Genomic DNA, 111,111 nt, shown 5'->3' on the forward strand with positions numbered 1-111,111 from the left:
AGGCTCTGTGCCTCTTTTGCGGCATGATATTCGGCATTTTCGGACAGGTCGCCATGCGAGCGCGCTTCGGAGATCGCATCGATGATGCGCGCCCGCTTCGAGGATTGGCTGGAGCGTGGTCAGCTCCGCATGAAATGGTCGATCTGCTCGGCCAGCATGCCGTATTCGCGCGAGCCCTTGCCGGTGCGTTTCTCGATCTCCGCCAGCTGCTGCTGAGCGCCGGCCAGGTCGCCAATCTGCAGATGTGCCTCGCCGAGATATTCGCGCACCAGCGTGTAGTTCGGGTCGATGCGCAGCGCTTCCTCGTAATAGCCGAGGCCGACGGTGACGCGTCCGGAATGGCGGTGCGAATAGCCGAGATAGTTGAGGATGCGCGGATCCTGCTTGTTGGCGGCGAGGCTGAGCACGGCGATCGCCTCGTCATAGCGCCCGGCCATAGCCAGCGCATGGCCCGCATCATAGATGCTGTCGTCGTCCAGCATGCCTTCCTGGGGGGCGACACACTTTTTCTTTTTCTTGTCCCAGACTTCGCCCTTCTTGCACTTGGTAACTGTCTGGTCGGTATTCGTGGTGTCGCTGCCGGCGGCGACCACCGGAACAGCCATGAACTGCAGGGCGAGAAGCGCGCCCGCCGCCTGGATCAGCACTCTTCTATGCATCGAAGCCTCCTGGAGGGGTGAGAATACAACACTAACGCCAAGCGCTCCGCGTTTCATCCCGGAAAAGCATGCGTGGAGAACATGAGGTGACGGATGCCGCAAATCCGCTATCATCCGGGCAAACGACTGACGGAGACGGCCCGTGCAGCGGCGGCTTGAAAAGGACTGGGACCTTACGATCGGCCCCGACACCGTGCGCCTGTTCATCCTCAAGGCCAAGGCGCTGAGCGCGGCCGTCAACGAGGATTATGCCGACGGCGCCGAGCACGAGATCGAGTTCGACGGCGGCACCCACGACAATCATCATCATGATGGCCTTGCCGAGGAAAGTTCGGAAAACCTGACCGAAGAGGAATTTCGCGAGCTGATCAACGACCTCAATGTCGACGAGGCGGCCGAACTGATCGCGCTGGCCTGGGTCGGCCGCGGCGACTATGACGCGGCGGAATGGTCCGATGCCGTGACGGCGGCGCGCGAACGCGCCAACAAGCGCACGGCGAAATACCTGCTCGGCATGCCGCTGCTCGCCGATTGGCTGGAGGAAGGCCTCGAAGCAATTGGCGCGTAACGGCGCGGTTACCGATTGTGATCGGGGGAAAGCGCCTTCCAGGCAACTTCGGCATGCCGGCGCCGTTTCGAAGCGATGGCAACGCTGAGCTTTTCCCTGTTTCGCAGACTGGCGTTGCCGTTAATGGCCGCCGCCTTGCTGGTGACCCCGGCCGACGCCAAGCATCGTCACAGGCATCACGGACGACCGGCACCACGGGTGGAACAGCCGCTGACACCGCGTGCCGACCAGCCGCTGGCACCCCGGGCAAGGCAGCGCCTGAAATCACGGGGCAAGCGGCACATCACCCTGGACCACATCACCCCGGACCATATCACTCCGGACAAGGCACAACAGAAGGCGCAGGACCGGGAGACCTCGCCTGCCGATGTTCCGGTGCCTGAACCGCGTCCCGCGGACGCGCCGAAGACCGATGCCGCAACAAGGAAGGAACAAAAGGCGGACGTGCCAAAGGCCTCCGGAGCGGTGGATCGGTTCAATGAAGAAAAATCCCATCAGGAGAAGCAGGCGCGTCCCGGACCGCCAGCCTCAGAGCCATCCGCCGATACGGAAAACGAGCCGGCGCCGCCGGCCGAGGTCCCGGTCCCGACACAAAGGCCCGACACCGCCGAACCAGGGGCTCAGCCGCCTGATGTCGCGCCGAGGCCGCCTGAAAAACCAGCGGATGCCGGCGACGAGAAGATGCTCCCCGACCCGCGCTCTGCCGATCTGCCCGACGCGAAAATGCCGGCGGAGGAAGTCGCTTGCCGCGAGCGGTTGAAGGCGCTCGGCGTCGAATTCGAGGAGCACAAAGCGGAAAGCAATCCCGAAATCGGCTGCTCGATCCCCTATCCCCTGATGCTGAAGAGCCTGGGCAAGTCGATTGCGATTGCCCCCGGCACCGAGCTCAACTGCCCGATGGCCGAGGCGGCCGCCCGGTTTGCCGCGGACGTCGTCCAGCCAGCTGCAAAGGCCGAATTCGGCGCCGACTTGAAATCGATCAGCCAGGCGTCGGCCTTTGTCTGCCGTCCCCGCAACGGCACAAGGAAACTCTCGGAGCACGCTTTCGGCAATGCGATCGACATCGCCAGCTTCACCTTGTCGGACGGCAAGAAGATCGAGGTCGGGCCGGCGCCGCCGGAAAAGGATGCAAAATTCCTCGACACCGTGCGCAAGGCCGCCTGCGGTCCGTTCAAGACCGTGCTCGGACCCGGCGCCGATGCCGACCACGCCTTGCATTTCCATCTCGATCTCGAACCGCGCCGCCATGGCGGCACGTTCTGCCAGTAAACGCGGCTGTTGCAGGATCGCCGCCGCAATTCGGCCGCAGACATGAACGCGGTCGCTGAGTTTTCCTTTACCCTTGATCGTTAAAATGCCGGATATCCAGAAGTGGGATCCTGCAAATGGCCGGCAAATTTCGCGCCGTGTTTTTCGCCACCGCGCGCCGATCGAAACCCGTGATGCTGCTGGCCGCCGGCCTCACCCTCGCGGCCATTTCGGCCTGCAACACCGGCAGTGTGCTGTCGCTGCAGCCGGCCGTCGATGTCGGCTCGCAGACGGCGGCCGTACCGCAATACACAGGCATGCAGACGCTTGTCCCTTCCAATCCCTACATGACGCAGGCCGCCTATCCGCGCATGGACGAGCCGATGTCGCCGGTCGAGCAAGTCCCGGCCAGCGAGATCGACTGCCGCCAGCAGCTGAAGCGCCTCGATGTCGCCTACACCGACCTTGCACCGATCCATGAAGGCCAGTGCGGCATCGATTACCCGGTCAAGGTCACGGCCATCGGCAACATTCAGATGAAACCCGCCGCGACCCTGACCTGCGACATGGCCGCCACCTTTGCCGCCTGGACGAAGAACGAACTCGTTCCTTCCGCGCGCTGGCGCTACTTCTCCGGCGTCAGGACTATCCACCAGGGCTCCAGCTATTCCTGCCGCAACATCGCCGGCGAAGGCGTGCTGTCCGAGCACGGCAAGGGCAACGCGCTCGATGTCATGAGCATCGAGCTCAACAATGGCGACGACATCGACGTGCGAAAGCCCGGCCTGTTCGCCTTCCGCACCCGCGGCTTCCTCAACAATGTGCGCGCCGACGGCTGCCAGTATTTCACCACCGTGCTCGGCCCCGGCTACAATTACGACCACCGCAACCATTTCCATTTCGACATCAAGAACCGCAAGAACGGTTATCGCGCCTGCCGCTAATGCATGTCCTAGAAGTGACCTCGGTTTCGGGGGCGCGACATGCGTAAAAACAAGGACTTAAAGCGCGTCGCATGAATCCGTTTCAGCGGAACGCGCTTTAGGAAAAGGTCAAGCGTCACCGGTGGATGCGATAATTTGCCGTGCCACCAGATCCTGGATGCGCCACAGATTCCTGTCGCGAATACCGCTTTCCTCCAGCTTGCTGACAGTCCGGAACAGATACTGCGCCGACGAGCCCCAGTGTCCGGCGGCTCGCGCCAGCGTGTCCGCGACCTGCTCCAACGGCAACCGTCCGGCATAGGCCTTGCCATCCGGCGCGGCGACGAAAGCCAGAGCGCGCAGCGGACCCTCCTTGGTCTTGACCTTGATCCAGCAAGGCACGTTGGTTGGCGGATTGGCATCGATCTCGCGGCGCATAAGCTGGCCGAGTTGCCCGAAATGATCTTCCGCGGGCAGTCGATAGACAATGCCGTTGCAACTGCCGCCGCGATCGAGCGCCAACATCAGGGCCGGCAATTGGCGCGTTCCGCGCCAGCGGGTTAACTTCAGGCAGAACGAGCGGTGCCATCCAGGCGCTGTCGCCGGGCGCTGCTCGACAGGAACGAATTCGGGATTCCAGATCAACGAACCATAGGCAAAGACCCACAGCGTTTCGGGTCGATATTCGGCAAGCAGTCGCTCGACCAACCCATCGAACTCCGCATCGGTGTGCTCGGTTGTTCCAGACTCAGGGCCGGGATCCGGTTCGATACGCTCGACCCTGACGACAAGATCGGCGGTCAACGCCATCGATCTCCGGCGCGTCGGCTTCCGCTTCATTCCAGCCCCCTGAAAAATGATGGCTGACGATAGACCGGCTGCTCATCTGTGGCCATTGATTTCCAAAAGACCGTCAGGCAACAGATACCCCCACGGATCGAGCCTCCTTCATGAGCCAACGAAGCCTCCAGCGACGCATTGCGATCTGGGTAGCGGCCCTGCTGGCCGCCTGGCTGGCGCTCGCCTATGTCGCCGCACCGGAATTCTGGACATTTCGGGAGCGCGGTTTTCGCAACCAGCGCTTCGAAATGGTGACGCACACGCCGCAAGGCATTCCCGGCGACCCGATCAATAGCGGCCTTGTCGGTACCAAGAAGGAGGTCGTCCACGCCTTCGCCCTCGCCGGCTGGGACACCGCTGATGCGATCACCCTGAGAACCGCCATCGACATCGGCGAAAGTGTCCTGTTTTCCCGCCCTATCCCGATGCGCCGATGAGCCGCCTGCTGTTCGAAGGCCGCGCCCAGGATCTCGCTTTCGAAAAGCCCGTCGGAGACAGCGCCGACCGGCGCCACCATGTCCGCTTCTGGCAGACGGATACGGTCGGCGACGATGGCCGTCCGCTTTGGCTGGGCTCCGCCAGCTTCGATCGCGGCGTGGGGCTCAGCCACGACACCGGCGCCATCACCCACCATATCGGCCCCGACATCGACGCCGAGCGCGATTTTCTCATCGGCGACCTGCGCGCCGCCGGCGAGTTGATCTCGACCAGCGAACTGGCAGGCATCGGCGCCACCAAAACCGGCCGCAATGGCGGCGGCGACCCCTATTTCACCGACGGCAAGGCGATCATCGGCGTGCTGAAGCAACTGCCTTGAAATCATGCATACCTAGACCGGTTGGCCCGGGATCGGACTGAAAATCGCGGCGTGTCTTCGATGTCGCTGCGGGACCGCCGCCCAAGAGCCGTGACCGTCATCTTCCAAAAATCATGAAGGACTATTTTCGAGCGGCCCGCCGCAATGCTATTGAGCCCTCATGCTATACGTTGAAATTGCTATCGTGGTCGTCCTCATCTGCGTGAACGGCCTTTTGTCGATGTCCGAACTCGCCATCGTTTCATCCCGCCCCGCCCGGCTGAAGACGATGATCGACCGTGAGGTCAAAGGCGCCGGCCGCGCCCTGGCGCTCGGCTCCAATCCCGGCAAGTTCCTGTCCTCGGTGCAGATCGGCATCACCTTGGTCGGCGTGCTGTCGGGCGCGTTTTCCGGCGCCACGCTGGGCGAACGGCTGGCGCAGTTCCTGGCCTCGACCGGCATGAGGGAGACCGTCGCTGATCCGCTCGGCGTCGGCATCGTGGTTGCCATCATCACCTATTTCTCGTTGATCGTCGGCGAACTGGTGCCCAAGCAGATCGCGCTGCGCGATCCCGAGCGGGTTGCCGCCAGGGCGGCGCCGGCGATGACCATCCTTGCCACGGTGTCGGCGCCGCTGGTCTTCCTGCTCGACATTTCCGGCCGCGCCATCCTGTGGCTGCTCGGCCAGCGTGGCGAAAGCGAGGAGAAGGTCACCGACGAGGAGATAAAGATGCTGGTCGCCGAGGCCGAGCACCACGGCACCATCGAATCCGACGAGCGGCGCATGATCGCTGGCGTCATGCGGCTTGGCGACCGCGCCGTGCGCGCGGTGATGACGCCGCGCACCGAGGTCGACTGGATCAATCTGCAATCCGATGAGGCAGCCATCCGCAAGCTGCTGGTCGAGACCCAGCATTCGCGCCTGCCGGCGGGCGACGGCGGCGTCGATGTCATGGTCGGCGTCGTCCAGACGCGTGACGTGCTCGCCGCGATCCTGGCCGGCCGCACGCTCGACCCGCGCAAGCACGTGCGCGCCGCGCCCATCGTCTACGATCAGGCCGATGCGCTTGACGTGCTGCAGAAGCTCAAGGAATCCGACGTGCCGATGGCGCTGGTGCATGACGAATACGGCCATTTCGAAGGCATCGTCACCCCTGCCGATATCCTGGAGGCCATCACCGGCGTGTTCCGCGCGGACCTCGACGCCGGTGACGAGGAAAACGCCGTCAAGCGCGAGGACGGCTCATGGCTGCTCGCCGGCTATATGCAGGCCGACGAGATGGCCGAGGTTCTCGGCATCGACCTGCCCGAAAACCGCGACTACGAGACCGTCGCCGGCTATGTCCTGTCGCACATGCACCATTTGCCGGCGACCGGCGAATGCGTCGATGCTCAGGGATGGCGCTTCGAAGTGGTCGACCTCGACGGCCGCCGCATCGACAAGCTGATCGCCACCCGCCTGCCTGGCGGCCACCGCGAAGCGGTGCGCTGACAGTTAGCGCTCCGCGAAGGCGCGAGCAAAGGAATCGAGCATCGGTCGCGCCAGATACTCCAAGAATGTCCGGTCGCCCGTGTTGATGAACGCCTCGACCGGCGTCCCTGGATAAAGCTGCTCGGGCTTGACGCCGGACGGCAGCTCGGCGGCAATCTTCAGCCTGGCGCGGAAATAGGGCTCGTGCGTAGCCTGATCGATGAGCCGGTCCGCGGAAATTTGTGTCACGGTGGCTGAAACCTCCGGGGTAAGCCGCGTGTTCAAGGCGGACAATCGCAGCTTCGCCGGCTGGCCGACACGGACCTGATCGATGTCGTTCGGCCGCAGCCTTGCATCGACGATCAGGCCCGGTGCCGTGGGCAGAATCTCCATGATCTTTTCGCCGGGGCCAATCACGCTGCCCTTTGAATTATAGGTTGACGACACCACGATGCCCGCCGCCGGTGCCTTGATCGTCGTTCGCCGCAGCACCGCCTCGGCCGCCCTGATCTGTTCCTTGATGTCGGCAAGGTTGGAGCGAACGTCGTCCAGCTTCGTCAGCGCCTCCTCGACGCGCTGCGTGGCGAGGTGCTCGGTCTGTTCCTGGGCCTCGACGATCTGGGTGTTGGCCGTCGCAAGATAGGCTTCCAGCGCCCCGGCTTGCCCGACAAGGTCGGCTTCACTGCGCAAAAGCTGGGAGTATTCGCTACGATTGGTGAGGCCTCTGTCCAGCAGGCCGGTCTTGATGCCGAGTTCCTTCTTCACCACGTCCGCCTGTTGCTGAATGGCCTGTTTCTGGGCCTGCAATCCCACGACCGACTGGCGATGCATGGCGACCCGTTGGACAAGGATCGATTGTTCGGATCGAAACCGGGCGAGCCTGGCGTCGAATTCCTTCTGCTGTTCTTCAACCAGCGTCTCGAAATCGTGCTGGAACGGTGCTGGCGCCGTTTCGGTGATTGGCGCCAGCCGGTCCAACCCGTCGCGTTCCGCCTCCAGCCGCGCCGCGCTCGCCCTGAGCGCGATCGACTGTCGCGTCAACCGGTTGAGCTCGGCCCGCGCGGCTGTTGGATCCAGCACGATCAGATCCTGGGCCTGTTGCACGCGATCGCCTTCATGGACCAGCAATTCCTGGATGATGCCGCCCTCGGGATGCTGGATCAGGATGTTTCCGCCCGTCGCCGAGATCGTTCCTCGCGTGATCACCGCCCCCGACAAGGGCGCCGCGACGGCCCAATAGCCGAAGCAACCCACCAACAGCGCTATTGCCGCGTAACCGGCGGATGCCACGCGCCTTATGTCGGTGCGCGGGCTGCCTTCCCGGGCGAGGCTCTGCACCGCCATGGCTATGATCCAAAACGGGTGTTATGCATGCGGATCGTCGTGGCGAACGAGCCCGTCACCACGGGATTCTGCCGGGGAATGCCTTTGCCGGCGCCTGTGCCGGCAACCGGGCTGGCGCCTGGGTTGGCCACAGACTGCCGCAACACCTCGCCACTGGGGCCGAAGGCTTCGATCACGCCGCCGCGCAAAAGCATCACGCGGTCGCAGGACGCGGCGATCGAAGGACGATGCGTGATCACGATAGTCGTGACGCCGGCCGCTTTCGCGGCGGCAAGCACCGCTTCGAGTGCGGCTTCGCCGGCGCCGTCGAGATGAGCGCTGGGCTCGTCCAACACCAGGATCCTGGGCGTGCCGTAAAAGGCGCGCGCGAGCCCGATCCGCTGGCGCTCGCCACCCGACAGCGTTCTGTCCGACGGACCTATCAATGTCTGGTAGCCGTCCCGCTGCGCCAGGATCAGTTCATGCGCCTCGGCCCGCCTTGCTGCCTCGATGATCGCGGCGTCATTTGCATCGGGGTCGAAGCGGGCGACGTTTTGGGCGATCGACCCTGGAAAGAGCTCCACCTCCTGCGCGAGGTAGCCGAGATGTTTTCCGAGCAGGCTCTCGTCCCAGGTCCTGAGTTCGGCGCCATCGATCCTGACCGCGCCGCCGGTCGGCTGGGCAGCGCCCACAAGCAACCGCGCCAGCGTCGATTTGCCGGCACCGCTCGGGCCGACGATGGCCAGCGCTTCGCCGGCGCCGATCTGGAAGTTCAGCCGCTTGAGGATGGGTTCGGTGCCGGGCTGGGCATTCGGCGCCATGAAGAAAACATCCTGCACGGAAATCGCGCCGGTCGGATCGGGCAGGATCAGCTTGCGCGCTTCAGCCGGACGCGCCGCAAGCGCCGTCTCCAGCCGTTTCCACGCTCGCCGGGCATCGGCGATCTGCCGCCAGGCGCCGATCAACTGGTCGAGCGGCTGCAGCGCCCGCGACGACACCAGCGAGGACGCGAAGATCATGCCTGCCGTCATCTGCCCCTTGAGCACAAGCCAGGCGCCGGTGCCGAGGATCGCCAGCTGCAGCATCATGCGCAGCGCCCGCGAGGCGCCGCTGAAGATCGCATTGGCACTCGAGGAACGATCATGGAAGGTGAGTGCAGCCGCGACGTAGCCTCCCCAGACCCGCGCGGCGTTCTCCACCATGCCCATGGCGCGCAGCGTCTCGGCATTGCGGGCAAAAGCCTGTTCCGCCTGGCTGGCCAAAGCCGAACGCTCCGCCGAGAAGGCGTCGTTCCTGCCGATGGCAAGCTGATTGGCCACGACCAGGAAAAGCAGAAGCGCCGCGCCGGCGACGGTCACCCAGAACAGCACCGGATGGATGAGATAGAGCAGTGCGAAGAAGACAGGAGCGAAGGGCAGGTCGAACACCACCGCCACGCCGCGCGACCTGATGAAGGCGCAGACCGAGGCAAGGTCGCGCAGCGGCGACAGGCCGCCGGCATATCTTGCGCCAAGCGAAACCGCGAATGTGCCGGCGCCCAGCTTCCGGTCGACGGTCGCCGCGACACGCTGCGTGTAAACGGCGCGGATCGCATCCAGAAGCCCGAGGAAAGCGAGCGCAAGAACCGCGATGGCCGAAAGATAGACAAGCGTCTCGACGCTCGAGGACGGCAGCACGCGATCATAGACCTGCAGCAGGTAGAGCGGGATCACCAACAGCAGGACGTTGATCAACAAAGAGAAGACGCCGACATCGGCGATGGCGCGCATGAAAACCGGACGCAGGCCGGACGGTCCAGTCATTTCGGCATTCCCCACGGCTGCATGATCCCGAGACCTCAGGCGTGGCCTCCAAAATCGGAACCGCCATGCAGTGTGCTGCTGGCGATGCTGTGCGTGGCGGTGCTGCTGTTCAGGGCGTTCGCCGGCGCATTGTCCAGCGTATAGGCGCGGATGTAGTCGATCTTCATCTCGGCCGGCGTGGCCAGGTGATCCGGAGGGGTGCCGGCAAAGCCGCCGACCGCGAGATCGGCCAGCATATACATTGGCTTGTTCATGTCCGACGGCGTCGCGGCTTCGGCGACCTGCACACCGTCATAGGTCCAGACGAGCTTGTCCGGCGTCCACAGCAGGCCATAGGTGTGGAAGCCGGCGGTATCCGAGACACTCACCGTCGAGGAGACCTTGACGTGCGTACCGGTTTCATTCGTGTGCGCCGTCATGATCAACGAGTTCGGGGCTTGGCCGGCAGTCTCCACGACATCGAGTTCCGGCGGCCACGAACCGTCTTCCGGCAGCAGCCAGAAGGCCGGCCAGGCGCCGGCGTGCTCGGGCAGGTCGGCCCGCATTTCGAAATAGCCATAGGTCTGCGAGAAGGAATCGTGGGTCGTCAGGATGCCGGAGGTGTATTCGTAATTGTTGATCAGCGGCTTGATGTCCGCCGGCGCCTGAGCCGCGGTGATGGTGAGCACGCCGTTGTTCACGCTGAACGGGTGGACGGAACTCGTCGGTGCGTAATTGGCGTCGATGTACCACTGCAGTTCGCCATTGCTGGTCAAGGTGCTGCCGTTGGGTGCCCCCCAGGAGAAGTTGGTGTCCCAGGTGCCGCCCTGGCTATTGTGAAGGTTCAGCGTGTTGAAATCGTCGCTGAAGGACAGGCTCATTCCGGACTTGTCGATCGGCAATTCGAACTGGCTGGGCTGCAGCTTGTCGATGGTCGTGTCCTTGAACTCGAGGATCTCGCCGGATCCGAGGTTCAACAGCACGTTCGATCCCGCCTGGATCATGTTTGAGTGGATGGCGTCGAACGACGTGAAGCCGTAGCCGTTAAGGCGGACAGTGTCCGTGGCGGCGAAATTCGCGATCAGGTCGCTTCCATTGCCTTTGGAGACGATGAAAGTGTCGTAGCCGCCGCCGCCGTCGATCAGCACATCGTTTCCCGCGCCGCCGTCCAGCGTCTGGTGTCCGGCCGTGGCGGTGATGATGTTGTCCAGCCCATTCCCGAAAGCATAGTTATTGGCATGTGTGACGATGAGGTTCTCGACATTGTCGGGGAGCTTGTAGCTCATCCATGTGCTGATCGTGTCGATCCCGGCCCCAACACCCTCGGCCACCTTGTTGCCCGCCGCATAGAGGTAATAGATGTCGTCGCCCGTGCCGCCATGCATGGTGACGTTGACACCGGATGCTCCGTAGATGGAGTCGTTTCCGGAGCTGCCGTACAAGTCCGGTCCGGACCCTGCCGCCGAGAACCAGTGGTTGGAAGCACCGCTGTAGGGAAGAGGAACGCCCAAAGCGTTGACGAAAAAGCTCATCGGACAAATTCTCCTCGTGATGCCAGGCCTGCTTGAACCGCTCGACACGGGTTCGAGGCGGGTGCATCCGGACCAACGTTGCCACGCACGATATCGTTCCGGGAACTTGCCACATAGATCAACATTACATCGACTGTTCAGTGAGATTTTCTGGACTGAAAGCACAACGATCCGGGAAATGGTCTACGGACAGTAATTTGAACGGCGAAATATTTATTAAAAATTTCGCAACACGCGCCGATCTGCCTGCGACCATTCTTGATTGGTCAAACGGAAGCGCCCCTGCGTTCTGATGGGGCGTGGAATCGCCGCTCTGGAAATAATGCGTCAACGCGCCGGGCTGGCGCCGCGGGACAGGCTGATCGGCACCCGACTGCTCGGCGACCACCGCAGCAGCGCCCTAAGCGTGTCGCGGGGACCCTCAAACCGCGGCTTCGATCGGCTCGGCAAGTCTGGGATTGGAGCGTGAGGCGATCAGGCAGCTGGCCACGATAAGGCCGGCTCCCGTCAGCGTGGTCCAGGTCGCCGCCTCGTTGAAGAAGAACCAGCCGATCGCGACCGCCCAGATGAAGGCCGAATATTCCGTCGGGATCAGATATTGCGCTTCGGCGCGCGCGTAGGCCCAGCTCATCAGGAACTGGCCGGCGAGCGACAGCGCCGTCACCCCGGCCAGCGGAAGCCAGAGATTGCCCGGCAGGGCAACGGCGAGCCAGGGCGCGGCAAAGCCAAGCGTGATCGCGACGCAAAGGTTTTGGAACAGCATGATCTCGATCGGCTTGGCCACCTGGGCCTGCCGTCGCGCAAGGATCAGATTGTAGGCGTAGAACACCGTCGATGCGAGCACCGCCGCCGTGCCGAGCAGCGCATCCTTGGGATAGCTCGCCTGCCCGAATTGTCCGGCCATGATGATTATGACGCCGGCGATGCCTGCCAGCGAGGCCCAGATCGCCTGGCGCTGTATGCGTTCGCCCAAAAGCAGCGCCGCCAGCAGGAGTGCAAACAGGGGCGCGACGAAGCTGAGCCCGATCGCCTCGGCGAGCGGCAGCCTGGCAAGCCCCCAGAAGAAGGACAACAAGACGATGCCGACGACCACGGCGCGCAGCGCATGCAGCCTCAGCACGGAAAGCGTGGGCCACGAGCGCGTCCCTGCCGACCAGGCCGCGCCGGCGACCACCGTCGCCAGCATGCTGCGCCACAGCACCGTGTTGTAGACGCCCACGGCGATGACCAGCACCTTCATCGCCGCATCCATTGCCGACAGAAGGAAGATACCGAGCGCGCAGACGAGCACCGGGATCATGGGGGAAACGACGCCTGCCAGGCCGGATGACTTCACTGCGTTGCTCACGTGATGGATCGCAACCTGACATATCAGGGCAAAACGGCGGGGCCAGATGGCAGCCCCGCTCATATGGAGGTCCAACCCTTTCAGGCAGCGTCGAGGCGCGGGCGCCCCAGGCTGCACTGGCATCGGCTGCGGTTTGCCACTATCTGCGGGGCCGCGACTACACACTCTTTTGTCCCCTGCTGACCAGGAGGTGACCATGGCCAGCCCAGCCAGGAAAATGCCAATCAAAAGACTGCCGATGCTGCCGGCTGAACGGGCGCTCAAGGTAATCGCCGGGCGTTGGAAGGCGGTCATCCTCTATCACCTGTTCGATGGGCCACTGCGGCTCACCGCGTTGAAGGCAATGATGCCCGGCATCACTCAGAAAGTGCTGATCAGCAGCTGCGCGAAATGGAGGAACACGGCCTCGTCAGCCGCGAAATCTTCGCCGAAGTGCCCGCGCGCGTCGAATATTCGGCGACCAGCCTCGGCCTCAGCCTCGAGCCGATCCTGCTGGCGCTCTGCCAATGGGGCCAGCATCACGCCGACGAGCTGAACGAAACGCACCGCCTCGCCGACTGCATCATCCGGCCACGGCAGGCGCGGCACGCACACATGGCATGGATCGAATCGACAGGGCGGGTTGCCGACATTGGCTGCCCATAGCAGACTGACTGACATCTTCAGAACGGATCGGCAAAAAAATGCACCGGATAGCTTCGGGCGAACTTGCTTCGACCTACACTCTGGGTGACCTGCGCATCACCGCCCTGCGCGATGGCTATGTCGACATGCCGACCGGACGGCTCCGGCAAAACGGCGACAAGCCATTTGACGACGAATTGCCGGAACAAGTCACGCTGGTTGGTGGTCAACTCAGGCTTTCCGTCAATGCCTTCGCGATCGACGATGGACATGAGATAACTTTGATCGATACCGGCGCCTCGAATGCCTGGCACCCCACCATGGGCCGGCTTCCCCAAGCGCTGGACGAAGCCAGCATCGATGTCGGACGAATCCGCGCCGTCTGCTTCACCCATACGCATCTCGACCACATCCATGGCCTTGTGCTTGCCGACGGCCGGGATGCTTTCCCACACCTGGCGCGCCTGCTCGTTCCCAGGCAGGAACTCGGCCTGTTTCGCGCCGAAGCGCGGCTCGAACGGTTTCATGGCATGGCGCAACCATTCGAAGCCGAAGACCGCCTCGATACCCATGTTGACGTTATCGGCGCGCATGGCCACGAGGTCGGTCACAGCTGCTTTTGCGTTTCGAGCGGCGGCGAGCGCATTTTGATCTGGGGCGATACCGTTCACGTCCCATCGCTTCAGTTCGATCGGCCTGAGGTGACGTGGGAGTTCGACGACGATCAGGACCAGGCGCGCGAGAGCCGGTTGCGGCTGCTGGCGCTTGCGGCGGACAATCATTGTTTCGTTGCGGGCGCGCATCTGGACTCGCCCGGCATCGGTCGTGTCATCCGATCTGGCGGCGGCTTTCGATTTGAGCCGCTATAATTGAAAAGGGCGGCGCAAGCGCCGCCCCGTATCCTTGGGAGGATAATTCGACCGGCGATCAGGCCGCCTTGATTTCCTCGTCGACCACGTCGGCATCGCGAGCCTTCTTCAGCGCCTTGGCCCACCAGGCGACATCATTGACCAGGGCAGTGGCCGCCTGGTTCAGGTGCTCAAGCTCCTCGAGCTTCTTCTCGCCCTGGCGAACGGCGAGGAAATCGGCCCAGACGATGTGGACGGCGGACTTGACCGGCGCCATCTGCAATTCGACGGCATGCATGCGCAGCTGCTCGACAGCGCGGGCGCCGCCGACGCCACCGTAGCCGACGAAGCCGGCCGGCTTCTTGTTCCATTCGTTGGCGGCGTAGTCGATGGCGTTCTTCAGCACGGCCGTAGGGCCGTGATTGTATTCGGCGGCGGTGAAGATGAAGCCGTCATATTCGGCGACCTTCTTCTGCCAGCGCTGCGCCACCTCGTTGGTCGACGGCACCCAGGCGGACGACGCGACCTCGTCGAAGAAGGGCAGCGGGAAGTCACGCAGGTCGACGATTTCGACATCGATGTCGGCATGCGACTTGGCGATCTTGGCGATCCATTGGGTGGGCACATCGGCGAAGCGCGCGGCGCGCGTCGAACCGATGATGATGGCGATTTTCGGCTTTGACATGGGGGCTCTCCATTCCACTAAAAGCTGGTATCGTTTAGATACCGGCGCTATATGAGATACTGACAACTCAGCGCGCAAGGAGGCACCTTTTTGTTACTGAGGAACCCGCTCAACACCGAAGACTGCCGCGCCGTTTCGGAAATCCTGCAGCGCGTCGGCGACAAATGGACCGTGCTCGTGGTCGGCAAGCTTGGCAGCGGACCCTTGCGTTTCAACGAGTTGCGCGCTGCCGTCGGCGGCATTTCGCAGAAGATGCTGACCACCACCTTGCGCGGCCTGGAACGCGACGGCTTCGTCACCCGCACCGTATTCCCGACCATTCCGCCACGCGTCGACTACGAACTGACCGAACTCGGTCACGAACTGTTGATCCCGGTCAGCGCGCTTGGCGAATGGGCACGCAGGAACACGCAGCGCGTCAGGGTCGCGCGCGAAAAGTTCGACGGCGTGCATGGCTGAGACCCTTGCATGGCAAGGAGTGCGGAGTTTCGTCGTAAGCGCCATCACCTGACGACAAGCGGACTGGCGGTTCTTTAAACCAGGTCTCGCGACTTTGGATTTATGGGGCCTAAGACCACCCAAGCTGGCGCCGCTTTGGCGACGACAATCGCAATGGCAAAGTGACCATTCAGGATCTTGGCGCCTTGCCACCGCTATGCGTTGGCCCACAGATCGCGCACGTCGTGGCCGGCCCTCCGCCGCCGATATTGCCATGCAGGCAGGCGATGCGCGGAGGTGCTTGCTTGACTTCGGCATAGGCCGTTGCGCCGAGCAGGCAGGCCAACGCGACAAGAGCTCCCGCGAGCCAGCCGTTCAGCATGTGTTGACGCATTGTCTCTCCTCCAACGCCGGCACAATCGGGCGTGAAGGCAACCATCGGATGTCGCGCGGGGCACCGCCCGCACGAGCGATGTTACAATTGCCCGAGTGGGCAAACAGGCTTTCGTCAGCTCTCGGCAGGAACGGCCTTCGGCTTGCCCTCGCCATCCAGCGCCACCATGACGAAATCGGCGTGCGTCACCTTCTCCATCAGATCGGAGAGATAGCGTTGTGCCCAGGCCTCGACCTTGAGCGTCATCGAGGTGCGGCCGACGCGTTCGACATGGGTGTAGATGCACAGCGTGTCGCCGATCTTCATCGGCTTGGCGAAGGACATCTCCTTGACCGCCGCGGTCACCACGCGGCCCCGGGCGCGCTCGGCGGCGCGGATGCCGCAGGCAAGGTCCATTTGCGCCATCACCCAGCCGCCGAAAATGTCGCCGGCGGCATTGGCGTCCGAGGGCATGGCCAGCGTGCGCAGCGTCAGGTCTCCGATCGGCCGTCCGTCCGCGTACTGCACCATGGGCAGAATCCTTGTGAGGTGATGGTCATCGATCCGTATCGCCGCTGCAGGACCAGGTCAACGCGCCGCGGCTACTGTTTCCTGGCCTCGATGGACCATAGGCTAACCCTGGCATTCGCACAGTTGTGCCTGATTTTCAGCGGCTTCGGGTTTTGGGGCGGGCTTCCCCCACTCCATCTCGGCTTCGCCGAGCCATCTCTCCCCCCTCCGGAGCGAGAGGAAGGGGCCATGCCGGCCAAGCTCGCGCTCTTCCTCTACCCCGTCGATCGGGGGAGAGGTGGGGGGGGGCGCTCGACGGAGTGGGGGTCGACTGCGCTGCGTAAGACCATTCGCCAGCTGAGAGGCACCTCTTAAAAATAACCTGCAAGGTTAGCTCTGATGCGGTCCAGCACCGTGTCCCCGGACACATCGGGCACGAATTCCTTGCCGGTGATCGCCTCGTAAGCCTGCGCATAGACCTTGGAGGCCTGTTCGACGATCTCGTCCGGTATTTTGGGAACAGTATCCTTGTAGGGATCGCAGCGCGCCGCCACCCATGAGCGGATGAAATCCTTGTCGAAACTCTCCGGCCGCGTGCCATTGGCCAGCGCCTGTTCGTAGCTTCCGGCGATCCAGTACCGGCTGCTGTCGGGGGTATGGATTTCGTCAGCCAGGACGATCGTCCCGTTCTTGTCGGTGCCGAATTCATACTTCGTATCGGCGAGGATGAGGCCACGTTCGGCGGCGCGTGCCTGGCCGCGGGCAAACAGCTTCAAGGCGTAGCCTGAAACCGTATCCCACTGCGCCTCGGTGAGCAGTCCCTGGTCGAGGATTTCCGCCCTGGACAGCGGCTCGTCATGGCCGCCATCCGCCGCCTTGCTCGTCGGCGTGATGACCGGCTCGGCCAGCTTCTCATTGTCGCGCAGGCCGTCCGGCAGCCGCATGCCGTACATCTCCCTTTCGCCGCGCTTGTAGCGGGTCAGGATCGAGGTGCTGGTGGTCCCCGCCAGATAGCCGCGCACGACGATCTCGACCGGCAGGATGTCGAGCCTTGTGCCGACGACAACGTTGGGATCAGGATATTCCAGAACATGGTTCGGGCAGACATCGGCGGTTTCCTCGAACCAGTACCGCGCCGTCTGCGTCAGGATCTCTCCCTTGAACGGGATCGAGGTCAGGATGATGTCGAAGGCGCTGAGACGGTCGGTGGCAATGATGATGCGTCGCCCGTCGGCCAGGTCGTAATTTTCGCGGACCTTGCCCTTGTAGTGACCAGGCAATTCGGGAATGAAGGCATCCGACAGGGTCCGCATATGATTTCCTGCCTTCCGCAGAGTGATCGATGCCAATCGCATAAGCTGTCGACTCATGCCTATCAAGCGCGATTGTCGGGATTCCCCGCAACGCGACCTGGCATCACAGTCGCTTTTTTCACAACGCATGCCGGAAGGCACTGCGACGCGGCGAACCCGCCGCGTCTAGGCTGCGGCCAGTTTTCCGGAGCCGGCAATCTACCATGCAGATTTATGACTTCATCATCGTCGGCTCCGGCTCGGCCGGCTCGGTGCTTGCCGACAAACTGTCGGCCTCGGGCCGCTTCTCGGTGCTGGTGCTCGAAGCGGGCGGCACCGACCGCCGCTTCTACGTGCAGATGCCGCTCGGCTACGGCAAGACCTTCTTCGACCCCGCGGTCAACTGGAACTACAAGGCCGAGCCGGATCCAGGCCTTGCCGGCAATGCCGACCACTGGCCGCGCGGCAAGCTGCTCGGCGGGTCGAGCTCGATCAACGCCATGGTCTGGATCAGGGGGGCGCGCGAGGATTTCGACGATTGGCGTGCCGCCGGCAATCCCGGCTGGGGCTATGACGACCTGTTGCCGGCCTTCAAGGCGCTCGAGGACAACGAGGCCGGCGCCGACACATGGCGGGGCGCCGGCGGGCCGCTGCATGTCACCGACTGTTCAAACACCGTCCACCCGCTGACCAAGCGCTATCTCGCGGCCGGCCAGCAGGCCGGTCTGCCGCTCAATCCGGATTTCAACGGCGCTGCCCAGGAGGGCGTCGGCATCTACCAGATCTCGACCAGGAACGGCCGCCGCATGTCGGCGGCGCGCGCTTTCCTGCGACCGGCGATGAAACGTGCAAACGTCCGCGTCGAAATGAATGCACTGGCGACCCGCGTGCTGTTCGAAGGCAGGCGCGCGGTCGGCATCGAGTATCTGCGGGACGGCGAGACGAAGACGGCGCGCGCCGGCCGCGAACTCATCCTGTCCAGTGGTTCGATCAACTCGCCGCAATTGCTGCAGCTGTCCGGCGTCGGCCCGTCTGCGCTACTTGGTGGTCTTGGCATCCCGGTCGTCCACGCCAGCGAGAATGTCGGCGCCAATCTGCAGGACCATGTCGGCATCAACTACACGTTCAAGGGCAAGCTGCCGACGCTCAACCAGATCCTGCGCCCCTGGTGGGGCAAGCTTCTGGTCGGCATGCAATATATCCTGACGCGGTCGGGTCCGCTGTCGCTGTCGATGAACCATGCCGGCGGTTTCTTCCGCACCGACCCGGCGTTTTCGCGCCCCAACATGCAGCTCTATTTCCAGGCCTTCTCGACCGTCATCCCGAAAGGCGGCGAGCGTCCGATCCTGACGCCCGATCCCTGGCCGGGCTTCTCCATCGGCCTGTCCAACTGCCGCCCGTCGAGCCGTGGCGAGATCATGATCCGGTCCAGCAACCCGCTGGATTATCCAAAGATTGTCGCCAACGCCTATTCGACCAACGCCGACGTCGACGAAATGCTGGCGGCGGTGAAGTTCGTGCGCAAGATCGCCGCGATGCCGGCCATGGCCGAGATCATCGCCGAGGAGGTTTTGCCAGGCCCGTCGATCACTTCCGATGCGGATCTCATTCAGGATTTCAGGAAGCGTTCGGGCACCGTCTATCACCCGGTCTCGACCTGCCGGATGGGGCCCGATCCCGCACGCGCCGTCGTCGATCCGAGCCTCAAGGTGCACGGCATCGAAGGCCTGCGCGTCATCGATGCCTCGATCTTTCCCGACAACATCACCGGCAACACCAACGCAGCCTCCATCGTGACCGGGTGGAAGGGCGCCGAACTGGTTCTGGAGGACCACAAATGAAGATCACCGACGTCAAGACCTGGGTTGTCGGCAATCCGCCGCCCGGCATCGGCGGCAAGTACTTCATCTTCGTCAAGCTCACCACCGATGGCGGCGTGGTCGGTTATGGCGAGGCCTACAACGCCACCTTCTCCGCCCATGTCACGGCCAGGATGGTCGAAGACATGGCCGAACGCTATCTCGTTGGCCGCGATCCGCACGATATCGAGAATTTCTTCCGCCGCGCCTATTCCTCCGGCTTCACCCAGCGCCCCGACGTGTCCGGCATGGGCTGCTTCTCGGCGTTGGAAATGGCCTGCTGGGACATCATCGGCAAAGAGGCCAACAAGCCGGTCTACAAATTGCTCGGCGGCCAGGTGCACGAGACGCTGCGCTCCTACACCTATCTCTATCCGCACACCGGCAGTGTCCATTCCGAGGACGCGCCGGACGGCAAGAACGTCTATAACGACCCGGATTTGGCCGCGGCCTGCGCGCTCGAATATGTCGAGCAGGGCTTCAATGCGGTCAAGCTTGACCCGGCCGGCCCCTACACCGCCTTCGACGGCCACCAGCCGCGCCTCATCGACATCGATATCTCCACCCGCATGATCAAGGCGATCCGCGAGGCGGTCGGCAACCGCGCCGACATATTGTTCGGCACGCATGGCCAGTTCACCGCGTCGGGGGCGCTGCGCATGGCGCGCGCCATCGAACCCTATGATCCCCTATGGTTCGAGGAGCCGGTGCCGCCCGACATGCCCGAGGTGATGGCGCAGGTGGCTCGCGGCACCTCGATCCCGATCGCCACCGGCGAGCGGCTGACGACCAAGTTCGAGTTCGCCCGTGTCATCGAGAACCGCGCCGCGACCATCCTGCAGCCGGATCTCGGCCGCTCCGGCGGTATTCTCGAAACCAAGAAGATCGCCGCGATGGCCGAGGCCTACCACATCCAGATCGCGCCGCATTGCTACTGCGGCCCGATCGTCGGTGCCGCCAACATCCAGCTGGCGGTGACGCTGCCCAACTTCCTGATCCTGGAATCGCTGAAGCAGTGGGACGGTTTCCACGCCACGCTGCTCAAGAAGAAGATCGAGTGGCAGGACGGCAATGTCATCCCCTCGAAAGAGCCCGGCCTCGGCGTCGAACTCGACGAGGCGGTCTGCGATGCGCACCCCTACACCGGCAAGGACCTGCATCTGCAGATGATGCAGACGCCGCTGATGCCGTGAGCGAACGCTACGCCTTCATCGGCCTCGGTCATCTCGGCGGCAATCTTGCCGCCAGCCTGATCCGCAACGGTTTTGCCGTCATCGTGTTCGACCGCGATCCCGTCGCCGTCGAGCGTCTTGTCGCGCTCGGTGCCACCGCCGCCAGCAGCCCGGCCGAAGCAGCGGCACGGGCCGGCAATGCCATAACCTGCCTGCCCTCGCCCAAGGTCAGCGAAGCGGTGCTGGCCGGGCCTGGTGGGTTATTGGAAGGTCTGCCAAGGGGTGGCATCTGGATCGAGATGTCGACCAATGGTCGCGACGAGATCCTGCGCCTTGCCGCCCTCGCCTCGGCCAAGGGCATCGAGACATTGGAGTGCCCGGTCACCGGCGGCGTTCATCTGGCGGCCGCCGGCAAGATCACCGCGCTGGTCGGCGGCGACGCCGCCCTCTATGAGCGCCATCGACCGGCGATCGAGGCGATGTGCGCGAAGTCGTTCCTGATGGGGCCGATCGGCTCGGCGGCGGTAATCAAGGTGATCACCAACATGCTGGCCTTCATCCATCTCGTCGCCGCCGGCGAGGCGCTGATGCTGGCCAAACAAGGCGGCCTCGATCTCGCGCAGAGCTACCATGCAATCGCTGCATCCTCCGGCAACAGCTTCGTCCATGAGACCGAAAGCCAGCTCATCCTGAACGGCTCCTACGACATCGGCTTCACCATGGACCTAGCGCTGAAGGACCTCGGCTTCGCGCTTCGTATGGCCGAACAATCCGGCGTCCCGCTCGACCTCGCCACGCGCGTCAACGCGATTTTTGAGCAGGGCAAGGAAGCCTATGGCGGCGGCGCCCGGTCGACGCAGATCGTCAAATTGCTCGAGGACGCCGTCGGCACCGACCTGCGTGCGTCCGGTTTTCCGGCCAGACTGGAGCTTTGACCCGGAGGTCAAAACCAAAGCAATTTCATGAGCTTCAATTGATCGCCGGATTCGGTCTCGAAAGGAGTTGAATCAAACCCGCAACGCCTTGATTCAATATCTGAGCGTCAGCGCTCCCGGCAGTATCTCGAAAGTCGCCGGTATCCGCCCGGGCGACTCGCCGTCTATGTCGACCAGCGCGTTGTTTTCTGTCCCATCGCCGAGCGGTTCGACAACCACTTTCTTGCCGCGCAGGATGGTGATGGCCGGATGGTTGCGGTGCCTGCCGCCATAGAGCAGGCGGATGTCCCAGATCAGCTTCAGCTTGCCCGCCGCGCGCAAGATGACGATGTCGAACTCGCCATCGGTCAGTTCGGCATCCGGCGCGATCATCATGCCGCCGCCGAAGAATTTGCCGTTGGCCACCGCCACCAGCGCCATGCGCGCCTCGACCGGCGCGGCGTCGTCGACGGTGATCCTGACGTCCTGGAAGCGGTAGCGGATGAACTCGACCACGGTGCGCCACAGGAACAGCGCCTTGGCCGACATCTTGCCCTTGCGCTTGTCGGCATTGACGGCGCGGTCGGTGGCGCCGGACAGGCCAAGACTGGCGATGTTGATGAAATGGCGGCTGGCCAGCGCGCCATGGTCGTCGACGTAGCCGATACGCCCTGCATCGACCTTGCGCCCCTTCGCCTCGGCGATCCGCTTAAGCGCCGCATCCACCTGCTTCGGCAGGCCGAGCCCGCGCGCGAAATCGATGCCGGTGCCGCATGGCAGCAGACCAAGCTCGGTTGTGCGGCCGCCTTCTTCGGCCGCCTGCAGCAGGCCATCGGCCACCTCGCTCACCGTACCGTCGCCACCGGCTGCGATCACCAGGTCGAAACCGCTGGCGGCAAGGTCGATTGCCAGGCGTTCGGCATCGCCCTCGGCCTGCGTCTCGCGCAATTCGAAATCGCCGAAGTGCTTCTTCAGCGAGGCGGCGACTTGAGGCCAATGCCGTTTCAGCCGGCCGCCGCCGGCAATCGGATTGAGCACCACCCCGACTTTCAAATACGCGCCCTCCCCGTCGCCGGACATAGATGCCCGATCGTTTGCCGGCATTGAAGCCCGCGCCCGCCGGCGGAGCAAGGGGCGCTGTCGGTTCGTGCCCCAAAAAAACGGGCGGGCTGTCTAAAGCAGCCGGCATCGAAATTCCCGGGCTTGTGGAAGCGGTCCCCGATAATCCCGCTATCCACAGGCCCATGGCCATTCCCCAAAACCCTTACCCGGCGTAAGTTTAACCCATCTCAGGCGGCTACCGATCATCAAGCCGAAAGGCGAAAGTGAAAGGCGGATTTCCTGAGGCCCGTACGGCCCGGACCGAGAACAGGTTGCCTGTGCGAGAGACGGAGGCCGAGACCTACGGGGCCGCGGAAAGCGTGCCAACGCCGACGGCGGACCGATGCTGCCATGAAGGACGGCAAAAACCTTCGATGGCGCGCAGGGCAAAGCTCGCAAGGGCCAAGACCGGCGTGGTCTGGAACGGACACTGCCTTCGGGTGGTGGCTGGCAGGACCGTCAAAATCAAGGCCGGCATGGCGCGACGACTTTACGGAAGTTGCTGCCGCGACCGTGTCCTGATCTGACAGGGAGGCGCTGGGAGCAATCCCGGCGCCGACTGTCGTTCCCCTCGATATCCTTTGCCAGCGATCTTGCCGGCGCCGCTTCACCACACGCTGAAATCGGTTAGTATCGAGCAGATAGAGTCTGTTCGATACGCGCTCAGAAACTGTTTCGAAAGTTGCTCTGGCGCCATCAGATGGCCGCCGGAGTGACTTTCCAAGCAGTCTCTTGAAGGGGGATACTTCATGACGCTCGTCCAAAAGCTTGCCGTTGCCTATGCTTTCCTGTTCTTCGGCGTCGTCGCCATCGGCTACATACCGGCCTTCAACGACGCCAACGGCAATCTGTTCGGGCTGTTCTCGCTGCAATGGTACGACGACCTGCTGCACGCCTTCTCCGGCGTCTGGGCGCTGGCCGCCGCCTTCATCTCGCACCGCCAGGCGGTGTTCTATTTCAAGCTGTTCGGCTCGGTCTATCTGTTCGATGGCGTGCTCGGGCTGATCACCGGCTCCGGCTGCCTTGATGCCGGCATCTTCATCAACGGTTTCCGCTCCCTCAACGATATCGAATTTCCCGCCCGCTTCTTCGCAAACCTGCCGCACCTCGTCATTGGCGGCTTCGCCGTCTATGTCGGCTTCTGGCTGTCGAAGCGCATTTACGACCACTTCGCCACGGCCTGACCGGCCATGTTCCTGTTCCGCTGGCTGAAGCGCATCATCAAGACGATCCTTTGGCTGGTCGTCATCGTCATCCTGATCCCCATCGTCGGGCTGGCCTACGGCTTCCTGACGACGCCGTCACTCGACAAGACGCCGTTGCCCGGCATTGCCGATGGTGCACCGCCGAAGGCGCTGGCCGACAAGGTCCGCACCGAGATCCCCGGCTACCAGCGGCCGGAGGAATCGACCTTCCTCACCTACCCGGAATGGGCGATCGTCTATGCCGCGCGCGAATATGCCGGCTTCGTCGCCAACGACCAGCCGAGCGGCTTCCCCTACTGGTCCTATGTCGGCCGCTTCTGGCAGGACTACGCCATGGTGATCCGCGCCGGTTCTGCCTACAAGTTCAACTATGCCGACCACCAGATGCTGGTCATCATCGGCACCAGCCACTCGATCGAGCACATTTTGCAATGGGCCTATGAAAACACGGTCGGCCGCATCACCGAGGCGACGACGGCCAAGCGCACCGCCGCCGACATCTACCAGGCCAAGGTGGCGGCCGAATACGCCGCTTTCCTCGACCAGGTGCCGTGGTACCAGTTCCCCTATGCGCAGAAGCGCGCCGGCCTGTTTGCCATGCAGCCGGCACCGGGCGACAGTTCTATCCGCACCAGCGAACGCAAGCTCGCCTTCGGTCTCGCCGACACCATCAAGCAGGGCTATGCCGACCTGATCACCAAGGCGCTTGCCGCGACCTCCGACCCGGCCTTGCTCGACATCCACGTCTGGGCCAAGGGGCCGGTCGGCGAAGCGACGCGCAACGAGCCCGACACCTTGCTGGAACGCGACTATGGCATTGACGGCACCGTCTTCGTCACCAAGCGCTATCAGGTGTTCACCGACATGATCCCGCGCCTGATCGACAAGGGCGTCTCCTTCGTCGAGATCGGCGGCAATGACGAGATCATGGTCACCATGCTGTCGACGGATGCGATCGCCGTTCCCGAAGGCATGCGCATCCTGTTCAGCTACCCGCTGCCGGCCGATCCCTCGATGCGCCGCACCGGCATGGTCGTCGCCGTGCGCAAGCTGCACCTTGTGCTGCCGTCGCTGATCAAGGCCGGCGCGAAACTCGAACACGTCTACGATTACTGACAGGGGGACGGCGGCCGGGGCGACAGGGAACCGCGTCTCTGTTGCAGAATCGACACCCGGTTGATCTTTCGGACACCACGCCACGCTCAATCCACAATCGCGGCCAAATCCCGCCTTGTTCGCGCGCGATGAAACGCTTCCATGTCGCCCAAAGCGGAAAACGGTTTGGGACCGTGACATGGCACCTGAATCGGTTGCCGGGGCATCTCGAAGGGACAAGACCGTGATCAAGACCGCCCTTGTCGCCATGACCATCGTCGGCTGCGACTGCGACGCCAAGCTGTGCGAATATATCGGTGAGACGCCGGCCAAGTGGTCGACCATCGCGGAGTGCGAATCCGCGATGAAGAGCCAGATCCTGCACGAGCGCAATTTCAACTATCCGCTCGTCTCCGGCATCTGCCGCACGAAGGGATCGTCGTCCTCCTCGCAACTGGCGGCCATTGCATCCCGTCCGGAACTGAAGCCCGCCAGCAGGATCGTCAAAACCCAAAACCCGCTGCCGCCGGAGCTCAGCCATCGGCCGAGCGTTCCGGTCGGCTCGCCGACGACGGCCCTGGAAGCAGCAGCCGCCCGGCCTGTCGCCTATGAGCAGGTGGTCGATGGTGGCACCGGCGTGCTCTACCGCACCAAGAACGGCTACGCCGTGGTCAAGACCGATCTCGGCCGCGCCGCATCGGCGACCGCGGACGCGGCCAAACGCTCGGTGAACTGGCTGACCGGCCTGATGCCGACGGGGCTGTAGGCTCCAAACGTCGCGCTCTCCGGCGCCTTCCTCACAAGAAGTTCTGCCTGGCCTACGCCACCCCGCTCAGCGCCTTGATGGCGCGGTAGAAGGTCGAGGAAAACAGCTCCGTCGGGTCATAGCGCCGCTTTGCCGCCAGGAAGGCCGGCAGTTCGGGATAGGAGGCCAGCAATTCCCTTGCCGTGTAGTGCAGCTGGTAGGGCAGGAAGAAACGCCCGCCATGCCGGATCGTCACGTCGATCAGCGCCCGCGTCAGCGCCCGCATTTTAGCGTTGCCGTCGGCATCGGTCGGCTGGTTGATGTAGAGCACCAGCGAATAGGCCGGCTCCGGTGCATAGGTCAGCGCCAAATCCTCCTTGTGGACGATGCGCACCGACGCGTTGAGCACAGGCAGGTCCTGGTTGCGCAGGATCTCGCGGGCCTCGGCGATAAATGGATTATACGCCGCGCGTGGAATAAAATATTCGTGCAGGATGTCGGTCTCATCCACCAAATCGTTGAAGAGATAGGGCACCGAATCGTGCATCGGGTTGTTGCGGGTGACGAGGCAGGCCTCGCCCTGCGCCATCGCAGCCGTGCGCGCCACCGTGCAGCTCTCGAATTTCGGCTCCAGCGTCTTTTCGGTGAACCATTTCAGCTCCTGGAACAGGCTGCCCTGCTTGGCCAGGTTCATGATCACCCGCTTCAGCCCGACACCCTCCGGCTCGCCGATCTCGGGCTGATCGGCCGGCGGCTGCTCGGCCACCTTGTCGTAGCGATAGACGATCATGTCCTCGAGGAAATTGCCCGGCGCCGTCGACAGATGGCCGTAAAACAGGCCGATCCCCCTGTTCGGCTCCAGCACCTCGGCAAAGAATTTCGGAAAGTCGTCGGATTTGATAATTTCCCGTGAGGTCCGGTAGACGGCATTGTCGACGATATCGAGCGTCGCTTCCAGCACCACGCCGAACAGGCCGTAACCGCCGACGACATGACGGAACAGTTCGGTGTTCTCGCTCGGAGAGCAGGTGATCACCGACCCGTCGGCCAGCATCACCCGCATCGAGCGGATCGAACCGGCAACCGAACCCGCCTGATGGTCCATGCCATGCGCGTTGACGGACAGCGAGCCGCCGACGGAGAAGATGTCGGTCGACTGCATCGACTTCACCGCGAAGCGCGGATGCAGCATGTTTTGGATGTCGTGCCAGCGCGCGCCCGGCTGCACCGTCATGGTCCGGGCCGCCGAGTCGACGGTCACCTTGTTGAACTTTCTGAGGTCGAGCACCAGCGCGTTGTCGTCGAAGGCGTGGCCGCCCATCGAATGACGGATGGCGGCCAGCGAGACTTTCAGCCCGTTGTCGCGAGCGAAGGCCAACGCCCTGGCGATATGGTCCTCCTCGCCGACCTCGACCACGCCATAGACCGGCGTCCTCGACAGGCCGCTGGCATCATTGATGTCGCCGCCTTCGGCCGACCAGGGCAGCGCAGGATCGAAGGCCGGCGCGTTCTCGAGCGGCTTCAGCGGCAGGGCAATGCCGTCGACCTCTGCGATGCGGCCGGCATTCTTCGGTCCGGAAGGCCCGCGCGCCAGCCGCGCCATGGTGGTTCCGCCCCACAACACCGCGCCGCCGGCCACCGCCGCACCCAACAGCAGCCGCCGCGACAGGCGAAACCTTTTTTGGTGCTCGGCCATGAATATCCCCCGTTGGCCAAGGGATAGCGCGGCCTTTTGGCAAAAACCATAGCGGCTGTGCCGGAACGGCGTTCCGGCACCTTCTCCCCGAAATAATGACGGGGAGAAGGCAAGTGCTTGAACGTCGGCGGCTTTTACGAAGCCTTCTTGATCGACGTCACCATGCCGGTCTTGTCGTCGACCGTCACCGCCACCTTGGCGCCAACCTTCAGCTTCCCGACCGCCGCGTCCGGCGACAGCTGGTAGATCTTGCCGTCGTCGAGCGTGATCGACTTGGTCGTCGCGTCGACCGACTGGATGGTGCCCTGAACGGTCGCGGCATAGGCCGTGCCGAGGAAGGCGAGCAGGGCGGCGGTGGTTGCGAGGGTCTTCTTCATCGGTAAGCACTCCATGCTGTTTCAGTTCTCGCCCGGTGTCGCCTTGGGAAACGACGGCACCGAACGGCCTGAAACTGAGCGGAAAGCATGCCAGCCGCAAATCACGTTGGGTGAATTTTCGCAAAGCAATTCATAGGCTTAATTCCGACACATTGCCTGCGGCTGAGGTGACCTCTTGCCGCTTTGGCGCTTCCCGGCAAGCGCGCTCCGTCCACGAAAAGAGTCACTTGGCCGATTGCGGCGAGCGATGTCCGAACACCATGCTGCCGCCGCAATCCTCGTTGGGCCGCTTCACGAAACCACCCGCTGGCTTTCCAGCCATACAAGTTTTGTTTCACCGATCGGCACGAAACCTCTACCTTAGCTCTCGCTATGGTTGCAAATTCGAAATGAGTGCACGAGAATATCGGCAGCCAGAGGGGGGCGTGATTCCATGAAGTTTGTATTCCGGACCATAATATCGCTGCTGCTGGCGCTTGGGCCCGGGTCCGCCTCTGCGCAGGACGCGGACTCGGATGGCGACAAGACGATCATGTTTACCGAGGACGACCCCGAGATGGCAGCAGCGACCGCGAAGGCGCTCGCCAGCCTGGACGAATTCCTGGCGTTGTCCGAGGCTCCTCCGTCCGACACGGAGAGGTTCAAATTGAAGGTCAAGGTGCGCGACGGCAACGTCACCGAGCACTTCTGGGTCATCCCGTTCCGGCGCACCGAAACCGGCTTTGTCGGCATATTGGCGAACCAGCCGGAACAAGTGCGCAATGTCGTCCTCGGCCAGAACATAGAATTCACCCGGGGCGATATTTCCGATTGGGGTTATACCCGCGATGGGCGGCAGGTCGGCGCCTTCACAGTCTGCGTGATGTTCAAGAAAATGTCGAAGGAAGAGGTGGACACCATGCGCGACAGATACGGTTTCGATTGCTGACGGCCAAGCTCGGCTAATCCGCCGCGTTCTTCGCGCCGATCTTGCGCACCAGCGCTGCCGTGGCCAACATGGCGCCCATATCCGATATCATCGGCGCGACGTGCCTGTTGTAGTCGAGCGGAACCGAAATATCCGGCAGCTCGAAGAAGTTCTTCGCCTGCGGCAACAGCAGGAAACCGTCGCCGCCATTGAGCGCGACGCGGGCCGGATCGTCCGGCCAGGTTTCGCCGAGCCATTTCAGCGCCTGCGCCAACCGGCCGGTCACCAGCGGCCGCGCCGCCTCGACATTGTCGGTGCGGAATTCGTAAGCCGCGTCGAGCAAGGGCTCACCCGACGACAGTTCCTGCATCCTGGCTGTGAACATGCCGCGAAAAAAGCCGATGACCGCGTTGGTGCGCCGCGTCGCCACCAGAATTCCAGGGAACGGCTCGATGGCCTCGAAGGCAACGATGACGCCCTTGAAGGCCGTCGATGAGCCCTTGCCCGTCCCTTCCCGCAATTCCGCTTCGTAGAGCTCGAACGGAAACTCGTCGTAGCGGCCGGAAATGACATCGTCGAACGCTTGCCGGTTGAACGGCCCGACCGCCTCGCGCGGCAGCCGGTCGAAGGAGTTTGGCCTGCCGCCGTGCTGGTAGCGCACATCGCGGATGAAGCCGAAGATAATGGGCAGCAGCGTTTGGCGGAACGATTGCTGCAGCCGGGCGGCCGGCTTCATGGCCTGGAAGTAGAGCAGGCTCGAAGCCGCGAATCCGACGGCATAGAGGAACACATGCGGCGGCGAGAACCATTGCTCGTTTGGGTCGGCCACCTTGTTGAACAGCCAGGTGAGCACGACGACGGCGACCACGACCAGGCCGACAAACACCGGCACACGCCAGCGCACCTGCCGCGCCACCGAGGCCCGCGCCGCCTCATAGCTCTCGATGTCCTTCCGGATGGCGGCAATCACCGTCCCATCAGGCATGAAATCCGCCGTTTCCACCGCCATCCCCCGCAAGCCTCGATGAGCTCATGATAGCCAGTTTTGCGAGAAAGTCGCCGGCCAGAGGCAGCAAGCGCGATCTTCCCTTCTCCCCTTGTGGGAGAAGGTGGATCGGCGCGTCAGCGCCGAGACGGATGAGGGGTGTTCCAGCGGAATGAGACGCTGGTGTTCCCTGGAACACCCCTCATCCGGCCGCTTCGCGGCCACCTTCTTCCGCAAGGGGAGAAGGGAAAACCGCACTCAACCGCCGTTCGACCCTTTCCCTCAATGTTCTCTCCAACCCCTCCACCGGCACCAGCCGCTCGTGGTCGCCGGACCGCACCCGTACAAACGGGTACAGCCGGTAAGCCGCAATCATCCCACGCGTTCCTGCATCGGCACTGACGTCGGCGACGAAAATCCCGCCAATGCGCCCCGGCCATGGCTGGTGGACAAGGGCGGTGCCGAGGAAATCGCCAAGCCCATAAGCGACGACCGTCTTCCCGATCCGTTCCACCGGCTGCACGACATGCGCGTGATGGCCTGCGATCAGGCCGACGCCTTGCCCGGCCAGGCGCTTGGCCAGCGCTCGTGTTTCGGCGCGTGGAAGGTGCCGGAACTCCCAGTCCCAATGCGGCACGGCGCAGAGGAGATCGAAACCGTCACGCGGCCAGCCTGCCGGGTCGCTGCCCATCGAGACGCGGCCGGCGAACAGATATTCATCCGCATTGCGCCACAGCGTGAAGGCGGCAAGGCCGACGGTCAGCGGTCCGGCTTGGACAGGCTGCACCGGGCCATTGGCCGCCAGGCCGATCGTGCGGATACCGAGCCGCTTCAGCGCCGCCACCGTATGGTCGAAGCCGGAGACGCCCTGATCGAGCACATGATTGTTGGCCAGCGACAGCACCAGTTTTTCGCGGGCGAAACCGACCGAAGACAGCGCCTGGGCCAGAAATCGCTCGCTCATCGCATGATGCGTGCCGAGCTTGGTGCCCAGAACGGCACTGGGCCTGTCCACGACAGGGCTTTCGCAATTGCCGATCACCAGATCGGCAGCACCTAGCAGCGCCTTGATGGCCGGATCGCAGTCCGGCGCGCCGCGATTGGCCACTGCCGAGATATCGCCGATGAAGGCCAGCCGCACAGTCCGCTTCGGTGGCGGGTCCACCAACGTTGCAGCCGCAGGCGCAAACCCGCCGGCATCGCCGCCGAGCGACGGCTTCACGAAACGCGGCAGCCAGGACAGCTTGTAGGAGAGCGGATAGTTCGACACGCAAAGCCCAATCGTTTGCCCTGTGTAGACCGTCCGCCGGACAGGTTGAAGCGCGGAGGCCGACATTCGTGTATGGTCGCCCGCAACACCGCGTGGGAGGGAAAGAATGACACGAATAGCAAGCCTGCTGGCATCCGGCTTCATGATGGTTCTTCCCTTATCCTTTGCCAGCTTGTCTTCTGCCAGCGCCACCATGCCCGAAGCGGCAACCGCGCTGTTCAAGGCCAAGACCGTGGCCGCGCGCGATGGCGCGTTGTCGACGCTGGAGGCCGCCGCGCCGAAAGACCCGGCATCGGCCTATGCCGCCGGCGCCGGCGAATTCTTCACAGCACTTGAGTTGCTCGCCACCGGTCTGCACCGCCATGGCTTCGAGAGCCCGCAATCCTTCATGCTGCCGCTGATGCAGCTGCCGGTGCCGACCAATCCCAATCCCGAGCCGCTGACCTACGAACAATTCCGCGCCATCCTGCTCGCCTTCCGCGACCGCCTGGAAAAATCCGCCGCGACACTGGGCTCGGTCCACGCCGAGGCCGATATCGGCATGGTCATCGACCTTACCCATGTCGGCATCGACCTCAACGAGGACAGCACGATCGCGCCTGATGAGAGCATGGCCGCGATCATGGCCGCGCTGTCGCACGGCGGCGTTTCACAGGGCGACGCCGCACCCACGCTGACCTTCCGCTTCGACCGCGCCGACGGTTACTGGCTCCAGGGCTATGCCGAGTTCCTGATGGCGCAGGCCGATTTCTGGCTGGCGCATGATTTCAAGGGCCACTTTCGACGGCTCATTCCACATGCTGTTCCCGCGCGCCAAGCTGCCGCTGCAGGATATTCTCGTGCCCCCGCCCAGCGAGATGGGCTCGAGCATCTTCTCCTCGGAATGGCGCATCGCCGATTTCATCTCGATGGTGCACATGATCAACTGGCCGGTGGTCGAGCCGGAGCGCCGCAAGGCGGCGCGCCAGGAGTTGCTCGAAATGATCCGGCTGTCGCGCGAGGACTGGAAGGCGATCCGCGCCGAGAAAGACAATGACCGCGAATGGCTGCCCGGCCCGCAGCAGAAGGGCGAGAATCCGCTGACCGGTCTCGAAGTCGGCGAGGAGCAGGTGCAGGCGTGGCTCGCCACTCTGACCATGGCCCAGGATCTGCTCGAAGGCCGGGCGCTGCTGCCGCATTTCCGCATCACCGGCAAGGGCATCAACATGAAGCGCTTCTTCGACGAGCCGAAGCCCTTCGACCTCGTGCTGTCGATCACCGGCCCCGGCATCGCGCCCTACCTCGAAAGCGGCAAGATCCTGACCAGCGAGGATTTCGACCAGATCCAGCGTCAGTTCGGCGGCGGTGGATTTTTGACGTTCGCCCTATGGTTCAATTGAGGGCCCAACAGAACTTGGATTCCTCGCCCCCGGCCCGAGGCTTGGTTGCCACGTGGTTCCCCCAATCCGTCGCTGCTTCGCAGCGCCACCTTTCCCCCCTCCGGAGGGAAAGGAAGGGAGCGTTGCTGGACGAGCGTTGACGACGAAAAAGCTTGGCGCCTTTCCTCTACCCCGTCGATCGGGGGGTCCGAAGGACGGGCGAGACCCGTGGCTCGCCCCGGCAGGTGGCTCGGCGAAGCCGAGACGGAGTGGGGGTCGACCAGCGCAGCATAAGACAATGCATGCGCCAAGCTCAGAAAATCGCGCCCTGATAGAGTACCTGTTCCGCCTCCTCCGGCGCGAACCGTCTGGCCAGCGACCGAAACGCGCTGTGAACGCCGTCGCGGTCGATGTTGCAGCTTCTGAGGTGCCGCACGGCCAGCGTCGGATCGAAGGCGCTGCGGCCATGCAGGACGCGCTGGTTGTCGAAGACCAGCACTTCGCCCGGCTGCAACTGGTGCTGGAACTGGTTCTGCGGATCGCAGATCAGCCGTGTCAGCTCGGCCAATGCCTCGATCAGCCCGTCGATGCGGTCTTCAGCCGCCCATTGCGGCGCCAGGCAGCGGTCATTGCAGCGGATGCCGGTAACCGCGCCTGCCGCATCGAGGCTGATGACATGCGACTCGGCGCTGAAGAACACCTCGCCGGCGTGCTCGCGGTGGAAGGTGACGCCGTGGCGCGTCAACAGCTCGAACAGGTCGGGCGTCCTGTTCCGCATCAGTTCGGCGACATGAAAGCCGTCGACCATCAGCGACGTACCGCCGGCGCCCGCACCGGTGCGGATGGCGTGGAAGAAAATGAAGCCTGGCGGTGCATAGCGGAACGGCTCGTCCGTGTGCGGGATCTGCGCCCGCGCCGTCTCGCCCGCCACCCGCGCATCCGGCCGCGAGATGAGATCGAACACCTTGCCGTAGCTGGTCTCCCGAATTGGCCCGTAGCGGCCGGCGACCCGCGCCGTCGCCTCCGTCTCGGCCGGAACCCCGGTCAGCATGGCGATACCGTGATCCCTCAGCGCCCGCAGCGACTGGAACAGCGCTTCGTCGTCCGCCACCACCGCGTCGAAGGCGAAGCGGCCGAGCCGGGCAGTGAGATCGCTGTTCCACAGTTGCGGCTGGAAGCGGACCGGGCCCGCACCGCCGGCATGACTGGCGAGGAAAGCCGCGTCGTAGCGCGAGACATGCCCACCCTGCCAGATCGCGGTGACCTGCCCCTGCGTCGAGACATCGAAACTCCCGGCACGGACGGCCTCGCCGACATCGGCCGGCGTCAGCCACCTCTTGCCCGAGGCGGTGTCGCCGCATTGCTCACATGCGCATGCAAGCCGCAGCCAGCGCGTCGAGAGTTTTGCCGCGCGGCCATCCGCCAGCTCGATGGCGATCCACCCGCCCTCGGCTCGCATGGCCCGGACCGGCATCGCTTGAGAGCCGGCAGATCCCGGCTGGCTTGCATGCTTTGGCGTGTCGAGCATCTGGTGTCCCCTGTGCTTTGAATTTCTTCGACCAGCCTAGGCAAGGAAAAACCGCTCTTCAAACGAGTTTCCTTCTCAAGCTTTTGAGGTAAACTCAAAACATGACAACGTTGCGGGACTTGCCGCTCTCCGGACTGCGCGCACTGCTGGCCGCCGCAAGGGCCGGCAGCCTCACGCGCGCGGCCGAGGAACTGGGCGTGACGCCCGGCGCCATAGGTCACCAGATCCGGCAATTGGAGGAGCGGCTCGGCATCAAGCTGGTCCACCGCGAGGGCAACGGCATTGCCCTGACCCGCGCCGCCGAGGCCGCATTGCCCGACATCGATCGCGGCTTCGACGCGCTCGCCTCCGGCATGCGGCGGCTGCGCTTCGAACGGCGGGCCGAGACCTTCACCATCGCGGCCGATCCGTCCTTCGCCTCGCTCTGGCTGGCACCCCGGCTCAACAAGGTGCGGGCAGCGCTGGGCAGGCTGGATGTCCGCATCGTCACCTCCGTCGCGCACGATGCCATGCAGGAGGAAGGCGTCGACCTCGCCATCAGCTATCGCCGGGGTGCCGCACCGGACCTCGCATCGCTCGACCTGTTCACCGAACGGGTGATCCCGGCCTGCGCACCCACCTTGGTTCACAGCCATCTCAGGCCGGACGCGGCCGAGGTGCTGGACAGGATGCCGCTGCTGCACATCGACCCGACGATGGGCGACGACGTCTATCCCTCCTGGCGCGACTGGTTCGCGGCGGCCGGCCGCCCGCCGAAAGCCATCGACCAGGGCCCGCGCTTCGGGTTGACGATCGTCGCGGCACAAGCGGCGATCGCCGGCATGGGCGCGCTGCTGGCGAGCGAACTGGTGTTGCGACGCCATCTCGATCTCGGCCATCTCATCGAGATCGCCCGTGACGTGCCGGCGCTGACCATCAAGCGCCGTCTCGTCTGGCCACAGCACGGTCCGAAGGCGCGCCGTGCCGCAACCGTTGCCGCCGAACTGGCTGAGATCGCCGACATCGGTATCGATGGCGCCCTGCCCGCGGTAAGCCTGCCTTAACGCGGAACCCCGTGCCGCAATGGATTGCCCACGAAGGCCCGCGTGACGGACGTATCGTGGGCGGCATCCGGGGCGAGGAAGGCGATGGCGCCAGTTTCGAGCCGACGCGGCGGGTCGGAACTGGCGTTGCACCGGCACCCAAAACAAGTCAATGGCCGTCGCGAGACAGCCGCCCGGGCCAAAAAATTGTGGCAGGCGGGCAACAGTTTTTGACGGTGCCCAAGGCCTTCCCGACGCCACGCAACGAGCGCCCGCCATCGTGGCATGACCGGCTGAACAGCGACCCGCACAAATTAGCAAGGGCTGTTTTGCTTGACTTGCCGGACAAAAACGGGCAGCAAAACAGGATTGGAAGGGCTGCAATACCGCGTGCATGGTCGTGGACAAGCCTTTTTCGGCACAAAGTCCACGTCTCTCTGTTGGTTTTGAGAGGGATTGGTTAACCAACTTTGTCCATATTTTGAAGCAATCGGCAACTAACGACAGGCGCGGAAAACGCGTCGGGGACCACCTGGGATCACTCACAGAATGGTCGTCGCGGCTATCACAGCCGCGGACGTGGGAGCCGATTGGAGCAAGATTGGTGGCATGGCGTTCTTGAGTAGAAACATTGTCGGGGACACGCGTTGGGAGGGCGAGAATGCCTGCGACGCTCCACGTTCCTCATCCTTCACCCCTGAACGGATCGTCCGCTGGGTCGCCGTGCCCGGCGTCGGCGCTGCCGTGGGCCTTTGGCTGATCGGCACCATGGCCGGCCTCAGTTCGGTCGGCGCCTCGCTGTCGGCGACGTCGGGCGGCCTGCCGCAGACGCTGTCCATGCCGGGCTCGCTGGCGCTGGCCGATCCGCTGAAACAACATTTCCTGACATCCTCGGCGCCGTTCGTGCTGGCCAATGCCCATGGCGGCGCACAAGCCCTGCACGATCATGCCGTGCAATGCGGCGCCAGCTGTTTCAAGCTGGCCAGGGTGAGCCCCCACGCGGAGAAATCCGCACGTCTCGTGGCATCGGCAAAGCCGGCGGTCTTGAAGTCGAAGGCGCAGGAGCGCTTCGAACGCATGGAAGCATCGCTGTCGCCGACCAAGCTCGCGGCCGCCTTTGCCGGCGCCGGCAAGCCTGTCGCCACGGCCGACGCCCGCCCGGTGATTTCCAGCATCGGGGCCCAGATTACCCAGGCGTCGCTGGTGCCGTCCGTCCAGGTCGTGGCCAGCCTGTCGGACGACATTCCACCGCCCGCGGCGGAACGCTTCGCCCGAGCCGGCACCGGCTCGGTTGTCGTGCAGACCGCGCCAGCGCCGACGGGTTTTGCCCAGCCGGAGACGCCTGACAACGCGCAGCTGGCGCTCGCCCTCGTCCAGTCGATGCCGGTCGAGGACGAAGCCTTCGCCTCGCCGCTGCCGATGACCGGCGCCTCGGCCGATGTCGCGGTCGCGCCTGTCGAGACCCAAAAGGCGCAGCCCGGCGACGCCGCCTCGCTGCCGGACGCGCTCACCGACGACGTGCCTCTGCCGACCCGCCGGCCGCAATATGACGCGCCGCAGCAGCCCAAGGTGGTGGAACAGGACAAGGCCGTGGAGCAGGACAAGCCGGCTCCACAGCCCAAGATCGCGCAGCAGAAGCTGGCTCCCCAGGCAAAGCCGGCCCAACAGGCCAGGCAAGGCCGCCAAGGCGGCGACGTGCTGGCCTATGCCAAGCCGGACACGCCTTCGGGCGGCCTTGGCCAGGCGTTCAGAAACCTGTTCAACGGGCCGAGCGCCGGAAGCGGTGCCGGACACGGCGTTGCAGTCTATGACATCAGCGCCGGCATGGTTTACATGCCGGACGGCGAGAGGCTGGAAGCGCATTCGGGCGTCGGCGCCATGACGGACCAGCCGCGCTATGTCAACCAGAAGAACCGTGGACCGACGCCGCCCAACACCTACAATCTGTCGCTGCGCGAGGCGCGCTTCCACGGTGTCGAGGCGTTGCGCCTCACCCCGGTCGATGGCCGCAACAAATACAATCGCGACGGCTTCCTGGCCCACAGCTACCTGCTTCGCGGCCGTTACGGACAGTCCAGCGGCTGCGTTGCCTTCAAGGACTATGCGCGCTTCCTCGCCGCCTACAAGAAGGGCAAGATCAAGCGCCTGGTCGTCGTGCCGCGCCTGAACGGATCGGCGACGCGGGTAGCATCCAACGGAAGCGGCGCCTGATCGGCGTCAGACAGCCAGGAGCCGTGGCTTTCTCCTCCTGACAGCCTTCTGTCAGGAGCCGCGTCTGGCGGCGTGCCCCGCCCCATCCCACTCTTTCCATTTTGGCCAAGACCTCCCATATTCGGGACATGGCCAGATCCCCCGACAAGAAAACGCCGCCGACGGCGAATGACGACCGCGCCGCGCCCAAGCGGCGCAGTCCGCTGACCGATTTCCTCGACGCCTCCGAACCGCTGCGCAAAGGCGGCTTCGCCGAGATGCCGCAACCCGAACTGTCGGGCGCGCCGCTGACCGGTTCGATCGCCGACTGGGCCGAGCAGATCGAGCAGGAGGCGGAGAAGGAAGGGCGCCAGACCGGCAAGGGCGACGGCGGCAAATCGCCGAAACCGTCGAAGAAGATACCCGAGCGCTCCGCCGCCCCGGGACGCACGGCGCGCGGCACCTCGATGGGCGGCGCGGCCACCGCCCGCGAGCGCACCGCCGCCGGCCTCAATCCCGTCGCCGGCCTCGACGTCTCGCTGGAAGAGGCCGAGACGATGTCCTCGAGCGGCGTCACCGCGACGGTGGCCGCCCTCTCCGCACTGATCGAATCCGGCAATCCGCTGCACAAGGACGGCGTGCTGTGGACACCGCACCGCCCTGCCCGTCCGGAAAAATCCGAAGGCGGCATCGCCATCAAGATGGTGTCGGATTTCGAACCCGCCGGCGACCAGCCGACCGCCATCAAGGACCTTGTCGAAGGCGTCGACAACAATGACCGCACCCAGGTGCTGCTCGGCGTCACCGGTTCCGGCAAGACCTTCACCATGGCCAAGGTGATCGAGGAGACGCAGCGCCCTGCTTTGATCCTGGCGCCCAACAAGACGCTGGCCGCGCAGCTCTATTCCGAGTTCAAGAAATTCTTCCCCGACAATGCGGTGGAGTATTTCGTCTCCTATTACGACTATTACCAGCCGGAGGCCTACGTTCCGCGCACCGACACCTTCATCGAGAAGGAATCCTCGATCAACGAGCAGATCGACCGCATGCGCCATTCGGCGACGCGCTCGCTGCTCGAGCGCGACGACGTCATCATCGTCGCCTCGGTGTCTTGCATCTACGGTATCGGCTCGGTCGAGACCTATACGGCGATGACCTTCCAGATGCAGATCGGCGACCGGCTCGACCAGCGCGCGCTGCTTGCCGACCTCGTCGCCCAGCAATACAAGCGCCAGGACATCAATTTCGTCCGCGGCTCGTTCCGCGTGCGCGGCGATACGATCGAGATCTTTCCGGCCCACCTTGAGGATCGTGCCTGGCGCATTTCGATGTTCGGCGACGAGATCGAATCGATCACCGAGTTCGATCCACTGACCGGGCAGAAGACCGGCGAGCTGAAAAGCGTCAAGATCTACGCCAACTCGCACTATGTGACGCCGCGTCCGACCCTGAACCAGGCGATCAAGTCGATCAAGGAAGAGCTCAAGTACCGGCTGGTGGAACTGGAACGCGCCGGCCGCCTGCTGGAGGCACAGCGACTTGAACAGCGCTGCCGCTTCGACCTGGAGATGCTGGAAGCCACCGGCTCCTGCGCCGGCATCGAGAACTATTCGCGCTATCTCACCGGCCGCCAGCCCGGCGATCCGCCGCCGACCTTGTTCGAATACATCCCCGACAATGCGCTGGTCTTCATCGACGAAAGCCACGTCACCGTTCCGCAGATCGGCGGCATGTATCGGGGCGACTTCAGGCGCAAGGCGACGCTGGCCGAATACGGCTTCCGCCTGCCGTCCTGCATGGACAACCGGCCGCTGCGTTTCGAGGAATGGGACGCCATGCGCCCGCTGTCCGTCGCGGTCTCGGCAACGCCGGGCGGCTGGGAGATGGAGCAGGCCGGCGGCGTCTTCGCCGAGCAGGTCATCCGCCCGACCGGCCTCATCGACCCGCCGGTCGAAGTGCGTCCGGCCAAAAGCCAGGTCGACGATGTCGTCGGCGAGATCCGCGAGACCACCAAGGCCGGCTACCGCACGCTGGTCACCGTGCTGACCAAGCGCATGGCCGAGGACCTGACCGAATACCTGCATGAGCAGGGCGTCCGCGTGCGCTACATGCACTCCGACATCGATACGCTGGAACGCATCGAGATCCTGCGCGATTTGCGCCTCGGCGCCTTCGACGTGCTTGTCGGCATCAACCTTCTGCGCGAGGGCCTCGATATTCCCGAATGCGGCTTCGTCGCCATCCTCGATGCCGACAAGGAAGGGTTCTTGCGTTCGGAAACCTCTCTCATCCAGACCATCGGCCGCGCTGCCCGTAATGTCGACGGCAAGGTCATTCTCTACGCCGACCAGGTCACCGGCTCGATGGAAAGGGCGATGGCCGAAACCAACCGCCGCCGCGAAAAGCAGATGGAATGGAACGCGGCCAACGGCATCACGCCCGAATCGGTGAAGTCGCGCATCTCCGACATTCTGGATTCGGTCTACGAGAAGGACCACGTCCGCGCCGACATCTCGCAGTTCACCGACAGCGCCGGCGCCATGATGGGCAACAACCTCAAGGCCCATCTCGACGCCATGGACAAGCAGATGCGCGACGCCGCCGCTAATCTCGATTTCGAGAAGGCCGCCCGCATCCGCGACGAGATCAAGCGGCTGCGCGAGATGGAACTGTCGATTTCCGACGATCCGCTGGCGCGCGAGGTGGAAGGCCAAAGCCCTGCCTCGGGCCGCGAAAAGGGCAAGCACAACAAGGGCGTGGCCAAACATCGTACGGCGGAGGAACAGGAGCGTTTCCGCAAGTTCGAGGAAGCGCGTGCCGCCGAAGAGGCGGCCAAGGCTGCCCGGCCCAACCTCTTCCGCAAGCCTGATCTCGACGAGATGGGCGCCGACGGCGCTGTCCCGGTGAAGAAGCCGCTGTTTGCCAAACCCTCAATCGACGACATGGGCCCCGGCACCGACATGACAACGCCGGCGGGTGCCGTATCGCGCTCGCTGTTCAAGAAACAGTCGGCGTCCGAGGCACACGGCTCCGACTTCGGCATTCCAGGCGAAGCCACCAAGCCGCTGTTCAAGAAGAACTCGCTCGACGAGATGACCGTGCGGCGAACGGAAAAGCCGGTCGAAGGAAAGCTGCCCACCAAGCCGCAGCCGATCTCCCCCCAAGCGGGGGAGATGCCCGGCAGGGCCGAGGGGGGCGCGAAGGATCGCGACGACAAACCAATCATTCGCCAGCGCGCCGGCATCGGTTCGTATGAGGATCCAGGCGACGCCCGCCGAGAGAAGCGCCGGCCGGGCAAGACAGGTCGGCCGGGACGGTAGCTGCCGCTTCCTTCTCCCCCTGTGGGAGAAGGTGGATCGGCGCGCAGCGCCGAGACGGTTGAGGGGTGTTCCAGCGGAGTGAGACGTTGGTATTCCCTGGAGCACCCCTCATCCGACCTCGCTTCGCGAGGCCACCTTCTCCCACAGGGGGAGAAGGGAAAGCGCTCCGCTCCTAACGTCCCGCTTCGCCCAGCCGCCTCTGGACCATGAGCCATTCCTTGCCGCCGAGCGGCGGAAACGATACGCACGGCTGCAATTCCGCCTCTCCACGCAACATTCCGCCGGCTCACCCATGAAACCCAGGGATATCGCCGCCTACGTCTTCCTGGCCATTACATGGGGCCTGTCCTTCCTCGTCCTGCTCAAGGTTGTGCATGCCTTCGGCTGGGTCGGGGCGGTCACCTTGCGCGCGCTGATCGCCGGCATCACGCTCTTCCTGCTCGCGGCGGCGACGCGGCGGCGGCTCGATTTCAGCGCCGGCTGGCGGCACTTCGCCGTGGTCGGCGCGACGACGGTCGCGGCGCAACTGATCGGCCTGTCCTACGCCACCCCGCGCATCGGCACCGCGATGGCGGCGATCCTCGTTGCCGCGATCCCGCTGTTCTCGATGATCCTCGGCCAATTGTGGGGGCTTGAACGCATCACTGTTCGCGGACTGACGGGCCTGCTGCTCGGCGCCGCCGGCATCACCGTGCTGGTCGGCTTTCCCGCCGTCCCGGTCACGGCACCCTTCGCGTTCGGCTGCGCCGCCTCATTGTTCAGCTCCTTCTCCGCCGCCTTCGGCAGCAACTATGCCAACCGCCATCTGCGCGCGGCCGGCTCTTTCGAACTCACCGGCGCCGCTTTCCTGTTCGGCGGCCTGATGACGTTGCCGCTGCTGTTGGCGGTCCCCGTGCCAGCCATGCCACGCCCCGTCGACTTCCTTTACCTCGCCCTTCTCGCCTGCGTGATGAGCGCGCTGACCTACATCGTCTATTTCCGGCTGGTTGCCAGCATCGGCGCCACCAGGACCGTCAGCGTCGAATTCGCGGTTACGACGATAGCGGTGCTGGCCGGAACGCTTCTGCTCGGCGAGCATCTGACCGTCGTCCAGGGCTTCGGCGCGACGGCGATCATCGGCGGCTGCATCCTGGTGCTGGACCCGTTCCCGCGCCGGACGGAAGCGGCCGTCTTGCCATCGGCCCAACCTTTGGTGTAATCGCCTCTAGCGTGCTCCCGAAAAGTGGAATCCGGTTTTCGGGCAAGATCATGCTTTAACAAGAGAACAGAACCTCGGGCTCTGTACTCGAACGTCTTGAAAGGAGGGCTCACGTGTTCACGTTTCATCGTCACCATCGTCAGCGTGGCCCGATTTCTGCCCTGCGAGCTTGCTTGCAGGGCTGACCAGGGACGGTCCGGGTTTTTCCCGCTTCGATTTTTTGGTCTGCCCTTCGTGGTGCTGCAATGCCGAGCCTGATGGCCAGCAAGCGCACCGTCAAAGTGCATCCGGAGTTGTCTCCGGCAAGAGCGCATGACCCCGACAGCCGGATGGTTTCGGAAAGGATCATGCGCCAACCAAAAAAGCGAAATCACAATGGCCCTGATCAGCCTCAAATCCCTCGGCGTCACCATGAGTGCGCCGCTGTTTTCCAATCTCGACCTCACCATCGGCACCGGCGACCGGCTCGGCATCGTCGCCGCCAACGGTCGCGGCAAGTCGACCTTGCTCAAATGCCTGACCGGCGAGATGGAGCCGACGTCGGGCGACATCACCCGCACGCGCGGCCTGCGCGCCGGCCATGTCGAACAGTCCGTTGCCCCTGCCTTGCTCGACCGCACCTTCCATCAGGTGGTGGCCGACGCCCTGCCGCCCGAGCAGGCCGACAGCGAGATGTGGCGCGTCGATGTGGTGCTGGATTCGCTTGATGTGCCGGAGGCAATGCGCGAGCGAGAAATGCGCGCGCTGAGCGGCGGCCGGCAGAGGCTGGCGCTGATCGCCCGCGTCTGGGTCACCGATCCGGACGTGCTTTTGCTCGACGAGCCGACCAATCACCTCGACCTCGCCCGCATCAGCCAGTTGGAAAGCTGGATGACCGCGCTGCCGCGCGAGGTGCCTGTCGTCATCGCCAGCCATGACCGCGCCTTCCTCGACGCCACCACCAATCGCACCCTGTTCCTGCGCCCGGAACAGTCGCCGGTGTTTGCGCTGCCCTACTCCCGCGCCCGGCAGGCGCTCGACGAGGTCGACGCCTCGACCGAGCGCAAGTTCCAGCGCGACATGAAGGTGGCGCAGCAACTGCGCCGCCAGGCCGCCAAGCTCAACAACATCGGCATCAACTCGGGCAGCGATCTTTTGACGGTCAAGACCAAGCAGCTCAACCAGCGGGCGGAAAGACTGGAAGAGGCGGCGAATCCGGCGCATCGCGAGAAGTCGGCCGGGGCAATAAGACTGGCCAATCGCGGCACCCACGCCAAAGTGCTGATCACGCTCGACGACGCGGCGGTTGAAACGCCCGACGGCACGCTGCTGTTCAAAACCGGCAAGCGCCACATCTGCCAGGGAGACCGCATCGTGCTGCTCGGTCGCAATGGCGTCGGCAAGTCGCGCTTCGTCACCTTGATCCGCAACGCCATCCTCGAGCCGGACACCGTTCAGAATGTGAAGGTGACGCCGTCGACGGTGCTCGGCTACAGCGACCAGGCGATGTCGGGCATCAGCGGCGACGACACGCCGCTGGCCATGGTCTCTCGCCGCCATGATGTCGGCGAGCAACGCGCCCGCTCGCTGCTTGCCGGTGCCGGCGTGGTCATTGAGATGCAGGAGAAGAAGATCTGCGTGTTGTCCGGCGGCCAGAAGGCTCGGCTGATGATGCTGGCGCTCAGGCTCGCCAATCCCAACTTCTATTTGCTCGACGAGCCGACCAACCATCTCGACATCGACGGCCAGGAAGCGCTGGAGGAGGAATTGCTCAAGCACCAGGCAAGCTGCGTGCTCGCCTCGCACGACCGCTCCTTCATCCGCGCCATCGGCAACCGCTTCTGGCTGATCGAGAAGCGGAAGCTGACCGAGGTGGAGGATCCCGAGGACTTTTTCCGGGAGGTGGCTGAAGTCACCGGTTGAGCGGAGAAACGGAACTCCGGCCTGCCGTCGGCAGGTCGGAGGTTCGTATCATTCCATGAGACGTACCGTTGACTCCCGAAACGTATCGTGTGATGGTACGTCCATTGGATTCGACAAATGATACGCTCGTTCAAGGACAAGACCAGCGAGGCCGTTTCGAACGGCAAGTCTCCAAAGGGCTTTCCATCGGACCTTGTCCGATCAGCCCAACGGAAACTGTTCATGATCGACAACGCGACCGAGTTGTCGGACCTGAAGACGCCCCCAGGCAACAGGCTTGAGTCCCTGAAAGGCAATCGGGCCGGCCAACACTCCATCCGCATCAACGATCAGTTTCGCATCTGCTTTCGCTGGGTGAACGGACAAGCCGAGGGCGTCGAAATAACCGACTACCATTGAAGGACAGATGTCAAATGCTGAACATCAACCCGCCTATCCATCCCGGAGAAATCCTTCGCGAGGAATACCTCGTCCCGCTTGGCCTGAAGCCGTATACGCTGGCCAAGAAGCTGCATGTGCCACGTACACGCATCGAGCGCCTGGCCGGAGAGACGACACCGGTAACGCCCGACACCGCCCTGCGCCTTGCGAAGTTTTTCGGAACCACGCCGCAGTTCTGGATGAACATGCAGGCGAGTTACGATCTTGCCGTGGAGGGAGAGGCCAAGAAAGCCGATCTCGAAACGATCGAACGTTTGGAGACCGTTGCTTAAAGTAAATAGCGCCAGAACAGCCGGTCTCAAGCTGCTCGAAAAAGATTCAAGAGCTGTGTCGGATTGCCTGAACCTGCCTCGTCCTTGGGATGCCGACACGATGATGCCGGCGTCAACCCAGGGAGAATGCATCATGTCCGTCCTTTCATCCATCGGTCGCATCGCAACCCAATACGCGGCAGCGCGTGCCCGCCATCGCAGCGAACGCATCCTGCTCTCGCTGCCGGCCGAACTGCGCAAGGACATCGGCTTTCCGGAAATCTTGGATGCGCAAGACAGCCGTCGCGCGGCTACCGTCTCGGCCAAGATCATTTGACCGCGGCGAACCGGCCCATGTGCCGTTCGTTCAATGCCGCCGTTTGCCCGGCCTGTCCGGGCCTGGCCTGCGAAAAAAATTCGGCGGCCATGTAGGATAGCCGTCGTCCCGTGCGTCCTGGGATTGGCAAAGCCAAGTCAACGCAAAGAGGAGCAAGAGATGACCGACCAGACCCCCGTTCAGCCCAGGGCAGAAGTGCTCGGCGGATTGACCCCCTATCTGCAGGTGGACGGCGCCTTCAAGGCCGCCGAATTTTACAAGAAGGCTTTCGGCGCCGAGCAGGTCTTTGCCTATCCGGCCGACGAGCAGGGCCGCACCATGCACATCCATCTCCACATCAACGGCTCGACGCTGATGCTTTGCGACGCCTATCCCGAACACGGCCATCCGCATCAGAAGGCGCAGGGCTACACGCTGCAGCTCCATCTCGGCGATGGCGATATCGACACCTGGTGGCAGCGCGCCGTCGATGCCGGCTGCGAGGTGGTCACACCTCTGCAAGTGATGTTCTGGGGCGACCGCTGGGGTCAGCTCAACGATCCGTTCGGCGTCGCCTGGGCCATGAATGCGCCGGTGAAGTAAGGCGGAAGCTTTTCACCTCTCCCCTTGTGGGAGAGGTCGGATTGCCCCGAATTGCCTTTCGCAATTCGGTTGGCAATCCGGGTGAGGGGTAACTTGGCGCCAAGCTGGAACACCCCTCATCCGTCTCGGCACTGCGCGCCGATCCACCTTCTCCCACAAGGGGAGAAGGAAGAACCCCACCAATGAGGAGTTCCACCATGTCCTATGTCGATGGTTTCGTGCTTGCCGTGCCTAAGGCCAAACTTGACGACTACAAGAAGCTGGCCAACCTCGCAGGCCCGATATGGATGGAACACGGCGCGCTTGCCTATGTCGAATGTGTCGGCGACGACGTGCCCTATGGCGAGGTCACCTCGTTTCCGCGCGCCGTCCAGGCCAAGGACGACGAGGTCGTCATCTTCTCCTGGGCCGTTTACGAATCCAGGCAGAGTCGCGATGCGGTCATGGCCAAGGTGATGGCCGATCCTCGCCTGCAGTCCGACTGGTCGACCATGCCGTTCGACGGCAAGCGCATGATCTTCGGCGGCTTCCAGCCGTTCATGGAGCTTTGAGCAGCTGGCGCAACTGAGCGCCTGTTGCCAATCTATTACCCGCCGAGCTTATCAAGCAGCGGCTTCAGCCTGTCTCCATAGCGCTTCCACAGGTCGACCGAGCCCTGGTACATCGGCTGGCGCACCTGCGCGGCCGATGCGGTGCGCACAGGCCGGTCGGTCTGGTGGAAAGACAGCACGGCATCGTCCCATGGCAGGCCGAGATAGTCGATGAGCGCCCGGCTCTGCCCTTCCTGGTCGGCGACGAAATCCTCGTAGCGCAAGTCGTGCACGACGCCCGGCATCACGCTGTGCCAATGCGCCATGATGTCGGTGTAGAGATTGTGGAAGTCGGCGAGTTCGCCGAGATCATAGCCGTAGCGATGGCTGTCGCCGCGGAAATGCACCTTGTAGATCGACAGGCAGGTCGCCGCCGCATCGCGGGCGCAATGGATGATCCTGGCCTTCGGCATCATCATGTGGATGAAGCCGACGAGCAGGAAGTTGCCCGGCATCTTGTCGGTGACATGGCGCATATGCGGGAAGCGGGCGTGCAGCATGTCGAGATAGGCCCGGCCTGCCTCGGCGAAATCCGAATCGTCCGTATCCGTTACGCCCCAGGGGAAGCCGCCCGGCATCGTCGCCGGGAACTGCTTGCCGACCGCCTTCTTCAGGATGCTGAGCTCGCCCGCACCATAGACCTGTGGATGGCTGGCGATGATCTGCTCGACCAGCGTCGTACCCGAACGCGGCATGCCGACGATGAAGATCGGCGCGTCATCGGTGATCGGGCTCGGCTTGTGCCTTTCGAAGAAGCCGGCATCGAACACAGTCTTCATCGCCTCGAATTCCGCGCGCGTCCTGACGGGATCATAGTTGATCCCCTTGCGGCGAATGGCATTGCCTTCGGTGAAATAGTCGAAGGCCCTGTTGTAGTCCTTCAGATCTTCATTGGCCTTGCCGAGCCCGAAGGACAGCTGCATGCGTGCCAGGCTGTCCTGCGGCGCCTTGGCATGCTGGGCTTCCATGCCAGCCAATTCGGCATCGCGCTCCTGCTGTCGCTTGACCTGCGCCAGCATCAGCCAGGCCGTGGCCATGCCGGGATTGACCGCCAACGCCTGCCGGAACAGATCGGCAGCTTCGTCGAGCTTGCCCTTTTCCATCAACCCGACGCCGAGCCCGTGCAACAGATCGGCATCCTTGGGGCGGATGGTCAGTGCCTCCTGGAAAACCGCCAGCGCCTCGTCCAGCCGCCCGGCCTCCTGGAGCGTTTCGGCAAGCCCGATGCGGGCGCGAACATGAAATGGGTTGCGTGCGACGGTGCCGCGATAGATCTCTTCGGCCTCCTCGAACTGGCCGACCTGCTTCAGCGACGAACCGAGATTGTCGCGCGCAGCGAGCTGGTCCGGCCGCAGATCCACCGCGCCACGGAAGAAATCGATGGCTGCGGCAGGACGGCCTAGATCGCGCATCACCGTGCCGAAATTGTTGAGGAAGTCGGGATTCGTCGGCTGCAACTGCACCGATTGTTCGATGAGATCCAGCCCCTCGTCGCTGCGCCCGGTCTGGTGCAGCAGCAATCCGAGGAAATGCGCCGCGGCCGCGTGCTTGGGCTGACGCGCCAGCACCTGCCGGTAGATCGCCTCGGCTTCCTGACGGCGCCCGGCCTGATGCAGTTGCAGCGCCTGCTGCACATACTGGTCGAGCCCCAGCGGCGGCTGTCCCCCAGCGCCAGACCTCGCTCCCGCACCCGCCGCTCTTCTCTGATCTCTGTTAATGGGAAACCTGCCGTGTTTGTCCGCCTGCCGCGATCTAAGCCATTGGCGCGGCAGGTTCAAGGCTTTGCGTGGTTCCCAGCCCTATTCGTCGTGAGGGCGATCAGATCAGACGATTGGTCTCGGCAACCTGCCTGGCCCGCCTCACGGTGCCATCGGTGTCGGCGATCGTTCGCCGTGCCGCCTCATCGCTTCTGATGGTCAGCCGTGCCGACTTGACGATCATCGGCTGGCCGGTGGGGCCGACAGCAATGGCATGTATGGCGGTCGGCTTGATGATCGGATTGACCGCCGCGGTCTTTCCCCTTGAGCTTCTTGTGTAAATCATGGATTTGTCCTCGTTCCGTAGTAAATAAAAATACATGAGCCCGGGAAATATCCCCGTGCACCGTCAGAATTTTTTGAAATATTTTGCAACCATAGCAGAATTATATTGGTATTTATAGCGATCTATTTTTTACCGAAGGTGGGCGGATTTCATGAATCATCTTGAAGACGCCGCCCAGCCGATCTATATATAACAGGCATCGTTTGGGCCAGAATTGGCATCTCGCGGCGTCAGAGGTTCTCGACCCGCCAATCTCATACCAAATCATCGATACCGGGCGCGCGGCACATTGGCCGTGCGACGATTTCTCAATCCGCGAAAGACATCCATGAACACCGGAACCGTGAAATTCTACAATGGCCAGAAGGGCTTCGGCTTCATTCTGCCGGCCGACGGCGGCAAGGACGTTTTCGTCCATGTCAGCGCATTGGAGCGCGCCGGTTTCCCGGGTCTCGCCGAAGGCCAGAAGCTGCAATTCGAGTTGGAGCGTGACGCCAAGGGCCGCGAATCGGCCGCCAATTTGCAACTGATCTGATCCGGCCGAATTCGATGAACGCTGACCACGGATGTACTGGCAGCTCTCGAAAGCGGCTTATTTCCAGCGATTGCCGGAAATAGGAAAGCGGGGCTCGTCCCCGCTTTTTTGCCTTCAGGATCGCCGTTTCGCATGCGCCCCCAAGGCGTAAAAATATCAAGGCGCAAAACTATCAAGGCCAGGACAATGCCGGACCGCACCACCCATTCCATCGCCCATTTCACCGCACCGTTCATACTCGGCGGGCTGGAGGGCCAATTGCCGGCTGGGGATTACGACATCGATCACGACGAAGAGCTGGTCGAAGGCATGTCGCGGCTTGCCTGGCGCCGCGTCGCCACCTTCATCCATCTGCCGGCAAGGGCGGTGAAGAACCCGCCCACCAGCCAGCTCGTCGCCATCGATTACCTGGACCTCGAAACAGCGCTGAAGCGCGACCGGGAGAATGCAGCATGATCCGTTTCCAGCCGAATGCGCGGCCGCGCAACGACACCCCCTCGCACCTCTTTGCCGTTGGCCAGACCGTGCGCATGAAAGGCCGTGGCGGCCTTCTCCTCAAGACCGCGGACCTGTTCGAAATCAAGAGCAGGTTGCCGGTCAAGGACGGTTCCCCGCAATACCGCATCCGCAGCGAACACGAGACCCATGAGCGGGTTACCACGGAAGACAATCTCGAACCGGCCGACAATCCGATTGTTGCCAGCAATCCGATTGTCTGAGACCGCGCCAAACGCCAAACCAACACGCATGAGGAGCAGCCAAGATGGCCAAAGGTCAGCAGCGAAGCAATCGCGAAACGCGCAAGCCGAAGAAGGACAAGGTGGTAGCCAAGGCCGCCTCCCCGTTCGGCTCGTCGGTCAAGCAGGCGGAGAACGGCCTGAAGCCGAAGTCCAAGGGCTGACGAACTAGGGGCGCCTCGTGTGCCCCTCTCCGCCTTCTGCTTAAGGCGGCGGCCCCAACAGGCCCATGCAACGCTTGCCACGGAGGCTTGCTTGAACTTCGTCATCGAGTTCTACCGGTCGCGTGACGCCGAGGAAGCGACGCTCGACAGAGTGTCGCTGGAAGCGCCGACCTTGCGTGCCGCGCTGCAAGGTGCGACCGCGCTGTTCCACAGCCTGGCCATGCCGCAAGTCCCCGATCGCCTGCGCATTTCCGATGAAAACGGCAGCGAACTTTATGCCGGGCCGGCCGATGGAGCCTATCCGGCCTAGACGAGAAGCATTTGCTGCATCACCCCATTAAAGTTGACGTAAGGACGAGGCCATAAGATCCGCCTGAACGCGGCCGCCAATCGGGGCCGAGGCAGTGGGCGGCCCGGCGCGATCGTCGGCCAAGGCAGGAGGCACATGGACAGGTCTCGCATCATCGTGACGGCGGTGGTGCTGGCCTTGCTCGGCGCCATCGTGCCCATCGCCACGATGTTTCACCTTTCATGGACCCAGGCCGTCCAGAACGAATACGAACGGCTGCACCAGTTCGCCAGCCGCGCCATTGCCAGGGCCGACATGTCGCTCGATGAGGCGAACGATGCCTTGCGGCAGATAGACCGGTTCAGCGGCATCCCCTGTTCGGCGGAGCACATAGCCCGCATGCGGCAACTTACCATCAACACGCGCACCATCGAGGAAATGGGCTATTTTGAAAATGGCCTGCTCAAATGCTCGTCGTGGGGACCGACCGAGGGCCGCGTCGCGCGTTCCAGGCCGGACTTCATCACCAGTGACGGCATCGCTGTAACCGCGCGCATGCAGCCCGTGATGAGCGTGGGCCATACGCTGATGGCGCTGCAGTTCAAGCACCACAACGCCCTGCTCGATCCGGTGCGTTTTGCCGACGTCGTCGTCGATCCCGGTGTCCAGCTCGCTTTGACGACGAAAACCGGCATCCTGCTCGGCACGCTGAACGGCCCCGACCCGGCGCTGGTTGAAAAGATCATCGCCGGGCCTGAGGAAGGCATCGACGACGGCCTTTTGTTTGCCACCGCACGCGCCACCGGCTGGATCGCCGTCGCCACTGAACCGGAAAGCCAGATTCTGGACAGCGTGCGCCGGCAGCAGCTTTTGCTCCTCCCGCTCGGCGCCTTCATTGCCGCCTTCATCATCGGCATGGTCGTCTGGTTTTCCCGAAGACGGCTTTCACCCCTGGGAGAGTTGCAGATCGCCGTGCGCAAGCGCGAGTTCATCGTGCACTATCAGCCGATCGTCGACCTCAAGACCGGCAGGTGCGTCGGCGCCGAAGCGCTGGTGCGCTGGAAGCGGCCGGACGGCTCCCTGGCCCGGCCCGATCTTTTCATTCCGCTTGCCGAGGAGAGCGGCCTGATCACCGCCATTACCGACCAGGTGATCGCGCTCGTCGTGTTCGACCTGAACAGCCTTCTGGTTGCCGACCGCTCCATTCACATCGCCATCAATCTCAGCGCGGCGGATGTCGGCACGGAGCGGGTTCTGCCGATTATCGCCAAGGCGCTGCAGCACACCGGGATCCAGCCGCAGCAAATCTGGCTCGAGGCGACCGAGCGTGGCTTCGTTGATATCGAGGCGGCTCGATCGGCGCTCGCGCGTGCCCGCGAACTTGGCCATGCGGTGGCGATCGACGACTTCGGCACCGGCTACTCGAGCCTCTCCCATCTCGAAGGCCTGCCGCTCGATGCGCTCAAGATCGACAAGGCGTTCATCGACACGATCAGCACGAATTCCGCCACCAGTTCGGTCACGCCGCACATCATCGACATGGCCAAGACGCTGAAGCTGACGATCGTCGCCGAAGGCGTCGAAACCCAGGCGCAGGCCGACTACCTCGTCGAACGCGGCGTCGAATATGGCCAAGGCTGGCTGTTTTCGAAGCCCATGCCCGCGGCCGAGTTCATTGCCTATTGCTGGCGGGCAGAGATACGGCCGCGTGGCGGCCGCTGAGCAGCCTGCGCCCTCTCCCGATCCATGGGAGAAGGCGCAAGCCTAGGCTTTCAGCACGGCCTGTGTTTTCAGCACGGCCCGTCACCAACCACGCGATAGTCCGCGGCGCGGGCTTCGCAGGCATTGGGGAAGCTGCGCATCTCGCCATGCCGGCGGGCGCAGACGGGAGCGTATTCGCGGGTGCAGAATGTCTGCTCTTCGCCACCGCCACCGCCACCACCGCCACCACCGCCGCCATCGCGGCAGGGACCGTCATGCACGATGCGGTAGCCGGCGCGGTCGGCAAGGCAGGCATTGGCGAAGGTCTGGCGGTCACCACCGCGCCGGGCACAGACCGGCTCGTATTGCTTGGTGCAGAATTGCGGCTCGGGCCGCGGTGGTCGCGGACGCGGCCCCGGCCCGTCATCGACGACGACGGTGCAGGCGGCCAGAAGCGCCGACAGGAACAGGACGGCCAACCCTTGCCTGGAGTAGCCGAACCCCAGTCTGGAGAAGCCAAACCCTTGCCTGGAGAAAAATGACGCCTGAAATTTCATGCTGATCTCTCCCTCGATCCCATCCCTGATGATGATCCTCGCAATTCGCCCTCCAAATGCAACCCCCGTTTGCAGCCCGCACGGCAAACCGCGACGGGAGTGGCGGTGACCGGTCCGCGCCTCCGGTGTCGCTGGCCTATGCTTGACCATGGCCGTGGGCCGATGACCCGCCCGGCAACGAGGCCTATCTGCGGCCGATCGACGTTCAGATCGGTCGATTCTTGCGTCGGGATGCGCCCAATGTGGCGGCCCGCGACGCTATCTTGCAACCTTCACGTTTCCGTGCGATAAATTCCGTGTTCGGGCATTTGCGACCCGGAGAGCGGAACGTTTTGGACGACCTTTCCCCGATACTGTGAATCTCTGACGGCCCCGTTTTTCGGCGGGGGGTTTGACCATGCGCCAATGCATGACTGCCGAAAGCAACCACCGGGAACTGCCCTCGACGCCAGTGGCGGGCAGGACCACCAAAGACTGAACGGGTGAAGGAGTTTCCCCAATGGCCCAGACCGGCACCGTTAAATTCTTCAACGCGACCAAAGGCTTCGGTTTCATCACGCCCGACGGCGGCGCCAAGGACGTGTTCGTCCATATTTCCGCGATCGAGGCCTCGGGCCTGCGCACGCTGGTCGATGGCCAGAAGGTCACTTTCGACGTCGAGCCGGATCGCATGGGCAAGGGCCCGAAGGCCGTCAACCTCCGCGCGGCCTGAACCGTCGACGCGTCGCACGTCCCTGTGGATGTGCGAACGAGGCGCCAGGGCTTGGCCCTGGGCATGCAAACAGTTTTTGGAAGGCGCGATGATTTTTCGTCGCGCCTTTTTCATGTCGGCGACGCAGCTTGAATGCACGTCGCCCAAAACCGGATCCGGTTTTAGGTCAACGACATGCATCACAACGCTTTAAGTGCCTGTAAAACTTTCTCTTGCCGATGACGCTAAAATAAAGGACAAATTTCCTCTCGGGCATTTGCCGGCCCGAGACTGGAGTTTATGGGATCAAAGGAGCTTCCCATGCCGCAGACCGGCACCGTCAAATTCTTCAACCATGCCAAGGGCTTCGGCTTCATCACGCCGGACGATGGCGCGAAGGATGTCTTCGTCCATATTTCGGCCGTGCAGGCGTCGGGTCTTCCCGGTCTCGAAGATGGGCAGAAAGTGACATTCGACACCGAGCCGGATAAGCGCGGCAAGGGCCCCAAGGCCGTCAACCTGTCGGTCGGCTGAGCCGGCTTCGGATACAGGTCGGCTCCGCGGGGCGGTTCTGCTCAATTGCGAGCGTGTTTTTTGGCGCTTTTTGGATCGACCCGTCGAAATCCGTTCAGCCTCCGTTCAGCCACGGTCGCATATTAGTCTTTGGTAAAGCCGGACCGCATCCCCTGCAAAACTGCACGGCCCGGTACGAAGGAGACCAAGATGAACCGAATTTTCAAGACAGCCGTGCTGTCCGCCGCCGTGGTCGCCACCACGCTCGCGACCTTGCCCGCCGCCAACGCGCGTGACTGGCGCCATCACCGCCACGGCAATGGCGATGCCGTTGCCGCCGGCGTCCTCGGCCTCGCCGCCGGTGCCCTGATCGGTGGCGCGTTGGCGAACGACCGGCCGCCACCCGACGCTGACCGCTACTACGATGACGGTTACTACGATCGTGACGTCGTGGTGCGCCCGGCCCCGGTCCGCCGCTACTACGCGGAGCCGCGGGTGGTCTATGCCGACCGTTATGCCGAACCGTGGACGCGTGACTGGTACGAGTACTGCTCGGACCGCTACCGCAGCTTCAACTCGCGTACCGGCACTTTCACCGGCAATGATGGCGAACAGCATTTCTGCACCGCCAACTGAGTGCATGTCGCCCAAAAGTGCGCAGCGGTTTTGGGATAACGACTTGCACAAGATAGAATTTCAAAGCGCGAAAGCGCTTTAGGGCTTCCCTGCCCCACAAAAAAGCGCTGGCTGCAAGGCCGGCGCTTTTTTGTTGTGCTGACCGCTTCGAAACTTTCTGAAGCGGCTCTGATCCAGTCCGACGGATTTCAAGTCAGGAACGGATTGGTCCTGCGCTCCTCGCCAAAGCGGCCGCCGGGACCATGGCCGCAGATGAAGCCGATATCGTCGCCGAGCGGCAGCAGCTTGTCCTTGATCGACGCGATCAGCGTCGCGTGGTCGCCGCCCGGCAGGTCGGTGCGGCCGACCGAGCCGCGGAACAGCACGTCGCCGACATGGGCGAACTTGGCCGCGCGGTTGTAATAGACGACATGACCAGGCGCATGGCCCGGGCAGTGCAGCACTTCGAACACATGGCCGCCGAACGACACGGTCTCGCCCTCAGTGAGGAACCGGTCGGGAACGCAATCGCGCGAACCGTCGATGCCGTAACGCCTGCCCTGGTTCGCCAGATTGTCGAGCAACGGCTTGTCGGCCGCATGCGGACCGATGATCTCGATACCGAGCGCCTCCTTCAAGTCCATCGCGCCGCCGGCATGGTCGATGTGGCCGTGGGTGATCCAGATCGCCCCGGCCGTGATCGCATTGTCCTTCAGCACCGCCAGCACCTTGTCGATGTCGCCGCCCGGATCGACGACCACACCGTGCTTGTCGTCCATGTCGAACAAGATGGTGCAGTTCTGCTGGAACGGTGTGACCGGCACGATGCCGGCATTGAGCTGACCCATGATCGTCCTTTCGCTATCTCGGCCGTCATGTAGAGGCAGCGGCGAAGGGCGTCCACCCTCGAGGGGACGAACAGCCAGTCACTTCGACGACAGAAATGGCACTTCAAAAACAGAAATGGGCGGCCGCAGCCGCCCACTTGGCCAGCCCGAGGTGACAGGCTTATTTCTTCATGGCGCCCATGACCGCGCCGAGAATGCCGGTCAGGATCGCGCCGCCACCGGCGCCGCCGACGATGTTCTGCAGGTTGAGCGCGCTGCCGAGACCGCTCGTTGCCGCCGCGGCCGCTGCCGGATCGACCGTGCCGCCGAGCAGGCTGCCGAGGATGGCCGCACCGCCGACACCGCCAATGGCGCCGCCCAGGATTTTGGGAAGCTGACCCATCGCTGCCGTCTTGAGCGCCGCACCGACCGCCTGACCACCGATGATGCCTGTAATCACCTGTATAATGATCGGAAGAAGCGTGTTCATGTCCATATGGTTAGTCCCTCCATAGCTGCCAGCCTCCCGGGCCGACAGCATCATGAGACGCCGAATTGGACGAAAGTCAAATGCAGAAACGCTGAAATAAAAGGGGCGGTCCGAAAACCGCCCCTGCTTGCGAAAAAAGCTGTGACTTTCGTTATTCTGCAGCGATCGCGTGCTTCGGCTGAACCGCGACAGAATAGTCGTTCATGAGATTCTTTGCGATTTCACCAACCTCGAATCGGTAAGGCCCAATCTCCGAAACCGGCGTTACTTCCGCTGCCGTCCCGGTCAGGAAACATTGCTCGAAGCCCTCGAGCTCTTCCGGCATGATTGCACGTTCAATGACCTCAAGGCCGCGATCCTTGGCCAGGCCAATGACCGTGCGGCGAGTGATGCCATCGAGGAAGCAGTCGGGCTTGGGTGTATGGATCTTGCCGTCCTTGACGAAGAAGATGTTGGCGCCGGTTGCTTCCGCGACTTGCCCGCGCCAGTCGAGCATCATGGCGTCGGCATAACCCTTGGCCTCGGCGGCGTGTTTGGACATGGTGCAGATCATGTAGAGGCCGGCGGCCTTCGACTTTGACGGCGCGGTGCGCGGGTCGGGGCGGCGCCATTCCGCGATGTCGAGACGGATGCCCTTCAGCTTCTGCGCCGGATCGAAATAGCTCGGCCACTGCCAGATGGCGATGGCGCAGTTGATGCGGTTGTTCTGGGCCGAGACACCCATCTGCTCGCTGCCGCGCCAGGCGATCGGCCTGACATAGGCGTCCTGGAAACCCTGCTTCTTCAACAGCGTGGTCGAGGCGTCGTTGAGCTCGGCGACCGAATAGGGAATCTTGAAGCCGAGCAGACGCGCCGATTCATGCAGGCGCTCGGTATGCTCTTTGAGCTTGAAGATCTCGCCGCCATAGGCGCGCTCGCCCTCGAAGACGGCGCTGGCATAGTGCAGGCCGTGCGTCAGCACGTGGATCTTGGCGTCGCCCCACTGGACGAACTCGCCGTTCATCCAGATGAAGCCGTCCAGTTGGTCGAAGGGAACGGATGCCATGGTAACCTCCCGCGGGCCGGGGCCCGCATATCGTTAGTGTCGTTGCGTGTTCTTTTTGGCCGTGCCATGTGATTGGAGACGCCGGCCGGTGTCTCGAAGCGTAAGCGGATATTCACGCTCTGGCAAACTCAGGAAGTTCCGGAAAAACCGGCTTGCCTTGCCTTTTCGTTCGCAATCCGCCCAAAAGCTTGTCAAAAATTACCATTGCAGGGAAATTACGTCAATAGTACTGACATAATATCTCTTTCCCATGGAGAAATGATGACGGATCGAAGCCACGCAGGGAAACCGATCAGGACCGCGATCACCGACGAGGACGGCATCGACTTCGCCATCATCGAGCTGTTCTTCTTCGCCTATCGCGACTTCACCTCCGATCCCGATCAGATCCTGGCCGATTACGGCTTCGGCCGTGCCCACCACCGGGTGCTGCATTTCGTCAACCGCAGGCCGGGCCTGACGGTCGCCGAACTGCTCGACGTGCTCAAGATCACCAAGCAGAGCCTGGCGCGCGTGCTCAAGCAACTGATCGACACCGACCATGTCGTGCAATTGCAAGGTCCGCGCGACCGCCGCCAGCGCGAACTCTATCCGACAGCCAAGGGCCGTGCGCTGGCTCTGGCCCTGGCGCGGCCACAGTCGCGCCGCATCCGTGCTGCATTGGAAGATTCCGGAGCCACCGAACGGACCTTGGTGGAACGCTTCCTCGAAGCGATGGTCAATCCGGAACTGAGAGCTCAGATCGACGTTGGGTCCGCAAAAATGTCAGGGAAAAGCCATGGAGAGCACTGAGAGGGTCGATCAGGCGGCCGCACCGGACGACGACGCGCCGCATCTGCTTGTGGTCGACGACGACACCCGCATCCGCAATCTTCTCAAGCAATATCTGACCGAGAACGGCTTTCGCGTCACCGTTGCCGGCAATGCCGACGAAGCCCGGCGCAAGCTCGCCGGCCTCGATTTCGACCTGCTCGTGCTGGACGTGATGATGCCGGGCGAAAGCGGCGTCGATCTCACCAAATCGCTGCGCGCCGAAAAGAACGTGCCGATCCTGATGCTGACGGCGCTGTCGGAGACAGACAGCCGCATCTCCGGACTGGAGGCCGGCGCCGACGACTATCTGCCAAAACCCTTCGATCCGCGCGAGCTGATCCTGCGCATCAACAACATCCTGCGCCGCGGCGGCCCGGCGACGACGCCCAAGGTCGAACAGCTGGTCTTCGGCCCCTACACCTTCCAGATCGCCCGGCGCGAACTGAAGCGCGGCGGCGAGGCGCTGAAGCTGACCGACCGCGAGCAGGAGATCCTGGCGATCTTCGCCGCGCGCGCCGGCGAGACCATTCCGCGCCACGAACTGGTCGGCGACGATTCGGAGGTCGGCGAGCGCACCATCGACGTCCAGATCAACCGGCTGCGCCGCAAGATCGAGCGCGATCCGTCCAACCCCGTCTGGCTGCAAACCGTGCGCGGTATTGGGTATCGGCTCAGCGTGGAATAGAGTTACCGGCGGCGGCCTGAATTGCGGCCGGCGGATGAAAAGAGCCAATGGCGACCACGGAACTGGAACAGCCGGAAAATGACGCCTTGAGCGCACGCGCCACGCGAACGCTTAAGACGGTGCCGCGCATCTGGAACCGGTTCTGGCGGCTCGTTTCGCTTTACATGCCCAAGCGGCTCTATGCGCGCTCGCTGATCATCGTCATTGCGCCGATGATCCTTCTGCAATCGGTCGTCGCCTTCGTCTTCATGGAGCGTCATTGGGCGACCGTGACGCAGCGCCTGTCGCAGGCCACCGTGCGCGACATCGCAGCCATCATCGATCTGATCGAGACCTATCCGCACGATGCCGACTACGCCAACATCATCCGCATCGCGCAGGACCGCATGCAGTTGAAGGTCGACCTCCTGCCGCCCGATCCCCTGCCGCCGCCCGGTCCGAAACCATTCTTCTCGATCCTCGACGATGTCCTCTCGTCCGAGATCACCCGCCAGATCAACCGCCCGTTCTGGATCGACACCGTCGGCAATTCCAACATCGTCGAAGTGCGCGTCCAGCTCGAGGGCAAGGTGCTGCGCGTCTTCGTGCGCCGCAGCCAGGCTTATGCCTCGAACACCCACATCTTCCTGATCTGGATGGTCGGCACCTCGCTGGTGCTGCTGATGATCGCCATCCCCTTCCTGCGCAACCAGATCCGGCCAATCCTGACGCTTGCCGAAGCGGCCGAGAGCTTCGGCAAGGGCCGGCCGATGCCGCGCGATTTCCGTCCGCGCGGCGCCGAGGAGGTTCGGCGTGCCGGCTTTGCCTTCATCCAGATGCGCGAGCGCATCGAGCGCCAGATCGAACAGCGAACCGCCATGCTGACCGGCGTCAGTCATGACCTGAGAACCATCCTCACCCGCTTCAAGCTGCAGCTGGCGCTGGCCGGCGGCAAGGCCGACACCAAGGCGGCCCTCAACCAGGACATCGACGACATGCAGTCGATGCTGGAAGGCTATCTCTCCTTTGCCCGCGGCGAAGCCTCGGAAGATCCGGGACGCTTCGACCTCGAAGCTTATTTCCAGAAGCTCGGCGAAGAAGCGGCCCTGCGCAAATGCAAACTGTCGACGACGCTTTCCGGCGATCCGACCGTGCATGTGCGGCCGAATGCCTTCGCCCGGCTGTTGTCCAACGTCATCGGCAATGCCTTCCGCTATGCCAAGACGGTGGAGGTCACCGCCGACCACGGACGTGGCTCCCTCGTCGTCACCGTCGACGATAACGGTCCCGGCATTCCGATCGACAGGCGCGAGGACGTGTTCAAGCCCTTCGTACGGCTTGACGAGGCCCGCAACCTCGATGCCAGCGGCACCGGGCTGGGCCTGTCGATCGCCCGCGACATTGCCCGCAGCCATGGCGGCGACATCACCCTCGACGACAGTCCGCTCGGCGGATTGCGGGCCGTGATCAAGGTTCCGGCCTGACCGCGGCGTGATCCCGGAAAGTAGAACCGGCTTTTCTCGGACAAACGGAAACCGTTTGTCCAGAGATCATGCCCAACCGGAAGGCTGCTTCATCCGCCCGTCATGAAATCATGATCAAGAGCACGCATGAAACGCGCGACTACACTTGATTCGTCCTTGCCGCCTCACTTCGATCCCGTACCCGCCAAGGTGCGCTGGAGCCAGGCGCGGGCGGCGGGCTGGTCGCCGTTCCGGCATCGTCTCAACGCAACCGCCGACCTTTCCAGCAAAGGGCCGCCATGCGCATCTTGATGGTCACCGACGCCTGGCGCCCGCAAATCAACGGCGTCGTCCACACGCTGGAGCGGCTCACCGAAACCCTGAAATCCTTCGACGTCGCGGTCGATTTCCTGACACCCAACATCTTCCGCACGCTGCCCTTGCCGACCTATCCCGACATCAGGCTGGCGTTGACCACGCCCGGCCACGTCGCGCGGCTGATCGATGCCTACAAGGCCGACCACATCCATATCGTCACCGAAGGGCCGCTCGGCATCATGGCGCGGCGCTATTGCCGCAATGCCGGCCGCCCGTTCACCACCAGCTACCACACGCGCTTTCCTGAATATCTCAGCGCCCGGCTGCCGGTGCCGGAAAGCTGGGCCTATCGCTGGCTTCGTGATTTCCACAATTCCGGCCAGGGCACGCTGGTCGCCACCCAGTCGCTCGCCGACGATCTCTCGGCGCGCGGCTTCAACAAGCTGCGGCCGTGGACGCGCGGCGTCGATACCGACCATTTCCGCCCGGACAAGCGCAAGGACCTCGGCTTTCCCGGCCCCGTCTTCCTCTGCGTCGGCCGCGTCGCCATCGAAAAGAACCTTTCCGCCTTTCTCGACCTCGACCTGCCAGGCAGCAAGGTGATCGTCGGCGAGGGACCGGAACTCACCAAGCTCAGGGCAAGGTACCCGCAGGCGCATTTCCTGGGCCACCGCCCCAATGACGAACTGGCCGAGATCTATGCCTCTGCCGACGTCTTCGTCTTCCCCAGCCGCACCGACACCTTCGGCAACGTCATCATCGAGGCGCTGGCCAGCGGCACGCCGGTGGCCGCCTATCCGGTGACCGGGCCGATCGACATCGTCGGCGACGGCTTTGGCGGCGCGGTCTCGAACGATTTGCGCGAGGCAGCGCTTGCCGCCCTCAACGTCGACCGCTCTCAGGCTCGCGAACGCGCCATGCGCTACAGCTGGAAGGCTTGCGCCGAAATGTTCCTCGATGCGGTCGAGGAAGCGCTGGGCAGAACGCGGAAGCTGGCCGCCTGACGAGGGCTGATCTGAAAACGCGGCGTGAAGGAACGCGGCGGTGGGTTCCCTAAAACAGCCGCCCGCCGTCCGGCACCTTGCGCTCGATGGCGCCGAGCACTACGGCGCCCTCCTCGTCGGGAAAACCCAGCGTCAGCACTTCCGACATGAACGGTCCGATCTGGCGCGGCGGGAAATTGACCACCGCGAACACCTGCCGGCCTACAAGCGCTTCCGGCGTATAGTATTTGGTGATCTGCGCCGACGACTTCTTGATGCCGATGTCGGGCCCGAAATCGATCTTCAGCTTGAAGGCCGGCTTGCGCGCTTCCGGAAACGGTTCGGCCTCGACGATCGTGCCGGCGCGGATGTCGACACGATCGAAATCGGCAAAACTGATCTCAGGTTTGCGCTCTTTGCTTGCACTCATTCGCGTACCGCTCAGGCGTTGCCATAGGTCTCGAACAATACGCCGGCCAGCGCATCCTTGGCCGAGGTTCCCGACCAGACCACGAACTGGAACGCCTGGAAATAGCATTCGCAGGCTTCCAGCGCCGAGGACAAGAGCACCTCGACCTGCTGGCTCGACGGTTCCACCCCGCCGGCCAAAAGCAGCGACTGGCGGAACATGATCGCGCCTTCCTGCTCCCAGAGATCGAAATGGCCGAACAGCATCTGCTCGTTGATCAGCGACAACAGCCGCATCACTTCCAGCGCGCGGGTCTCCGGCACCTTGATGTCGAAGGCGCAGGCCAGATGCAGCGCCTCGAAATCCTCCATCCAGGAGAAGGACACGTGATAGTCGGTCCAGCTGCCGGCAACCGAGATCGAGATTTCATCATCGCCGGCCCGTTCGAAGGACCAGTCGTTGTTGTGGGCCACCTGCTCGATAACATCCACCGGATGGATTTCGCGGGAGAATTCGAGTTCGAGAAGTTCCATGGAATGCTTCCTGTCGTTCTGAGGAGCGCCGCCACACGCTCCGCGGGAGGGCACACACAACGAACAATCTGATCTAGAACTCGGACGGCCAGGACTTTCTTCGCGCGAAAGACTGCTTCTCGACGCAAAGACCCCAGACCGGACCCCACCGCCCGGCCACATGACCCTGCTCCGAATCATGCAACAAATTCAGTCTATTGATCGGGAGTCGCGTGAACAGCCCAATTTTTCGCACTGCGGCATTCGCATGTGGAAAGGCGCTGTCACAAAGATTCATGCAATGCCGTTAAGCGATTCACGGCAAAGCGCTTTTCAGACTCGCACTATGTGGAAAAGTTTAACGATTATTTTTTTGCGCGAGGCTTTGCTGCCGCCGCCGGTGCGGCATCACCGGCCAGTTCGGCGAGCCTGGCTTCGAGCGATTCAATACGGGCGGCAAGCCGGGCATTCTCGTCCCGGGCCTTGGCGGCCATCTCGCGCGTGGCCTCGAATTCCTCGCGCTGCACCACGTCCATCGTGTTGAGGATGCGCTCGGCCTGCCCCTTGAAGGCGGTCTCGACCTCGCGCCGAACGCCTTGCGCGGCACCCGCGGCATCGGTCATCAGCTTGGCGAATTCATCGAGAATGCGGTTCGGTCCGGTCGACATGGCAAATCCTCGGTTGCTGAAATTGACGTAGTGGCGCGGCGCGCCGAATGCAAGAAGGTTGAGGGCTGGTGCGGCATCAAGTCGGATGCGATTTGATCTGAACTGATAAGCCAAGAGCTGTTACCATCATCATGGTAAGAGCATTTTGACGGGAGTCTTCTGTGTCCATTAATGCGGAATTGGACCGGCGCCTTGCCGCGCTGGACGCAGCGCTTGCCCAAGGCATCAGCGATGCCGACGCAGGGCGGGTCAAACCAGCCGAAGAGGTGTTTGACCGCCTCGAAGCCAAGTACAAGGCATTGCTGGTGAAATCGCCGAAGTAGCATCTGCGCCGGCAGGGACTCTCGAGCAGTTCCTTCTATACGAAATGGCGCCAAGTCGCCTACTGTGATGTTTTCTTCGCGACTTACGTCGAGCATGAGTCGCTTTCAGTCAGGGTCAATCGATGGCAACGCCCCCGCGCCGACCGACAAATCCGATGGCAGCCGCCGAAGCTGCCTTCAAACCGGTGAAGAAGCCGGCACCGCCAATTCGCGAAGCTTCGGCCGCGCCCAATGTCCGCGAGCTTGTCTCGATCCGGATCGACCGAGCCGTGCTCGATCATTTCCAGGAAGATGGCCCCGGCTGGCAGGACAGGATCAACGACGCGTTGCGGCAGTTGGTGGCCGCCAAGCCTCAGGATTGAGCGCACCACCTGCACGGCGCGATTGGCCTGCAACGGGTGATCCGATCCGGCAATTGACGCCGACCACCTTGCCTTGACCCTGCCAAAACCCTGCCGCATGGTCCGCGCCCAAACGCGTTCGCAACCGAGAGCTCCCCGTTGAACGAATATTTCCTGCTGCCGCTGGCCTCGCTGCCGTTTCCCAACATCAACCCGATCCTCATCCAGATCGGTCCGCTGGCGGTGCACTGGTACGGCGTCGGCTACATCGTCGGCATCCTGTTCGCCTGGTTGTATGCCAAGCGGCTCGCCGCCAACCCGAAGCTGTGGCCCGACGGCATCCTGGCCGGCATCTGGGCGATGGCAACCGCCAAGCCGGAGACGCAAGCAGAGCAGCAGGCGACATGACGCGGCTGAAGACCCGCATCGTCGACCTGATCGAGGCGACGGGCCCGATCCCCGTCAACGAATACATGGCGCTGTGCCTGTTCGACCCCACGGACGGCTACTACACGACGCGCGAGCCCTTCGGCGTCGCCGGCGACTTCATCACCGCGCCGGAGATCAGCCAGATGTTCGGCGAACTCGTCGCCGTCTGGTTCTACCAGGCCTGGGCTGCGATCGGCCGGCCGATACCGGTCACCGTCGCCGAGATCGGTCCTGGCCGTGGCACGCTGATGAAGGACATGCTGCGCACCTTGTCACGGCTCGAACCTGACCTGGCCAACGGCGCAGCCTTCGCCATGATCGAGACCAGCCCGCGCCTGGCCGAGATCCAGAAACAGACGCTTGGCGCGACGCCCTTCGCGGTTGGCTGGCACGAAACAATCGACACGCTGCCGCGGCAGCCTCTGCTGATCGTCGGCAACGAATTGTTCGACGCCGTGCCCATCCGCCAGTTCGTCCGGGCCGGCGCCAGCTGGTGCGAGCGCATGGTCGGTCTCGACGACAAGGACGAACTTTGCTTCTTCGCCGGCGCCGGCTCGGTCGACCCGACGCTGCTCCCCGCCGACGCCGGCGACGCACCGCAAGGTGCGATCGTCGAAGTGGCGCCGGCCCGCTCTGCCCTGATGGCAGCCATCGCCGAGCGCATATCCAGTCATGGCGGCGTCGGGCTGTTCCCTGACTACGGCCATCTGCGGCCGGGTATCGGCGACACGCTGCAGGCCCTGCGCAAGCACAATCACGAAGACGTGCTGGCCAATCCCGGCGAAGCCGACCTCACCTCCCATGTCGATTTCGCCGCCCTTGCCGCAATCGTGCGCGCACATGGCCTCGACGCCTATCTGTCGAGACAGGGCGATTTCCTGCTCGGCATGGGCATTCTCGAGCGCGCCGGCCGGCTTGGCGCCGATGCCGGCCAGGCGGCGCGCGACAAGATTGCCAGCGATGTCGAACGCCTCGCCGGCCCGAAGGCGATGGGCGATCTGTTCAAGGTGCTTGCCATCGTCCCGCGTGGCGTGGCCGTTCGCCCCTTTGCCACGGCGGATTGACTTTTCACCGTTACCCCTCCCAATCTCGCGTCCGGCAAAAGAGCGGTGGAACCGCCGGCTGCTTTTTCTTGACGAAACCGCCCACACGGACAACAACGCCCGCATGCTGAATCAGACCAAACCGGATCCCGTTCGGTCGCCGCTGCTGGACAAGGCGCAGGCACAGGGCATCCGCCATGGCTATTTCACCCGCATAGGCGGCGTCTCGACCGGCATCTACCAGGGCCTCAACATCGGCACCGGGTCGGATGACGACCAGGCGCTGGTGGCCGAGAACCGCCGCCGTGTCGCCGCCTGGATGGGTGTGCCGCCGAACCATCTGTTGACCGCCTGGCAGGTCCATTCGCCCGACGTCATTGTCGCCAGGGAACCCTTTGCCGGCGAACGGCCCAAGGCCGACGCCATCGTCACCGACCGGCCGGGTATCGCCATCGGCGCCTCGACCGCCGATTGCGGCCCAGTACTCTTCGCCGATATGGAAGCGCGCGTCATCGGCGCGGCGCATGCCGGCTGGAAAGGCGCTTTCACGGGCGTGCTCGAAAATACCATCACCGCCATGGAAGGCCTCGGCGCCCGGCGCGAAAACATCATAGCCGTGCTCGGCCCCTCGATCGGCCCCGAAAACTACGAGGTCGGACCGGAATTCGTCGCTCGCTTCGTCGAGGCCGATGCGGAAAACACCGGCTATTTCGCGCCTTCGGCACATGCCGGCCATGCCATGTTCGATCTCAACCGCTATACGGTCGACCGGCTGGCCAGGGCCGGCGTAAAGGCTGAGGGCCTCGGCCGCTGCACCTATGCCGAGGAAGATCTGTTCTACTCCTACCGGCGCACCACGCACCGCAAGGAGCCCGATTACGGCCGGCAGGTTTCGGCCATCGTTTTGGAGAAGGAATAATGGCGCTGCATTTTGAACGATCGGAATTTGACGCGCGGCGCGACCGGCTGATGATCGAGATGGCCGAAAAGAAGCTCGACGCCATGCTGCTGTTCGCGCAGGAAAGCATGTACTGGCTGACCGGCTACGACACGTTTGGCTTCTGTTTCTTCCAGTGCCTGGTGGTGAAGGCCGACGGCTCGATGGTGCTTTTGACCCGCTCGGCCGACCTGCGCCAGGCACGCCAGACCTCCATCATCGACAACATCGTGCTGTGGACCGACCGCGACGGCGCCAATCCGGCGGTCGACCTGCGCAATCTGCTCAACGATCTCGACCTGCTCGGCGCCCGCATCGGCGTCGAATACGACACCCACGGCCTGACCGCCTTCAATGGCCGGCGGCTCGACGAGCAATTGCAGACCTTCGGCCAGATCGCCGATGCATCCGGCATCGTCGGCCGGCTGCGCCTGTTCAAGAGCCCGGCCGAGGTCGCCAAGGCCGAGAAGGCCGCCAACCTCTCCGACGACGCGCTGGACGCGGCCTTGCCGCTGATCAAGCAGGGTGGCGACGAAGCCCTGATCCTGGCTGCCATGCAAGGCGCGATCTTTGCCGGCGGCGGCGACTATCCGGCCAACGAGTTCATCATCGGCTCCGGTATCGACGCACTGCTTTGCCGCTACAAGGCCGGTCGCCGCAAGCTCACAAAGAACGACCAGCTGACGCTGGAATGGGCCGGCGTCTTTCATCATTACCATGCGCCGATGATGCGCACGGTGCTGACCGGCAAGGTCTCGAAGCGCCATCAGGAACTGTTCGACGCGGCCCGCGCGGCCCTTCTTGCCGTCGAAAAGGCAATGACACCGGGCAACAGTTTCGGTGACGTGTTCGATGCCCACGCCCGCACCATGGAAGCGCATGGCCTGACCAAGCATCGGCTGAACGCCTGCGGCTACTCGGTCGGTGCCCGCTTCACCCCGTCCTGGATGGACATGCCGATGTTCTACCAGGGCAACCCCGAGCCGATCGCGCCGAACATGACGCTGTTCGCCCACATGATCATCATGGATTCCGAGGCGGAGACGGCAATGACGCTTGGCCGCACCTATCTGACCACCGAATCCCAGCCGAAGCCGCTGTCCCGCCATGATCTCGACTTGATCGTACAGTGAATCCATAATGGGAGGCGTTCTTCGCCAAGGAGTTAGAAGGCAAATGAGACGATCGCATGTGACGACCGTGTCATTGCTTGTGGCATTGGCTCTTGCCGCCTGCACCAACGCAAAGGACGTTCTCGAACCTTCCGCCATCACCCCGCCGGCGGCCTCGGCGCCGGGAGCGCAAGGCGCGGCCACTGTTCCCGCGCCGTCATCGACGGCCACCACCACCGCCGGCGCTCCTGCGACCACCACGGCCGGCGCAACCGCGCCGCTCACGTCGGCCCAAAGCGCTGCCATCCTGTCGAAGACACGCCTGCAGATCGCGCCGATCGTCGGCGCTTCGGTGGAAGCCGCCACGCCGCTGACGGCCGAACTGCAGACGCGGGCCAAGCAGCGTGGCATCACGCTGGCCGGCAGCCAGGATCAGACCGCAACCCATGTGCTCAAGGGCTATTTCTCGGCGATCTCCGAAGGCAAGGACACCACCGTCATCTATGTCTGGGATGTCTACGACCCGGCCGGCAACCGGCTGCACCGCATCAATGGCCAGATGAAAGCGCCTTCGGTCAATTCCGGCGGCAGCGCCGACGCCTGGAAAGCGGTGGCGCCGGCCACCATGCAGGCGATCGCCGACCAGACGATCGACCAGTTCACGGCGTTTCTCGGCGGCAAGGCCGGCTGAGGTGTTGCCCGCCAGTGATGAGCGTGAAGTTTTCCTAGGCTTAGCCGGCGGATTCCCCATCTCGGCGCTTGCAATACCGGCGCGGGCCGCTAAAAGCCCGGTTAAAAGGTGCAGGAGAGTCTGTCCGGGTTCTCCATCCTCCACCAGGAACGGTGCATGAAACTCTTCGCGGGCAATTCCAACAGGGTGCTGGCCGAAGCGGTCGCCCGCTATCTCAACATCCCGCTGGGCAAGGCCACGGTCAGGCGCTTCGCCGACCAGGAAATCTTCGTCGAAATCCAGGAAAACGTGCGTGGCGAGGATGTCTTCATCCTGCAGTCGACCTCGTTCCCGACCAACGATCACCTGATGGAACTGCTCATCATGATCGATGCCTTCATGCGTTCGTCGGCAAAACGCATTACGGCGGTCATCCCCTATTTCGGCTACGCCAGGCAGGACCGGCGCGCCTCCGGCCGCACTCCGATCTCGGCCAAGCTGGTCGCCAACATGATCACCCGCGCCGGCGTCGACCGCGTCTTGACCCTCGACCTGCATGCCGGCCAGATCCAGGGCTTCTTCGACATTCCGACCGACAACCTGTTTTCGGTGCCGGTGATGGCCCGCGATGTGAAGGCGAAATACAAGCAGCTCGGCAATGTCGTGGTGGTGTCGCCCGACATCGGCGGCGTGGTGCGGGCCCGCGCGCTGGCCAAGCGCTTCGACGCCCAACTCGCCATCGTCGACAAGCGCCGTGAGCGCCCGGGCGAATCGGAAGTCATGAACATCATCGGCGCGGTCGCCGGCAAGGACTGCCTGCTGATCGACGACATCGTCGATTCCGGCGGCACGCTGTGCAATGCCGCCGACGCGTTGCTGGCCAACGGCGCCACCAGCGTCACCGCCTACATCACCCATGGCGTGCTGTCGGGCGGAGCGGTAGCCCGCATCAGCGGCTCGAAGCTGCAGGAACTGGTGATCACCGATTCCATCCAGCCGACGCAGGCCGTGCTCGACGCACCCAACATCCGCGTCATCTCGATCGCCGACCTGATGGGCGAAGCCATCTCGCGTACCGCGACCGAGGAATCGGTATCGAGCCTTTTCGATTAGCACTACCGTGCACCGAACCATAAACGGTTTCAGCTTTCGATGGGGCTGCCCTCACACGGATCAAAGCTGTCGTTAGGCGCACCGCTCACCTAGGCCGTGAACTCACAAATGCGGTGGATGGTGGAAAGGTGACACGCCACCGGCTAACGTCGCACTATGAAGCCTGACACGATCACACTGTGGCGGCCGGTTGGCCCAGCCGAACTCGCGCTTATCCGCGAAAGCGGTATGCGTTCGTTCCCACCGCGCTTGCCGGATCAGCCGATTTTCTATCCCGTGCTGTCGGAAGACTATGCAATCAGGATCGCTCGTGATTGGAATGTGCCTCAAAGCGGTGCGGGTTTCGTCACGCGCTTTGAGGTGCGCCGTGACTTCCTGGAACAATACAACGCGCAGGAGGCAGGTGGCCGAGCGCTACGAGAATACTGGATACCCGCGGAAGAGCTTGAAACGTTTAACGCCGCGATCATCGGGCCTATCGAGGTGGTGAGAGAGTTCCACTGAGGCTTTCATATTGCGGCGAAGTCTGATTCAGACTTCGCATGAGCCGATATGATTTGACCGACTTCGAATGGCGCGCGATCAAGCCGCTGTTGCCCAACAAGTCGAGAGGAGTGCCCGCGCGTAGACGACCGACGCGTGCTGAATGGCATCTTCTGGGTGCTGCGATCGGGTGCGCCGTGGCGTGATTTGCCGGAGCGATACGGCCCGCGCACCACCTGCTATAATCGCTTCGTGCGATGGCGGAAAGCAGGTGTATGGGACCGTCTCATGGAGGCCGTCACCAAAGCCCACGACGGCACGGTGCAGATGATCGACACCTCCATCGTTCGCGTCCATCAGCAGGGAGCGACGGCAAAAAGGGGGATCGAGATCATTGTCTCGGTCGTTCCCGAGGCGGGCTGACAACCAAAATCCACGCTCTTGTCGACGCCCAAGGAAGGCCGATCAAGCTGACGCTCACGGCAGGCCAGATGAGTGACATCGCCTCCGCAGCGGACTTGATCAAGGAATTGCCGGAGGGTGCCATGCTACTCGCCGACAAGGGCTACGATGCCAACGCCTTGCGCAATGCTGTCACCGAACGAAAGGCATGGGCCAACATTCCGCCAAAGGCGAACCGCAAGGACGCGATCTGCTTCAGCCCCTTCCTCTACAAGGCGCGTAACCTCGTTGAACGCTTTTTCAATAAGGCCAAGCAATTCCGTCGTATCGCGACCCGATACGACAAGCTGGCTGAGAACTATCTTGCCGCCCTCAAACTCGTCGCAATCCGGATCTGGCTACGTGTTAATGAGTCTACGTCCTAGCTTTCTTCCCGTCTTCTTCTCGTTGGCGTTGACGCAGCCGCTTCACGTATCCTGCATCGACGATGCTCTTTAACGGCAAACCCAAAGCGGAATTCGCCAACGAGGCGTATGCGCTATCAGTCAGTTTGAAACTGCTCGGCATCGGGCCGTGATTCTCACTGCTATTTTCTTCGATCGAGGCGAAAAATGCCTTGAAAAAATCTGATAGCGATGGCCGCGACGCTTTCGTTCCTGCTGCCGTCAGCGGATCTGAAGGAAGTGCGATAGCGTTATTGGCGTCAGCTGCCAGCTCCCGTATGAAATCTCCCAGCGTTGGCCAGTATTTCAGATCGAATCGTCCACTTAAGCCATCGAACTCTTCGCGAACCCAGGAATTAAAGAGGTGGTTGTCTCGCGCCGCAGCCTCAATCACACCGCATACGTCGTAGTGTGTGTCAGTGTAGAATTGAGAACGGTTGTGAAGATCGGATCTCTCGTCAAAGAGACAGGCCAAACCCGCTGCCCTGGTAGCGATCTGCCGGTTTACTGCCTCAAGCCGCTCCTTTCCTTTGCGGGCCGCATCAAGTTTGTCCGGGTTCCAGAAGGCGGCAGCTGTCAAAAGAGCGCCAAAGAACGTCTCCAGCGCATAATACTGATCGTGCAGTTTCTCTTGGAGTTCATGGTAGACATCGATCAACTCCACCCTTCGCGATAGAAGACGTTCTGCGATGGCATTTTCACTCGGCAGTATTCGGTGCTCGACATTGTATTGTATTCCCTTGCGTAGGATTTTCTCGCAGATTTCGGTCGACTTTGCCAGGAGCATCATCTTTCCTCAGTAAGTTGGGTCGAACGCAGCATGAGGCTACCTCAAGCTGACAACCGTTGCGGCACCTGAGCAGAGAATTGTTTTCCACACTTCAGGTACCCGACACATGGACGTCGACCAAATATCGGTATGCGAGACGGCATATCTGAGGAAATAACGACAATTAGCTCAGTCCTAGAGCGCCGGGCTTTCCAGCCGAACCGGACCCCCAAGGCGACGAGCGACCTCCACGCTTTCGCGTGCGCCGCGCATATAGCCGCGCGGCGAGGTGCCGAGCATCCGCTTGAACATGGTGATGAAGGCCGGCACGCTGTCATAGCCCAGATCGAGCGCCACCCTGGTGATCGGCTCGCCATCGGCGAGCCTCGGCAGCGCGGCGAACAGGCAGGCCTGCTGGCGCCATGTCGACAGCGACAGGCCGGTCTGGCGCTGGAAGGCGCGGGTGAAGGAGCGGCGGCTCATGCCGGCGGCGTCGGCCCACTCGTCGATCGTCGCGTGCGGCGAGGGCGCGGCGACGAAGCGCCGGCAGAGCGCCGCCAGCCTCGGATCGGATGGGAACGGCAGCCCGAGCGGCCGCTCCGGCAAGGTCGGGATTTCGTGCAGCAGCAGGTTCATGATCAGCCCGCCGCGCCCTTCCAGCTCACCGCCCTGCGGCAGCTTCTCCGATTCCACGATCAGGCTGTGCATCAGGTCGGTGACGCCGACGACGCGCAACCCTTCGGGCAGTCCGGCGATCGCGCCCGGCATGACATAGACCGAGCGCATCGAGACATCGCCCAGCATTTCGACGGAATGCTCGGTGCCGGCCGGAATCCACATCGCATGGTCGGGCGGCACCATCCAGCGCCCGTGCCGCGTCGTCACCAGCACGACGCCGACCAGCGCATGGAGCAACTGGCTGCGGCTGTGGCGGTGCTGGGGCACGTGGTAACCGTCGGGATATTCGGTCGGCAACGCCACGGCCGGCCCGGCCACCTGCTCCAGCCACTGCCAGCGGCTTTCGTGCAATTTGCCGAGGTCGGTATTGCCGGCGCGAAAGATTTCCCTGCCATGCGGCATCTTGTATGGCCCACTCGCGAAACTATTGGACCAAACCACGAAAGAAGTCGCGCGGCAAGCAGCTTATAAGGCAACCGTCCCTAAGGCGGCCGCAGGAGCGTCCGTCAGATTGCCTGCGGGCGTGCCCGCCAAAAAGACCACGGAGCCTATCTTGACCGATACGACAGCCACCAGCGTCGCCTCCCCCGCGACGGCCGCTTCAGCCCAGGCGACGGCCTTCACCGTCATCCTGGCGGTGAGCCTGTGCCACTGCATCAACGACATCATGCAGTCGCTGCTATCGGCCATCTATCCGCTTCTGAAAGAGAATTACGGTCTCGATTTCTGGCAGATCGGCCTGCTGACCTTCACCTTCCAGGTGACGGCATCCCTGCTGCAGCCGATCATCGGCATGGTCACCGACAAGCGGCCGATGCCCTATTCCTTGCCCTACGGCATGGCCTCGTCGCTGATCGGCCTGGTCGTGCTGGCCTATGCCGGGCATTACTACCTGCTCCTGATCGGCGCCTCGCTGATCGGCATCGGTTCGGCCATCTTCCACCCGGAATCCTCGCGCATCGCCCGCTTCGCTTCCGGCGGCCGGTTCGGCCTGGCACAATCGCTGTTCCAGGTCGGCGGCAATTTCGGCCAGTCGATGGGCCCCTTGCTAGCGGCCTTCATCGTCGTGCCCTTCGGCCAGACCAGCATCTCCTGGTTCGCCGTCGGCTCGCTGATCGGCATCGTCATCCTGTGGCAGGTCGGCGGCTGGTACAGCCGCCTGCGCGCCGCGCAAGGCAATCGCAAGGCGGCAAGCTTCGTCTCGCCCTTCCCGCGCCGCAAGGTGATGAACGCGCTGATCGTGCTGACGCTGCTGGTGCTGAGCAAGAACGCCTATATCGCCAGCCTCGCCAGCTACTATACCTTCTATTCCATCCATAAGTTCGGCGTTTCGGTGCAGATGTCGCAGGTCATGCTGTTCCTGTTCCTCGGCGCCTCGGCGCTCGGCATCCTGCTCGGCGGCCCGTTCGGCGACCGCTATGGGCAAAAGGCGATGATCTGGTTCTCGATCGTCGGCGTGCTGCCGTTCACGCTGGCGCTCCCTTACGCCAATCTGGAATGGACGATGGTTCTGACGGTGCTGATCGGGCTGATCCTGTCCTCGGCCTTCTCCAACATCGTCGTCTTCGCCCAGGAACTTGTGCCCGGCCGCGTCGGCATGATCGCCGGCATCTTCTTCGGCTTCGCCTTCGGCATGGGCGGCATCGCGGCTGCCGTGCTCGGCGTCGTCGCCGACATGAAGGGCATCGATTTCGTCTTCCAGATCTGCTCGTATCTGCCGTTTCTTGGATTGCTGACCGTGTTCCTGCCCAACATGAAGGAAGCCAGGAAGGCACAGGCGGCCGCCTAGATCAGACCGGAAACCCACACAAGGAAAAGCACCCACCAGACGGCGGGTGCTTTTTTCGATCCGAACGGCCTTATGCCTTGAAGAAGGCCAGCAGGTCGGCGTTGATGACGTCCGCATGGGTTGTCGCCATGCCATGCGGAAAACCCTTGTAGACCTTGAGCTCGCCCTTCTTGAGCAGCTTGATCGACAGCAGCGCCGAGTCGGCGATCGGCACGATCTGGTCGTCGTCGCCATGCATGACCAGCACCGGCACGTCGATTGCCTTCAGATCCTCGGTGAAGTCGGTTTCCGAAAAGGCCTTGATGCAATCGTAATGCGCCTTGGTGCCGCCCATCATGCCCTGGCGCCACCAATTGTCGATGATGCCTTGCGACACCTCTGCACCCGGACGGTTGAAGCCGTAGAACGGGCCGGCCGGAACATCGCGGAAGAACTGGGCGCGGTTGGCGGCCTGGGCGGCGCGGAAACCGTCGAACACCTCGATCGGCAGGCCGCCGGGATTGGCTGATGTCTTGAGCATGATCGGCGGCACCGCGCCGATCAGCACCGCCTTGGCGACGCGCCCGCCGGCACCGTACTGCGCCACATAACGCGCCACTTCGCCGCCCCCGGTCGAATGGCCGACATGAATGGCGTCCTTGAGGTCGAGATGCGCGACAAGTGCCGCGACGTCGGCGGCGTAAGTGTCCATCTCGTTGCCGACATCGGTCTGCGTCGAACGGCCGTGACCACGCCGGTCATGGGCGATGACGCGGTAGCCCTGCGCCAGGAAGAACAGCATCTGGGCGTCCCAATCATCGCTGCTCAACGGCCAGCCGTGATGGAAGACGATGGGCTGACCGGTTCCCCAGTCCTTGTAGTAGATCTGCGTGCCATCCTTGGTGGTGAACGTGCCGCTGCCCGAGCCAGACTTTGTCTGCGAAGCCATCTCAAATCTCCTTTAATTGTTATCGCGATAAACAATGTCGCGACTTCGATACCGCTAACGCAACTCGAAGGCCTTGTCTATAAAAATATGTATCGCGATATCATTTTTCGTGGTATGCATCTCGTGATTAATCGGCAAGGAATGCGTCGTGCCTCTCCCGTTGGACAATCAGCTCTGCTTCACGCTCTATGCCACCTCGATGGCAATCAACCGCACCTACAAGCCGATGCTGGACGAGATGGGGATCACCTATCCGCAATATCTGGTGCTCAACGCGCTTGGAGAGGCCGACGGCATGTCGGTCGGCATCATCGCCCTCCGGCTCGCTCTGGAATCGAGCACCATCACACCGTTGGTGAAGCGCATGGAGCAGGCGGGGCTGGTCACCCGCCAGCGCAGCCAGACCGACGAGCGCCAGGTGCAGGTCGACCTGACATCGGCCGGACGCTCGCTGCTCGTCCAGTGCAACTGCCTGAACGAAACCCTGGTCGAGCGCTCGGGCATGACGCTGGCCGAGCTGGACGCCCTGAACCGGCAGATCCAAGCGTTGCGTGACGCGTTGATCAGCGAATAGGACGGCAGGTTCGTCTTCTTGTGTTCAGGCTCGCACGGGACGAAACTGGAACAGCCGATTCATGCGGAATGACCTATAGGCTTTCTATTCTACTATAGGGTATTGCGCGAGCAAATTTGGGGAAAAAGGTGGGTAAATGGGTATCAACAACCCCAAAATAAGTGGCTTCGTCATAACCTACAACAGCGGGAAAATTCTCAAGACCTGCTTGCGTTCTTTGCGCTTTGTCGATGAGCTCATTGTCGTCGACAAATCGTCCACTGACGGCACCGCGGCTGTCGCGGCAGCCTTTGCCGATAAAGTTATTTCCGTACCGTGGTCGCCATTGCCCACCGAGACGCGGTTTGTCGCCTACGATGCATGTTCGCACGACTTCATCCTTTATCTGGATCACGACGAATGCCTCAGCGTCGAAGCCATTCGCTGGGTCAGGGAAAATGCCGGCTCCCACCCGGCTGGCGTGTTTCGCATCCCCAAGCGTGAATACATTATGGGACGCCACGATGATGATGCGTATTACTGGCCGTCCTACAATGTGCGCGCCTTTCGCCGCGGCGCGGCGGAATTCGTTTCGACGCTGCATGAAGAGGTCGGACGAATAACGGGCGAGATCTACGATGTCCCGCATGATGGAGGCGTGTGCATCCACAATTTGTCGCATCGCGACGCGCATCAGTGGATCGAAAAAACCAATCGCTATACGAGCGAGCGAGACAGGGTCTCGTTCTTCGACGCCAGCACCCCTTTGGAGACTTTCGCGCAAAAGCGCATAGCTTACTGGCTAGCCCAATCCAGGTCGCGGTCGGACTATGTCGTCGCCACCGCGTTGCTGCGGGCAGTCTACGATATAGTGGACCGGGTAAAGCTATGGGAAGCGCAGGACGGCCTGGATGGCGACGCGGCATTTGCCGCCGTCTGCTCGGAATTGGAGGCAACCTACGACATTGCCGACCGAGCGAAGCTCTGGGAGACCCGCGGCGGCCCTGAGGGAGAGGCGATATTCGCCGCCGTCCGTAAGGAGATGGAAGCATTTCACAACCCGTTGAGGTCCGACCGCCGTCAAACGTCCGCCCAAGCCGCTAGACCGACAGTTCGACCGAAGCCGCCATCCCACCTCGAGAAGACGTTGAAAAAGATCCGTTCGCACTTGACGGGAAGAAGGCGTTGACGCTGGAAAACGGTGCGCCTGGATTCGACATGCACGCTCCCCCGCTTCGTGTTTTGACCCTTCTGGTGCGTCACGGGACCCAGAAGTATCCGACCGCATGGCAGGACTTGCGAGCTATGTTCGCCCACCAGTTGCCGGACGTCGCGCATCGCATGCTCGTGATCGACAATTCGCTGCCGGTCGGTCATGGCTCCGATCTCGACCGCGAGGTCGAACTGATCGGCGCGTCGAACGTCGATTGGGAGTTCTCGGCGTGGGACTGTGGCATCAATCATATCGGTGCCAAACTTCATGACTACGATCTGGTTCACTTGGCCACTTCGGCCTTCGCGGCATCCACACCTGACCATCTCAAGTTGATTGATCGCGGTTCGTTACGGTCGCTGCTTGGCTTACAAGGGGCGCTGGGCCGCATTGATTTTCACGACGAGGCTATCTCGATTTTCGGAATCGCTTCGCAGGCATGGCTCCGCAGTTCGTTCATCTTGATGCGCCCACGACAACTCAGCAGCCTGGGATCTTTGGTAAGCGTCGGCAGGAACACCCCGATTTTCAGCGGGAACCCCCGGCAGCCCTTCCGTGAAGACGCGCCGATCTCGCAAGGATGTCAGCGGTTTTTGCTGCGTTGGCTCACCGGCGACGGAGGCAGCAAATGGACTGTCTGGCATTCCAGGTTCGATCTTACGCCTGAAACGCTGCCGTTTTTCGAGAGCAAGGCCCGGGCCATTCTCAATGAGCATATGCTCACCAACCGGTTGCTGGCCAATGGATGCGCGCCTGTCGACATGACATGGCTGGCGCTGAAGGTTCGGGCAGCAAGCACGGAACCCGGCAATTATGTTCCGGACTGGGATATTCCGGACTGGCGCGTGCAGATCACCTCCCGAGCACGACCCAAACGCACTTTGACCCAGAAGCTCCGCCGCCAGTGGCTTAAGCTCATGTCGCGGCAGTAGTGCTACCATCGGCTGTTGCCCGAGGCTCGGGCACGGCGCTGGCTGAGCTTGACGCCCTGAACCGGCAGATCCAGGCGCTGCGTGAGGCGTCGATCCGCGATCAGAACCAGGCGGGCTGGCGACTGCCCAGCCCCGGCTTGCACGCCTGCCCGCCTTCGGCTATAGAGCCGCCACCCGCGTAGACACCCTTGGAGGCAACGCGGCGGAAGGCTGCCTTCCCCTTGTGATCCCGAACAAAGGTCCGCGTGAGCGGCTGCCGGCATTCGGAAATCCAGGACTGGCGGCTTTCGACGTTTACGGCTTGGGCATATTGCCCGCCGCAAACGCTCCATAACACGCGAAAGGAAAAGCCATGAGCCACGATACTTACGAGCTCAAGGCCGAAGCGCGCGAACAGGTCGGTAAGGGGTCCGCCCGTGCAGTTCGCCGCAACGGTAAAGTGCCTGCAGTAATCTATGGTGATAAGCAGCCTCCCCTGGCGATCGCTCTCACCTACAAGGACATCTACTACAAGATCCATGGCGGCGGGTTCCTGACCACGATCGCCACGATCGATGTCGACGGCAAGAAGATCCAGGTCCTGCCGAAGGACTTCCAGCTCGACCCGGTCAAGGATTTCCCTGTCCATGTCGACTTCCTGCGCATCGGCAAGGACACCGAGGTCAATGTCGACGTGCCTGTCCACTTCATCAATGAGGACAAGTCGCCCGGCATCAAGCGCGGCGGCGTGCTCAACATCGTGCGGCACGAAGTCGAGTTCCACTGCCCGGCCAATGCGATCCCGGAGTTCATCACCATCGATCTCACCGGCACCAACATCGGCGATTCGATCCACATCTCGGCGGTCAAGCTGCCGGCCGGCGTCAAGCCGGTGATCTCCGACCGCGACTTCACCGTCGCAACCATTGCCGGTTCGTCGGCGATGAAGCCGGAGACGGAAGAGACGGTCGAGGTTGCACCGGAAGCGGCTCCGGCCGCCGAAGAGAAGTAACTCTTTCACGCCTGGAGCTGACGATGCCAGAGAAGACAGCGCTTGTCTTTGCAGGCCTCGGCAATCCGGGCGCGAAATACGCTGACAACCGGCACAATGTCGGGTTCATGGCGGCGGACGCAATCGCCCGCCGCCATTCCTTCTCGCCTTGGGCGAAGAAATTCCAGGGCCTGATCGCCGAGGGCACACTCGGCGGCGAAAAGATCATCCTGATCAAACCGCAGACCTTCATGAACCTGTCCGGCCAGTCGGTCGGCGAATTGCTGCGCTTCTACAAGCTTGGCCCCGAGGCACTCACCGTCTTCTACGACGAGATCGACCTTGCAGCGGGCAAGGTTCGGGTCAAGGTCGGTGGCGGCTCCGGCGGCCACAATGGCATCCGCTCGCTCGACCAGCATGTCGGTAAGGACTTCCGCCGTGTTCGCATCGGCGTCGGCCATCCCGGCGTCAAGGAGATGGTGCATGGCCATGTCCTCGGTGACTTCGCCAAGGCCGACCGCGAATGGCTGGACGTTCTGCTCGACACCATAGCCGACGATGCCGGCTTGCTGGCCAAGGGCGACGACAATTCCTTCATGAATCGGGTGACGCTCGCCTTGCGCGACAAGCTCGTGCCGACCGGCGACGATGACCGCCCGCCGCCCAAGGCCCCCAAGGTGCAAGGCCCTAAGGCCCAGAGCCACATCCGCCAGGCGCGCCCGCAGCAGGCACCGGCCAAGCTACCGGAAAGTGGCCCGATGGCCGCCATGCTGAAAAAGCTGTTCGGCAAAAACGACGGCTGAAACGGCTGCCGCCGGGCGATCATTCCCGGAGCGAACGAACGCCGGCTGACAATTTCAGACCGCCACGGCTGATGCATCCCTGACCACGCGATCGCCTGCATAGAGCTGCCTGAATTTGTCTGGATTTGCCCCGCGGAAGCAGCGAGCACGGCCTCAAGCTTGCCGACCGATGCGGCTTGGGCCGCCGATGCGCCGTCAGCATATCCAATAGTGAAATCCCTCACAGACCATGACCCTGCCGAAGGTCATGGATGCAAAGTGTGGTTGTCGCATGCCTTTCGGCTTTGCCGGGCAGTCGCACGTTTTCACCGACACGAGGGAACTGTTCATGGCCCGAACTCCTTTGACGTTCTCTGCGCTGAGCAGCGCCCTGGCAACCAACAATGCCAGATGGCGGGCGGCCGAAACCCCGATCTCGCTGATGGACCCCAAAAAACGCCTCCAGATGCTGGGCGCCATTCCCAGCGATGAAGCCATCGCCCTGCTCGCGGCGGCACGCAACCAGCCGCCGTCGCTTGCCGCGGCGCCGGGGTTTGCGCCCGCCGTCGACTGGCGCAACAAGAACGGCAATCATATTACCCCGGTCAAGAACCAGGGCGGATGTGGCTCCTGCGTCTCGTTTGGTTCCGTCGGCCTTATCGAGGCGATGTCGCATATCGAGACCGGCCGCTGGTTCGACCTGTCGGAAGCCGACTCGCATTTCTGCTCATCGCACGGCGCCAATTGCGGCGGCTGGTGGCCCGACCAGTGCCTCGACCAGATCAAGGGACGCGGCGTCTGCGACGAAGCCGGCTTCCCCTACCCGTCGGCATTCCCCAACAACGATATCTGGAGCGGCCCGCCTGCCTGCCACGCCGCGCCGAACCGTCCGGCGCGCATCAGCAAGCTGACGGCCGTGCACAAGCTGGTGGATGCGAACGCGATCAAGAACCACCTCAGCAGCGTCGGTCCGGTCGCCGGCTGCTTCACCGTCTACAATGACTTCTTCAATTATTCCGGCGGCATCTACCACCACGTCACCGGCGATGTCGCCGGCGGCCACTGCGTTCTCGTCATCGGCTATTCCGAGGCGGAGCAGTGCTGGATCGTCAAGAACTCGTGGGACACGACCTGGGGCATCGGCGGCTTTGGCAAGATCAGCTATGACGACTTCAAGTATGACGGCCAGTTGTACCCGATGTACGGTGCAACCGGCATCATCCTGCCATCGTCCGGCTGGCAGCCGTTGGGCGGCAAGCTCACCACCGAAGCCGTCGCCGGCAACAACAAAGATGGCCGCATCGAGGTTTTCGCGCGCGGCACCGACAACGCGCTCTGGCACATCTGGCAGACTGCGCCCAACAATGGCTGGGGCGGCTGGGCATCGCTGGGCGGCATCATCACCAGCACCCCGGCCGTCATCGGCAATGCCGACGGCCGGCTTGAGGCGTTCGCCAGGGGAGCCGATGGCGCCCTGTGGCACATCTGGCAGACCGCGCCCAGCAGCGGCTGGAGCGGCTGGGCTTCGCTAGGCGGCGGCATCACCAGCGACCCCAGTGCGGTGCGCAATGTCGACGGACGGGTAGAAGTCTTCGCCAGGGGCAATGACGGCGGCCTCTGGCACATCTGGCAAGGCGGCCCGCAACGGGGCTGGAGCGGCTGGGCTTCGCTCGGCGTCCAGATATCGGGCAATCCGGTAGCTTCCAACAACAAGGACGGCCGCATCGAGGTCTTCGCCCGTGCCAACAACGGGGCAGTGGTGCATCTCTGGCAGACAGCCCCCAACAATGGCTGGAGTTCATGGGCCTCGCTGGGTGGCATTTTGACCAGCGACCTTGCCGTTGGCCAGAACAAGGACGGCCGCCTCGAAGTGTTCGGGCGCGGCACCGACAATGCGCTCTGGTACATCTGGCAGACCGCGCCCAATAATGGCTGGAGCGGCTGGGCATCGCTGGGCGGCATCATCACCAGCGCGCCGGCGCTCGGCCACAATGCCGACGGGCGCATGGAAATCTTCGCTCGTGGCACTGACGGGGCCTGCTGGCACATCTGGCAGACCGCGCCGAGCAATGGCTGGAGCGGCTGGGCATCGCTGGGTGGCGGCATCGTCGGCGACACCGCGATCGTCAACAACAAGGACGGCCGTATGGAAGTCTTCGTGCGCGGCACGGATCTCGCCCTATATCATCGTTGGCAGACGGCTCCCAGCAACGGCTGGAACTGAGGCGACGGTGATGGGATCGGAAGGGGGGGGGGCGGCGGGCGCGGCGCCCCGCCCCCCCCCCCCCCCGTCGCCACAAAGGAAGAAGCGATGGCGAACGAACGAGCGACCATGAATTTCCAACCCGCAATCGGCGAGCAGATTGTCGTGGAATTGCCGGCGACGCCTGGCGCGGGCGTCGTCTGGTCGGTTCCGCCGGCGCCGGAGGGCTGCACCATCACCCAGATTGAGAGCAAGCCCGATGATACGGGGATAGGCGGCACAACCTTGCAGCGTTTCGCGGTCTCCTGCGGGAAGCCTGGACAGATCCAGCTTCGCTTTGAACTGAAGCGGCCGTGGGAAGACACTGTCCGGGCCGTTCAGCCGGTCACCATCGACGTGAAGTAGCGTCCTAAAAGCGCGGCTCGAACTGCTCAAAACGGCCGATCGCCCTGCGATGCGGCCTTTCGCGGCCCTCCCCGCGCGACCGCGGGGCTTGACGTTCCTCCCCCCTATCGCCCATAGCCCTCATCAAATTTCGAATTCCCGATAGGACCGGACAAAAATGGGTTTCAAATGCGGCATCGTTGGCTTGCCCAACGTCGGCAAGTCCACGCTCTTCAACGCGTTGACCAGAACGGCGGCGGCGCAGGCCGCCAACTATCCCTTCTGCACCATCGAACCGAACACCGGCGAGGTCGCGGTGCCCGATCCGCGGCTGGGCAAGATCGCCGCGATCGGAAAGTCGAAGGAGATCATCCCGACCCGCATCTCCTTCGTCGACATCGCTGGCCTGGTGCGCGGCGCCTCGAAGGGCGAAGGGCTGGGCAACCAGTTCCTCGCCAACATCCGCGAGGTCGACGCCATCGTGCACGTGCTGCGCTGCTTCGAGGATGACGACATCACCCATGTCGAGGGCCGCATCGACCCCGTCGCCGATGCCGAGACGGTCGAAACCGAGTTGATGCTTGCCGACCTCGACAGCCTCGAGCGCCGTATCGTGCAATTCCGCAAGCGCGCTTCGACCAAGGACAAGGAAGCGACGGCCGTGCTGCCGATGATGGAGGCAGCGCTCGAACTGCTGCAGGCCGGCAAGCCGACCCGCATCCTGCTCAAGGGCATTTCGGCCGAGGACCTGCGCATCCTGCAGGGACTGAACCTGTTGACCTCGCATCCCGTGCTCTATGTCTGCAACGTCGCCGAGGCCGATGCCGCCACCGGCAACGAACACACCAGGGCCGTGGAAAAGATGGCGACCGCCCAGGGCGCCGGCACCGTGGTGATCTCGGCCGCGATCGAGGCCGAAGTCGCCCAGCTCTCGGACGAAGAGGAGATGGAGTTCCTGTCCTCGCTCGGCCTCGACGAGCCGGGCCTGAACAAGGTGATCCGCGCCGGCTACGAGCTGTTGCACCTCATCACCTATTTCACCGTCGGGCCCAAGGAGACGCGCGCCTGGACCATCCACAAGGGCGACAAGGCCCCGCAGGCCGCCGGCGTCATCCACACCGATTTCGAACGCGGCTTCATCCGCGCCCAGACCATCGCCTACAACGACTTCGTCACGCTGGGCGGCGAAGTGGCGGCCAAGGAAGCCGGCAAGGCACGCGATGAAGGCAAGGAATATGTCGTCCAGGACGGCGACATCATGCTGTTCAAGTTCAACACGTGATGCTGGCGCGCTAGCATCCCAAGCATCGTCGCCATCCCGCGGCGATGCATTATCGGCGTATCTCCGAACTCTGGTGCCATCCCGTCCAATGGCCACTTGTCTTGATTTTGTCATGGCACGGGTCTAAGCGGCGGGCACACGCTCGGCGCGTGCGACGAAGAGCCGTGCAATCCGACATCAATCCAACCGCCCTTTGATCCAGCAGGGGAGATCTGGCGATGATCAAGGCCTTCGTCGTCGACAATGATCGCCTGCCCCTCACCGACGACCTCCAGGCCAATGGCGACAAGGTGGTCTGGGCCGATCTCGTCAATCCGACCAAGGAGGAAGAGGTCACCATTGAAAGCTGGCTCGGCATCGCCATCCCGACCCGCGAGGAGATGGAGGAGATCGAGATTTCCAGCCGCCTCTACATCGAGGACGGCGCCTACTTCATGACCGCCACCTTGCCCGCCCAGACCGAGGTCGACGATCCGCTGATGTCGCCGGTCACGTTCGCGCTCGCCGGCAACAGGCTGATCACGGTGCGCTACCACGAACCGAAGGCGTTCAAGACCTTTCCGCTGCGCGCGGAGAAGGCGGCGACCGGATGCACCAGCGGCGACACCATCCTGATCGGCCTGCTGGAAGCGATCGTCGATCGCCTTGCCGACATTCTCGAGCGCGCCGGCCGCGACGTGGAAGTGATCTCGCGTGACATCTTCCAGGCGACCTCGACCAAGGCGTCGAAGCGCAACCGCGACTTCCAGGAGCTGCTGAAAGCCATCGGCCGCAAGGAGGACATCGCCTCTTCCGTGCGCGACAGCCTGATCTCGCTGCAGCGCCTCGCCGGTTTCCTCGCCCATGTCGCCACCCAGACCAGGATGAGCAAGGATATCCGCGCCCGCATCAAGACCTTGTCGCGCGACGTGCTGTCGCTTGCCGACCACGCCACCTTCCTATCGCAGAAGATCTCCTTCCTGCTCGACGCCACGCTCGGCATGATCTCGATCGAGCAGAACGCCATCATCAAGATCTTCTCGGTTGCCGCTGTCATCTTCCTGCCGCCAACGCTGGTCGCCTCCATTTACGGCATGAATTTCGACGTCATTCCCGAGCTGAAATGGCAGCTTGGCTATCCCTTCGCCATCGGCCTGATGATCCTGTCGGCGATCCTGCCCTTCTGGTATTTCCGCCGGCGCGGCTGGCTTTGATTGCTCACCACGGGTCCAATGCCTGTTGTTGGCGCACCAGAAATAACTTGACCAAACCGCGCCCTGCCTGCATCCGGGATGCCCGATCCTGCGGATCGCGGATTCCTGAGCCGGATTTCAGACCATGACTGCAAAAACCTGGGCCTACGAGGATTTCGTCGAGGGCACCTCGCTCGACCTCGGCACCAAGCTGGTAAGTGCCGCCGAGATCGTCGAATTCGCGCGGGAGTTCGACGCCCAGCCGATGCATCTCGACGAGGACGCCGGCAAGGCCAGCATCCTTGGCGGGCTGGCGGCCTCGGGCTGGCACACCTGCGCCATGTTCATGCGCATGCTGTGCGATGCCTTCCTGCTGGACTCCACCTGCCAGGGCGCGCCCGGCGTCGACCAAGTCAAATGGAAGAAGCCGGTCCTGGCCGGCGACCAGCTCACCGGCAGCCTCGTGGTCGTCGCCAAGCGCCTGTCGAAATCGAAGCCGCAACTGGGCTTCGTCACCATGCGCAGCGAACTGTTCAACCAGCGCGGCGAAAGCGTTTTCGAGCTTGAGAATTCCGTCATGTTCCTCACGCGTGAGGCCGCGGGGAGCCTGGCATGACCCTGGACGAATTCTTCCGCATCGGTGCCACCGTGACGCTGGGCTCGCACACATTCGAGCCCGAGGCGATCAAGGCCTTCGCCCGCAAATACGACCCGCAGATCTTCCATATCGACGAGGAAGCCGCCAGGAAGAGCGTGCTCGGCGGCCTCTGCGCGTCCGGCTGGCATACGGCCGCCACCTGGATGAAACTCAATCTCGAAGCCGGCATGGACACCGGGGGCGCTGCCTGGAACGGCCCCGGCCTGGTCCCCGAATTCGGCCCCTCGCCCGGCTTCAAGAACCTGAAATGGCTGAAGCCAGTCTACGCCGGCGAGACCGTCACTTTCACGCGCACCGCCCTTTCCCACCGCCCGATCGCCTCGCGCCCCGGCTGGCGCCTGCTGACGCTGCGCTGCGAGGCCTTCGCCTCGGCCGGCGACAAGGTGCTGGAGTTCGAGAGCGCCGTGCTCATGAAGACGGAGTAGTGGCGCTGGGCGCTCTTCCTTCTCCCCTTGCGGGAGAAGGTGGCCGAGCGAAGCTCGGTCGGATGAGGGGTGTTCCAGCTTGGCGCCGACGGCACTCCGTCACCCACCCCTCAACCGTCTCGGCGCTGCGCGCCGATCCACCTTCTCCCACAAGAAGGGGAGAAGGAAGAACTGTTCCCTCAATGCCCCTCGAACCCGATCAGCGTCCGCACCGGCACACCGAGCGCTTCCAGCTTGGCGCGGCCGCCGAGGTCCGGCAGGTCGATGACGAAGCAGGCGGCGAGGATGTCGGCGCCGATCTGGCGCAAGAGCTTGACCGCCGCCTCCGCCGTGCCGCCGGTGGCGATCAGGTCGTCGACGAGGATCACCTTCTCCCCAGGGGCAACGCCGTCCTTGTGCATCTCCATCTCGTCCAGCCCGTATTCCAGACTGTAGGCGACGCGCACGGTCTCGTAAGGCAGCTTGCCCTTCTTGCGGATCGGCACGAAGCCGGCTGAGAGCTGGTGGGCGACGGCGCCGCCAAGGATGAAGCCGCGCGCCTCGATGCCCGCGATCTTGTCGATCTTCTGGCCAGCATAGGGATGCACCAGCTCGTCGATGGCGCGACGGAAGGCGCGCGCATTGCCAAGCAGCGTCGTGATGTCGCGAAACAGGATGCCGGGCTTGGGATAGTCCGGGATGGTGCGGATCGACGCCAGCAGCGTGTCTTCGAGCGAGGGTTTCATGAGACGGCTCTCCGGATGATCCAACTGATACGCGTGAAAGGCGGCAGGGTGCGATCGTAACCCGGCGCGACCGACAACGGCTAGCGCGATGTGGCGGCTGAAACAAGCCGCATCTGGCAAGGGATCGATCTCGCCGACCCAGCCATATTCCGCATCCGCATGATCCGCGATGGTCCGTCCGACTCCGACTATCTGAAACGGAGATTGGAGCGCGACAATTGCCCGATCGAACTGCAGCCCATCAGCTTCATGCCGCGTTCGACCTCGACCCGCATCTGCTCGAGCGCCCTTTCGACACCCGGTTGGCCGGCCGCCGCCAGAGGAAACATATAATAACGGCCGATGCCGACGGCCTTGGCCCCGAGCGACAGTGCCTTCAGCACGTGGGTGCCGCGCTGCACGCCACCATCCATGATGACGTCGATCTTGTCGCCGACGGCATCGACGACCTCGCCAAGCTGGTCGAATGCCGCCCGCGAGCCATCCAACTGCCGCCCACCATGGTTGGACAGTACGATGCCGCTGCAGCCAATATCGACGGCGCGTCTGGCATCCTCCACCGACATGATACCCTTGAGGCAGAACGGACCCGACCACTGCCTGACCATCTCGGCGACATCGTCCCAGGTCATCGAAGGATCGAGCATCTCGGTGAAGTAGCGGCTGATCGACATCGTGCCGCCGCCCATGTCGACATGTTCGTCGAGCTGCGGCAACTTGAAGCCCTCATGGGCGAAATAGTTGACTGCCCAAGCCGGCTTCAGCGCGAACTGCGCCATGCCGGCAAGGTTGAGTTTGAAGGGAATGGCAAAGCCAGTGCGCTTGTCGCGTTCGCGATTGCCCCCGGTGATGCTGTCGACGGTCAGCATCATCACTTCTACGCCAACCTGCTTTGCCCGCTGCATCATCGCCCGGTTGAGGCCGCGATCTCGGTGGAAGTAGAACTGGTAGATCTGCGGGCTGCTGCTGATCCTGCGCACTTCCTCGAGGCTGACGGTGCCGAGCGTGGAAACACCGAACATCGTGCCGTATTTGGCCGCGGCTTTGGCGACCGCCCTCTCGCCCTGATGGTGGAAAAGCCGCTGCAGGGCAGTCGGTGAGCAATAGAACGGCATAGCCAATTTCTGACCCATGACGGTCACCGACATGTCGATCTCGCTCACCCCGCGCAGGACGTTGGGGACTAGGTCACAGCTTTCGAAACTTGCGGTGTTGCGGCGATAGGTGACCTCGTCATCGGCCGCGCCATCGATGTAATTGAAGATCGGCCCCGGCAGCCTTCGCTGCGCCATCCGCCGGAAATCGGAAAAATTGTGACAGTCGCTGAGCCGCATCATCGATTTCCAAGGCCATGGCTGACGAAGCCTTTGCCGCTGTTGAAATATCAACCAGATGCGGCCCTGCCAACGAACTAATTGCTGAACTCCCCATAGAGCACGGCCGTGAACACGAAAAGGGGCGCCTGAAGCGCCCCTCTCTGCCGAGATTGCCGGCGAAGTCTTACATGCCGAGGTCGGAACGCAGCTCGGCCCTGGCAATCTCATATTCGGCCTTGAAATCGTCCCGGTTGAGCAGGACCGCGGCAATGACGCTGCCGGAAATCTTGCCCATCTCGACATCGGACGGATAATGGATGCCGCCGACAACGCGGTTGTGGGCGTATTCGGCCGCGCGCGCCATGATCTCGGCGCGCCTCTCCGGAACCATGTCGGCCAGGATGATGCCCATCATGGTGCCGACAGTGGCGTGGCCGGACGGCCAGGAGCCGGAGCTCGACAGCTTGACCGCCGGCTTGACGAGATCGCTGAGCTGGTGCGGGCGCGGACGTTTCCAGACATCCTTGGCCGGGTCGACGACAGCACCTTCTGTGGCCACGACGCGGTCGAAGAAAGCGCTGAATTTCGGCAGCTTTTCCGCGGTGAAATTCGGCCCCATGACATCGGCGAAGCGCCAGACATTCTCCTCGGCATCGGCGACGGCGCGGGCTTCCATCTCGGGCGTACGCGTCACCTGCAGCGTCAGCACCTCGCCGAGTTCGGCCTTGGTCTCGGCCGAACCGTTCGCCGGTGGAGGCGGCAGGATCATCGTCAGGTCGACGTCCTTGTTGGTGACGAAGGGTTTTGCGTCTTCGGCCTGGGCGGCCGAGCCGATGACCAGCAGCAGCAGACCAGCCGCGAGCGATGCGTATTTCTTCATGGAGCGATCCTTTGTTCGAGAATGCCGCAGGATCGCCAGATGCAGTGACGGCCATGTGACATGACCGTCACCGGACGCAAAAAGGGCGCCTCTCGGCGCCCCCTGCATTTTGCTATGCCCGCCCCGCTCAGTGGGCGATGCCTTCCCACACCTTGCGCTTGGTCAGATAGACCAGCGCGCCGAACAGCAGCAGGAACACCAGCACGCGGAAACCCATCTTCTTGCGGTCTTCCATGTGCGGCTCGGCGGCCCATGTCAGGAAGGCGGCCACGTCGCGGGAATACTGGTCGACGGTCTGCGGCGAGCCGTCATCATAGGTCACCTGGCCGTCGGAGAGCGGCTTGGGCATCTTCAGCGACACGCCCGACATGAAATACGGGTTGTAGTGCGTACCCTCGGGGATGACCATTCCGGCCGGCGGCGTTTGATCGTAGCCGGTCAGCAGCGAATGGATATAGTCGGGGCCGCCCGCGTCATACTGGGTGAAGATGTCGAAGACGAACTGCGGAAAGCCGCGCTCGACGCCGCGCGCCTTGGCCAGCAGCGACATGTCCGGCGGGGCAGCGCCACCGTTGGAGGCAGCGGCGGCTTCCTCGTTGGCGAACGGCGCCGGGAAATGGTCCGACGGCTTGCCGGGACGGTCGAACATGTCGCCGGCATCGTTGGGGCCGTCATGGATGGTGTATTCGGCCGACAGCGTCTTGATCTGGGCGTCACTGTAGCCGAGGTCCGACAGCGTGCGGAACGCCACCAAATTCATCGAGTGACAGGCCGAGCAGACTTCCTTGTAGACCTTCAGGCCGCGCTGCAGCTGCGCCTTGTCATAGGTGCCGAACGGGCCGGTGAAGCTCCAGTTCATCTCCTTCGGCTCGTCGATCGGGAAATGCGTCGGTGCGGCTGCATTGTGCGCCTCTTCGGCGGCGAATGCCCAAGTGCCTCCAGTTCCAACACCGGCAGCCACAAGGCCGATCAGCGCCAGCGAGGTGAGAATCTTTTTCATGCCAAATCCCCTTAGATTCTCTACCGCTCTGTCTTCCTGTTTGAGCATGATCTCTGGACAAACGGTTCCGTTTGTCCGGGAAAACCGGTTCCCACTTTTCGGGATCATGCTCTAGCCCTTGGTCTCTGGTGCGGCCGTGGCGCCCGCCGGATGCCCGCTGCCACCCTTGTTCTTTTCGAGCACCGCCTCGGTGATCGAGTTCGGCACCCTGCGCGGCGTCTCGATCAGGCCGAGCACTGGCAGCGCGATCAGGAAGAAGGCGAAGTAGAACAGCGTCGCCATCTGCGCCATGAACACATAGCTGCCTTCCGCCGGCTGCGAGCCCAGCCAGCCGAGCAGGATGGCATCGGCCACGAACAGCCAGAAGAACAGCTTATACCAGGGCCGGTAGACCGCCGAACGCACCTTGGAGGTGTCGAGCCACGGCACCAGGAACAGCATGACGATGGCACCGAACATGCACAGCACGCCGCCGAGCTTGGAGTTGATCGGCCCGATGTTGAAGGTGATGGCGCGCAGGATCGCGTAGAATGGCAGGAAGTACCATTCCGGCACGATATGGGCCGGGGTCTTCAGCGGGTTGGCGACCGTGTAATTGTCCGGATGGCCGAGATAGTTCGGCAGGTAGAAGACGAAATAGGCGAAGAAGAACAGGAACACGATCATGCCGAACGCGTCCTTGATGGTCGCGTAAGGGGTGAAGGCGACGGTGTCGGTCTTCGATTTGACCTCGATGCCGGTCGGGTTCGACTGGCCCACGACATGCAGCGCCCAGACGTGCAGCACGACGACGCCGGCGATCATGAACGGCAGCAGGTAATGCAGCGCGAAGAAGCGGTTGAGCGTCGGGTTGTCGACGGCGAAGCCGCCCAGCAACAGCTGCTGGATCCAGTCGCCGACCAGCGGAATGGCGCTGAAGAAGCCGGTGATGACGGTGGCGCCCCAGAAGCTCATCTGTCCCCATGGCAGCACGTAGCCCATGAAGCCGGTCGCCATCATCAGGAGGTAGATGATGCAGCCCAGGATCCAGAGCAGTTCGCGCGGCGCCTTGTAGGAGCCGTAATAGAGGCCACGGAAGATGTGGATATAGACGGCGACGAAGAAGAACGAAGCGCCGTTGGCATGCATGTAGCGCAGGAGCCAGCCGGAGTTGACGTCGCGCATGATCTTCTCGACCGAGCCGAAGGCTAGATTGGTGTCGGCCGTGTAGTGCATGGCCAGCACGATGCCGGTCAGGATCTGCGCCACCAGCATGATCGACAGGATGCCGCCGAAGGTCCAGGCATAGTTGAGGTTGCGCGGCACCGGATAGGCGACGAAGCTGTCATAGACCAGCCGCGGCAGCGGCATGCGGGCGTCGAACCAGCGTTCGATACCGGTCTTGGGCGTGTAGGTCGAGTGTCCCTCGCTCATCGAAATATCCCCTGCCTCAACCGATAAGGATCTTGGTATCGGAAATGAACTTGAATACCGGCACAGCCATGTTCTCGGGCGCCGGGCCTTTGCGGATGCGGCCGGCGGTATCGTATTGCGAGCCGTGGCACGGGCAGAACCAGCCGCCGAAATCGCCTTCCTGGCCGAGCGGAATGCAGCCCAGATGGGTGCAGACCTGAACCATCACCATCCAGGCTTCCTTGCCGGGCGTGGTGCGGTTAGCGTCGGTCGCCGGCGCGTCGGCCGGAAGGTTGGCATTGCGGGCGATCGGGTCCTTGAGATCGGAGAGCTTGACGGCCTCGCCGTCCTTCATTTCCTGTTCGGTGCGGTTGCGCACCACGACCGGCTTGCCGCGCCACTTGACGATCAAGGACATGCCCGGCGTCAGCGAGGCGACATCGACCTCGACCGAGGCAAGCGCCAGCGTCGAGGCATCGGGGCGCATCTGGTCGATGAAGGGCCAGGCAACGGCACCGGCGCCGACCACGGCTGCCATGCCGGTGGCGACGTAGAGAAAATCTCGACGGTTGGGATCGTGGGTATCGGTTGCGCTCACGGGTGCCTGATCCTTTCGCCTCTTCCGCGCCGGTGGCCGAGCCTGTTCCCCGCTCAATCACGCCAACCCGACAGCGCATGGCGAACAGGCTAGCGAATTCCTCCGGCATTTGGACTTCGGTTTATGCGTGAAGCCCGTTTTTGTCCAGACGGGTGAAGGCACAAGGGCAGATTGTCGCGGGGACAAAATCCGCCACTGCGCGGCAAGGCGGCGAATGGTCGCAAAAGGCGGCTAAACAACCGGGAAACAACCGCAAATCCAATGCCCCGGTTCGCCTCGACAGAGGACGCCGCTGTGATCTATCCTTGCTTGCATGGCACACGTCATCGATCGCGAGGAATGGGCCGTTCGCCGCGACCGCTGGAAGGGTGAACTGCAGTGCGGCGCCTATGGCTCCAACTCCTGCCTGATCTTCAACCACCTGCCCGATGTCGGCGGCGGCCCCCGGTTGCACTCCCATCCCTACGCGGAGATCTTCATCATCCGCCAGGGCACCGGCCTGTTCACGGTCGGCGACCGGGAAATCGAGGCCACAGCCGGCCAGATCCTGATCGTGCCGCCCCACACGCCGCACAAATTCACCAATCTCGGTCCGGGCCCGCTGGAAACGACGGACATCCACGAGAACGGCACGTTCATCACCGAATGGCTGGAGTGAATCCGGCATAGCCCTGTCGAGTTCCCGATTGCCGCCTAAATCTATGGCGTGGGCAGCGGGCCAGGACGTGCAGGACATGCGAACCTCAAACATCGAAATCGAAGGGCTGAGCATCGCCATCCGCGAGGCAGGCTCGGCCGATGCACCTGCCTTCCTCCTGCTGCATGGGTGGCCGCAAAGCTCCTACGCGTTCGAACGCGTGATCGGCCGGCTGGCCGCCGACTACCGGGTCGTCGCACCCGACCTGCCCTGCATCGGCGGCTCGCAAGGCATGCCCAAGGCCGCCGACAAGAAAACCCTGGCGAGGCTGATGAGGGGCGTTGCCGAGGCTTGCGGGCTGCGCCAACTCGTGGCCGCCGGCCATGATGTCGGCGGCCAGATCGTGTTCGCTCTGTTGCGTGACCATCCCGAGATTCTTTCTGGCGCGGCGATCATGGATGTCGTCGTTCCGGGTGTCGCGCCGTGGGAGGAGGTCATTCGCAATCCGATGATCTGGCATTTTGCGTTTCATGCGGTCCCGGCATTGCCGGAAACGCTGGTGAGCGGCCATCAGAGCGCCTATTTCGACTTCTTCTTCAATGCGCTTTCGAAGGATCGGGCATCGATCCCAGCGGAGGCCAGGGAAATCTACGCAAGAGCCTACTCCCGGCCGGAAAGCCTTCAGGCCGGCTTCGACTGGTACCGCGCCTTCCCCGAAGACGCCAAAGCCAACGCGCTTGCGCCCAAGCAGCCGATCGCGATCCCGGTACTGTATCTGAGGGGGGCGGCCGAGTCCGGCGACATCGGCGACTATGTCGATGGGCTGCGGACAGCAGGGCTGTCAAATGTCGAGGGCGACGTCATCGCCGGCAGCGGACACTTCGTCGCCGACGAGAACCCCGAAGCGCTCGCCATCCGCCTGGCGAGATTTCACAGGGAAATCAGCGCTGCAGGCTCCGGCCCTACATGGCGCCAAGCCTGACCAGCACGGCCTTTGGGATGTTGTATTCGCGGATGACGGCATCATGTCGTCGAAGGCCGCACAGTTCGCGCTGGATGAAATAGGCGTGCACCGCCTTGGCGGCATCCTTCAGGAGCATCGAGCGTATCTGTTCGTCGGCATTGTCACGCAGCCTTGCCAGCGTTTCCTCGACCTTCTGCCCGGCGCGGCCGAGCGCGGCCGCCTTCTCGGCCAGGATCTCGTGGCCAAGTGCATCGAAGGCTGCTTCGGCAGCGGTAGCGCTCGTCCAACCAGAAGGGGGGCGTAGAGACATCAGCGGGCCTCCAAGTCGTTGGCTGCCGGCACGGAAAGTCCAGAACGGTCGGAGAGGAACTTAAGCAATTCCAACCGGAGCTCCTTGAGCACCTCAGTCTCTAGCGGCAAGGCAACAGTCATCAAACCTACTCCGCCGGCCGCGTCTCTTCCAGCACGCTTTCCTCGTGATAGAGGAAGCCGCCGGACTGCCGTTTCCACAGCCGCGCATAAAGACCGTCGAGCGCCACCAGTTCGTCATGCGTGCCTTGCTCGACGATACGGCCGCCATCGAGCACCACCAGGCGATCGAGGGCGGCGATCGTCGACAGCCGGTGGGCGATGGCGATCACCGTCTTGTCCTGCATCAGCCGCGTCAAATTTTCCTGGATCGCCGCTTCGATGTCGGAATCGAGCGCCGAGGTCGCCTCGTCGAGGATCAGGATCGGCGCGTCCTTGAGGAAGACACGTGCGATCGCCACGCGCTGGCGCTGGCCTCCCGAAAGCTTGACGCCGCGCTCACCGACAAAGGCCTCGTAGCCGGCGCGGTCCCTGTTATCGCGCAAGGTCAGGATGAACTCGTGCGCCTCGGCCTTCTTCGCCGCCGCGATCACCTCCGCATCGGTCGCGTCGGGCATGCCGAGCTTGATGTTGTCGCGCAACGAGCGATGGAACAGCGCCGTGTCCTGGCTGACGACGCCGATATTGGCCCGCAGTGAATTCTGCGTAACGTCCGAAACGTCCTGGCCATCGATGGTGATCGAGCCGCTCTCCAAATCGTAGAGCCGCAGGATCAGATTGGCGAGCGTCGTCTTGCCGGCACCCGACGGTCCGACCAGCCCGACTTTCTCGCCCGGCTTGACGACAAGGTCGATGCCGTTCAGCACCCCGAACCCGTTGCCATAGTGGAACTCGACGTCTTTCACGTCGATGCGGCCGCCGGCCACGACAAGCTCCTTCGCATCGGGCGCGTCGATGAGCCCGAGCGGCTGCGAGATCAGCGCCTTGGAGTTCTCCAGCACGCCGAGGTTTCGCAAGATGCTGTTGAGCTGCATCATCAGCCGGCCGAGCAGCATGTTGAGCCGCAGCACCAGCGACAGCGTGAAGGCGACCGCGCCGACGGTGATCGAGCCCTCGACCCAGAGATAGACGGCAAAACAGCCGATCGCCGTGATCATGATGCCCGACAGCGTCGTCAGCGCCATGCGCACGCCGGTCAGCCGGCGGGTGAAGGGGCGCAGCGCGTCGAGATAGATGTCGAAGCCGTTCCTGATGTAGCGGTCGTCGCCGTCGGCCGAAAACAGCTTCAGCGTCTGCACGTTGGAATAGGAATCGACGATGCGCCCAGTGATCATCGAGCCGGCTTCGGCCGTCGCCTCGGCGTGCTTGCGGATCGCCGGCAGATAGAGCTTGGCCAGCCAGCCGAAGGCGGTGATCCAGATCACCACCAGCACAGCGAGCCTGAGATCGAGCCCGGCGACCAGCGCCAGCGTCGTCACCGTGTAGACGACCATGAACCAGACCACCTCGAGGAAGCTTTCCATCAAATCGCCGGTCGCCTGGCCCGCCTGCCAGACTTTTGTGGCGATGCGGCCGGCGAAATCGTTCTGGAAGAAGGCGTAGGACTGGCGCGAGACATGCCTGTGCGCCTGCCAGCGCACCAGATTGTAGAAGCCGGGCGTGATCGTCTGTTCGTCGACCAGCGCCGACAGGCCGACGACGATGGTGCGGACGACCAGCACCACCACGATCATGAACACCAGCTCCGGGCCGGCAGCGGTCCACAACGCATGCCAGCTGCGCTCGCCGGGAAGCTGGTCGAGAATATCGACCAGCCGCCCGACGAAGTAGAACAGGCCCGCCTCGACCAGCGGCGCGATGCCGCCGATGACCAGCATGGCGAAGAAGGCGAATTTCGCCTGGCCGACATAGTGCCAGAGAAAGCCGGTGACGCTTGAAGGTGGCCGAAGGCTCGACGGCTCCCTGAACGGATAAACCCAGTTCTCGAACCAGCGATAGACGGCTGTCATCATGCGGCGATCATCATTCTGCGGCTTGCCCCTTGGCACCGATGTCATTGGCAACGAGGTCGTTGGCGGCGTCGACGGGGCTGTCCTCGAGCAGGAAGCCGCCCGACTGGCGTTGCCAGAGCTGCGCATAGAGCCCGCCCCTGGCGACCAGTTCGTCGTGCGAACCCTCTTCGATGACGCGGCCCTGGTCCATCACCACCAGCCTGTCCATCGCCGCGATGGTCGACAGCCGGTGCGCGATGGCAATGACGGTCTTGCCTTGCATGAGCTTGTAAAGATTCTCCTGGATGGCCGCTTCCGCCTCGGAATCCAGCGCCGATGTCGCCTCGTCAAGGATAAGTATAGGCGCATCCTTCAACATAACGCGAGCAATGGCGATGCGTTGCCGTTGGCCTCCGGACAATTTGACCCCGCGGTCGCCGACATGGGCGTCGAACCCCTTGCAGCCATTGTGGTCCGAAAGCCCGCCGATGAAATCCAGCGCCTCGGCCCGCCGCGCCGCCTCGACAAGCATCTCGTCCGACGCGTCGGGCCGGCCATAGAGGATGTTGTCGCGCACCGAACGATGCAGCAGCGAGGTGTCCTGCGTGACCATGCCGATCTGGGCACGCAGCGAATCCTGCTTCACGCCGGCGATCTCCTGGCCGTCGATCAGGATCCGGCCGCTCTCCAGGTCGTAGAAGCGCAGGAGCAGATTGACCAGCGTCGACTTGCCGGCGCCCGAGCGGCCGACGATGCCGACCTTCTCGCCCGGCTTCACCGCCAGCGACAGGCTCTCGATGACGCCCTTCTGCTTGCCGTAATGGAAACGGATGTCCTCGAAGCGGATTTCACCACGAGAAACGGTGATCTCCTTCGCACCAGGCTTGTCCTCGACCAGGCGCGGCAGCGAGATCGAGGCGATGCCGTCCTGCACCGTGCCGATGTTCTCGAACAGGCCCGACATTTCCCACATGATCCACTGCGACATGCCCCACATCCTGAGCACCAGGCCGATGACCACGGCCACCGCGCCGATCGTCACCGCTTGCCCCATCCACAGCCACAGCGAGATGGCGGTGACCGAGAACAGCAGCAAAGCGTTCAGGATGTAGAGCGAACCGAAAAGCACCGTCACCAGCCGCATCGACCGGTAGACCGTGTCGAGGAAGCCCATCATGCCTTCCCTGGCGAAGGAGGCCTCGCGGCGCGAATGACTGAACAGCTTGACCGTCTGGATGTTGGTGTAGCTGTCGACGACGCGGCCCGTCATGGTCGAGCGCGCATTGGCCTGCTCCTCGCCGACCTTGCCGAGGCGCGGGATGAAAAAGCGCAGCAACAGGATGTAACCGACCAGCCAGACGCCAAGCGGCGCCGCCAGCCGCCAGTCGGCCGAGCCGACGATGAACAGCATGCCGAGGAAATAGACGATGACGTAGTTCAGCACGTCGATCACCTTGATGACGCATTCGCGCACGGCGAGCGCCGTCTGCATCAGCTTGGTGGCGATGCGGCCGGCGAACTCGTCCTGGTAGAAGCTCATCGACTGCTTGAGCAGGTACTGGTGCACCTGCCAGCGGATGCGCATGGGATAATTGCCCATCAGCGTCTGCTGGTTGAGCAGCGAATGCAGCCAGACGGTGCCCGGCAGCGCGAACAGCACGATGAAGGCCATGCCGGCGAGCTTCCAGCCTTCCGTCTGCAGGAAGGTTTCGCGGTTCTGCCCCGACAGCCAATCGACGATGCGGCCGAGGAAGCCGAACATCCACACTTCCGCGATGGCGATGGCCGTCACCAGCACCGCATCGGTCAGTATATAGGGCCATGCGCCGCGCGTATAATGCAGGCAGAAGGCCACCAGCGTCTTGGGCGGCTCGACCGGTTCCGCTGCCGGGAACGGATCGAGCCTTCTTTCAAACCAGTTAAACAACAACATAGGTCATGCTCGTGAAATCTGTTTCCCGCTTACGCGGCGTGGCGACGTACGAAGTCCCCGGGCCGTGTGGCGCCGAGGGCCGACGGTCCGGAATCATCCGGACCGCCGGCCCTGCTTCGCGCTATATAGGGGCTCGCGGGCTTTTCGCCGACAGGCTCGTTTGTCGATCCTGACGGTGCGGTGTCGACGAGCCGGATTTTCGCGCCCGGCCGGATCAGCCGGATAATCCGGCGCACCAGCGAGGGCCGGCCCGGGTCGGGAACCGCACGCGAAAAATCGACATCCGGCAGCATGCCGCGATGCGGCCGGCGGCGGACTTCGGCGTGGACCGCCGACGAATAGGTTTCGCCGATCAGCAGAGCCCAGGTCGCCATCTTGCGCTCGTGCAGGCTTCTTGAACCGGGTATTCTGTAGGGATCGAACATTGGTCCGTCCTCCATGTGAAGATGTGATAAAAAAGGCGAAGCAAGTTCGACCACCGGCATTCGGCCGGAGGTGCGCATTGCCTCGGTCAGGGCATGACTGAACGAGTCGGTCTGGACACGACTGAAGGAGTCGGTTCGGACGCGACAAGTGTCGGTCCGGACATGCTCAGCTCGGGCGTTCAGCCCTTTTGACTTTTTGAAAAACATCGCAGGATTCCTTCGAGTGCCGAAAAATCGTTTCGGCGGGAATCGGTGCGATCAAGTCTTAGAGAGTCAGGAGAATCGTCGTACCGAAACCGCCGTGGGGCGTACTGGCCCACAGGAGAGGCGCTGGATGTGCATGGTCATCATGAGTTACCCCTCCATCGGTTCGGGTTGACAATGCTGGCCGTATACCCGACTTCGCAGAAAATGGCCACCCGCAGGTCCAGGAATTTCCAAAACCGCGAGGTCGCTGTGGCGGATCTGCCACTTATTAGAAAGACGCGGAAATGAACAATCGTCTCCGCATCGCGCTCTACCAGCCTGACATCGCCGGCAATACCGGGACAATCCTGCGCTTCGCCGCTTGCCTCGGCCTTGGCGTCGACATCATCGAACCGGCCGGCTTCCCGCTCTCCGACAAAGCGCTCAGGCGCGCCGGCATGGACTACCTTGAAATGACTGCCCTGACCCGGCATGTCGACTGGGACGCCTTCGAGGACTGGCGCAAGGTGCACGCGAAACGGCTGGTGCTTCTGTCGACCAAGGCGACGGCCCCTTACACCGAATTCGCCTTCGCCCAAGGCGACATCCTCCTGTTCGGCCGCGAATCCGCAGGCGTGCCGGATCCGGTCCATCAGGCCGCGGACGCGCGGCTGACCATCCCCATGCAAGGTGGCGCGCGCAGCATCAACGTCGCGCTCTCCGTCGCCATGGTGGCTGGCGAAGCCGTCCGGCAACTCGGATAGCGGTTCGCCGGCAACGCCGTTTCTAGTCATTTTCACCCAGGCGCACATCGCCTTCTCCTGTCATTTGCTCCATCGGCATTTCTTCGCTACAAGCTCAACTTAACTTGAGGTCAAGCGGAAAATGGAAAATGGCTCCAGCAACGGAACTGACGGTCGGCCAGATGGCCATGCGCAGCGGCGTGGCGGTATCGGCACTGCACTTCTATGAGGCGCGCGGGCTGATCCGCAGCCACCGCACATCAGGCAACCAGCGCCGCTACGGCCGCGACGTGCTGCGGCGGGTGGCGATCATCAAGGTCGCGCAGGAGGTCGGCATCTCACTGGCCGAGATCGGCGAAGCACTTGAATCATTACCTGAAGGCCGCACGCCGACGCGCGAGGATTGGAATCTGCTTTCAACGGCTTGGCGCGATAGCCTCGACCAGAAGATCAGCCAGCTAAAGAAGCTGCGCGACGGCCTGACCGACTGCATCGGCTGCGGCTGCATGTCGATCAACAAATGTCCGCTCAGGAACAAGGGCGACAGGCTGGCAAGGGAAGGCACGGGGGCGAGACGATTGGTTCTTCCTTCTCCCCGTTCATGGGGAGAAGGTGCCTGAAAGGCGGATGAGGGGCAGCGCGAACAGTGAAGGGTTCGCGCTGCCCCTCACCTGCCTGCCGGCATCCTCTTCCCGTAAACGGGGCGAGGAAATCCTAATCCGCCGCCGGCAACCGCCTGATGGTGAATTCGATCAAATCACCCGGGCGTTCGAACCAGCTTTCGATCTCCGTCCAGTAGGCCTGCTTGGGGAAACGCTCGAACCATTCCTTGGCCTTGAGGCGCGCATCGGAGCGCGGCAGCACGAAGGTCTCGCGCAGGAAACCGTCGCGCGGCATGCGCTCGCGTTCGGCCCGGCTTTGGTCGAGCCTTTTCTTCAGGCCATCCAGCGGCGGTCTTGCCGGGGTGCGCACGAAACAACTCCTTGCACCTGGCGCATGATCCCGAAATCGGGTTCGGAAAGGACATGCGCAAAACCAAAGTGACTTGACCCTGTCCCTTAAGAGATTAGGGATCGCGCCCGGAAAAGACGAGTCTTTTGTCGACCCGACCGACCCGCAACCGGAGACAGCACTTGGAACGACCTGAAATGCCACCTGGCCTGCCCGCCGACATCGAAGAGAAGAAGATGAAGGCACGCCTGTGGTTCGAAGCCTTGCGCGAACGCATCTGCGGCGCTTTCGAGCAGATCGAGCAGGATCTCCAGGGCCCACTGGCCTCATGGTCGCCGGGCCGTTTCGAGAAGACGCCCTGGGAGCGTGACCAGGGCAAGGGTGGCGGCGGCACCATGTCGATGATGCATGGCCGCGTCTTCGAGAAGGTCGGCGTCCACACCTCGACTGTTTATGGCGAGTTCTCACCCGAATTCAGGAAGCAGATGCCCGGCGCCGAGGAAGATCCGCGCTTCTGGGCGTCCGGCATTTCGCTGATCGCGCATCCTTGGAACCCCAACGTCCCGGCCGTGCACATGAACACGCGCATGGTCGTCACTTCCAGCCATTGGTTCGGCGGCGGCGCCGATCTGACCCCGGTGCTGGACCGCCGCCGCACACAGGACGATCCCGATAGCATCGCTTTCCACCGCGCCATGCAGTTCGCTTGCGAAAAGAACGCTGATGTCGCCGACTACCCGAAATTCAAGACCTGGTGCGACGAGTACTTCTATCTGCCGCACCGCAACGAGCCGCGCGGCACCGGCGGCATTTTCTTCGACTGGCTGCATTCGGCGCAGGACAAAGGCGGCTGGAATGCCGATTTCAACTTCGTCCAGGATGTCGGGCGATCTTTCTTGGTCGTCTACGGCCATCTCGTGCGCGCCAACTTCAACGAGAACTGGACCGACGGCGACCGCGACGAACAGCTCATCCGCCGTGGCCGCTATGTCGAATTCAACCTGCTTCACGATCGCGGCACCATCTTCGGCCTGAAAACCGGCGGCAATGTCGCGTCGATCCTGTCCAGCCTGCCGCCAGAGGTCCGCTGGCCGTAACAAGATGGTGAGCGCGATGTGAGCCGTATTGATGTCCCATTCCCGGCGAAATGGGCATGGAATGTGGCACGCGGTCCGGCGAAGATTTCTTTTTCGTCTAATAGGCATTTGAAAGGACTAGGTTATTTTCGTGATCGGGTCGGGAAGCGCCGGTGGTCCGCCGAGGGCGATTCCAGGAAGGTGCGAGACGGTCTTCGCTCAGGAATTGCGTCGAAACAAAGCGGGCCGCGACTCGACGCAACCGGACGGCCCAAGACGATGCGGGATACCTCTTCAAAAGGATGCCCGCTCTTTCCAGGAGTACTTTGCATGCGCAAGATCATTGTTTCGGCCGCCGCGGCGGCCTTGCTCGCTTCCGGTTCGGTAGCATTCGCCGCCGTCAAGCACACAACCGGCACGGTCAAGACCTTCGACGCGACAGCCATGAGCCTGGTTCTTGACAATGGATCATCTTTTACGCTTCCCAGCACCTTCAAGGATCCTGGCCTGAAGGTCGGTGAAAGAGTCAGAATCTCATGGGACACGAGCGGCAAGAACAAGATTGCCGAGTCAGTCAAGGTCGTGAAGTGACGACCAACCCGCCCGGGCTGGACGAGACGATGTCCGGCCCTGCCCTGGGCTAAGCGTAAGAGGGCGGAGCGGAGCCGCTCCGCCTTTTTGTGGTTGACCGCAACCAATACCACCCCATCTGTGTTATGCTTTCCGCCCGCTCAGGCTCCGAAAGTCCAGGCCCGGAATTCGAAGCGTGGGCCAAGAAAGCACCGGGGCCTCGCCCAGGCTCCACGGAGGAAAAAGGGAGAAATCCGATGAAGGAATTTCACTGCGGGTCGCTCGTTCCCGGCTGTGACTGGCACACCCGAGCCGACGAGGAAGCCGAGGTGATGCGCCGGGCCGTCGAGCATATGCGCGAGACGCACGGCGAGACGACCATCCGCGAAACTATGATCGAGGCGATCCGTTCACGCATCGAGAAGGCCCGCGACGCCGCGTAAGCTGTGCGCCGACCTTGACGCCCGCCATTCGCTTTGGCGTTGTGGGCGCTTTGGCACCGCACCTGCTCCGTATTGCGACGACGAGATGTTGCAGGAAATCGCTTCGACGCGGTGCACGTCACCTTGTGAGTAAAAAAAATATATTCCCTCCAGCTAAAATAAACCCCGCGGTAACCCAACCGGTGCCACTGTCGGCCGGACAATCCGGGTACTGTGGGCTGCCAGAGAAGCCCGTCGCCACCAGGCACTGATCCGGATCGGTGGGGTGGTGAGGTGGTTCGCGCATGCGCGAAAAGTCCGGCAGTCGACTGAGCTCCTGCACAATGGCGCTCGTTTCGTGCGCGCTCATTGGCGCATCGCCGGTTGTTGCCCAGGAATTGACGACATCGTTGGTCGAAGTCCATCAGGGCTCGCCGCTCAGCGATCGCGCGCGAGGCTTGGGCAATGGCGGTTACGAATTGCAGAGCGGAAACCGGGTATCGTTCAACCGATGGTACCGCGCAAGCTGGGTCGATATGCACGTGGACCTCATCACCCAGATCACCCAGGACACCGGCATCCTTTGGGGATTTGGGACCGGGGAACAGGGCGAGAAATACAGGATCGAGCCCAGCCTCAAGCTTGGTTTCCTCACCCAGATGCATCAGAGCCCGAACAGCACCCTTTCCCTGTCGCTTACCACCGTGATCGGCGGCAAACTCACCGAAAAATCCTGCCAGGCCGACTATGGCGACCTCGGTACCTACAGCGTCAATTGCCGGCTTGCGGCCAGCCAGATGGCTCCTGAGGAAACGTTGAAATATCTGGTTAACGCTAAACCGGAGAGCCAGCATCTGTGGCTGAACTACCGTGTTACTTTCTGATCGCCGAAGGCCATGGATTGAAAAAACGCGGTTCGCGATCGCCCGTACCAGTTTTCTTGTTTGATCGGAGTAGGAACATGCCAGCTAGACATTTGAAATTCGGTATCGCCATGGCCTTCGCCATGCTGTCGGCGCCGATCGCGTCGGCCCAGCAGGCCCCCGATGCCGACGAGATGGCCGCGCTGTGCCATGGCGGCCTGTCCATATGCGTAAGCGCAAAGATCCCGGCCGCGCGCACGCAAGCAGCAACAACACCAGGGTGGATGAGCCCCGACGTCGGTGCCGCGTGGGCCGCGGGTTACAAGGGCAAGGGCGTCACGATTACGATCGTTGACGATTTTTCCAGTACATCTCGGTTCTCCGGCAACTTTGGCATTGGGGTGCAGACCCAGCGGCACGGCGAATGGACACGCGAAGAAGCCTCCATGATTGCCCCCTTGGCAACCATAAGGTCGAAAGACTTCACAACCAGCTCGGCGGTGACGCTGGCGCCTGGCCTGAACGTGCTCAATCTGAGTTATGGTATGTACGCTACAGCGGGCTACAGCCCGAACCAGATCGGATGGAGCGCCGAGGAGGCTTCGATCATCTCTTATGCCACCAGAGGGTCAGCCGTTGTCTCCAAGGCAGCCGGCAACGACTCCGTTGCCGTGGGCGGTGTCACCAATGGCCAGCAGGACTATCTCGACCTCGCCCTGGTCGGCAAAGCGTCAGCGATCTTCGTCGGTGCGCTGTCAACGAACGGCACGACATCAACCCCGGCCCAGCTCGCCTGGTACTCCAACTACGCCGGATCCAATCCGCTTGTGCAAAGCCATTTCCTTGTAGTCGGTGTCGACGGGAGCAAGACGGGCCTTTATGGCACGTCCTTCGCCGCGCCGATCATTTCAGGCTATGCGGCGATCATCGGTAGTAAATTCACCAAGGCGACGCCGACCCAGATCACCAACGATCTGCTCAACACGGCTCGTACCGACACGCTGGTCAACTATAGCGCCTCCACCTACGGCAAGGGCGAAGCAAGCCTTTCGCGTGCCTTGGCTCCCGTGGCCATCAGGTAGATGGGCAGCACTTCGTGCACGATATTCGAGCCAGGCTCTAGGGTTCAAGGGCCTTCGCGGCGCGTTCGAGCAACGCGCCGCGATCGGGCGCAAAACCAGCTTCGATCCATTCTGCCTCGAGATTCTTGAGGATTTCGCCGAGCTTCGGCCCAGGCTTGGCGCCAAGTGCAGTCAGATCGGCGCCTTTCAGCGGAAACGACGGCTTTTCCCATTTGAGCGCAAAGGCGAGCAGGCGCGAGAAACCGCCGGCTTCGAGCAGTGCGTCATTGTCGTCGACGGCCCGCACCCGCGCCGAGGCGAGCGACAGCCGCAGGCGATCGACAAAGCCTTGCCGATCGCCACGATAGAGCCGCTTGGCCAGTTCGCCCTCGGTCGTCTTCGGCTCGACGGCAGCCGTCAGCCCCCAGTGGCGCAGGCGGTCAGCTTCCGCGGTCGACAGTTTCAGCCGCTCGGCCAGTATTTTCATGCGCGCCGCATCCGGCGGCACGATCGCCTCCAGCCGCAGCATCGCGTCGGCCGCCCAACCCAGATCCTTCTCGGCCTTGGTCAGCCCATGGATGGCGTCGATGCCCCATCTCTCGCTTTCCGGCAGCGCCGCGGTCAGGACGCCGGCCTGCCGCATCCACAGCAGCGCCCGAGATGGGTCCGGCGCCGACAGAAGCTTCTTCACTTCGGACCAGACGCGCTCGGCCGACAGCTGTGCGAGCCCGTCCTTCAGCCGCGCGCAGGCCTTCAGCCCCTCGGCGTCCGGCCGCCCTTCGCCATACCAGGCGAAAAAGCGGAAAAAGCGCAGGATGCGCAGGTAATCCTCGCGGATACGTGCTTCCGGATCGCCGATGAAACGCAGCCGCCGTGCCTCGATGTCGGCGATGCCGCCGACCAGGTCGACAACCCTGCCGTCGGCCTCGGCATAGAGCGCGTTGATGGTGAAATCGCGCCGCTCGGCGTCGAGCTTCCAGTCGCGGCCGAACGAGACCTTGGCGCGGCGGCCATCGGTCTCGATATCGGCGCGCAAGGTGGTGATTTCATAGGGCTTGCCGCCTGCGACCACCGTGATCGTACCGTGCTCGATCCCGGTCGGCACCGGCTTGAAACCTTGCGCCTGGGCACGGCGGATGGTCTCCTGCGGCAGGCAGGTTGTGGCGATGTCGGTGTCGGCGACCGGCTGGCCCATCAGCGTATTGCGCACCGCGCCACCGGCAATACGCGCCTCTTCACCGCCCTCAGTGAGCGCGGCAAGCAGGCGCTGCAGATGCTTGTCGGCGAGCCAGTCGGCTCTGCCAGCGATCGAAACACTCACGCATAGAGCCTTTCATAGAGCGTACGGATGATGCCGGCGGTGACGCCCCAGATGCGCCGGTCGCCGTAAGGCATGTCATAGAAGAACCATTCGAGATCGTTCCACATCCGGCTGTCGCGCTTGTGGTTGGCGGGCTCCATCAGGAAGCGCAACGGCACCTCGAAGGCCGCGTCGACTTCATCGGTGTTCAAGGCGAGCTCGAAACCGGGCCGCACGATGCCAAGCACCGGCGCGATGCGGTAGCCGCTGCCGGCGACATAGTCGGGCATGCGTCCGAGGATCTCGATGCGATCCTGGCCAAGGCCGATCTCCTCGAAGGTCTCGCGCAGTGCGGCGGCTTCCGGGCTCGCATCGGTGGCATCGATGGTGCCGCCGGGAAAAGCCACCTGCCCCGAATGGTTGCGCAGCTTTTCGGCCCGCTTGGTCAGGAGGACCGTCGCCTCGCCTTCGTGATCGACGACCGGGATCAGCACCGCCGCGTTGCGCAACGCCTTGCCCTGGTTGAGGCGCGGATGGCCCGGATTGAAGCGGTGATCGCCATAGTCGTCGCTGGCATGGGCCTGCGGCTGCGCGGCGAAGCGCGCGCGAAAATCCGCCGATGAAAACGGCATCGGCGTCACCTGGTCCATCACGCGCTCAGCCGCTTCAGTTGATCCGCCGGCATGATCGCAAACACCGCTCCCCTGGAGCGCACGACGAACATCATCCTGCCGTCGACCTCGATCTCCTCGGCATGCTCGACCAGTTCGTACATGACCGGCCGCGCCACCAGCGCCTCCAGCCTGCCGCGCACCAGCACATAGGGCTTCAATCCGCCGGTCTCGTTCTCGTCGACGAAACGCAGCGGCCGCTCCGGTCCGGCCTCGACGACATCTCCGACATTGGTGCGGAAAGTGATGACTTGCTGGTCGCCACTGCCCGAAACGTCCATTTCGACGGCGATGAAGGGCGCATCGGCGACCCGGATGCCGACCTTTTCCACTGGCGTGACCAGATAGGTCCTGCCATCGGCATCCTTGCGCAGCACGGAAGAGAAAAGCTGCACTAGTGGCATGCGCCCGATCGGCGTGCCCAGATAGAACCAGGTGCCGTCGGCCTTGATCTCCATGTCGAGATCGCCGCAAAAGTCGGGATTCCAGCGCTCGACCGGCGCCGCGCCCTTGCCGGCACGTGCCGCACGCGAGATCAGCGCCTCCAGGCCGCGCGCCTCGGTGGCATCGGCAAGGCTCTGTTCGCGATGTTCGAAGTGTTCCGACATGGTCACGAAATAGTCACTGTTGTTCCGCTTGTCAGCCTAAGTCTGTGATTTAAGTTCCAACGTAGGCGCCACGCGAGGCCGAATCGCGGCAACTTATGCTATGCTGCAACCGTTATTTCCAACCATCTATCTCCAATTTTAAGGGATTGAGCTGAATGAGCGTAATGGTCAAGGAAAGCCCAATCAGCGAAAAGGACATGATCGCCGAGGCCGAAAAGGCGCTTGCCGACATCTCCAGAATTCGCGACGGGGTCGGCCGGGTCATCTTCGGCCAGGAGAATGTCGTCGAGCGCACGCTGGTGGCGCTGTTGGCCGGCGGCCATGCGCTACTGGTCGGCGTGCCCGGCCTTGCCAAGACCAAGCTGGTGGAGACACTGGGTGTCGTGCTCGGCCTCGATTCGCGCCGCATCCAGTTCACGCCCGACCTGATGCCGTCCGACATCCTCGGCTCCGAAGTGATGGAGCAGGACGAATTCGGCAAGCGCTCCTTCCGCTTCATTTCCGGACCGATTTTCGCCCAGCTTTTGATGGCCGACGAGATCAACCGCGCCTCGCCGCGCACCCAGTCGGCACTGCTGCAGGCAATGCAGGAGTACCACGTCACCATTGCCGGCGCCCGTCACGACCTGCCGGCGCCCTTCCATGTGCTGGCGACGCAGAATCCGCTGGAGCAGGAAGGCACCTATCCGCTGCCGGAAGCCCAGCTCGACCGCTTCCTGATGCAGGTCGACATCCTCTATCCCGAAATCGAGGCCGAGCGCCGCATTCTTCTGGAAACCACCGGCGTCGAGGACGCCAAGGCGCAGAACGTGCTGCAGCCGGCGCGGCTGAAGGAGATCCAGACGCTGATCCGCCGCATGCCGGTGCCCGAAAGCGTCGTCGAGGCGATCCTGACCCTGGTGCGCTCGGCGCGCCCGGGCCAGGGCAATGCCGAGACCGACAAGCTTGTCGCCTGGGGTCCAGGCCCGCGCGCCAGCCAGGCGCTGATGCTGTGCACGCGGGCGCGGGCGCTCTACGATGGGCGGTTGGCGCCCTCGGTCGACGATGTGCGGGCGCTGGCCGAGCCGGTGCTGCAGCATCGCATGGCGCTGACGTTCGCCGCCCGCGCCGAAGGCACCAGCGTGCGCGATGTCGTGGCGAAGCTTGTGAAAGGGATTTGATGGCGCGCATCGGCGAGGTCCAGGCTCCGGCGGCGACGCGCGACGCGCTCGCCCGTGGCCGGTTGCGGGCTTCGCTTGTGCCAGACCTGCTGGTCGAGGCACGCCGCATCGTCAACACCGTGATCGCCGGCTGGCACGGCCGCCGCAAACGCGGCATCGGCGAGAATTTCTGGCAGTTCCGGCCCTATGTCGAAGGCGACTCCTCACGCATAGACTGGCGCCGCTCGGCACGCGACGACCATACCTATGTGCGCGACCGCGAATGGGAGGCCGCTCATACGGTGTGGCTGTGGGCCGACCCTTCGCCATCCATGCTTTACAAGTCGACCGGCGCCAGCGTTTCCAAGCAATCGCGCGCCTTGGTGCTCACGCTTGCCATGGCCGAACTTTTGTCGCGCAGCGGCGAGCGCATCGCCTGGCCGGGGCTGACCGATCCGTTCACCGCGCGCAACGGCGCCGAACGCATCGCCGCCCAGCTCATGCATGCCGGCGAGCTGCCGGCAAAACCCGACCTCACGGATATCAGGCGCTTTTGCGACATCGTCATCGCCAGCGATTTCCTCGATCCGGTGGAGGAAACGATGGCCTGGCTCGACGTGCTGGCCCGCCACGGCGTGCGAGCGCATCTGATCGAGGTCGCCGACCCGGCCGAGGAGACCTTCCCCTACGCCGGCCGCACCGAGTTCACCGATCCCGAGACCGGCGAAAAATTGACGGCCGGGCGCGCCGAAATGCTCGCCGACGAATACCGCCTGCTCTACACTGCCCGCCGCCAGGAACTGGCCGGCTGGTGCAAGCGGCTCGGTTGGAGCTTCACCGTCAACCACACCGATCGGCTGGCCTCCGACGCGCTGGTGCGCCTGCACATGGCGATGACTGCCGAAGGCGGGCATGCCGGTGGCGGTCGTGCCGGAAAGGCGGTCGCATGAGCTGGCTGCCGCTCTCCTTCGGCGCTCCCATGGTGCTGTGGGGCCTGCTGGCGTTGCCGGTGATCTGGTGGCTGCTCAGGCTGACGCCGCCCAAGCCGCAGACCGAAGTGTTCCCGCCGCTGAATATCCTGGCCCGTGTGCTGAAACGCGAGGAGACCCCGCAGCAGAGCCCATGGTGGCTGACGCTGCTCAGGCTCTTGATGGCGGCCCTCATCGTGGCCGCCTTGGCCGAACCGGTTTTCAACCCGCGCGAAAAACTGGCGGCCGAGGGAGCAGCACTTGCACTGGTCATCGACAATGACTGGGCCAGCGCCGCCGACTGGAACAAACGTGTCGCCACCGCCGAGCGGCTGATTAGCGATGCCGGTTCGAACGGCGTGCCGGTCATCATCGCCTTCACCGCCGAAAAGCCCAATGCCGAGATCGGCCCTTTCGATGCCGCTTCGGCGCTCAACCGGCTGCGCGCGGCCAAGCCGCGGCCGATCCCGACCGACCGGCCCGCCGTCTATGCCCGTGTCGCCGGCGTGCTGGAGACCGTGCCCGGTTCCAGCGTCGCCGTGCTTGCCGATGGCCTGGCGGCCAAAGGCGATGAAGCCGCCTTCAACACGCTGTTGTCGAAAAATGCCGCCCGCGTCGTCTGGGCAACCGCCGACCGGCTTTCGCTGACCGGCCTCACCGCCGCCGACAACCAGGTCGACGGCTTCGCACTGACCGCCATTCGTGCGCCGGGCGACCCTGCACCGGGCCAGGTCACCGCCGGTGCTTTCGACGACAAGGGCCGCCGCATCGCCGATGCGACGCTGACCTTCGCACCGGGCGAGGCGACTGCCACCGGCACCATGACGGTGCCGTTCGAGCTGCGCAACGACTTCGCCTCGATCGCGCTCGACGGCGAGCGCCACGCCGGCGCCGTGCGCGTGCTCGATGAAAACTCCAAGCGTCGCCGTGTCGGGCTGTTGTCACAGGCCGAGGCCGACCAGGCGCAGCCGCTGCTGTCGCCGCTCTACTACATCAGGCGCGCGCTGCAGCCCTTCGCCGATCTGGTCGAACCCTCAAGCGCCGATCTTGCCGACGCCATCCCGCAGATCCTCGACCAGAAGCCGGCGATGATCATCATGGCCGATATCGGCACCATTCCCGAGCAGGTCCGGCCAAGGCTGGTCGATTGGGTCGAAAAAGGCGGCACGCTGGTGCGTTTCGCCGGCCCGCGGCTGGCCGCCGCCGGCAATGACGATGACCTGCTGCCGGTGCGCCTGCGCACCGGCGAGCGTTCGCTCGGCGGCGCCTTGTCATGGACGTCGCCGCAGCCGGTCACCGAATTCCCCAAGGCCGGTCCGTTCGCCGATCTGGCGCCACCCACCGAAGTCACCGTGAGCCGGCAGGTGCTGGCGGAGCCGACGCCCGATATCGTCGAGCGCACCTGGGCCGCACTTGCCGACGGCACGCCGCTGGTCACCGGGCTGAAGAAGGGCAAGGGCACGCTGGTCCTGTTCCATATCACGCCGGAGGCGACATGGTCGAACCTGCCGATCTCCGGCAGCTTCGTCGAGATGCTGCGCCGCATCGTCCAGCTGTCGCGCAACCAAGGCGCTGCGATCGCCAACGCCGAAGCCGCCGCCACCTCGCTCGCGCCCTATCGCATGATAGCGGCCGACGGCTCGCTGGTGCCGCCGACGCCGGATGCACGGCCGCTGGTGCCGGGCGCCGGTACACTGCCGGTGACCTTCGAGAACCCGCCCGGCCTCTACGGTTCCGAGACTGGCGTCTTCGCTCACAACCTGCTCGATGCCGCAAGCACGCTGACCCCGCTGGCGCGCCCGCAAATCACCGTGCCGGTCACCACGATCCAGTATGCCTTCGACGAATCGCGCAATCTGAAGGGCGGGCTGGTTGCCGCCGCTTTGATACTGATGCTGCTCGACACGCTGGCGGTGTTGTGGATGGGCGGCCTGTTTTCGCGCCGGCCGCGACGCGCCGGCGCGGTGGCGACCACCGCCGCGATCCTGATCGCGCTCGGCGCTTTGTTCGGTCATGCCGACCTTGCCCGCGCCGACGATGCCAAGCCCGGCGACGAGGTGGCCATCGAGGCGATTTCCAAGACCCGCATCGCTTATGTGCTGACCGGCGTGCCGGGTGTCGATTCGATCAGCCGCGCCGGCCTCGAGGGCCTGACCCGCTTCCTGATCGAAAAGACCGCGCTCGAACCTGGCGAGCCGGCCGGCGTCGACATTTCGAAAGACGAGCTGTCGTTCTATCCCCTGATCTACTGGCCGATCGACCCATCCGCGCCGATGCCGAGCCAGGCGGCGATCGCCCGCATCGACGCCTATATGCAGCAGGGCGGCACGGTGCTGTTCGACACGCGCGACCAATTCGCCAACGGCATCGGCGCCGATTCCACCAGCCCGGCGACCGAACGGCTGCGCGACATCCTCGGCAGCCTCAACGTGCCGCCACTGGAGCCGGTGCCGTCGGACCATGTGCTGACCAAATCCTTCTTCATCCTGCCCGAATTCCCGGGCCGCTTCGCCGGCAGCCCGCTCTGGGTCGAGACATCGCTCGATGCCAGCAACGCCGACAACCGGCCCGTGCGCACCGGCGACGGCGTCTCGCCGATCATGATCACCGCCAATGATTTCGCCGGCGCCTGGGCGGTCGACGAGAATGGCGACCCGCTGCTGCCGACCGTGCCGGCCGACCCGATGCAGCGGATCTACGCGCTGCGTGCCGGCGTCAACATCATGATGTACATGCTGACCGGAAACTACAAATCCGACCAGGTGCATGTCCCGATATTGCTCGAACGGCTGGGGCAGTAAGATGATGCTGCTTGTTGCACGACTCGAGTGGATCGACCCTCCCCACAAAGGGGAGCGTAGGGCATGAACTGGTCGATCTCCTTCGAGCCGCTGATCTCGTCCTGGCCCTTGCTGGCCTTGGTGCTGGTGCCATTGGCGCTGCTTGCGCTCGTCGGCCTGTGGTTTCGCCAGCGCGGCGGCGTCCTGCGCTTCGTCGCCCTGCTGGCGCTCGCCGCCGCCCTCTTCAACCCGGTGTTCCTCAACGAGGAGCGCGAACCGCTGAAGAGCGTCGTCGCCCTGATCGTCGACCGCAGCCAGAGCCAGGACATCGGCGACCGCACCAGGCAGACCGACGAGGCGCTGGCCGGCCTGCAGCAGCGGCTTGGCCGCTTCAGGCAGTTCGATGTCCGCGTCGTCGAGGCCGGCAAGTCCGAAGCCGCCGAAGAGCGCACCGAGACGCGCCTGTTCGGCGCGCTGGAAGGCGCCTTCCGCGACGTGCCGCCATCGCGCATCGGCGGCGCCATCTGGGTCACCGACGGCGAGGTGCATGACGCGCCGCCCGGCGCGCCCGATTTCAACGCCCCGCTGCATGCCCTGATCACCGGCAACGATCACGAAAAGGACCGCCGTATCCGCTTCGAGAACGCGCCGCGTTTCGGCCTCGTCGGCAAGCCGCTCGATATGACCTATCGCGTCATCTCGACGGAAAACGAGACCGGTCCGGTCGATGTGCGCGTCTCGGTCAATGGCGAGCAGGTCGCGGTCGAGCATGCCGCCGTCGGCCAGGCGATGCCGCTGCAGGTGACCATCCCTGGCGCCGGGCGCAACATCATCGAACTCGCCATCGACCGCGAGCCGGGCGAACTGACCGACACCAACAACCGCGCCATCGCGCTGGTCGACGGCATCCGCGAGAACCTGCGCGTGCTGCTGGTTTCGGGCGAGCCGCACGCGGGCGAGCGTACCTGGCGCAACCTGTTGAAATCCGACGCCTCCGTCGATCTCGTCCATTTCACCATTCTGCGGCCGCCGGAAAAGCAGGACGGCACGCCGATCAACGAATTGTCGCTGATCGCCTTCCCGACGCGTGAGCTGTTCGTCGAGAAGATCAAGGATTTCGATCTCATCATCTTCGACCGCTACCAGCACCGCGACGTGCTGCCGATCCTCTATTACGACTACATCTCCGAATATGTCGAAAAGGGCGGCGCGCTGCTGATCGCCGCCGGCCCCGAATATGCCGGCGAAAGTTCGATCGCGCGTACGCCGCTGATGTCGGCCCTGCCGGCCATGCCGACCGGCGAAGTGGTCGACAAGGCCTTCTATCCGCGCCTCACCGATCTCGGCCAGCGCCATCCGGTGACCCGCGGCCTCGACGGTTCGGCCACCGAGCCGCCGCACTGGAGCCGCTGGTTCCGGACCATCGGTGTGCAGAACCCGCAGGGCGAAGTGGTGATGAAGGGCGCCGACAACCGGCCGCTGCTGCTGCTCGATCGCAAGGGCGAAGGCCGTGTCGGCATGCTTCTGTCGGACCAGGGCTGGCTGTGGGCGCGCGGCTTCGAGGGCGGCGGTCCGCATGTCCAGCTCTACCGGCGCATCGCCCACTGGCTGATGAAGGAGCCCGAGCTGGAGGAAGAGCGGCTGACCGCCGATGGACGCGGCATGGTGCTGGAGATCCGCCGCCAGACGATGGCCGACGACCCCGGCCCTGCGCAGATCATCACGCCCTCCGGCAAGACCTTGACCGTCAAGCTCGAGAAATCCGAACCCGGCGTCTTCCTCGGCAGCGTCGAGACCAACGAGATCGGCCTCTTCCAGGTTGCCAATGGCGACCTCACCGCGCTCGCCCATGTCGGACCGGTCAACGCACCGGAATTCTCGGATGTCATCTCCACCGAAAACCGGTTGAAGGCGCCGGCTGAAGCGACCGGCGGCAGCGTGCGCCGGTTGGCGTCATCCTCCGCCCTTGGCGGTGATGTGACGCTGCCCTCAATCGTGCCGGTGCGCTCGGCCGGCGAAGCCTCCGGCAGCGACTGGATCGGCCTGCGCACCACCGACGACAGCGTGCTCAAGGCCGTCTCGCGCGTGCCGCTGTTTGGCGGCTTCCTCGGCCTCGGCCTGCTGCTCCTGGCGATGGGCTCGATGTGGTACCGCGAGGGACGGTGAGCTTCCTTCTCCCCGTCACTATACGGGGAGAAGGTGCCGGCAGGCGGATGAGGGGCAGCGCC

At 63.3% G+C, this 111,111-nt stretch carries 110 protein-coding genes and 6 pseudogenes; 74 read left to right on the forward strand and 42 right to left on the reverse strand.

The window, feature by feature from the left end; translation table 11 throughout:
• A pseudogene (locus tag LB577_RS17585) lies at positions 1–98 on the reverse strand (transcription elongation factor GreA); the annotation flags it as partial.
• Positions 99–119: 21 nt separating this feature from the next.
• A complete protein-coding gene (locus LB577_RS17590; protein ID WP_224687664.1) occupies positions 120–659 on the reverse strand; it encodes a tetratricopeptide repeat protein in 540 nt (179 codons plus the stop codon).
• 142 nt (positions 660–801) lie between these two features.
• Here LB577_RS17590 and LB577_RS17595 point away from each other — a divergent pair, with 142 nt between their 5' ends.
• From LB577_RS17595 to LB577_RS17605, 3 genes are all read left to right on the forward strand, one after another.
• On the forward strand, positions 802–1,227 hold the full coding sequence (locus LB577_RS17595) for a DUF3775 domain-containing protein (protein ID WP_224687665.1): 426 nt from the start codon (positions 802–804) through the stop codon (positions 1,225–1,227).
• Positions 1,228–1,425: 198 nt separating this feature from the next.
• The gene (locus LB577_RS17600) at positions 1,426–2,496 is read left to right on the forward strand and encodes an extensin family protein (protein ID WP_224687753.1); all 1,071 of its coding nucleotides are present in this window, start codon (positions 1,426–1,428) and stop codon (positions 2,494–2,496) included.
• A gap of 116 nt (positions 2,497–2,612) precedes the next feature.
• Positions 2,613–3,419: an extensin family protein gene (locus LB577_RS17605; protein ID WP_224687666.1), complete on the forward strand. Its 807-nt coding sequence runs from the start codon at positions 2,613–2,615 to the stop codon at positions 3,417–3,419.
• 108 nt (positions 3,420–3,527) lie between these two features.
• Here the strand turns inward: LB577_RS17605 and LB577_RS17610 are convergent, their stop codons facing one another.
• The gene (locus tag LB577_RS17610; protein WP_224687667.1) at positions 3,528–4,238 is read right to left on the reverse strand and encodes a gamma-glutamylcyclotransferase; all 711 of its coding nucleotides are present in this window, start codon (positions 4,236–4,238) and stop codon (positions 3,528–3,530) included.
• A 110-nt stretch (positions 4,239–4,348) separates the two neighbouring features.
• On the opposite strand from LB577_RS17610, the pseudogene LB577_RS17615 reads away from it, so the two are divergent.
• Positions 4,349–5,055: pseudogene (locus LB577_RS17615) on the forward strand (LssY C-terminal domain-containing protein).
• A 160-nt stretch (positions 5,056–5,215) separates the two neighbouring features.
• A complete protein-coding gene (locus tag LB577_RS17620; protein WP_224687668.1) occupies positions 5,216–6,526 on the forward strand; it encodes a hemolysin family protein in 1,311 nt (436 codons plus the stop codon).
• Positions 6,527–6,529: 3 nt separating this feature from the next.
• Here the strand turns inward: LB577_RS17620 and LB577_RS17625 are convergent, their stop codons facing one another.
• The 4 genes from LB577_RS17625 to LB577_RS17640 all read right to left on the reverse strand — a co-directional run bounded on the left by LB577_RS17625 (position 6,530) and on the right by LB577_RS17640 (position 12,441).
• Positions 6,530–7,849 carry an HlyD family type I secretion periplasmic adaptor subunit gene (locus LB577_RS17625; protein WP_224687669.1) on the reverse strand — a complete coding sequence of 440 codons (1,320 nt, stop codon included), beginning with the start codon at positions 7,847–7,849 and terminating at the stop codon, positions 6,530–6,532.
• Positions 7,850–7,851: 2 nt separating this feature from the next.
• On the reverse strand, positions 7,852–9,630 hold the full coding sequence (locus LB577_RS17630) for a type I secretion system permease/ATPase (protein WP_224687670.1): 1,779 nt from the start codon (positions 9,628–9,630) through the stop codon (positions 7,852–7,854).
• 35 nt (positions 9,631–9,665) lie between these two features.
• Complete coding sequence (locus tag LB577_RS17635) at positions 9,666–11,141, reverse strand: family 16 glycosylhydrolase (protein ID WP_224687671.1); 1,476 nt, start codon at positions 11,139–11,141, stop codon at positions 9,666–9,668.
• A gap of 421 nt (positions 11,142–11,562) precedes the next feature.
• Complete coding sequence (locus LB577_RS17640) at positions 11,563–12,441, reverse strand: DMT family transporter (RefSeq protein WP_224687754.1); 879 nt, start codon at positions 12,439–12,441, stop codon at positions 11,563–11,565.
• Between the two features lie 244 nt (positions 12,442–12,685).
• On the opposite strand from LB577_RS17640, the pseudogene LB577_RS17645 reads away from it, so the two are divergent.
• Both LB577_RS17645 and LB577_RS17650 read left to right on the forward strand, forming a co-directional pair.
• Positions 12,686–13,134, forward strand: a pseudogene (locus tag LB577_RS17645) (winged helix-turn-helix transcriptional regulator).
• Positions 13,135–13,259: 125 nt separating this feature from the next.
• A complete protein-coding gene (locus LB577_RS17650; RefSeq protein WP_224687755.1) occupies positions 13,260–13,982 on the forward strand; it encodes an MBL fold metallo-hydrolase in 723 nt (240 codons plus the stop codon).
• A 58-nt stretch (positions 13,983–14,040) separates the two neighbouring features.
• On the opposite strand, the gene LB577_RS17655 is transcribed toward LB577_RS17650, so the two are convergent.
• Positions 14,041–14,646 (reverse strand): NADPH-dependent FMN reductase, encoded by a 606-nt coding sequence (locus tag LB577_RS17655; protein WP_224687672.1) that lies wholly within the window; start codon positions 14,644–14,646, stop codon positions 14,041–14,043.
• A gap of 90 nt (positions 14,647–14,736) precedes the next feature.
• Between LB577_RS17655 and LB577_RS17660 the strand changes: the two genes are divergently transcribed.
• A complete protein-coding gene (locus LB577_RS17660; RefSeq protein WP_224687673.1) occupies positions 14,737–15,105 on the forward strand; it encodes a winged helix-turn-helix transcriptional regulator in 369 nt (122 codons plus the stop codon).
• Between the two features lie 487 nt (positions 15,106–15,592).
• Here LB577_RS17660 and LB577_RS17665 read toward each other — a convergent pair whose 3' ends face one another.
• Both LB577_RS17665 and LB577_RS17670 read right to left on the reverse strand, forming a co-directional pair.
• Positions 15,593–15,988, reverse strand: a complete 396-nt coding sequence (locus LB577_RS17665; protein WP_013893544.1) for an acyl-CoA thioesterase — start codon at positions 15,986–15,988, stop codon at positions 15,593–15,595.
• A gap of 350 nt (positions 15,989–16,338) precedes the next feature.
• Positions 16,339–17,280: a phosphoribosylaminoimidazolesuccinocarboxamide synthase gene (locus tag LB577_RS17670; protein WP_224687674.1), complete on the reverse strand. Its 942-nt coding sequence runs from the start codon at positions 17,278–17,280 to the stop codon at positions 16,339–16,341.
• A 203-nt stretch (positions 17,281–17,483) separates the two neighbouring features.
• Between LB577_RS17670 and LB577_RS17675 the strand changes: the two genes are divergently transcribed.
• The 3 genes from LB577_RS17675 to LB577_RS17685 are packed head-to-tail and all read left to right on the forward strand — an operon-like array spanning position 17,484 to position 21,225.
• Positions 17,484–19,100 (forward strand): GMC family oxidoreductase, encoded by a 1,617-nt coding sequence (locus LB577_RS17675; protein ID WP_224687675.1) that lies wholly within the window; start codon positions 17,484–17,486, stop codon positions 19,098–19,100.
• Entirely contained in the window at positions 19,097–20,311 is a 1,215-nt protein-coding gene (locus LB577_RS17680; RefSeq protein WP_224687676.1) for a mandelate racemase/muconate lactonizing enzyme family protein, read from the forward strand. Before LB577_RS17675 ends, LB577_RS17680 begins: the two co-directional genes overlap by 4 nt.
• The gene (locus LB577_RS17685) at positions 20,308–21,225 is read left to right on the forward strand and encodes an NAD(P)-dependent oxidoreductase (RefSeq protein ID WP_224687677.1); all 918 of its coding nucleotides are present in this window, start codon (positions 20,308–20,310) and stop codon (positions 21,223–21,225) included. Before LB577_RS17680 ends, LB577_RS17685 begins: the two co-directional genes overlap by 4 nt.
• Positions 21,226–21,318: 93 nt before the next feature.
• Here the strand turns inward: LB577_RS17685 and LB577_RS17690 are convergent, their stop codons facing one another.
• Complete coding sequence (locus tag LB577_RS17690) at positions 21,319–22,257, reverse strand: diacylglycerol/lipid kinase family protein (protein ID WP_224687678.1); 939 nt, start codon at positions 22,255–22,257, stop codon at positions 21,319–21,321.
• A gap of 797 nt (positions 22,258–23,054) precedes the next feature.
• Here LB577_RS17690 and LB577_RS17695 point away from each other — a divergent pair.
• From LB577_RS17695 to LB577_RS17705, 3 genes are all read left to right on the forward strand, one after another.
• Positions 23,055–23,489 (forward strand): hypothetical protein, encoded by a 435-nt coding sequence (locus tag LB577_RS17695; protein ID WP_224687679.1) that lies wholly within the window; start codon positions 23,055–23,057, stop codon positions 23,487–23,489.
• 6 nt (positions 23,490–23,495) lie between these two features.
• Positions 23,496–24,626 carry a hypothetical protein gene (locus tag LB577_RS17700; RefSeq protein WP_224687680.1) on the forward strand — a complete coding sequence of 377 codons (1,131 nt, stop codon included), beginning with the start codon at positions 23,496–23,498 and terminating at the stop codon, positions 24,624–24,626.
• Between the two features lie 223 nt (positions 24,627–24,849).
• The gene (locus tag LB577_RS17705) at positions 24,850–25,371 is read left to right on the forward strand and encodes a hypothetical protein (protein WP_023767561.1); all 522 of its coding nucleotides are present in this window, start codon (positions 24,850–24,852) and stop codon (positions 25,369–25,371) included.
• Positions 25,372–25,423: 52 nt separating this feature from the next.
• Here the strand turns inward: LB577_RS17705 and LB577_RS17710 are convergent, their stop codons facing one another.
• Together LB577_RS17710 and LB577_RS17715 are read right to left on the reverse strand one after the other, a co-directional pair.
• Positions 25,424–27,046: an FAD-binding oxidoreductase gene (locus LB577_RS17710; RefSeq protein ID WP_224687681.1), complete on the reverse strand. Its 1,623-nt coding sequence runs from the start codon at positions 27,044–27,046 to the stop codon at positions 25,424–25,426.
• Positions 27,047–27,180: 134 nt separating this feature from the next.
• Positions 27,181–27,423 carry a DUF1344 domain-containing protein gene (locus tag LB577_RS17715; RefSeq protein ID WP_023767559.1) on the reverse strand — a complete coding sequence of 81 codons (243 nt, stop codon included), beginning with the start codon at positions 27,421–27,423 and terminating at the stop codon, positions 27,181–27,183.
• Between the two features lie 433 nt (positions 27,424–27,856).
• On the opposite strand from LB577_RS17715, the gene LB577_RS17720 reads away from it, so the two are divergent.
• Positions 27,857–28,351: a YegJ family protein gene (locus LB577_RS17720; protein WP_023767557.1), complete on the forward strand. Its 495-nt coding sequence runs from the start codon at positions 27,857–27,859 to the stop codon at positions 28,349–28,351.
• Between the two features lie 13 nt (positions 28,352–28,364).
• On the opposite strand, the gene LB577_RS17725 is transcribed toward LB577_RS17720, so the two are convergent.
• Positions 28,365–29,339 carry a hypothetical protein gene (locus LB577_RS17725; RefSeq protein ID WP_224687682.1) on the reverse strand — a complete coding sequence of 325 codons (975 nt, stop codon included), beginning with the start codon at positions 29,337–29,339 and terminating at the stop codon, positions 28,365–28,367.
• A gap of 178 nt (positions 29,340–29,517) precedes the next feature.
• Positions 29,518–30,585: a CapA family protein gene (locus tag LB577_RS17730; RefSeq protein ID WP_224687683.1), complete on the reverse strand. Its 1,068-nt coding sequence runs from the start codon at positions 30,583–30,585 to the stop codon at positions 29,518–29,520.
• 106 nt (positions 30,586–30,691) lie between these two features.
• On the opposite strand from LB577_RS17730, the pseudogene LB577_RS17735 reads away from it, so the two are divergent.
• Positions 30,692–31,964, forward strand: a pseudogene (locus tag LB577_RS17735) (hypothetical protein).
• Between the two features lie 292 nt (positions 31,965–32,256).
• On the opposite strand, the gene LB577_RS17745 reads toward LB577_RS17735, so the two are convergent.
• Positions 32,257–33,471, reverse strand: coding sequence for a clavaminate synthase family protein (locus LB577_RS17745; protein ID WP_224687686.1), 1,215 nt, complete (start codon positions 33,469–33,471; stop codon positions 32,257–32,259).
• A 101-nt stretch (positions 33,472–33,572) separates the two neighbouring features.
• Between LB577_RS17745 and LB577_RS17750 the strand changes: the two genes are divergently transcribed.
• From LB577_RS17750 to LB577_RS17795, 10 genes are all read left to right on the forward strand, one after another.
• A complete protein-coding gene (locus tag LB577_RS17750; protein ID WP_224687687.1) occupies positions 33,573–34,514 on the forward strand; it encodes a LysR substrate-binding domain-containing protein in 942 nt (313 codons plus the stop codon).
• Between the two features lie 588 nt (positions 34,515–35,102).
• Positions 35,103–36,704: a DUF2778 domain-containing protein gene (locus LB577_RS17755; RefSeq protein ID WP_224687688.1), complete on the forward strand. Its 1,602-nt coding sequence runs from the start codon at positions 35,103–35,105 to the stop codon at positions 36,702–36,704.
• A gap of 128 nt (positions 36,705–36,832) precedes the next feature.
• Entirely contained in the window at positions 36,833–40,003 is a 3,171-nt protein-coding gene (gene uvrB, locus LB577_RS17760; RefSeq protein WP_224687689.1) for an excinuclease ABC subunit UvrB, read from the forward strand.
• A gap of 292 nt (positions 40,004–40,295) precedes the next feature.
• Entirely contained in the window at positions 40,296–41,201 is a 906-nt protein-coding gene (locus tag LB577_RS17765) for a DMT family transporter (RefSeq protein WP_224687690.1), read from the forward strand.
• A gap of 375 nt (positions 41,202–41,576) precedes the next feature.
• Complete coding sequence (locus LB577_RS17770; protein WP_224687691.1) at positions 41,577–43,103, forward strand: ABC-F family ATP-binding cassette domain-containing protein; 1,527 nt, start codon at positions 41,577–41,579, stop codon at positions 43,101–43,103.
• A gap of 117 nt (positions 43,104–43,220) precedes the next feature.
• Positions 43,221–43,502: a type II toxin-antitoxin system RelE/ParE family toxin gene (locus LB577_RS17775; RefSeq protein ID WP_224687692.1), complete on the forward strand. Its 282-nt coding sequence runs from the start codon at positions 43,221–43,223 to the stop codon at positions 43,500–43,502.
• 14 nt (positions 43,503–43,516) lie between these two features.
• Positions 43,517–43,816: a HigA family addiction module antitoxin gene (locus LB577_RS17780; protein ID WP_023779626.1), complete on the forward strand. Its 300-nt coding sequence runs from the start codon at positions 43,517–43,519 to the stop codon at positions 43,814–43,816.
• 133 nt (positions 43,817–43,949) lie between these two features.
• A complete protein-coding gene (locus LB577_RS17785) occupies positions 43,950–44,132 on the forward strand; it encodes a hypothetical protein (protein ID WP_023779625.1) in 183 nt (60 codons plus the stop codon).
• A 159-nt stretch (positions 44,133–44,291) separates the two neighbouring features.
• Complete coding sequence (locus LB577_RS17790; RefSeq protein WP_224687693.1) at positions 44,292–44,714, forward strand: VOC family protein; 423 nt, start codon at positions 44,292–44,294, stop codon at positions 44,712–44,714.
• A 197-nt stretch (positions 44,715–44,911) separates the two neighbouring features.
• The gene (locus LB577_RS17795) at positions 44,912–45,265 is read left to right on the forward strand and encodes a DUF1428 domain-containing protein (protein WP_023768800.1); all 354 of its coding nucleotides are present in this window, start codon (positions 44,912–44,914) and stop codon (positions 45,263–45,265) included.
• Between the two features lie 35 nt (positions 45,266–45,300).
• Here the strand turns inward: LB577_RS17795 and LB577_RS17800 are convergent, their stop codons facing one another.
• Together LB577_RS17800 and LB577_RS17805 are read right to left on the reverse strand one after the other, a co-directional pair.
• On the reverse strand, positions 45,301–46,938 hold the full coding sequence (locus LB577_RS17800) for a tetratricopeptide repeat-containing sulfotransferase family protein (protein ID WP_224687694.1): 1,638 nt from the start codon (positions 46,936–46,938) through the stop codon (positions 45,301–45,303).
• A gap of 184 nt (positions 46,939–47,122) precedes the next feature.
• A complete protein-coding gene (locus tag LB577_RS17805; protein WP_140571906.1) occupies positions 47,123–47,347 on the reverse strand; it encodes a hypothetical protein in 225 nt (74 codons plus the stop codon).
• Between the two features lie 328 nt (positions 47,348–47,675).
• Here LB577_RS17805 and LB577_RS17810 point away from each other — a divergent pair, with 328 nt between their 5' ends.
• The 6 genes from LB577_RS17810 (at position 47,676) to LB577_RS17835 (ending at position 50,794) form a co-directional block, all read left to right on the forward strand.
• Positions 47,676–47,882 carry a cold-shock protein gene (locus LB577_RS17810; protein WP_224687695.1) on the forward strand — a complete coding sequence of 69 codons (207 nt, stop codon included), beginning with the start codon at positions 47,676–47,678 and terminating at the stop codon, positions 47,880–47,882.
• A 186-nt stretch (positions 47,883–48,068) separates the two neighbouring features.
• Positions 48,069–48,338: a hypothetical protein gene (locus LB577_RS17815; protein ID WP_224687696.1), complete on the forward strand. Its 270-nt coding sequence runs from the start codon at positions 48,069–48,071 to the stop codon at positions 48,336–48,338.
• Positions 48,335–48,601, forward strand: coding sequence for a hypothetical protein (locus LB577_RS17820; RefSeq protein ID WP_013893514.1), 267 nt, complete (start codon positions 48,335–48,337; stop codon positions 48,599–48,601). Before LB577_RS17815 ends, LB577_RS17820 begins: the two co-directional genes overlap by 4 nt.
• 44 nt (positions 48,602–48,645) lie before the next feature.
• The gene (locus LB577_RS17825; RefSeq protein WP_023768804.1) at positions 48,646–48,783 is read left to right on the forward strand and encodes a hypothetical protein; all 138 of its coding nucleotides are present in this window, start codon (positions 48,646–48,648) and stop codon (positions 48,781–48,783) included.
• 91 nt (positions 48,784–48,874) lie between these two features.
• Positions 48,875–49,093, forward strand: coding sequence for a hypothetical protein (locus LB577_RS17830; protein ID WP_224687697.1), 219 nt, complete (start codon positions 48,875–48,877; stop codon positions 49,091–49,093).
• A 135-nt stretch (positions 49,094–49,228) separates the two neighbouring features.
• On the forward strand, positions 49,229–50,794 hold the full coding sequence (locus LB577_RS17835) for an EAL domain-containing protein (RefSeq protein WP_224687698.1): 1,566 nt from the start codon (positions 49,229–49,231) through the stop codon (positions 50,792–50,794).
• A gap of 68 nt (positions 50,795–50,862) precedes the next feature.
• Here the strand turns inward: LB577_RS17835 and LB577_RS17840 are convergent, their stop codons facing one another.
• Positions 50,863–51,330 carry a Kazal-type serine protease inhibitor family protein gene (locus tag LB577_RS17840; protein ID WP_224687699.1) on the reverse strand — a complete coding sequence of 156 codons (468 nt, stop codon included), beginning with the start codon at positions 51,328–51,330 and terminating at the stop codon, positions 50,863–50,865.
• 499 nt (positions 51,331–51,829) lie between these two features.
• Between LB577_RS17840 and LB577_RS17845 the strand changes: the two genes are divergently transcribed.
• From LB577_RS17845 to LB577_RS17855, 3 genes are all read left to right on the forward strand, one after another.
• Entirely contained in the window at positions 51,830–52,042 is a 213-nt protein-coding gene (locus LB577_RS17845) for a cold-shock protein (protein WP_006202520.1), read from the forward strand.
• Between the two features lie 300 nt (positions 52,043–52,342).
• Positions 52,343–52,555 carry a cold-shock protein gene (locus LB577_RS17850; RefSeq protein ID WP_008877668.1) on the forward strand — a complete coding sequence of 71 codons (213 nt, stop codon included), beginning with the start codon at positions 52,343–52,345 and terminating at the stop codon, positions 52,553–52,555.
• Between the two features lie 189 nt (positions 52,556–52,744).
• Positions 52,745–53,170 carry a BA14K family protein gene (locus tag LB577_RS17855; RefSeq protein ID WP_031250362.1) on the forward strand — a complete coding sequence of 142 codons (426 nt, stop codon included), beginning with the start codon at positions 52,745–52,747 and terminating at the stop codon, positions 53,168–53,170.
• Between the two features lie 188 nt (positions 53,171–53,358).
• Here the strand turns inward: LB577_RS17855 and LB577_RS17860 are convergent, their stop codons facing one another.
• From LB577_RS17860 to LB577_RS17870, 3 genes are all read right to left on the reverse strand, one after another.
• The gene (locus LB577_RS17860) at positions 53,359–53,997 is read right to left on the reverse strand and encodes an MBL fold metallo-hydrolase (protein ID WP_023779617.1); all 639 of its coding nucleotides are present in this window, start codon (positions 53,995–53,997) and stop codon (positions 53,359–53,361) included.
• 160 nt (positions 53,998–54,157) lie between these two features.
• On the reverse strand, positions 54,158–54,472 hold the full coding sequence (locus tag LB577_RS17865; RefSeq protein ID WP_013893507.1) for a hypothetical protein: 315 nt from the start codon (positions 54,470–54,472) through the stop codon (positions 54,158–54,160).
• 145 nt (positions 54,473–54,617) lie between these two features.
• Positions 54,618–55,511, reverse strand: a complete 894-nt coding sequence (locus LB577_RS17870; RefSeq protein WP_224687700.1) for a branched-chain amino acid aminotransferase — start codon at positions 55,509–55,511, stop codon at positions 54,618–54,620.
• A gap of 261 nt (positions 55,512–55,772) precedes the next feature.
• Between LB577_RS17870 and LB577_RS17875 the strand changes: the two genes are divergently transcribed.
• The 4 genes from LB577_RS17875 (at position 55,773) to LB577_RS17890 (ending at position 59,773) form a co-directional block, all read left to right on the forward strand.
• Positions 55,773–56,303 carry a MarR family winged helix-turn-helix transcriptional regulator gene (locus LB577_RS17875; RefSeq protein WP_031258637.1) on the forward strand — a complete coding sequence of 177 codons (531 nt, stop codon included), beginning with the start codon at positions 55,773–55,775 and terminating at the stop codon, positions 56,301–56,303.
• Positions 56,290–57,009 carry a response regulator gene (locus LB577_RS17880; protein ID WP_013893504.1) on the forward strand — a complete coding sequence of 240 codons (720 nt, stop codon included), beginning with the start codon at positions 56,290–56,292 and terminating at the stop codon, positions 57,007–57,009. The genes LB577_RS17875 and LB577_RS17880 overlap by 14 nt, the downstream gene beginning before the upstream one ends.
• Before the next feature lie 47 nt (positions 57,010–57,056).
• Positions 57,057–58,472, forward strand: coding sequence for an ATP-binding protein (locus tag LB577_RS17885; protein WP_224687701.1), 1,416 nt, complete (start codon positions 57,057–57,059; stop codon positions 58,470–58,472).
• A gap of 278 nt (positions 58,473–58,750) precedes the next feature.
• Positions 58,751–59,773 carry a glycosyltransferase family 4 protein gene (locus tag LB577_RS17890; RefSeq protein WP_224687702.1) on the forward strand — a complete coding sequence of 341 codons (1,023 nt, stop codon included), beginning with the start codon at positions 58,751–58,753 and terminating at the stop codon, positions 59,771–59,773.
• Positions 59,774–59,822: 49 nt separating this feature from the next.
• On the opposite strand, the gene LB577_RS17895 is transcribed toward LB577_RS17890, so the two are convergent.
• The 3 genes from LB577_RS17895 to LB577_RS17905 all read right to left on the reverse strand — a co-directional run bounded on the left by LB577_RS17895 (position 59,823) and on the right by LB577_RS17905 (position 61,341).
• Complete coding sequence (locus tag LB577_RS17895; RefSeq protein ID WP_224687703.1) at positions 59,823–60,182, reverse strand: tRNA-binding protein; 360 nt, start codon at positions 60,180–60,182, stop codon at positions 59,823–59,825.
• A gap of 11 nt (positions 60,183–60,193) precedes the next feature.
• The gene (locus tag LB577_RS17900) at positions 60,194–60,694 is read right to left on the reverse strand and encodes a YbjN domain-containing protein (RefSeq protein WP_013893499.1); all 501 of its coding nucleotides are present in this window, start codon (positions 60,692–60,694) and stop codon (positions 60,194–60,196) included.
• 344 nt (positions 60,695–61,038) lie between these two features.
• Entirely contained in the window at positions 61,039–61,341 is a 303-nt protein-coding gene (locus tag LB577_RS17905) for an accessory factor UbiK family protein (protein WP_224687704.1), read from the reverse strand.
• 161 nt (positions 61,342–61,502) lie between these two features.
• Between LB577_RS17905 and LB577_RS17910 the strand changes: the two genes are divergently transcribed.
• The 10 genes and pseudogenes from LB577_RS17910 (at position 61,503) to LB577_RS17955 (ending at position 68,619) form a co-directional block, all read left to right on the forward strand.
• A complete protein-coding gene (locus LB577_RS17910) occupies positions 61,503–61,664 on the forward strand; it encodes a hypothetical protein (RefSeq protein WP_411969289.1) in 162 nt (53 codons plus the stop codon).
• Between the two features lie 122 nt (positions 61,665–61,786).
• Positions 61,787–62,026: a BrnA antitoxin family protein gene (locus tag LB577_RS17915; RefSeq protein WP_224687705.1), complete on the forward strand. Its 240-nt coding sequence runs from the start codon at positions 61,787–61,789 to the stop codon at positions 62,024–62,026.
• 138 nt (positions 62,027–62,164) lie between these two features.
• Positions 62,165–62,350 (forward strand): annotated as a pseudogene (locus LB577_RS17920) (prolipoprotein diacylglyceryl transferase family protein); the annotation flags it as partial.
• A 59-nt stretch (positions 62,351–62,409) separates the two neighbouring features.
• On the forward strand, positions 62,410–63,498 hold the full coding sequence (locus tag LB577_RS17925; RefSeq protein WP_224687706.1) for a class I SAM-dependent methyltransferase: 1,089 nt from the start codon (positions 62,410–62,412) through the stop codon (positions 63,496–63,498).
• Positions 63,499–63,601: 103 nt separating this feature from the next.
• Complete coding sequence (gene pgeF, locus LB577_RS17930) at positions 63,602–64,396, forward strand: peptidoglycan editing factor PgeF (RefSeq protein WP_224687707.1); 795 nt, start codon at positions 63,602–63,604, stop codon at positions 64,394–64,396.
• The gene (locus LB577_RS17935; protein WP_023768824.1) at positions 64,396–65,547 is read left to right on the forward strand and encodes a M24 family metallopeptidase; all 1,152 of its coding nucleotides are present in this window, start codon (positions 64,396–64,398) and stop codon (positions 65,545–65,547) included. Before pgeF ends, LB577_RS17935 begins: the two co-directional genes overlap by 1 nt.
• A gap of 43 nt (positions 65,548–65,590) precedes the next feature.
• Entirely contained in the window at positions 65,591–66,217 is a 627-nt protein-coding gene (locus LB577_RS17940; RefSeq protein ID WP_224687708.1) for a hypothetical protein, read from the forward strand.
• A gap of 156 nt (positions 66,218–66,373) precedes the next feature.
• On the forward strand, positions 66,374–67,309 hold the full coding sequence (locus LB577_RS17945; protein WP_023768826.1) for a ribose-phosphate pyrophosphokinase: 936 nt from the start codon (positions 66,374–66,376) through the stop codon (positions 67,307–67,309).
• Between the two features lie 156 nt (positions 67,310–67,465).
• Entirely contained in the window at positions 67,466–67,813 is a 348-nt protein-coding gene (locus LB577_RS17950; protein ID WP_224687709.1) for an ADP-ribosylation/crystallin J1, read from the forward strand.
• A gap of 156 nt (positions 67,814–67,969) precedes the next feature.
• Positions 67,970–68,619 (forward strand): annotated as a pseudogene (locus LB577_RS17955) (IS5 family transposase).
• On the opposite strand, the gene LB577_RS17960 reads toward LB577_RS17955, so the two are convergent.
• Together LB577_RS17960 and LB577_RS17965 are read right to left on the reverse strand one after the other, a co-directional pair.
• A complete protein-coding gene (locus LB577_RS17960) occupies positions 68,609–69,424 on the reverse strand; it encodes a hypothetical protein (protein ID WP_224687710.1) in 816 nt (271 codons plus the stop codon). The pseudogene LB577_RS17955 and the gene LB577_RS17960 overlap by 11 nt on opposite strands.
• A gap of 177 nt (positions 69,425–69,601) precedes the next feature.
• Positions 69,602–70,486 carry an AraC family transcriptional regulator gene (locus LB577_RS17965; protein ID WP_224687711.1) on the reverse strand — a complete coding sequence of 295 codons (885 nt, stop codon included), beginning with the start codon at positions 70,484–70,486 and terminating at the stop codon, positions 69,602–69,604.
• A 151-nt stretch (positions 70,487–70,637) separates the two neighbouring features.
• Between LB577_RS17965 and LB577_RS17970 the strand changes: the two genes are divergently transcribed.
• Complete coding sequence (locus LB577_RS17970; RefSeq protein ID WP_031250357.1) at positions 70,638–71,873, forward strand: MFS transporter; 1,236 nt, start codon at positions 70,638–70,640, stop codon at positions 71,871–71,873.
• 70 nt (positions 71,874–71,943) lie between these two features.
• Here the strand turns inward: LB577_RS17970 and LB577_RS17975 are convergent, their stop codons facing one another.
• Entirely contained in the window at positions 71,944–72,801 is an 858-nt protein-coding gene (locus tag LB577_RS17975) for an alpha/beta fold hydrolase (protein WP_224687712.1), read from the reverse strand.
• A 148-nt stretch (positions 72,802–72,949) separates the two neighbouring features.
• Here LB577_RS17975 and LB577_RS17980 point away from each other — a divergent pair, with 148 nt between their 5' ends.
• The 11 genes from LB577_RS17980 to LB577_RS18030 all read left to right on the forward strand — a co-directional run bounded on the left by LB577_RS17980 (position 72,950) and on the right by LB577_RS18030 (position 83,375).
• On the forward strand, positions 72,950–73,375 hold the full coding sequence (locus tag LB577_RS17980; protein ID WP_224687713.1) for a MarR family winged helix-turn-helix transcriptional regulator: 426 nt from the start codon (positions 72,950–72,952) through the stop codon (positions 73,373–73,375).
• 136 nt (positions 73,376–73,511) lie between these two features.
• Positions 73,512–74,543, forward strand: coding sequence for a glycosyltransferase (locus LB577_RS17985; RefSeq protein WP_224687714.1), 1,032 nt, complete (start codon positions 73,512–73,514; stop codon positions 74,541–74,543).
• The gene (locus LB577_RS17990; RefSeq protein WP_224687715.1) at positions 74,540–75,499 is read left to right on the forward strand and encodes a hypothetical protein; all 960 of its coding nucleotides are present in this window, start codon (positions 74,540–74,542) and stop codon (positions 75,497–75,499) included. Before LB577_RS17985 ends, LB577_RS17990 begins: the two co-directional genes overlap by 4 nt.
• Before the next feature lie 352 nt (positions 75,500–75,851).
• Complete coding sequence (locus LB577_RS17995; RefSeq protein ID WP_023768833.1) at positions 75,852–76,490, forward strand: 50S ribosomal protein L25/general stress protein Ctc; 639 nt, start codon at positions 75,852–75,854, stop codon at positions 76,488–76,490.
• A gap of 23 nt (positions 76,491–76,513) precedes the next feature.
• Positions 76,514–77,272 carry an aminoacyl-tRNA hydrolase gene (pth, locus tag LB577_RS18000; RefSeq protein ID WP_224687716.1) on the forward strand — a complete coding sequence of 253 codons (759 nt, stop codon included), beginning with the start codon at positions 76,514–76,516 and terminating at the stop codon, positions 77,270–77,272.
• A gap of 328 nt (positions 77,273–77,600) precedes the next feature.
• Positions 77,601–79,475: a C1 family peptidase gene (locus LB577_RS18005; protein WP_224687717.1), complete on the forward strand. Its 1,875-nt coding sequence runs from the start codon at positions 77,601–77,603 to the stop codon at positions 79,473–79,475.
• 87 nt (positions 79,476–79,562) lie between these two features.
• On the forward strand, positions 79,563–79,859 hold the full coding sequence (locus LB577_RS18010) for a protease inhibitor I42 family protein (protein WP_224687718.1): 297 nt from the start codon (positions 79,563–79,565) through the stop codon (positions 79,857–79,859).
• Positions 79,860–80,016: 157 nt separating this feature from the next.
• Entirely contained in the window at positions 80,017–81,120 is a 1,104-nt protein-coding gene (gene ychF / locus LB577_RS18015) for a redox-regulated ATPase YchF (RefSeq protein ID WP_224687719.1), read from the forward strand.
• 218 nt (positions 81,121–81,338) lie between these two features.
• Positions 81,339–82,313: a magnesium/cobalt transporter CorA gene (gene corA, locus LB577_RS18020; protein WP_224687720.1), complete on the forward strand. Its 975-nt coding sequence runs from the start codon at positions 81,339–81,341 to the stop codon at positions 82,311–82,313.
• 124 nt (positions 82,314–82,437) lie between these two features.
• A complete protein-coding gene (locus LB577_RS18025) occupies positions 82,438–82,908 on the forward strand; it encodes a MaoC family dehydratase (protein ID WP_224687721.1) in 471 nt (156 codons plus the stop codon).
• Positions 82,905–83,375, forward strand: a complete 471-nt coding sequence (locus LB577_RS18030; protein ID WP_224687722.1) for a MaoC family dehydratase — start codon at positions 82,905–82,907, stop codon at positions 83,373–83,375. Before LB577_RS18025 ends, LB577_RS18030 begins: the two co-directional genes overlap by 4 nt.
• A gap of 179 nt (positions 83,376–83,554) precedes the next feature.
• On the opposite strand, the gene LB577_RS18035 is transcribed toward LB577_RS18030, so the two are convergent.
• From LB577_RS18035 to petA, 6 genes are all read right to left on the reverse strand, one after another.
• Complete coding sequence (locus tag LB577_RS18035; protein ID WP_013893474.1) at positions 83,555–84,100, reverse strand: adenine phosphoribosyltransferase; 546 nt, start codon at positions 84,098–84,100, stop codon at positions 83,555–83,557.
• 188 nt (positions 84,101–84,288) lie between these two features.
• Positions 84,289–85,434, reverse strand: a complete 1,146-nt coding sequence (locus LB577_RS18040) for an alpha-hydroxy acid oxidase (RefSeq protein ID WP_224687723.1) — start codon at positions 85,432–85,434, stop codon at positions 84,289–84,291.
• A gap of 166 nt (positions 85,435–85,600) precedes the next feature.
• A complete protein-coding gene (locus LB577_RS18045) occupies positions 85,601–86,296 on the reverse strand; it encodes an acid phosphatase (RefSeq protein WP_224687724.1) in 696 nt (231 codons plus the stop codon).
• 127 nt (positions 86,297–86,423) lie between these two features.
• On the reverse strand, positions 86,424–87,296 hold the full coding sequence (locus tag LB577_RS18050) for a cytochrome c1 (RefSeq protein ID WP_023768033.1): 873 nt from the start codon (positions 87,294–87,296) through the stop codon (positions 86,424–86,426).
• A 111-nt stretch (positions 87,297–87,407) separates the two neighbouring features.
• Positions 87,408–88,709: a cytochrome b gene (locus LB577_RS18055; protein ID WP_013893470.1), complete on the reverse strand. Its 1,302-nt coding sequence runs from the start codon at positions 88,707–88,709 to the stop codon at positions 87,408–87,410.
• 16 nt (positions 88,710–88,725) lie between these two features.
• On the reverse strand, positions 88,726–89,286 hold the full coding sequence (gene petA / locus LB577_RS18060; RefSeq protein ID WP_013893469.1) for a ubiquinol-cytochrome c reductase iron-sulfur subunit: 561 nt from the start codon (positions 89,284–89,286) through the stop codon (positions 88,726–88,728).
• 313 nt (positions 89,287–89,599) lie between these two features.
• Here petA and LB577_RS18065 point away from each other — a divergent pair, with 313 nt between their 5' ends.
• Both LB577_RS18065 and LB577_RS18070 read left to right on the forward strand, forming a co-directional pair.
• Positions 89,600–89,944, forward strand: coding sequence for a cupin domain-containing protein (locus LB577_RS18065; protein WP_224687725.1), 345 nt, complete (start codon positions 89,600–89,602; stop codon positions 89,942–89,944).
• A 76-nt stretch (positions 89,945–90,020) separates the two neighbouring features.
• Positions 90,021–90,905 (forward strand): alpha/beta fold hydrolase, encoded by an 885-nt coding sequence (locus tag LB577_RS18070; RefSeq protein WP_224687726.1) that lies wholly within the window; start codon positions 90,021–90,023, stop codon positions 90,903–90,905.
• Here LB577_RS18070 and LB577_RS18075 read toward each other — a convergent pair.
• The 4 genes from LB577_RS18075 to LB577_RS18090 all read right to left on the reverse strand — a co-directional run bounded on the left by LB577_RS18075 (position 90,886) and on the right by LB577_RS18090 (position 95,545).
• A complete protein-coding gene (locus LB577_RS18075) occupies positions 90,886–91,197 on the reverse strand; it encodes a DUF6665 family protein (RefSeq protein ID WP_224687727.1) in 312 nt (103 codons plus the stop codon). The genes LB577_RS18070 and LB577_RS18075 overlap by 20 nt on opposite strands.
• Positions 91,198–91,324: 127 nt before the next feature.
• On the reverse strand, positions 91,325–93,208 hold the full coding sequence (locus LB577_RS18080) for an ABC transporter ATP-binding protein (RefSeq protein ID WP_224687728.1): 1,884 nt from the start codon (positions 93,206–93,208) through the stop codon (positions 91,325–91,327).
• 10 nt (positions 93,209–93,218) lie between these two features.
• Positions 93,219–95,120, reverse strand: a complete 1,902-nt coding sequence (locus LB577_RS18085; protein WP_224687729.1) for an ABC transporter ATP-binding protein — start codon at positions 95,118–95,120, stop codon at positions 93,219–93,221.
• Positions 95,121–95,149: 29 nt separating this feature from the next.
• Positions 95,150–95,545, reverse strand: coding sequence for a hypothetical protein (locus LB577_RS18090; protein ID WP_013893462.1), 396 nt, complete (start codon positions 95,543–95,545; stop codon positions 95,150–95,152).
• Positions 95,546–96,036: 491 nt separating this feature from the next.
• Between LB577_RS18090 and LB577_RS18095 the strand changes: the two genes are divergently transcribed.
• Together LB577_RS18095 and soxR are read left to right on the forward strand one after the other, a co-directional pair.
• On the forward strand, positions 96,037–96,495 hold the full coding sequence (locus LB577_RS18095) for a tRNA (cytidine(34)-2'-O)-methyltransferase (RefSeq protein WP_023768024.1): 459 nt from the start codon (positions 96,037–96,039) through the stop codon (positions 96,493–96,495).
• A 128-nt stretch (positions 96,496–96,623) separates the two neighbouring features.
• The gene (gene soxR, locus LB577_RS18100; protein ID WP_224687730.1) at positions 96,624–97,094 is read left to right on the forward strand and encodes a redox-sensitive transcriptional activator SoxR; all 471 of its coding nucleotides are present in this window, start codon (positions 96,624–96,626) and stop codon (positions 97,092–97,094) included.
• A gap of 94 nt (positions 97,095–97,188) precedes the next feature.
• Here soxR and LB577_RS18105 read toward each other — a convergent pair whose 3' ends face one another.
• Entirely contained in the window at positions 97,189–97,446 is a 258-nt protein-coding gene (locus tag LB577_RS18105) for a hypothetical protein (RefSeq protein WP_013893458.1), read from the reverse strand.
• Positions 97,447–97,607: 161 nt separating this feature from the next.
• On the opposite strand from LB577_RS18105, the gene hemF reads away from it, so the two are divergent.
• The 5 genes from hemF to LB577_RS18130 all read left to right on the forward strand — a co-directional run bounded on the left by hemF (position 97,608) and on the right by LB577_RS18130 (position 101,438).
• A complete protein-coding gene (gene hemF / locus LB577_RS18110) occupies positions 97,608–98,522 on the forward strand; it encodes an oxygen-dependent coproporphyrinogen oxidase (protein WP_224687731.1) in 915 nt (304 codons plus the stop codon).
• Between the two features lie 309 nt (positions 98,523–98,831).
• The gene (locus LB577_RS18115) at positions 98,832–99,092 is read left to right on the forward strand and encodes a DUF1344 domain-containing protein (RefSeq protein ID WP_224687732.1); all 261 of its coding nucleotides are present in this window, start codon (positions 98,832–98,834) and stop codon (positions 99,090–99,092) included.
• 236 nt (positions 99,093–99,328) lie between these two features.
• Complete coding sequence (locus LB577_RS18120; protein ID WP_023779579.1) at positions 99,329–99,514, forward strand: DUF1059 domain-containing protein; 186 nt, start codon at positions 99,329–99,331, stop codon at positions 99,512–99,514.
• Positions 99,515–99,798: 284 nt separating this feature from the next.
• Positions 99,799–100,377 (forward strand): hypothetical protein, encoded by a 579-nt coding sequence (locus tag LB577_RS18125; protein WP_224687733.1) that lies wholly within the window; start codon positions 99,799–99,801, stop codon positions 100,375–100,377.
• A gap of 77 nt (positions 100,378–100,454) precedes the next feature.
• On the forward strand, positions 100,455–101,438 hold the full coding sequence (locus LB577_RS18130) for a S8 family serine peptidase (protein ID WP_224687734.1): 984 nt from the start codon (positions 100,455–100,457) through the stop codon (positions 101,436–101,438).
• 37 nt (positions 101,439–101,475) lie between these two features.
• Here LB577_RS18130 and LB577_RS18135 read toward each other — a convergent pair whose 3' ends face one another.
• The 3 genes from LB577_RS18135 to LB577_RS18145 are packed head-to-tail and all read right to left on the reverse strand — an operon-like array spanning position 101,476 to position 103,996.
• Positions 101,476–102,738 (reverse strand): CCA tRNA nucleotidyltransferase, encoded by a 1,263-nt coding sequence (locus tag LB577_RS18135; RefSeq protein WP_224687735.1) that lies wholly within the window; start codon positions 102,736–102,738, stop codon positions 101,476–101,478.
• Entirely contained in the window at positions 102,735–103,367 is a 633-nt protein-coding gene (locus LB577_RS18140) for a CoA pyrophosphatase (protein WP_224687736.1), read from the reverse strand. The genes LB577_RS18135 and LB577_RS18140 overlap by 4 nt, the downstream gene beginning before the upstream one ends.
• Positions 103,367–103,996 (reverse strand): DUF1285 domain-containing protein, encoded by a 630-nt coding sequence (locus LB577_RS18145; RefSeq protein ID WP_224687756.1) that lies wholly within the window; start codon positions 103,994–103,996, stop codon positions 103,367–103,369. Before LB577_RS18145 ends, LB577_RS18140 begins: the two co-directional genes overlap by 1 nt.
• Positions 103,997–104,151: 155 nt before the next feature.
• Here LB577_RS18145 and LB577_RS18150 point away from each other — a divergent pair, with 155 nt between their 5' ends.
• The 4 genes from LB577_RS18150 to LB577_RS18165 all read left to right on the forward strand — a co-directional run bounded on the left by LB577_RS18150 (position 104,152) and on the right by LB577_RS18165 (position 111,049).
• Entirely contained in the window at positions 104,152–105,156 is a 1,005-nt protein-coding gene (locus LB577_RS18150) for an AAA family ATPase (RefSeq protein WP_031250346.1), read from the forward strand.
• Positions 105,156–106,085 (forward strand): DUF58 domain-containing protein, encoded by a 930-nt coding sequence (locus LB577_RS18155; protein ID WP_224687737.1) that lies wholly within the window; start codon positions 105,156–105,158, stop codon positions 106,083–106,085. Before LB577_RS18150 ends, LB577_RS18155 begins: the two co-directional genes overlap by 1 nt.
• Complete coding sequence (locus tag LB577_RS18160) at positions 106,082–108,904, forward strand: DUF4159 domain-containing protein (protein ID WP_224687738.1); 2,823 nt, start codon at positions 106,082–106,084, stop codon at positions 108,902–108,904. Before LB577_RS18155 ends, LB577_RS18160 begins: the two co-directional genes overlap by 4 nt.
• A 63-nt stretch (positions 108,905–108,967) precedes the next feature.
• Positions 108,968–111,049 carry a hypothetical protein gene (locus LB577_RS18165; protein WP_224687739.1) on the forward strand — a complete coding sequence of 694 codons (2,082 nt, stop codon included), beginning with the start codon at positions 108,968–108,970 and terminating at the stop codon, positions 111,047–111,049.
• Positions 111,050–111,111: the final 62 nt, after the last annotated feature.

Origin of the sequence: Mesorhizobium sp. B283B1A (assembly GCF_020165735.1) — a bacterium.
Classification (GTDB): domain Bacteria; phylum Pseudomonadota; class Alphaproteobacteria; order Rhizobiales; family Rhizobiaceae; genus Mesorhizobium; species Mesorhizobium opportunistum.

Excerpts from the sequence above, each read along its gene's own strand:
- LB577_RS17710 (WP_224687681.1), bottom strand. The coding sequence starts at position 27,046 with ATGGCCGAGCACCAAAAAAGGTTTCGCCTGTCGCGGCGGCTGCTGTTG.
- LB577_RS18115 (WP_224687732.1), top strand. The coding sequence starts at position 98,832 with ATGCGCAAGATCATTGTTTCGGCCGCCGCGGCGGCCTTGCTCGCTTCC.
- LB577_RS18095 (WP_023768024.1), top strand. The coding sequence starts at position 96,037 with ATGAACAATCGTCTCCGCATCGCGCTCTACCAGCCTGACATCGCCGGC.
- LB577_RS17715 (WP_023767559.1), bottom strand. The coding sequence starts at position 27,423 with ATGAAGAAGACCCTCGCAACCACCGCCGCCCTGCTCGCCTTCCTCGGC.
- LB577_RS17695 (WP_224687679.1), top strand. The coding sequence starts at position 23,055 with ATGACGCTCGTCCAAAAGCTTGCCGTTGCCTATGCTTTCCTGTTCTTC.
- LB577_RS17870 (WP_224687700.1), bottom strand. The coding sequence starts at position 55,511 with ATGGCATCCGTTCCCTTCGACCAACTGGACGGCTTCATCTGGATGAAC.
- LB577_RS17725 (WP_224687682.1), bottom strand. The coding sequence starts at position 29,339 with ATGGCGGTGGAAACGGCGGATTTCATGCCTGATGGGACGGTGATTGCC.
- LB577_RS17770 (WP_224687691.1), top strand. The coding sequence starts at position 41,577 with ATGGCCCTGATCAGCCTCAAATCCCTCGGCGTCACCATGAGTGCGCCG.
- LB577_RS17610 (WP_224687667.1), bottom strand. The coding sequence starts at position 4,238 with ATGAAGCGGAAGCCGACGCGCCGGAGATCGATGGCGTTGACCGCCGAT.
- LB577_RS17965 (WP_224687711.1), bottom strand. The coding sequence starts at position 70,486 with ATGCCGCATGGCAGGGAAATCTTTCGCGCCGGCAATACCGACCTCGGC.
- LB577_RS18075 (WP_224687727.1), bottom strand. The coding sequence starts at position 91,197 with ATGTCTCTACGCCCCCCTTCTGGTTGGACGAGCGCTACCGCTGCCGAA.
- LB577_RS17875 (WP_031258637.1), top strand. The coding sequence starts at position 55,773 with ATGACGGATCGAAGCCACGCAGGGAAACCGATCAGGACCGCGATCACC.
- LB577_RS17850 (WP_008877668.1), top strand. The coding sequence starts at position 52,343 with ATGCCGCAGACCGGCACCGTCAAATTCTTCAACCATGCCAAGGGCTTC.
- LB577_RS18120 (WP_023779579.1), top strand. The coding sequence starts at position 99,329 with ATGAAGGAATTTCACTGCGGGTCGCTCGTTCCCGGCTGTGACTGGCAC.
- LB577_RS18130 (WP_224687734.1), top strand. The coding sequence starts at position 100,455 with ATGCCAGCTAGACATTTGAAATTCGGTATCGCCATGGCCTTCGCCATG.
- LB577_RS17680 (WP_224687676.1), top strand. The coding sequence starts at position 19,097 with ATGAAGATCACCGACGTCAAGACCTGGGTTGTCGGCAATCCGCCGCCC.
- LB577_RS17700 (WP_224687680.1), top strand. The coding sequence starts at position 23,496 with ATGTTCCTGTTCCGCTGGCTGAAGCGCATCATCAAGACGATCCTTTGG.
- LB577_RS17650 (WP_224687755.1), top strand. The coding sequence starts at position 13,260 with ATGCCGACCGGACGGCTCCGGCAAAACGGCGACAAGCCATTTGACGAC.
- LB577_RS17880 (WP_013893504.1), top strand. The coding sequence starts at position 56,290 with ATGGAGAGCACTGAGAGGGTCGATCAGGCGGCCGCACCGGACGACGAC.
- LB577_RS18140 (WP_224687736.1), bottom strand. The coding sequence starts at position 103,367 with ATGGACCAGGTGACGCCGATGCCGTTTTCATCGGCGGATTTTCGCGCG.
- LB577_RS17935 (WP_023768824.1), top strand. The coding sequence starts at position 64,396 with ATGGCGCTGCATTTTGAACGATCGGAATTTGACGCGCGGCGCGACCGG.
- LB577_RS17755 (WP_224687688.1), top strand. The coding sequence starts at position 35,103 with ATGGCGTTCTTGAGTAGAAACATTGTCGGGGACACGCGTTGGGAGGGC.
- LB577_RS18165 (WP_224687739.1), top strand. The coding sequence starts at position 108,968 with ATGAACTGGTCGATCTCCTTCGAGCCGCTGATCTCGTCCTGGCCCTTG.
- LB577_RS17775 (WP_224687692.1), top strand. The coding sequence starts at position 43,221 with ATGATACGCTCGTTCAAGGACAAGACCAGCGAGGCCGTTTCGAACGGC.
- LB577_RS18065 (WP_224687725.1), top strand. The coding sequence starts at position 89,600 with ATGGCACACGTCATCGATCGCGAGGAATGGGCCGTTCGCCGCGACCGC.
- LB577_RS18070 (WP_224687726.1), top strand. The coding sequence starts at position 90,021 with ATGCGAACCTCAAACATCGAAATCGAAGGGCTGAGCATCGCCATCCGC.
- LB577_RS17885 (WP_224687701.1), top strand. The coding sequence starts at position 57,057 with ATGGCGACCACGGAACTGGAACAGCCGGAAAATGACGCCTTGAGCGCA.
- LB577_RS17865 (WP_013893507.1), bottom strand. The coding sequence starts at position 54,472 with ATGGACATGAACACGCTTCTTCCGATCATTATACAGGTGATTACAGGC.
- LB577_RS18035 (WP_013893474.1), bottom strand. The coding sequence starts at position 84,100 with ATGAAACCCTCGCTCGAAGACACGCTGCTGGCGTCGATCCGCACCATC.
- LB577_RS18040 (WP_224687723.1), bottom strand. The coding sequence starts at position 85,434 with ATGCGGCTCAGCGACTGTCACAATTTTTCCGATTTCCGGCGGATGGCG.
- LB577_RS17960 (WP_224687710.1), bottom strand. The coding sequence starts at position 69,424 with ATGCTCCTGGCAAAGTCGACCGAAATCTGCGAGAAAATCCTACGCAAG.
- LB577_RS18030 (WP_224687722.1), top strand. The coding sequence starts at position 82,905 with ATGACCCTGGACGAATTCTTCCGCATCGGTGCCACCGTGACGCTGGGC.
- LB577_RS17670 (WP_224687674.1), bottom strand. The coding sequence starts at position 17,280 with ATGCGGACCCTGTCGGATGCCTTCATTCCCGAATTGCCTGGTCACTAC.
- LB577_RS17835 (WP_224687698.1), top strand. The coding sequence starts at position 49,229 with ATGGACAGGTCTCGCATCATCGTGACGGCGGTGGTGCTGGCCTTGCTC.
- LB577_RS17805 (WP_140571906.1), bottom strand. The coding sequence starts at position 47,347 with ATGATTTACACAAGAAGCTCAAGGGGAAAGACCGCGGCGGTCAATCCG.
- LB577_RS17925 (WP_224687706.1), top strand. The coding sequence starts at position 62,410 with ATGACGCGGCTGAAGACCCGCATCGTCGACCTGATCGAGGCGACGGGC.
- LB577_RS18045 (WP_224687724.1), bottom strand. The coding sequence starts at position 86,296 with ATGAAGAAATACGCATCGCTCGCGGCTGGTCTGCTGCTGCTGGTCATC.
- LB577_RS17895 (WP_224687703.1), bottom strand. The coding sequence starts at position 60,182 with ATGAGTGCAAGCAAAGAGCGCAAACCTGAGATCAGTTTTGCCGATTTC.
- LB577_RS17845 (WP_006202520.1), top strand. The coding sequence starts at position 51,830 with ATGGCCCAGACCGGCACCGTTAAATTCTTCAACGCGACCAAAGGCTTC.
- LB577_RS17655 (WP_224687672.1), bottom strand. The coding sequence starts at position 14,646 with ATGTCAAAGCCGAAAATCGCCATCATCATCGGTTCGACGCGCGCCGCG.
- LB577_RS17635 (WP_224687671.1), bottom strand. The coding sequence starts at position 11,141 with ATGAGCTTTTTCGTCAACGCTTTGGGCGTTCCTCTTCCCTACAGCGGT.
- LB577_RS17825 (WP_023768804.1), top strand. The coding sequence starts at position 48,646 with ATGGCCAAAGGTCAGCAGCGAAGCAATCGCGAAACGCGCAAGCCGAAG.
- LB577_RS18055 (WP_013893470.1), bottom strand. The coding sequence starts at position 88,709 with ATGAGCGAGGGACACTCGACCTACACGCCCAAGACCGGTATCGAACGC.
- LB577_RS18005 (WP_224687717.1), top strand. The coding sequence starts at position 77,601 with ATGGCCCGAACTCCTTTGACGTTCTCTGCGCTGAGCAGCGCCCTGGCA.
- LB577_RS17750 (WP_224687687.1), top strand. The coding sequence starts at position 33,573 with ATGACAACGTTGCGGGACTTGCCGCTCTCCGGACTGCGCGCACTGCTG.
- LB577_RS17950 (WP_224687709.1), top strand. The coding sequence starts at position 67,466 with ATGAAGCCTGACACGATCACACTGTGGCGGCCGGTTGGCCCAGCCGAA.
- LB577_RS18150 (WP_031250346.1), top strand. The coding sequence starts at position 104,152 with ATGAGCGTAATGGTCAAGGAAAGCCCAATCAGCGAAAAGGACATGATC.
- LB577_RS18025 (WP_224687721.1), top strand. The coding sequence starts at position 82,438 with ATGACTGCAAAAACCTGGGCCTACGAGGATTTCGTCGAGGGCACCTCG.
- LB577_RS17900 (WP_013893499.1), bottom strand. The coding sequence starts at position 60,694 with ATGGAACTTCTCGAACTCGAATTCTCCCGCGAAATCCATCCGGTGGAT.
- LB577_RS17940 (WP_224687708.1), top strand. The coding sequence starts at position 65,591 with ATGAGACGATCGCATGTGACGACCGTGTCATTGCTTGTGGCATTGGCT.
- LB577_RS17790 (WP_224687693.1), top strand. The coding sequence starts at position 44,292 with ATGACCGACCAGACCCCCGTTCAGCCCAGGGCAGAAGTGCTCGGCGGA.
- LB577_RS17915 (WP_224687705.1), top strand. The coding sequence starts at position 61,787 with ATGGCAACGCCCCCGCGCCGACCGACAAATCCGATGGCAGCCGCCGAA.
- LB577_RS17855 (WP_031250362.1), top strand. The coding sequence starts at position 52,745 with ATGAACCGAATTTTCAAGACAGCCGTGCTGTCCGCCGCCGTGGTCGCC.
- LB577_RS17765 (WP_224687690.1), top strand. The coding sequence starts at position 40,296 with ATGAAACCCAGGGATATCGCCGCCTACGTCTTCCTGGCCATTACATGG.
- LB577_RS17890 (WP_224687702.1), top strand. The coding sequence starts at position 58,751 with ATGCGCATCTTGATGGTCACCGACGCCTGGCGCCCGCAAATCAACGGC.
- LB577_RS17840 (WP_224687699.1), bottom strand. The coding sequence starts at position 51,330 with ATGAAATTTCAGGCGTCATTTTTCTCCAGGCAAGGGTTTGGCTTCTCC.
- LB577_RS17905 (WP_224687704.1), bottom strand. The coding sequence starts at position 61,341 with ATGTCGACCGGACCGAACCGCATTCTCGATGAATTCGCCAAGCTGATG.
- LB577_RS17985 (WP_224687714.1), top strand. The coding sequence starts at position 73,512 with ATGGGTATCAACAACCCCAAAATAAGTGGCTTCGTCATAACCTACAAC.
- LB577_RS18010 (WP_224687718.1), top strand. The coding sequence starts at position 79,563 with ATGGCGAACGAACGAGCGACCATGAATTTCCAACCCGCAATCGGCGAG.
- LB577_RS17785 (WP_023779625.1), top strand. The coding sequence starts at position 43,950 with ATGTCCGTCCTTTCATCCATCGGTCGCATCGCAACCCAATACGCGGCA.
- LB577_RS17995 (WP_023768833.1), top strand. The coding sequence starts at position 75,852 with ATGAGCCACGATACTTACGAGCTCAAGGCCGAAGCGCGCGAACAGGTC.
- LB577_RS17605 (WP_224687666.1), top strand. The coding sequence starts at position 2,613 with ATGGCCGGCAAATTTCGCGCCGTGTTTTTCGCCACCGCGCGCCGATCG.
- LB577_RS18155 (WP_224687737.1), top strand. The coding sequence starts at position 105,156 with ATGGCGCGCATCGGCGAGGTCCAGGCTCCGGCGGCGACGCGCGACGCG.
- LB577_RS17815 (WP_224687696.1), top strand. The coding sequence starts at position 48,069 with ATGCCGGACCGCACCACCCATTCCATCGCCCATTTCACCGCACCGTTC.
- LB577_RS17860 (WP_023779617.1), bottom strand. The coding sequence starts at position 53,997 with ATGGGTCAGCTCAATGCCGGCATCGTGCCGGTCACACCGTTCCAGCAG.
- ychF (WP_224687719.1), top strand. The coding sequence starts at position 80,017 with ATGGGTTTCAAATGCGGCATCGTTGGCTTGCCCAACGTCGGCAAGTCC.
- LB577_RS17810 (WP_224687695.1), top strand. The coding sequence starts at position 47,676 with ATGAACACCGGAACCGTGAAATTCTACAATGGCCAGAAGGGCTTCGGC.
- LB577_RS17975 (WP_224687712.1), bottom strand. The coding sequence starts at position 72,801 with ATGGCTTCGCAGACAAAGTCTGGCTCGGGCAGCGGCACGTTCACCACC.
- LB577_RS17780 (WP_023779626.1), top strand. The coding sequence starts at position 43,517 with ATGCTGAACATCAACCCGCCTATCCATCCCGGAGAAATCCTTCGCGAG.
- LB577_RS17720 (WP_023767557.1), top strand. The coding sequence starts at position 27,857 with ATGAAGTTTGTATTCCGGACCATAATATCGCTGCTGCTGGCGCTTGGG.
- pth (WP_224687716.1), top strand. The coding sequence starts at position 76,514 with ATGCCAGAGAAGACAGCGCTTGTCTTTGCAGGCCTCGGCAATCCGGGC.
- LB577_RS17640 (WP_224687754.1), bottom strand. The coding sequence starts at position 12,441 with ATGATCCCGGTGCTCGTCTGCGCGCTCGGTATCTTCCTTCTGTCGGCA.
- LB577_RS17590 (WP_224687664.1), bottom strand. The coding sequence starts at position 659 with ATGCATAGAAGAGTGCTGATCCAGGCGGCGGGCGCGCTTCTCGCCCTG.
- LB577_RS17620 (WP_224687668.1), top strand. The coding sequence starts at position 5,216 with ATGCTATACGTTGAAATTGCTATCGTGGTCGTCCTCATCTGCGTGAAC.
- corA (WP_224687720.1), top strand. The coding sequence starts at position 81,339 with ATGATCAAGGCCTTCGTCGTCGACAATGATCGCCTGCCCCTCACCGAC.
- LB577_RS17945 (WP_023768826.1), top strand. The coding sequence starts at position 66,374 with ATGAAACTCTTCGCGGGCAATTCCAACAGGGTGCTGGCCGAAGCGGTC.
- LB577_RS17795 (WP_023768800.1), top strand. The coding sequence starts at position 44,912 with ATGTCCTATGTCGATGGTTTCGTGCTTGCCGTGCCTAAGGCCAAACTT.
- LB577_RS18125 (WP_224687733.1), top strand. The coding sequence starts at position 99,799 with ATGCGCGAAAAGTCCGGCAGTCGACTGAGCTCCTGCACAATGGCGCTC.
- LB577_RS18160 (WP_224687738.1), top strand. The coding sequence starts at position 106,082 with ATGAGCTGGCTGCCGCTCTCCTTCGGCGCTCCCATGGTGCTGTGGGGC.
- LB577_RS17625 (WP_224687669.1), bottom strand. The coding sequence starts at position 7,849 with ATGGCGGTGCAGAGCCTCGCCCGGGAAGGCAGCCCGCGCACCGACATA.
- LB577_RS18090 (WP_013893462.1), bottom strand. The coding sequence starts at position 95,545 with ATGTTCGATCCCTACAGAATACCCGGTTCAAGAAGCCTGCACGAGCGC.
- LB577_RS18085 (WP_224687729.1), bottom strand. The coding sequence starts at position 95,120 with ATGTTGTTGTTTAACTGGTTTGAAAGAAGGCTCGATCCGTTCCCGGCA.
- LB577_RS18145 (WP_224687756.1), bottom strand. The coding sequence starts at position 103,996 with ATGTCGGAACACTTCGAACATCGCGAACAGAGCCTTGCCGATGCCACC.
- LB577_RS17630 (WP_224687670.1), bottom strand. The coding sequence starts at position 9,630 with ATGACTGGACCGTCCGGCCTGCGTCCGGTTTTCATGCGCGCCATCGCC.
- LB577_RS17745 (WP_224687686.1), bottom strand. The coding sequence starts at position 33,471 with ATGCTCGACACGCCAAAGCATGCAAGCCAGCCGGGATCTGCCGGCTCT.
- LB577_RS17675 (WP_224687675.1), top strand. The coding sequence starts at position 17,484 with ATGCAGATTTATGACTTCATCATCGTCGGCTCCGGCTCGGCCGGCTCG.
- pgeF (WP_224687707.1), top strand. The coding sequence starts at position 63,602 with ATGCTGAATCAGACCAAACCGGATCCCGTTCGGTCGCCGCTGCTGGAC.
- LB577_RS18050 (WP_023768033.1), bottom strand. The coding sequence starts at position 87,296 with ATGAAAAAGATTCTCACCTCGCTGGCGCTGATCGGCCTTGTGGCTGCC.
- uvrB (WP_224687689.1), top strand. The coding sequence starts at position 36,833 with ATGGCCAGATCCCCCGACAAGAAAACGCCGCCGACGGCGAATGACGAC.
- soxR (WP_224687730.1), top strand. The coding sequence starts at position 96,624 with ATGGCTCCAGCAACGGAACTGACGGTCGGCCAGATGGCCATGCGCAGC.
- LB577_RS17665 (WP_013893544.1), bottom strand. The coding sequence starts at position 15,988 with ATGGTGCAGTACGCGGACGGACGGCCGATCGGAGACCTGACGCTGCGC.
- LB577_RS18080 (WP_224687728.1), bottom strand. The coding sequence starts at position 93,208 with ATGATGACAGCCGTCTATCGCTGGTTCGAGAACTGGGTTTATCCGTTC.
- LB577_RS17820 (WP_013893514.1), top strand. The coding sequence starts at position 48,335 with ATGATCCGTTTCCAGCCGAATGCGCGGCCGCGCAACGACACCCCCTCG.